Source organism: Phytopseudomonas straminea, from assembly GCF_900112645.1.
GTDB lineage: Bacteria > Pseudomonadota > Gammaproteobacteria > Pseudomonadales > Pseudomonadaceae > Aquipseudomonas > Aquipseudomonas straminea.
In genome coordinates this window covers 57,672-170,650 of record NZ_FOMO01000004.1, presented here as the reverse complement: position 1 = coordinate 170,650, position 112,979 = coordinate 57,672, and the positions used below count along the sequence as shown (strand labels likewise).

The window sequence follows — 112,979 nt, the reverse complement described above, 5'->3', positions numbered from 1 at the left end:
TGTGGTTTTGCATTGGGGTTTTCTTAACACATCTGCACCCTTCGGGTGCTTCGCGTCGGCCCGGATCCCGCGCACAGCGCGGACTCCAAGCCGGAAAGCAGACAAAGCAAAAGCAAGGTACGCCGGCATAGTGCTGTCTACCTGAGAAGCGTTCTCAGAAGGGAAAAGGAAAATGGCGCGGAAGAAGGCCGGGGCAAAGACCTCGACCCAGTACCTAGATGAAGTTGCGGTCGTGCGCCTGGAGCGCCTTTCCGCGCGCTTGGGCGTCGCTCAAGGCCGCGTGCTCGATGCCCTCATGTCCCAGCGCACAGACGAAGAAATCGCCGGCTTCCTGGAGGCGCAGCGTTTCTCTGCCGAGCCTTTCCGACCTATTCCCATCCTCCTCGATGGTCCGGTTGTGGCGTCGATGGCCGGTGCAATCACCCAGTCCGTTGCTTCCCTTCTGGGCTCCGCTCTTCCTGATCTGGTGTTGCAGGTTCTCGCCAGCCAGGCCGAGCGCCGGCCTGAACTGCTCGCCGACACCGTTGAGCCGATGCTCAATCGGCTGGTACCGATGGTCATGGATCGGCTCATTGCTGAGCAGACAGGCATGGAGATCGATCGATGAGCCATTATGGGATGAGCAACCAGAAGACCACGGCCGGCAACTTTGCGGCCAAGGCCAGCTACTTCGAAAAGAAGCTGAAGGAGCTCCAGGCACTGCGCGAGGAGCGCATTGCTTTGGGTGCAGAGCGCGGCGTGACAGATGCGGTCATGGCTGCCGAGCTGGCGAAAGTCGATGCCGAGATCGCCTCCATCGTCAGCCAGGTTGAGGGTGACCAGGGTACGGGGCGGGAGGACTACTACCACAAGTCCGGTAACGACACTCTAGCGTCTGGAATTGCTGGCCCGCTGGCTGCAAAGCTGGGCCTTGGTGAGCATCCTCAGGACGGCGACTATCTGGCGCTTTTCCGTGGAATCAACCCGCGGACTGGCGAGGCGTTCCTGGACGAGAAGCGCCAAAAGTCTATCTACAAGGCTATTCAGGAAGCTGAATCGAAGAAGGCAAATCCATCCTCGAAAAAGCAACTCGAAGCCGGTGATCTGGAGCGCCTGGAGAAGGAAAGCAAAGAACAAGCGGCAAAGGACCCTGTTCTCGGTTTCTCCTCATGCGTGAGCCTTCAGAAGTCAATCAGCCTCTATTGGGCACAGACCGACGACAGAACCCGTCGAGTGATCCAGGAATGCATGATGGGTGCTGTGAACGATGCGATCGAGAATGAGCATCGCACTGGCCGGATTCGCGGGCGTGAAGGCGCCCAGGGGGCCGAGTCGGTCACCGGTGATTGCGTCACACTCACATATGCCCACTGCACTGCCCGTCGCGCACCCGGCCAGGACTTCCCTGATCCTCAGCTGCATGTACACCTGGAGCGTCCGAACTTCGTTCGCACCATCGATGGCAAGTTCCTGACCCTCGATGCGGGGTGGCTGTACAAGAGCCAGAAGGAGTTTGGTGCAGTCGTCGACGTGGCCTTTTTTCAGCGTCTCCAGGCACGCCTACCAGAGTTGGCCTCGGCGATGGTCGTCGACTGGAGCGGGCACGGTCTTCGCCTCAACGAGGCGTCAGTCTCAAAGCAACTCGTAGCCGAGTTCTCCAAGCGCAGCGAGCAGATCCAGACCGAGAAGAAGACGATGGCCACCTCTGGCCAAGCGGCCGCTCAGGCGATCGCTGTCCGAAGTCGCGATGCGAAAGACATCGAGTTGGGCGACAGTCTGGACGCCCATTGGCGCGAAGCGATCCCCACAATCAAGCTGAAAGCATCCACAGCAGCAGACCTGAAGGCACCGAGCCTGGCCGAACTGCAGCGCATGGTGTTCCGCGGCTCCACTGTCATTGATGAATTCGCGATCGATTCCGCAGCCGCACACCTGACCATCGGTAAAGGTGGACTGGATCAAATCGCGGCAACCAAGTCGGAGATCTTCACGCAGCTCGGCCTTATCGAGATCCCCCAGCAACCGGACGATAACGGCCGGACGCCGCCGCGGCGTTACACGACGAAGGAGTTCATTACCTTGGAGGCCGACTGCCTCAAGGCGGTCTATGCCGGTCTGAATGATCCCCGTTGGAATGTTGATCGCGCCTTGGTTGACCGTGTAATCGACGCTTATGAAACAGAAAAGCAGGCAACCCAAAAGCCCGGAGAGAAGCCTTTCAAGCTGACCCAGGAACAGCGTCAGGCCGCGTACGATCTGACCGGCTCAGGCCAGTACACATTCCTGAAGGGGGCTGCTGGCGTGGGTAAGTCGGCCACCTTGGCGCCGACCTTCCGAGTCTACGCCGAAGCATTCAAAGCGCAGGGCCGGCGAGTCATTGGCGTTGCCCCCGCAAACAAGCAAGCGACGGAGCTGGCGAAGTCGACCGGAATCCAGGCTCAAACCGTCCATTCGTTGCTGATCAAGCACCAGAACGCGCTTGCCGCGCAGCAGGCCGGGCAGCGTTTCAAACAGCAAGATCTCATCGGTCGCGGCGATATTGTCGTTTGCGATGAGGCCGGCATGCTGGATACCTACCAGATGCATAACCTGGTGGTTGCGTGCCATCAGGCGGGCGCCCGCCTGATCTGCGTCGGTGACAGAAACCAGCATGATGCGGTGGAAACCGCCGCATTGTTCGGCCTTCTGCATAATGCTGTTGGCGACCGTTGCGCCAAGATCGAAACCATCGCCCGCCAGGTTGAACAGTTCAAGCCGACTGCCCAGGCCCTATACGAAGGCAAGGTGAGCGACGCAATTCGGTACATGCAGCGCGACGATCAGCTCAAGGTTTTCTCCGATGGTGTGTACGAGGCCGACGAACTGGTTGGCGATGTTTTTGCCGACATGAAAACCGGCCTACCCGGAAAAGATGGTGTTGTTCGAGAGTTGGACTGGTCCCAGATCCTCGTCCTGGCTGACACCAACGAACAGGTTAGAGCGCTTAACGACAAGATCCGTGATGCCCGATTCGCTCGTGGTGAATTGCGGGTTGAGGGCAGCGTGAGTATCGAAACGGAGGTACTTCCCGGGGAGCGCTTCACGATCCAGGTTGCTGTTGGCGATCGACTGCTGCTGCGCAAAACGGCCAAGGATGCTCAGAGCGAACCTGTCTACAACGGCGACCTCGGCACTGTTCTGGGTATCGAGCGTGTCACTCGTGAAGTCGACGGTGATCAGATCGAGGACATTTTGTTCACCATCGCCCGGGACGATGGGAAGACGGTCAAGATCAACTCTAGCGAGTACGAGGCGCTTCAGCTCGGATACTGTCTGACCGGCCATAAAGCGCAAGGCTGCACGGTGATGGCCGCCTACTACTTGCCGGCGCATGCATCCCTCAAGTCCTGGTACACGGCTTATACGCGCGGGATCTATGGGTGCAAAACCTATCTGAGTGAAGCCAACTGGCTGTCCTTCAAGAAGTCGACTGCGGAATACGTCTACAAGGACAACGCCCTTGACCTGATGCCGCAGGCCCGCGAAGCGATCCGTGCATCCGTACAAACCGGGCAGCCGTTCAAGCTAACCCCTCAGAAGCTATCAGTCCTCGATCGCCTCCAGGATGTTTCGTCACTCTTCCAATTCCCAGGCCAGGCGAAGGCCCTGCCGCAGGAAAAAACCGGGCAATCCATCACCGTCCTGCTTCCCGTGCAATCTGAGATCGAGCACGCCAAGGCTTTCGGCGCTGCCGTCGTCGACCTTCGCACCGACGAACAGGCCTGGCCAGCCGATGCCCGCCGCGTGGCCGTAGTCGCCGCTGAAAACCCAGCTCCAGGCGTAGAAATCGTGCCTTGGACAAACCCCGGCGCGACCGAGACGCCCGAGCACCGCCGCGACCTGTGCGAAACGCTCCAGGGCATGAAACCCGCCCTCTTCACAACGAAATTGAAACCGATCAAGCCAGAGCCCCAGGAGGCCCGCTATGTCCGAATCGATCCTGCCCGACCTGCCCCCGTTGCCAGCCTCGGCAAATATCTCCGAGTTGACGGACGACCTGTCGCCGCCGGTGATGGAGTTTCCCGATCCGAACCCCGAACCGAGTCCGGTAGCCAAACCGTTGCCGGCAGCCTTGGCCGATTTGACCGCGCCGCCGGCGCCGGTGAAGCAGCAAACGAAGAAGCCTTCTCCCGTCCTTTCGGCCACGTTAAGCGCCCTGCAGGGCGAGCCCCCACAGACGGTTTGCGTACGTTGTCCACATGCGATTTGGCAGCAGATCCCGGAGGGCGACGTGAGGGTCTATTGCCCGGTAATGCACGCACTGATCGACACTCTCCTGGTGGAGTGCGACGGGCGGTTCCTGATTCGGGAGTAGCTCGCCCCATGAAATTCGACAAAGCAGCCGACGCCCGTGAAATAGCCGCGATGAAGCTCGACGTTGACCTGACCGCTTACGCCGCTCATTTGGGTATGGAGTACGACAAGCAGGCCTCGTACAAGGGCCATGCAGTCTTTCGCTACGGTGCAGGTAAATACGACATCTACCAGGCCACTGATGACAACTGGATCTGGCATGACCGTCATGCGGACAAGAGCGGAGACATCTTCAAGCTCTACCAGGAGGTCAGGGGCGGAACCTTCGCCCAGGCCAAGGACGATGTTCGTGCGTTCCAGGGCGGCGTACTGCCGTCGCTCGGTAAATCACCAGAAGAGCAGGCCCGTATCGACCGGGCACGCGATGAGAAACGTCAGCAGAAGGAGCGTGAACGGCAGGAGACAATCGCCTCCAGCACGAAAGGTCACTATCGGGCTTTCGGATTCATGGGGCGGCGCGACATCTACCTGAGCCAGGAGCGGGGCATCTCGCCTGAAGTCTTGGCGGAAACGCGCTGGCGTACCAGCAAACACGGATCTGCTGTGTTCCCTCACATCGACGCGGAAGGCAAGTTTTGCGGTTATGAATACCGCGGGGCTCAGATGATCGACGGCGAACTACGTCAGTTCAAAGGCTTCACGACTGATACAGAGAAAGGCATCTATCTCGCTAACCCTCGCTGTGCCAACCCCATCGAAATCCGCTTCAGCGAAGGCGGCGTAGACGTTCTGAGCACCTATCAACTGGCCACCCCTGAAGAGCGTCAGCGGATCCTGTTCGTGGGAACCACAGGCGAACCTGGTTCGAATACCGAGGCGGCAATCATCGCCCTGGCCGAGCGCCACAATATCCGCCGATTTTCCCTGGCCTACGATCGCGACCAAGGCGGCGACAACCTCACCGCGAAGCGTTCCGCTCGGCTGGCCGAGCGCTTTCCTGATGCTGAGATCGAGGACGTGCGTGAGCGCATCGGCTTGCAGCTCGGCGAAGACCCGAACCAAGGCGTGCAGCGCCTGCAAGGCATGACCCCCGAGCCGACCGAGATCAAGACCACGCCGGCACAGATTGAACAAGCGCCTGCAGCGGCTACGCCGGCCCAGTCCACCGAACCCGAACACGCCGCGGAGCATGAAGCCGAATTCCGGCCAGAGCCCCGCCGCATGTAACACCCCCAGGGGGCGGCAACCCCCTTTTAACCACGAAAGGAAGAAACCATGTCTGAAACTTCCATGCTTGAAATTCGGCACTTAGCCGAACAGATGCGCGATCACCAAATCGCGAACCTGGAGGCGCAGCTCGCGGAGCTGCGTGTCTCTCCAGGCAATGGCCTCGCCGGCCCGTTCATTTTGACCATGACCATCGCCAACCTCGTGGTTCCAGTCAGCGCCGCCTTTGTCGTGCCGAGCCACATCCTCGGCCTACCAGGTGATGCCAACACCAGCTGGCACCTGGCGCTATTCAGTCCGTGGCCACCGACCGAGGCCGTTCTCCTGGATCTGCGCAACGCGCTTTTCGACGACGCGCCCAGCAGCGTCCGGGATCGAGTCGAACTGTTTTGTTACGACAATTCGGCACTGATGGCTAAGTGCCAAACAGCTGGTATCCAACTGACATTGCACGGGCAATTAAAATGACCGTTCGGACAACTTTTGCCCTCGATCTGAACGAAAACGACCGCGATGCGCTGCGAACTCTGCTGGAACAACCGGAAGCAGTAGCCAAGGCAGCAGCCCCGGCAGACCCACGAGAGCAAGCGCGGATCATCGATCTGCTCGTCGAGATCAAGGCCCAGTTGCCTGGTTGAGTTCTCTGAAGGAGGGGCTTTGCCTATCGAAATACAGAATTCTCCATGCATAGCCAGCTATCAGTTCCTCCAACGCCACTAGCGCTAAGCCTTCCAGTACGATGAGCCTTCAACAGATGAACTAGGAGTGGGGAAGGTGAAGCCTGAGTCGTCACGCGAACAATGGATTGATACTGCTTCGTTCAACGAGCGCTGGGAGATTCTTGAGGAAGGGGTCGGTGAGGGCGGTCAAGGAGTAGGGCACAAGGCTGTTCGCAAGGAGGATCAGCAGATCGCTTTCTTAAAGATCCTCAAAGAGGATCGTAGCGAACGACGTGCCAGATTCTATAGTGAGGCTCGCTCTTACAACTCGCTCTCAGGGCTTCAAGTCCCTCGAATGATCGAGTCCAATACTCATCTTCACGCTGACAAAAACGTCGGACTATATATCGCAACCGAATTTATTGAAGGAAGCACTCTGCGTGACTGGCTCAGTCGAAATAGGAAGCTCAGTCTCGACCAGATGATCGAAGTCACGCTCAAGCTACTGGATACGGTGGCTCATGCGCATGCTGCAGGAGTTCTCCACCGTGACATCAAACCGGACAACATTATCATGCGAGAGGGTGATGTGCTTTGCCCTGTACTGATTGACTTTGGCATCGCATACGATCAGAACTTGGATATGCCAAAGCCACTTACTTTGGAGGGTAATGAGCTTGGAAATAGATTCCTATCGCTACCGGAGTTGAAAGGGGGCAGTAAAGACAAGCGCAGCCCTGTTTCCGATCTCACGGTGGTTGCCGGTGTTTTCTTCTTTCTCTTCACCCATAGGAATCCGACCCAGCTAGTAGACGGGGAGGAGAAGCTTCCCCATCAGAGAGCGGACGTGCTGCGATACTTCTCAGGGTTTGAGCGAAGCGGCATTCGGAGCTTCTTCGACAAAGCATTCGCGGTACCTGTCAATAAACGGTTCCTGACCGCAGAGCAAATGAAGGACGGTTTACGCAAGATCCTCACAAGGCATTCTGAGCCAGAGCCGGCCGACAAGCATGAGCAGCTACAGCGGCTTATGGAAGATCGGTCCATTCAAAGCCGTGGAGATCGATCACAGCTTGTACGTAAAGCGCTGGAGTGGGCAATGGCGGCGTACAAGGATGTTGCAGTCAAAAGCAATGGACTTTTGACTGCCCAGCAAGTGGATATTGTTCCTAAAGCTGAGCTCGGCTTTGTGCGAATCCGTTGGGATATGGAAGGCGCCTATCGGCTGTGCACCTATATTTGGGTGGAGATAGCCGGCGGGGATCTTGTTTGGCATAACTTCTCAGGCGAGGTGCATCGGGTAGAGATCGGCATTGACCTAGAGAAGTTGTCACCATCCTCCGTCCTGGAGGAGGCCGTCATCACGGACATACTTCGTGTGATGAAGCATGAGCCGATAGATTTGACCCCTGAGTTTTCAGGACTTCATGTTCTCCGAGATCGCCTTACAAATTCGTGGGATGAAGCAATTGAACTGTCCCGCGTCTTCAATCTCCCGGTATTCACAATTGTCTATGATTGCGCTCAGCCGGTTGTACATCGAGAGCATTTACTTGAGAGAGTTTTAGGCGACCAGACGGTTCAGGATGTGCTCCGTTCGAGTTTCGTGCTACTGGTGGCTAAACGATCAAGCATGCCAAGTCATCTTGATCTTCCAAATGTCAGTGATCACAGCGGAGTCATCGTAGATGGACAATGGACCCGACAACGCCATCTGGCCGCAAACAGAGAGGCAGCTCGCATCGACTTGTCAGAATTGCAGCAGGGCTTCGCTCGCTAGATAACGGACCAACTGATCACCAATTGACCTATGCACGGTGCATAGGTCAATTGGACGACCTTAGAAAATGCGTCGTACCCACCGAAACGGAAATCTCATGTCAGCGTGTCAAGCATTAATGACGCAATGTTGCCCATGGACTCAATGGAAAAACGAGCTTGGGCGGGATTGATCCCGCTAATCCAAGGCCGTCCGTGACCAGTGCCCTCTTTGTTACGTAGAGCGTTCAAGGCGCAGCCCAAGTCATATGCGGCGCGCTCCATTCGCCTATTGACAGGTTCACCAGCGACTACTGGATCGCTTGGCGTGGCGAGGCCAAGGGCCGTAAATGCTTGACCTAACAACGTTGGAAAATTGGAGGTGCTTGGGTACGAACCCCACTTTTCCACCAGCACATGAGCAGCTGTTGCCTCCAGCAGGTCTTTGGCTGTGCCAGCTAACAGTGGGCTGTCCAAAGCACCGCGCCGTGCGCGGTCAGCATAAGCCTGCAGCGCTGAAGTAAGAGCCTTGCCCATCAGTGAGTCCAATACTCGCGGCTGAAGTGATCCATCCAACGAAAGAACCCAGCCTTGTGCAGCAAATACCGCGATGAGGTTTGTGATTGCCTCAGTGCCGCAGTAGTTGCTGGAGGTTGGGCGAAATCCGCCGTAGCCTTGGACAGTAGAAATGAGACCAGAAACAAGCAACTCGCCGGCAGCGGGATTATTCGATAGCGCCCAACTCAGGGTGCCGCGCACTCGTTTTGATTTTCCGGTGGGCTTGTTATTTAACCTTCCAGGATCTGCGGACGCGAGCTTGGCCTGATCGATCTGGAACTCGATGTCAGAGTGGGTGGGCTCACGCTTTTCAGTTTGTGAGTCATCAACGAGGCGTGAAATCGCTACGACAATAGCGTCCGTAAGTGGAGGTCGGTTTGCCATGGTGCCTGGTTTTCTCCCTAACCTTTTAAGACAAAAGCGCAGCCACTGGCTGTTCCGAGCTGATATGACCTATGCCCACATTACTGGCGTGCATATAGAGTGTCCATGGTCTGCTTTGGGCCGAAAGCGGGTGGGAATGGGGGCGAAGACCGATGCACGGTGCATAGCTCAACGGAGCAACCTCGGATGACGACACACCGCGTCTACTTAGATACCGAGTTCACCACCCTCAACCGCTACCGCGCACAGCTGATCAGCCTCGCCCTGGTAGTTCCTGGAGGCCCAGAGTTCTACGTCGAGTTGACCGATACCTGGTCAGCGGAAGACTGCTCGCCGTTTGTGATAGATACCGTTCTTCCCCTCCTCGATCGCGCCCGATACGGTCGCACCACCGACCAGTCCAGGGCCGAGCTGCTGGCGTTCCTGCAGGCCCTTGGGCCGGTTGAGGTAATCACTGACGCCCCCGATCACGACTGGCCCCTGCTGTTGTGGCTTGCAGGCCCTACAGGCCTACCGGCAAACGTACAGCCGGAACCTGGGCATCTGCCCATCGACCTGAACGCCACCTACAGCGGCGACGAGCCACCCCACCACGCCCTCCAGGATGCCCGCCTACTCGCCGCTCTCGCCGAGAAAACCAACCCCGCATGACGATGCTTCGTGTACGCTTAATCACATATCTGTGATTTTGCGTACAAGGACGGAGCACGATGAAAATCAACGCCGGCACTCTGCAGGACTACTTGGTCGCAACCTTTGAAAATGCCCAGGATCACGCATCCGAACCACCTCAACTGATGCTCCTGATTGAGCAGATGGACCAGATATTCCAGCGTGAGATATTCGCTCAGGATTTCGAGGTGCACCCAACGGCCTGTCTGTTGGTGATGAATGCCTACACCATGCTGCTGAGCGCAGTACGGCAGGCGCTGTCGGGGCATGTCGTATCGACGTATCCAATTGCACGCACAGCCTTAGAATCAGCCTGCTACGCATTCTTGATTGCCCGTGACGGAGCGAAGGCCGACATCTGGTTCCATCGGCATGATTCAGAGAAAGCTCATAAGAGCAGCCGGGACACGTTCACAGTCGCGAAGGCCGTGAAAGAGCTCAGGGTGATCGACCCTGTGATGGCTGAGTATGTCCAGGCGCACTATGACGCCTCAATCGACTTCGGCGCACACCCCAATCGGAAATCTGTGATTGATCACCTGGAGGACACCGGCCCACTCGAAGATGAGATGCACGGCTTTTCGTTGACGGGCGTTTATGGGCGAAACAGTTGGCACGTCAACCTAGGGTTGCTGGTCTGTGTTGAGGTGGGTCAGGCGATCGCGTTTCTGGTTGCCGCATCTGCCGAGGGTCACCCCCTGATCAATGAGCGCGTCGAGGTGTTTCAGGACTGGATGGACGCGAAAAACCGAATGGCCGAGGAGATCAACGGCGAACCCATCCACTACACAGGGCCGATGTATTCCTCAGTCGCCCCGACCTTGAGAATGAAGAGTTAGGCAGGCAGTTACCGCCTGCCTAACGAGCCTCTGGCAGGTAGCCGATCTACTGTGTCACTGCTGCGACGTGCTGCTGCTCGCCAAGCGAGTCGCTCATTTTCACCAGCACCTCCTTACGTTTTGCCTCAATATCGCGGCGCGCCTTTGCATATTGAGTCAGCAAGGATTTTTTCGCCTCTTTCAACTTTTCACTCGAAGCGCCAAGAGTGCTCAAAATCTCAGGTGTAGCCTTCATCGCGCGAGCTCGATCAACGGAAGCCTGCGCCCCTGCACTCAGGGCATTGAGGTCGTCGTAGGCTTTCCGAACCTGAGCGGCCAGCTGTTTCTTCTGGCAATTAAATGACTTGTTGATGTTTTGCATGGAGGCCAGAGTGATCTCCGACTTCATTGCTGTGCTGATGCCAGCGAAGGTGTTTTTTGAGCGCTGGGTCAATTCCTGGCTACGCTTTTCCATGTCCGCGCTAGTTGCTTTAACATCTGTAACAACAAGCGCTGGGTAGTTGAAAACAACGCGCTGACGTTCCATTCGTGTTTCGGGTACGCCGATAACCCAGTCTTGTCTTTTCATCGTGAACTCAGGAACGTCAAGCTTTGCCTCTTGCCGAGCCATAGTGATCACAGGGACATGAAGGCAAATATCCTTACCTGGTCGGATGGTAACTTTCGGGCAGCTGAAGGAAATTCCAAACGCCTCGCAGGTGCCACCTTCGACGACAGTTTCGGGGACACCTGGTGTGCACTGGAGCTCCATTGTCGTCTGGGGCACGTCCCACGACCACGTTTGGGTTTTCATCGTAACTTCAGGAAAATCCATCGACATAGGCGTGTCAACCATCGTGACTGATGGAAGGTCGAAGATCAGCTCCATTTGCTCGTCACGGAATGTAAAATCTACTTGTATGGCAGCCTCACCCGGATTTAGCTCTGGCATGTCATCTTTAATTGCTTTAGCTTCCTGCTCAATTTTGCTTTTTTCTGAGCTAATGACTTCGGTGAACTTGGCTTTGATGGCGTCCACATTGTTGCCGTTATTCAACGTGCACGATGTTGGGGACGAAAGCTGGGTGTTTGAGATTTCCGTATCAAGCATCTGTTGGTTGTCGGGCTCTGCTGCGAGCACCTGCAGCGATATAAGCGTAAGGGCTATTGCGAATGAGCGTTTGTCCATTTCAGTTGGCTCCATAGGGACGCAGGCACTGTGCCAGCACAGGTTGTATAGCTCATGCTGGAGTTGCGAGTGAGGTGCAGCATTTTCACGTCACGCACGGGCATGTGCCCGGGTACGGAGCTTACTACCCGGATCAGTTGGCGGAATTAGGAACACGCATGACGAAAGATGAACTGCGCGCCGAGTTGGAGCGCCAGAGGCAGAGGTTTGAAACGGTTTACGGCGGCGAAGTCGTGACGTACGCGGCTCAGCCAGAGCCAGAACGCAAGCCCTGGAGGAAACGCCCGAGCTTGCTCGATGAGGCCTTCCAGGAGGAGGTCAGGAAGGAAGAGCGCAGGCAGGCGACATTGCATCAGGACTGATCTTGCGCGACACTGCGGCCCGACAACTAACCCTCATGATCGGTATGGCGCGACCATTTTGCGCGAGGGAGAAAAGCCGGCCTAGCGCCGGTTTTTTCGCTTATGGATCCAGTGAAACTGTCTCGACATGAAGTCCCATAAAAACGACATTCGCTATCAGACGTACCGTTCTCAGGCTCGGAATCTGTCAGCTGAGCTTCTCCGCGAACAGCCTGACCTGCTACGCGAAGGCATCGATCCGCACCAGGTTAGATTCGAGCCGATCACCGATGAGGCTATCGAGGCCTGTCACCTCTGGGGCGAAGAGTCCGAGCTGTATCCATGGGAGGATGTCTCTTCTTGGAAGGCGACGGATCGCAAAGGCTTTGACCTGTCGCTGTGGTATGGGCCAGAGCTTTGCGGCCTCTGCTATGCAACACCCAAGCAGAGCAGCATCTGCATCAAAATCATTCTCCTTGAAGGCAAGCCCGACCAGTCGCATCCATTGAAGGGCGAAGTCGCGCCATTGGCCCTCTTGGCCATCGACTACTACGCTCGGATGATCAAATGCACGGAGATCGAGGTCCAAGACCCTGAACCCCTGGCAGTTCCTTGGTATTGCGAGCTTGGATTCGACTTCACAGAAGATGGTCGACTTGTCATCCAGGTCAATGCCTAATACGATGAATATCAAACCTATCGACACTGAGGTGTCTATGATCACCACCAAGCGCCAAGCAAAACCGTTGATTGCTAAGCTCGATGCCATCGTGCAGTTCGAGGCTGAAGCACGTCGCCTGGCTGGCCGGGTGTCCGAGAATCAGCTCCGTTTCCTCAAGGTCGCCAAAGCCAAGGGCAAGGAAATGGAACCTGTCGGCCGGATGGCCGGCGCCCGCGCCTAAAAGCGAACGGTTCACAAGAAGCCGCCCACGGGCGGCTTTTTTGCGCCAACGCGGGGCGCAAATCGAATGGAGGCAGCAATGACCGATCCAATTCACGACTACGATCCCACGCAAGCCCTGGAGGGCCGTGAGGCGATCGCTGTGTTCATCGCGGACGCCTTGGAAACGGGAGACGCCGCCTATATCGCCAAGGCTATGGACGTGGTTGCCCGTGCGAGGGGAATGATAGACCTCGATGATCTGCAGCTAGAGGTCCCGGCCAAAGCCCTGCCAGCCCTAGCCGAGATCCTGGATCAGGTTGCTAAGGGCCACGCTGTCGACATCCAGGCTATCCCCGCCCTGCTGGCCACCCACGAAGCGGCAGCCCTACTCAATCTCCCCCTCCCTCGGCTGCTGAAGCTCCTCGATGAGGGCGCGACAGCTCGCAAATGATTAAAGGGTGCCTGCGTGTTCAGGTTATCGACCTAGCGACTTTCAAGCACAGTCAAATGCAAGCAGCGCTGCCATGGATGAACTCGCAGACGAATCAGAGGGTTGAAGCTCGGCTACTGATTAAGTTTACGGGGGCGAGACTTTGTCTTTATCAGGACTGGTTTTGCTATCCATGTAGGGGCTAGTGATTCTGACACTTTATTCCGAAGATCCTGAGCCACTCGCGCTGGTGATTCTGACCCAGCCACTCCAGTGGTTGTGACCCACTACGCTGACGATGCTGACCCTCCACCCAAGCGCTAAATCTGCTCCCCCTCACGACAGGTCACCGCAATTAAATGACGAAGGGGCCATCGCCCCTTCGTTATCGATGATTACGTCTTGGCTGCTTGTTTACGCAGTGACTCGCCCTTGAGTCCTATTCGGTGTGACCGGTGGACGATACGATCTAGGATGGCCTCGGCCAGCGTGGCGTCGTTGAACATACTGTGCCAGTGCTCAGTAGGGAATTGGCTAGTGATGATCAGCGATCCGGCCTGCATCCGCTGATCGACAATATCCAGCAAGGTATATCCCACCGTGGGCTCCACCGGTGCCAACCCGAAGTCATCGAGGATAAGCAGGTGAGCTTTGCTCAAGGCTGCTCGGTACTTGGGTAGAGAGCCATCACCAATGGCGATTTGCAGCTCTTCATAGAGTTTCGATGCGTTTTTATAGATCACAGAGTAGCCCTGTCGGCAGGCCTGGCTGCCAAATGCGCAGGCGAGCCAACTCTTACCTGTGCCGGTGGCTCCGGTCAGCAGCAGGTTCTGTTGCTGAGCGATCCAGGAGCATCCCGCCAGACCGGCGATCACTTGCTTATCCAGACCGCGACTGCTGCGGTAATCCAGATCCTCAAGGTGCGCGGCATAACGCAGTTTCGCCTGCTTCAGTAGTCGAGACAGTTTGCGGTTCTCGCGCTCGCTGAGTTCACGATCCACCATCAGGCCGAAGCGATCATCGAAGGGAAGTTCCTGCATGCGCGGCTGCTCAAGCTGATCGCGGTAGGCCTTGGCCATGCCGGACAATTGCAGTTGCTGGAGCTTGCTTTGGGTCTGCTGATTCAGCATGTCGAGCGATCCTTTTCATCAGCAAAGTAGTGGGCACCACGCAGGTTCTCGTGAGCGGGTGTTGAGCTGGGCAGAGCTTTCAGACCAGGACGCTTGTCGGGCTGCTCGCGCAAGATGGATTGCAGGCTTTTCAGGGCGAAGGTATTAATGGTCAGCGCATAGGCACAGGCCTCCTCCAGTCGGGCATCGCCATGTAAACGAGCCTCTTTACGCAAAGCGCTGGCGGCCTTGTACCCGTTGGCCACATCGGTACGTTCGGTCAGGTGATACTGCAAGTGACGTAGCAGCGCAGGCCCGACCCTTTCGCCCCAAGCGAGCAATGCGGCGGGCTCACTCTCAGCGTAATACTGGTGGTTGGGCGGCCTGTGCTCCGGCTGCATGCTGATCCCAGAGACATACTGCCGGGGATGACTACTGACACGCAGATGGTTGTGAAAGACCTCCACGACCTCGCCCGTAGCGCGCACATCCACTTGCTGCTGCACCAATCGGCTCGGTACGGAATAGTGATGGTTGTCGTACTCCACTAGGTAATCACTGCGCACCCGCACCTTGAAGCGCCAATCGGCATGCTCATAGGCGTGGATCGGCAGTGGCTGGAGAGCAGGCTGTTCCACCTCGACGAACAGGCTGTGCCGACTGCAACCAGGCTGTCGCTTGAATGGGCGCTGATTGAATGCCGGTAGCAATTCCAATATGGCCTGATTTAGTTCTGCCAAGCTGAAGAATCGACGGTGACGCAGGGCTGCCAGCAGCCAGCGCTGAATCAGTTTCACTCCGGCCTCCACCTTGCCCTTGTCTTTAGGTTTACGCGGGCGCGCCGGCAAAATGATGGCCTGGTAGTGCTGGGCCAGTTGCTGGTAGATCAGGTTGAGCTGAACCTCATTCTTGCCATGCTTGATCACAGCCGCTTTGAGATTGTCGGGAACAAGCAGGCGGGGTACACCTTCGAAGAAATTGAAAGCCTGCACATGGCAGTGCATCCAGTCTTCAATCCGTTGACTCCAGACTGCGCAGGCGAAGGTGTAGCTGGAGTAGCCCAGCACACCGACAAAGATTTGCGCCATCCGAGGTTCTGATTGACCGTCCAGATAGACCGGCATGGTCTTGCCGGAGAAATCCAAAAAGAGCTTGTCGCCAGGCTGATGCAGCTGACGCATTGCCAATGGCTGCTGCTGTAGGAAGCGGCGATAGCTGGACGTGAACTGCGAATAGGCTATGCCGCCTGGCTCGGTGGCCCGCCATTCACGCCATAGCAGTTCCAAGGTGACGCTGGGGTTGCGCATCTCCGCATGCACCCAATTCCAGTCGGGACAAGCTTTCAAGCGAAAGCCACTGAATGGCTTGATCCCCAAATGATCATAGAGCTGTTCATCACTCCACCCGGCAAGCTGACCCAAGTCGAGATCAATGCGCTCCAAATGGCGTTGTAAGCGCTTGAGGCTGTTGCGCGAAAGCCCAGTGCTATGAGCAATTTCGCGCGTTGATAGACGTGTGCCATAGTGCAAGCGCACGGCTTCGCGCAGGAGGCGCGGTTCAATCCGGACTCTCATCCATACTCCTTCGTACCCCGTGAGTGGGGCGCTGAACGGCAGGCAGTACCTGCCCCTCGGCCTTGACAGCCGATAGAAGGACGCTGAGAATTCACAAGCGTTGAAGGTGCTTATGTCATCTGGAAAAAGGCTCGGAGTTGCTGCTCCGGGCCTTTTTTGCGTCCACAGTTTTTGTTTGCCTGTACGATCTAATCGATAACCTGACTCCCTATGGCTCTGTGAGGCTCAACTGCTATGGTGGCTCGATACTCCAGCCTGGGCTACAAGCCAACGCTCTACCTCCTGCTTGAGAAATAAGCGGCGGCGGCTGACACGGAACGATGGAGACATCGGTAAGCCCATGCTCAGCCGGTTGCGCGCCGTATGCTCAGAAATCCTGAGAATCTGGCTCACCTCCTTGAGTGTCATCGTTTCCACCGTTGTCTCCTTGCGTGGGCAGCAATATCCCGATGCCGCATGCTAGGTACTAGGCGGATGCTTAACTACTAGCCAGATTGGACACTTGATTTGCCTCTCTACATAGATGACGTATTTCTCGACTCTCTCGCCTATGAGGAGGTGGCAGTTGCTCTCTGGGCAATAAGGTTGCACGCCTCTGACGAGGCTGTAACGCCAACCATCGCGCTTCGGCTGATCAGGCAGTATCTGCAACCCCTGATCCCTCCCGAGCACTGCCATTTGCTTTATAAGCAGCGGGTGCCGACGTGGAACGGCATTTGGGGGATTTACGCCTCACTAGGGTTTGCTGTTTGCCAGAGCAACGACCCTCGCCTACTTGAAGTGATGAAGGCAGTGCAACTGATCCATGCCAACACCACATGGCCGCCAAGGGAATACACCTTCCCCACCGTCGTTGAAGTGACGAACTTCCTCAGCATATGCAACCATCTGCAAATCCCGGCTCAGGGTATGATTCGTGCAGAAGACGGATCCCAAATTGACCTTTTCAGCTTTTGCACTTTGTGCTGGCGACAACCACTGACAGGAAGAAAGCTCTGCGCACACCATGCACCGAATGCTCCGCTTCAGGACGAAGTCGGAACGCAGGCAGCTGCCGCGCGATACAAGTCAGGTGTTCGCCAGAGAGAACGGTTCGATAAGGAAGTAAATCGTATTCTGACCAAGGAAGTGACCGAGTTTCATGAAGGGCTCTTCACGCCCGTCGTGCTGTTCCCCGAACAGGATATAGCTATCTGGCTGACCGAACGCCGTCCTCTGCTGTGGCGATTGCTTAGTGAGCGTCAGCAAGAACTCAACGATGGAAACGCAGTTAGCTTGCTGCTTGATCTACTGCACAGCCCTGACGGACTGCCGCCCAAGGCATATCAGATTTACCGACAAATCAATAGGCACCTGCAGGGCCATCCGCTTCTGATTTGGCCAATGCTCATGCGGGCCGAGGGGTGGTACCGATGTTGAGAAAAAGTGCGGGGGCAATGGGGCGGTAAACGCTCTGGTGCAGGGCGTCCCGTGCAGCTAGCCACAGAACCGCCAGCTACCTCCCCAGATGCCGGGACGCAGGTCACGGTTACGCGATTATGAACCCTGATGAAATGCTGGTAGGTCTTCACATCTGATCATCCCTAATGAGCGTTCGCTTTGGGTCTAAATCGCCCCCTCGCGACCGGCAGTAATCGGCCTAGGCTTTGTAAAAACGTTTTCGAGTGCGATAGGTGCGCAGAGCCGGACTGAAAATTGCGCCTATGGGCGAAATGCGTATCTGCTGACGAGCCGATAAATTTCAGATTTCACGTAGACACACGCACTTCAATTTTTGCGAGGCGTTTTTACACACTCTTGGCCTATCGCTGTCTTTCGATGCGTAGGACGCAGGTTCGATCTCCCCGCCCCGGCAATCATTGCTACAGTCGATTGAATGTGGATCTTCTGGTTAATCCGAGCGTGCGCTCTCAGATTTTGCATTCTTGACTTGGTTCAATAACCGTAAAAATTGTTAGCTATTGAGGCAGGCCTTCACAGTGTCATCCAGGATGGCTATCAGCTCGGTGATGATTATTTCCGCGGGCCAAATGAGTTTCTTATCGCCCATGCATTTTTCTAATGATTTTTGCTATGGCAGTCCACTCGGTGTTGGCCAGATCCATCGTAGCATTTTAAGACGTGGCAGCTACATGCTGGCGAAATATCAGATACGTACTCGTACTCACGCCACCGAAAAACCAGTGGCGTGAGCTAGCCTATCAATTATTTGATGTCACGGCTTGGCAACGTGCCAGACTTGGTTGACGCCGTCACCAGTTGTATCGCCTGGCTTGACATCTTTGACCCAGCTGTAAAGTGGCATGCCTTTGTATGCCCATTGTTTTGTGCCATCGTCTCTAGTAACGATAGAGTAATCATGCTCCGCTTTCGCGTCTGCGGATACCGCTAAAGGTGGCCAGTTTGCAGCGCATGGCCCATTGCAGGCCGACTTGCCCGAGGAGTCCTTACCAAAGGTATAAAGAGTCATACCTTTGGCGTCTACGAGTACTTTTCCCTTGTCCGTTTCAGCAACCTTGACTGGCGCATCGGCGAGCGCCAAACCCGACATACAGCAGGCGGTGACAGCGACGGTGAAAATCATCTTTTTTAACATACGTATCCCCTTCTGGTGTTTTTAGCTTTTAGAGACTCACCTGCTATCTGGAGCAGCACGTGATTAAATAGTAGACGCCGTAGAAAAAACGTCCTGATATCATTTTTGCTGGAGTCCTGTTCGCCCCCGGCCCTGTGCTTTCTCGATTGGGCAACGCGCCGCTCACGGTCAAGCATCACTCGCTAATCCCAATGAGTGAAGGCGACTCATCCACCAGAACTCATCACTTTCACTCATTATTATTTATCCAGTCGTGGATTATTAGCAGTCCCCCGATGAAGACCAGGGCTGTCCAGTCAGTCGGCCTCGAGCGTCGAAACCACCTTGTTGCTGGCGAGATCGACTGTGGAGATACTCAAGTCCTCGTTGAGGACATAAGCCTTCGACTTGTCTTTGCTGAATACAATGGCCTGGCGGGGCGCCTTCAAACCGGTCACAGTCGTCGTCACTTTTAGCGTTTTGGTGTCGATCACTGAAAGGCTGTTGTCACCCAGGTTACCAGAGTAGACGTGCCGCCCGTCTGGAGTCAGAGCTGCGCCGTAGGGGTCTTTGCCCACCATGACCGTGGTTGTGATTGCGCGTTTTCGAGTGTCGACAACTGCGATGCTGTTACTGCCACTGTTAGCCGCGTACAGCGTATTACCGTCGGCTGATATGGAGATGGCGCGCAACTTGTTGAAGCCAGTGATCTCACCTTTGATCGTATTAGTTTTGCTGTCGACCAGGGTGATTTTGTCGCCAAGAAAGTTTGTGACATAGACGGTTTTGCCGTCAGGGCTTAATCGGATGCCTTGGCGCGGTTGGGAGAAGCCAGGTACCACAGCGACTGGCCGCTGGTGATCAAGATCAATGACCGACAGCGTGCTGGCCGCTTCATTGTTGACGTAGAGCAAGCCTCCGTCCTTGCTGAGTGTGGTACCAAAAGCACCTGCGCCCAATGGAATATCTGCGATCACTTTTAAAGTCTTGGTGTCAATCTTGCGCACGACCCCCAAACTGCTGTCGGAGAGGTAGAACACATCGCCAGTTGGCGAAAACACAATATTTCGCGGCGTGACGTATCCGTTCAGAACCTGCCGAACCTTGCCGTTTTTCAAATCATAGACCACTACATCTGGACGCTGACTGTACGAGACCACCGCCGTCATTTCATCTGGGCTGACAGCCAGCGAGTTGTTGCGAATATCGCCGTCAAACGTCCATCGATCTTGCGCGGCTAATGCGTTCATCGTTGTGGTCAACGCAACGCCCAGCGTCAGGGCTTTGACGGTTTTATTTATCACATTCATCAGAGCTTCCTCATAAGGGTAAGCAAGGCCTTCAGTCGCGCCTTGGCAAATACAACTCGTTCATTGCTGCAGGACAGTGAGTTGACCTTATGCGTCTTTGATAAATTCCGGAAACGACTTGTTTTTGTAGCGCTTACCTGTTTTTTAAATAGATCAAGCTATTTCTGGCTCGCGAATTGACTGCAGCTTTCCCAGAATCGCTCAAGCCCAGACGAGATATACTTGTCCCGGTGGCGGATCAGAAAAAAACGTCGGGTCAGTGCAGGCAAGGCGTGCGGCAGTTCAACCAGGACTTGGGAGGCAAGTAGATCCCGAACTACCCAGCGGGACAGGCAACTGATGCCGATGCCTTGTGCGAGGGTATGCTTGATAGCCTCTGAACTGCCGATCTGGCGGGTTTCGGCGAGATCGTGCAGATGACGCAGCAGCAATTGTTCGACTTCTTCACGGGTACCAGAACCTGGCTCGCGCAGTAGCCATTCAGCAGTACGAAAGTCATTAAGTGTGACCTGCTGCTTTAGCGCCAATGGGTGCCGTTGGCCTGCGACAATAAGCAGTTCATCAACAAGCCAAGGCTCAGCACGGAGTTCGGGCAGGTGGCAAGGCCCCTCAATCAGGCCCATATCAATGTCGAAATCAGCGACTCTCCTTGCGATAGCCATGCTGTTGGCCATGTCGATATCGACCCTCAAATGTGATGCTGATTGACGTAGCTCACCGAGAATCAATGGCAGAATGTAATTGCCTATAGTGGTACTGCACCCTACCCGCAAGCGTGTCTTCATCCCAGCATGGCCTGGTAAGAAGCCGGCCTCTATCTGTTGTGCGTTCTCAAGCATCCTTCTGGCTTGAGGCAGTAAGGCGTGGCCGTTATCGTTCAGCACTAAACGCTTTCCTACTCGGTCAAACAGCCTCGTATCCAAGGCGTTTTCCAACTCGTTGAGTGCGGCGCTAGTTGCAGATTGGGATAGTGACACTGATACGGCTGCGTTGGTGGTGCTACCGTGTTGTGCAACGGCGCAGAAAATTTGTAGCTGACGCAGGCTTAGCTTCAAAAGATCTACCCTCAAAATCGGTAATGAATACCTATATTATCCGTTTTTACAGCTATTCCCATCACGCTAGGCTTCAGTAATGTCAGATTGAACGCATACTGAGACGGAGCGCGTAAATGAGTGATACACGACTCGCAGCTATTATGGGCGGCCGCCATCCACTGGCGGCTTTGTCCAATCCAAGAGAGGCGATCCGGCAGTTCACACCTAACTGGTTTGCCGCCACGATGGGCACCGGCATTCTGGCCTTGGCCCTAGGGCAGTTGCCGGGTCACAGTGCGCTGCTTGCAGGTGTTGGCGAGGCCCTTTGGCTGTTCAATATCCTGCTGTTTACCGTCTTTACCTTGATGTACGCCGCCCGCTGGGTGTTCTTCTTCGATGAGGCAAAACAGATCTTTGGGCATTCCACGGTTTCGATGTTTTTCGGCACGATACCGATGGGCCTGGCAACCATCATCAACGGGCTGGTTCAGTACGGTCTGCCAAACTGGGGAGAGGGTGTGATTGCCCTGGCCCATGTGCTCTGGTGGCTGGACGTCGCCATGGCACTGGCGTGCGGTGTACTTATCCCATTCATGATGTTCACCCGACAAGAACACAGCATCGATCAGATGACTGCTGTATGGCTGCTTCCTGTGGTAGCGGCGGAAGTAGCAGCGGCGAGCGGCGGTATCATCGCACCGCATCTGGCCGATACCAACGCTCAGTTCACGATGCTGATCACCAGTTACGTCTTGTGGGCCTACTCGGTTCCGGTGGCCTTGAGCATTTTGGTTATTCTGGTACTGCGCCTGGCGCTTCATAAGTTACCGCACGAGAGCATGGCGGCATCGTCTTGGTTATCGCTGGGGCCGATTGGTACCGGTGCGCTGGGCATGTTGGTCATTGGCAACGATGCACCGGCCATCTTTGCCGCCCATGGCATGCCAGGCATAGGTGCGGTAGCTGCTGGCATCGGGGTGGTATCGGGTGTTCTATTTTGGGGGCTTGGCTTGTGGTGGATGCTCTTGGCACTGCTCATTACCGCTCGCTATGCGAAAGGAGGCATCCCTTTCAATCTTGGCTGGTGGGGCTTCACTTTCCCGCTTGGCGTCTATGCGGTAACAACGCTCAAGCTCGGTGTGACGCTGAACTTGGTCTTTTTTGATGTGCTGGGCGTTATCTTGGTGATGATGTTGGCCATCATGTGGCTGGTGGTTGCAACCAAAACCGCCGTCGGTGCATACCGTGGCAATCTGTTTGTATCGCCCTGCATCGCGTCGCTGAACGCCAAGCGCGCCGGTGCCTAACGATCAGACACTTGCCATCAGCGCCGCTCGGGTCAGAGTAGCGACAATGTCTTTAGCGACATCGGGATGCTGACACACCGAAAGAGGGCTCGGGTGGGGCATGGCGAGCAGCCTGACCTCAGGGCGATGATGCTCGATTTCGGGTGCAGCTCTCTGCGCCACGCGCCCAGCCAAGACCACAGCGCGCAGGCACGGGAGCAGATCCATTACCTCTTTCAGCAGAGTGACGCCCTCTGTGATTTTCAAGCGGCTGATGGCTTGGGCAGGACTGCCCAGATCCGGCAGCCATGGATAAATATTCCACAAGATGGTCTGCTCACGCGCGAGACATGCCTGTTCAAGAAAGCGCTTCAGGTTGCGTTGGGAAGGCCCGGTGTTGTCTCGGGAAACGAAGCGTGGCCACGAGCAATCCCTGGCCGGAGACTCCAGCAATATCAGTACAGAGGCATCGACCCCACCATCCATCGGATCAAAGTACGGCAGTCGTCTAGTTCCCAGGCTCCGGGCATCTACCCAGTTGTTTAGAATATCAACAGGCTGGGAGTACAGATGATGTCTGCGGGTATCTTGGATATTCATCTAGTCTCTAGGCGTCGAGGGGAAACCGTGCTCGCGTCAAGGATTGCAAAGCACTATTTACGTGACAATTGCGCGAGTGATATGTTGCTTCCAAGGAGATGGCATTCCTCCTCACAACCGCCCCGTGCTGATGATGCCTACGTGAACCCTGGACAGGGTGCGTAGGTGTGCTCCCTGTCCGCTAATCTAGGACAGGATCTTGACTCAAAATTCCGTATTACCTCTCTATCGCAATCTGCGTTTATCAGCACCTCCTCGGCCCTACCTGCTCAGAGGAGATTTACAGTCATGCTGAAATCACTCTTTGTCATCGCCATCGGCGCATCACTTGGTGCGTGGTTGCGCTGGCTCCTGGGTATAAAGCTCAACGCGCTGTTCCCAACTATTCCCCCAGGCACTTTGGTGGCGAACATGGTCGGGGGGTACATCATCGGCCTAGCCATCGCGTTCTTGGCCGCATCTCCCTCCTTAAGCCCCGAATGGCGCCTGCTGATAATCACGGGCTTTTGCGGGGGACTTACCACCTTTTCCACCTTTTCAGCCGAAACAGTTGCCCTAATCCAAGAAGGAAGATTGCTGTGGGCGCTTGGCTCAATTTCATTGCACGTCGTAGGTTCGTTAGCGATGACCGCTGCCGGACTACTGTCTTACCAAATGATTGGTACTCGCTGAGGAGATCAAAATGAAAGGCTATATGGTCGTTTTCTTCACCCAACAAAACCGTCGTTACCAAGGAAAGATGCTTGGCGAATGGATCGTTGACGTAGCTAAGGAAATGGGGCTGCGCGGTGCCACGCTGTGCACTGGAATCGAAGGTTTTGGACACACTGGAAAACTTCACTCATCGCACTTTTTTGAGCTGGCTGATCAACCCACGGAGATTCGCCTGGCAATCACGGAGGAGGAGTCAGAGCGGTTATTCAACCGACTGGACTGCGAGGAAATATCGGTGTTTTTCACGAAGACGCCAATCGAGATGGGCACGCTTGGAAAAACGCCTCCCAGCGATACCCAGTCCAAAACTTCGGAGCTATGAACATGAGCTATACGGACAGATCTTCGTTGACCGCTTCCTCAGTACACTGATGTTCTACTCGGCCAACTACGGGTTCGTTCCAACTACGCTGAGGGATGACGGCTATCCTCTCGACGCTCTGGTGATTTGTCCTTACCCGTTATCACCATAGCCCCTACAAGCCTTGGATGTGATCAGTGGCTCACCCAATCGGAGGAGGCCAGTGAGGAATGGGTCGACTCCAGTACCGAGCCCCTGAGACCTTCGAACCTCAAAATAGTCTCCCTGCAACGGTGAAAACGACTTCTTTTTGTCTGCTCCTAACTACTACGAAGGGCCGCTTTTGGCCGAGGCTGTGTAAAAACGTTTTCGAGTGCGACAGGTGCGCAGAACCGGACTGAAAATCGCGCCTCTGGGCGAAATCCGTATCTGCTGACGAGTCGATAAATTTCAGTTTTCACGTAGACGTGCGTACTTTAGCGTTTTTACACACTCTGGGCCGATAACTGCCCATCATCACCGACGGCAATCGCCCAGAAGCGGCTCTCACTCCAAAAGAAGTGCAAGGAAATTTCGACGTTCGCTACCTATGGCTTGGTGGGGCAGGATCGTCGGCGCAGTGGATTACAACCACTGGATTAGCTAGGCAGAACCTGCGGCTCGGATGGCGCACAATCACTGGAATTGGTTGCCACCATCACTGGAATACACATCCATGCAGGAGAGGCAGTGAGCGACTACTTTAGCGACAAAGAGCATGGGCCTGTTGCCCGAACCGAGCAAGTTATGCGCAATGATGCGTCTGCTGCTTGGAGCGATTTCTTAGGAAGAGTCGATGAGATTTCCTAGAGAGCAAATTGGGTTCGCACAGGCCGCCCTGCTTCTACATGCTATCAAGAGTGACCCTGATCGTCTTGAGTTAGTGTTTGAGTTGCAGCGTCTGTTAATTCGCCGAATCTCGCGATGTGAAAGGCGAATTCGCCGGTTGAAGAGTGCAAGAGGTCGACTGAGTGCCTTGAAGTCTCGCTGTCGGTTGCCTAAGGAAAAGGCGAGAGCGGTCAAAGGGCTAATAAAAGGGATAGATGACCTAGTCCTTGATATACGCCACTTAATATTCCTCTGGAAGTGCTTTGGTGATGGTATCGCGTCAGTGTATCAGTCGAAGTACAGCTTGAAGCATCTACTTTACGATGCTGATTACAACATCAAGCAAGATGCCGGATTTCTATCTGATAAAATTGGCTTTCTGCAAGAGTATCGTGCTTGTCGTCTTGGGATTCGTATGGGTGTCCCAGTTATCATGTCAGACTTAACAAATATGATCCGTCATGGTGATGTTTGTGGCTTGGGAGGTGAAGATCCTCTACCAGTCGAAATGAAATCTTCAAAGAACCGTAATGCTCGCTCTGATCGCCAGATTGAGCAGTTGCAAGTGCTCGCAGATTTTTTTGCGAATGATGGGGCGGATAATTTTCGAGGGTTTATAAATACTCGGCGTATTGAAGTGCGTAACCCCGAAGTAACTTACGAGGCGGATGCAAATGAGGTTTTAAGGCGGGCAGTTGAGGAGGGATTTTCCTCAGTTTCTCCAGAAGAGGGGCTAAGGTATTTCGCAATTAGCAGTGAATGTTTTGCGGCTAAATCTGAGCTGATTGACGAAGAGCTGAAGCGTCATGTTTCTCCGACTACCTTGTGCGTTGCGTTGACGCCCACTATTAACTGGTTGCCAGCATATCCGTTCACGCTTTCTCTGAATGCGGGGAATTCAATTTTATTTATGCAGGAGGTCGTTCATGCGATTGTGATGATTGATCTTCTGGTTCTGAAGCGGCTTTTCATGGAGAATGGGATATCTGCCACTGTCCTTATGGATGGGGTGCATTCTATTCAGATTTGCGTGGCCCCAGATGACCTTATGAAGGGGGCAATGCGTTTGAGTGAGCAGTTGCTTCTAAGGGTTGCTTGTGAGTTTCAGTCGTTGCGATGGTTTGCGAAAGAGCATTCATCGATCTTCGATGCTATGGACGTTTCAAGAGAGCCTATAAGTATTGACTCTCCTGGAATTCTTTATGAGCCTTTACCAGGTTGGCAAGATGTAAAGGATTGCTTTGATGGCTTGGAGTAGGCAGTGCTCATAGAGATGTTATAGATTTCTAAAGGTGTAAAACTCAGGGCCAATTTCGTAGTAGAGTTGGTCGTCGGATATAGTGCCTATGTCGCCGACTCCATAAGAGTTAGGCATGTACCTGTTCCTGAACTCATCCCATTTGGCCCGATTTCTTTCGTTTAATGTGAAAGGGCGGATGTCGTAGTACATGGCTCCAAGTGAATTAAATCCTAGGTAGAAATTTTGATAATTCCCAGCATTGCCTAGGTATAGGTACTCGCCGTAACCATAGTGCTTGGACGTGAGGTAGCTGTAAAGATAGTTATGCTCAAAGCTTGCGTCCATTTGGTCGGATCTTGCAATTTCCGCAAATGTGTTCCCAAGGCATTTGTTGAGTGTGGGGATGCATGGCTTGAACGATTCTGATCGTGAGACAACAGAGTAAAATTGAACGCTACCTGATTTTGAAAAGATAAACTGTAGGTAGAACTTGTCAAATTTATAGTTTGTTTCAGTTAGGCTGTCGAGCTCGTGCTTAAGCTCCACGATAGGAGTTCCAAATAGTTTTTCGACATAGGGTTTTCCCATGCCAATAAAAATTGAATCTAGCTTGCTTTCCGGGTTGTCCTCTACCGGCAAAGTTGCAGGGGGAGGAGTAGGCGCGTCGATTACCACTTGAGTGGCTGTAGTGCTGGCGGGCTTCTGTTCGGCTACTTCCTTTCCCCATAAGCCGAGATAGTGCGCCGTAACTGATCCAATCACGGCAGCAAGCACGCCGGCGCCTGAAGTCAGCCAGGCAATTTTCATGTTCTCACTCATTCGCAGTTCCCAATTGGCTAGGTTCTTAGAGCTGAAGAAGGTTTCTGATTTGTCTGTTCGTGTCAAAAATTATACTTCTCTCTTCGGCGTCGAAAAGCCTCTTCAGTGCCTTCCATTATATCTAGAACGGCTTTGGTAACTGCCAATTGATCCAGTCCACCAGCCGCATGTTTGACCCCTCGTCCATCTTTAGCTGCAATAGCGTAAACCAAGTCGCTGTCGCCATTTACAGGAAGGTTTGCGTTGTGTGTGGCCACGATTAACTGGCGGCTCGATTTGACCCTGCGAATCATTGGAATCAATTCTTTGAACACAAAATTGGAGTCTAGCTCATCCTCCGGCTGGTCAATTATTAGCGGGCCACCATCTTGGGCAAGAAGCAAGGCTAATGCGGCTGTATTACGTTGGCCATCTGATAATGAGCCGTCAGAGATTTTTCCTGCAAGACTTCCATCTGGTCTAAATAATGCAATGTCAACCGCGTCTTGGACTCTCTGAATTGTCAGGTGATCCCAAGCTTTGGAGTTGTCTGCAATATAAGTACTAACATCGCTCCAGATGTCGCCTAGTGCTTGTAGATGGCCTTGTTCAAACCAGATGTTCGTAAATTTCCATATGGAAGCAGGTGGTTTTGAATTTTCTTCAAACAAACTAAATAGCGTTCCCCCAAGATCGTTCCAAGATCTTCCGAGTTTAGTTCTTCCATCCGTCGGGCCAAAGGATTCCCATAGGTCAAGAAAGTTTTTCTTGTCGCCTTGGTATTTAACCGAAACATCAATAAATTGTTTTGATGATTCTTCGTGTACTGCTAGGGTATTGGCTTTGGATGCGGCTGCTTGGCGTACTAAAACTTGTTGGTGCCATATTTGAGTAAGGTTTTCTTGTTGCTCATCTAGGCCTATTACATCAAGCTTTATGGATTCAATCTTACTAATTTGATCATCTATCTCGGATTGTTTTTGAGTGCGAAGGATCGCTAGATTTGAAAGCTGTGAAACATCTTCTGTGCTGATTCCTTTGGCCTGGCAGGCTTGAGAGAATTGCTCGTCGGCATTTGAAAGCTCTCGGGAGATAGCTGTCCAGGCAGAAGACTTTTCAAAGATGTCAGAGATTTTCTTCTGATATGATGCGGTTAGTAGTGCTATATCTGCTTCTAGTTCTTCGGTTGCTTGCCTAAATTTTGTGTCGAGTTCTGATATCCATTCGAAATGAGGTGATTCGCCTCTGCTGAACGGAATGAGTTTGTCCTTAAGTGCTTTTGCAGTAGCAGATATTTGATCAGATTGCTCTGTCGCTAGTGTGACGGCTGAGTCAATGTGTTGCTTTTCTGCTTTTAGGTTTTCGTGAGTTTTGGCTTCGTTCTGAACGTCATTGCGTGCCTGCCATTGGCGGTCAAGATCACTTTTCTCTTGCTTCAATGAGCGTAGGGTCGCTTCAAGTTCTATTAGTTGGTGCTTGCGTTCTAACTTGCCAGTTATTTCTTGGTGGAGTTGCAGTTCTTTATTGTCTAGTTCTTTTAGTTCGTTGGCCTTGAAGCCATTTACTAATTCGAGTAGTTTTGCGGTATGTAAAATTCCTTCATCAGGATCCACTTGGGTAATTTTATTTAGTTGTTGCTGGCTGAAAAATTGTGCGGGTAGTTGCTTGAAGAAGGTTTTGGGGTCTTCAAGTTCAACGCCGTCTAGATGCGGAGATTTGCCGTTCCATATTAGTCTGTGTTGGACTCCATTCCAGCTTTGAAAGTCTACCGTTAATGAAACGCCGTCGCCTGCAGCAGTGTCTTTGATACGCTGCATGCGGGCTGCTGTGTCGCGGTCAAGATCGTCCCATTTCCCTAACATTAATCTAAGGTATTCTAGGACGGTAGATTTTCCGCTGCCTCTTCCGCCGATAATGCTACTCATATTAGGTGAGAAGTGGATTAGCTGATCGGCTAAGAACGTCACCCCCTTTATATCTACCGATTTAATATGTGGGTGATTGTTCAGTGATTCTGGGTGAGGGTCGTTTTTTACATCGACGGGTAATCGTATCCTGGATTTTGGATCTAGAAATGCTTGGCGAAGTGACTCAATTGAAGGCGCTGACATCTTCATCCAAGTGTAGCGATAACCTATGCTATTGGGCATAGGGCGGTCGTCCTCATCTTTGGCTAGTAGCATTTTGTTGTCGGACGACATTATCGTCGCTATTGGTCTCGCGCGACGCCATTCTTTTGCGCAATCTTTGTTTGATTCAAATAGGCGTTGAAAACCTAAGCTCATCTTCTCTACTGGTTTAGGTACTTCAACTGCTAATAGATCAGGATTTATAAATTCTTCCCGTTGGATCCATTCGCTAATTCGATCGTTATCGAAAAGGCTATCTGTAAATATATGGGGCACGATAACGATGCCGCGCCAAGATCCATCCGGATTTGGCTTTTGAACAATTTTCAGAATATCGGTGAGCTGTAATCTCGACTTTGCTAGCACTCCTTCGGACACCCTAGGTCGAGCAACGCCGCACTCAGTTAGAATGTGGTCCATGTCTTCAAGGTCGGTTCCGGGTTCGAAAAGGCAAAGGACGTGCATTCCTTTCCCAACGTCTGCCTCAAATTCGAAACCTGGGAAAATGGTTATCTCCCGATTGAACTCTTTGGATAGTGTCGAGAAGGCTTCGTACAGATAAGGCATGAAGTCTTTGTTTAGAAAATTGTGCTCGGTTATACCTACAGCATTTAATCCGGCCTCATAGCAGGCTCGGGCATAAGCTTCCGCAGCTTTACCCTCGGAACCCGCTATAAGAGCATCACCTTGCCAGTGCTGACGATCAGCAGGGGTCTGCATCTGAAAGTCGCATTTGAACCAGCGCATCCCTTCGTAGGTACTAGCCATGCGTTCAATTATCCTTAACTTCGTATTGATTTGACTGAATTCAGCTTGTGGTGCAATGACTCTTATTGCCCCGCCAGGGCCGCTTGGATTCACACTTGGCAAGCACGTGAAGTAGAGTCACTCAACGTGCCTGATATGGTCAACTTGTTAGCCCAAGTGTCTCGGTGCCCTTAAGCCAGCTTTTTGGCGAGATCCTCTGCCCTTGGATGGTAGTAACGCATAAGCATCCGAGTATCCTGGTGGCCGGTGATTTTGGTCAGCTCATGCAGTGGGAAGATCTCAGCCAAGCGTGATGTGGCCTCATGACGAAGGTCGTGGAATCTCAGGTCGACTAGAAATGGATCCCTGGCAATTTGCTCAGCAATCTGGTCTTGCTCTAGCCCTTCGGATTTGAGGTGCAGCTCCATCCCCCCCTCGTAAGCGTTACGAGCATCATCCAGAGCATCCATAAACGCCTTGGTGATGGTGTCCGGCTGACTTTTGAATACTCGGCCGTCCTCCAGCTTCGGTTGGTGTTCAATGATCGCTGCCGCTCGGCTCGATAGTGGCACTCCGCGTGATGAGCCATTCTTTGTGATGGGCAGGTGGGCGGTCCGCTTTGTCAAATCGACATTGGCCCGAAGCAGGTTAGATATCTCGCTGCGGCGCATGCCTGTCTCAACGGCGAATCGAACGATCTGAGGAAGCTCTGTTGAGCGTGAGTGCCGGCAGATCATTTCCAGCTCGTCTAAGCGCTCGCAAACCAGTTCATCGTTCTGAAGCGTCCATACATCTGCACTCAGGATTCGTCTGTCTCGGGCGTCATCAACGCTCGGTTGACGGATCAGCTCAACGGGGTTGCTCAGCGATTCCATGCGCCATTCTTTGCGAGCGATCGTAAAGACATGGGAAATCAGTGCGAGCTCACGGCGAACCGTGGCTGGTGCTAGGCCTTCAGCGAGGCGCTCGTCTCGATAACCAGCCATGTCTGCTCCTCGGATGCTTGCGATTGATCTGAGGGCTAGCGGGTGACGTAGCAAGACCTTAATGCGAGACAGCTCGGAGTCGCTGCTGCGCTTTTTTGAAGTCACCTGTTCGGCGTACATCTCCAGGGCGTTGGCGAATGAGGTCGACTCGGCTTCGTTGCGGCTGACGAACAGGCCGGCATCCATTTCGCGCTCGATCATGGTTGCCCACGTTTTCGCTTCGGCCTGGGTGTTGAACGTCTTGGTCTGCAGGGGCCATCCTTTACGTCTGACCTGCACTTGCCACTGGGATGGGCCACGTTTGCGAAGGGTCGCCATTTCTAATCTCAGTGTGACAAAATTGTGCCAAATATCATAAAGGAATACCCATGGAATCCGCAAAGACCGCGCTAATTCGTGAAACCTTCCCTGTCGGGCCTTTGCAGTGCAACTGCACCATTATTGGCGATCCAGTCAGCGGCAAGGCCATCGTGGTTGACCCGGGTGGCAATCCCGATCTGATCATGGCGCGGCTGGAGGCCCACGGCCTCAAGGTGGTGAGCATCATCCATACCCACGCACATCTTGATCATTTCCTGGCCTCGGGGCAGATGAAAGAAAAGACCGGCGCCACCCTGCACCTGCACAAGGATGACCAGTTCCTTTGGGACAACCTGGAGATGCAGTGCCAGATGTTCGGTGTTCCCTACACGCCCGTACCCGCGCCCGATCAATGGCTGGCCGATGACGAGGCACTGGCCTGCGGCTGCGGTGTGGCCCTGCATACGCCGGGGCACACGCCGGGCTCCATGAGCTTCTGGTTCCCCGAAGCCAAACTGTTGATTGCCGGCGACACGCTGTTTCGCCGCGGCATAGGCCGTACCGATCTGTGGGGTGGTGACTATGCGACCATCGAGCGCTCCATCAAGCAACGTCTGTATCGCCTGGATGAGGACGCCACCGTGGTAACCGGCCATGGCGCGGACACGCGATTGGGTGACGAGATGCGCGAAAATCCATTTGTACGGGCTTGAAAAACAAGCGGTTACAGATTTTCTACGTGGTGATTGTTAGCCTTGGTCGGGAACTTGGCGGCGTTCGTTGGCTCGAAGCCGCGAATAAAACTGCCCCATTCCGTAACACGACTCTAAGGATTACCCATGTTCAAGTGCCGCTCCCTGATTGCCGCAACGGCCGTTCTCGTTGTTCTGTCCGGCTGTACGGTCAACCCCTATACGGGTGAAAGCCAGGCGGGCAAAGCCGGTATCTACGGTGGTGTGGGCGCGCTGGCCGGTGCGGCCGTCGGCGCCGCCACTTCGAGCAAGAAGGACCGTAAGAAAGGCGCCCTGATCGGTGCCGCCGTGGGTGGTGCCGCAGGCGGTGGTTACGGCTACTACGTCGATACCCAGGAAGCCAAGCTGCGCCAGCAGCTGCAGGGTACCGGCGTGCAGGTGCAGCGTAACGGCAATGACCTGACTCTGATCATGCCTGGCAATATCACCTTCGCTAGCAATTCGGCGGACATTTCCAGCAGCTTCTACCCGACGTTGAATTCCCTGGTGCTGACCTTCAAGGAGTTCAACAAGAACGGTGTGAACATCGTCGGCCATACCGACAGCACCGGCTCGGCGGAACTGAACCAGAACCTCTCCACCCGCCGTGCCCAGAGCGTGGCGTCCTACCTGGCGGCCAACGGCGTGGCGTCCTCGCGCATCTCGGCCTACGGCGCCGGGCCGAACCAGCCTATTGCCAGCAACGCCAATGAAGCTGGACGCGCACAGAACCGCCGCGTGGAAATCAACCTGCGGCCGCTGTAGATCAACTGCCCATTAGAACCCCCCGCTATGGGCGGGGAGTTCTAATGCCTGTCTCATTTCTGTCGCCTGCCTGGTGCGTGCTGGCTAGGCTGTGAGGCTCGACAGATTGCACCGCTCGGTGCAAGTCAGTCGAACTGACCTTGGAACGAGAGCTGTCGCGCTTAGCTTCAGTATCGGTATCGCCCGTGCGGCGGCGCAGCTGAAGGCCTGCTAAACGGGGCCGGTACGCTTTCAAGAAAGGGCGGACTGACTTTAGGAATGCTGCTGGCGAAGGTCATCCAGCAGGGCGTCTTTGGTTTCCCATAGCGCATTGACCCACTGCTGGAAATCCTTGCGATAGGTTTCGTCCTGATCGTAGGTGCGGCCAATGAAGCGGGCGGGGATTTCCAGCTGCTCGACGACCACAACCACCTGGTCCAACTGGCCGCTGAGCAGGGTCCAGAAACCGGGGCTGCCCTGTGGATAATGCAGGGTGACGTTGATCATGCCGTGCAGCTGCTCGCCCATGGCGTCGAGCACGAAGGCCAGGCCGCCGGCCTTGGGCTTGAGCAGATAGCGGTAGGGGGATTGCTGTTCCTGATGTTTGGCCGGGGTGAAGCGGGTGCCTTCGACGAAGTTGAAGATGCCCACCGGGTTGTGACGAAACTTGGCGCAGGTGCGGCGCGTGGTCTGCAGATCCTTGCCTTTCTTCTCCGGGTGTTTGGCCAGGTACTCCTTCGAATAACGCTTCATGAAAGGAAACCCCAGCGCCCACCAGCACAGGCCGATCACCGGCACCCAGATCAGCTCCTGCTTGAGAAAGAACTTCAGCGGACGGATACGTCGGTTGAGCAGGTACTGCAGCACCAGGATGTCCACCCAGCTCTGGTGGTTACTGGTCACCAGGTACGAATGCTCGTAATCGAAATTCTGGTTGCCCTCGATATGCCAGCGGGTCTTGCCCAGCAAGTTCATCCACGCCTGGTTGCAGCCGATCCAGCCTTCCTGAATGAAGATCATCAGCCGGTCACAGGCGCGCCGCACCAGCGGCAGGGGCAGCAGGATACGCAGCAGGGTTACGGCGAACAGCGGCCAGCACCAGAACAGCGTGTTCAGCGCCAGGGAAAGGCTGCCCAAGAGACCAAGCAAGGGGGCAGGGAGAAAGTGCAGCATGGGCGTGCGAACCTCAGGCAGGTTGGCGCCCGCAAGCAGAGCGGGCGTGAATGGCGCACAGGGTAACGATTGGCGGGGGAACTGCAAGCCGATCCGAATGCGGGGTGTTTCACCCGCGTTCGGATCGGGCCGTATTCAGTGGCGCATGTTGGCGGCCTGAATGGCGGTCAGGGCGATGGTGAAGACGATATCGTCGACCAGCGCGCCGCGCGACAGGTCGTTCACCGGCTTGCGCAGGCCCTGCAGCATGGGGCCGACGCTGATGCAGTCAGCGCTGCGCTGCACCGCCTTGTAGGTGGTGTTGCCGGTGTTCAGATCCGGGAAGATGAACACCGTGGCGCGACCAGCCACCGGGCTGTTGGGCGCCTTTTGCCGGCCGACGCTTTCGATGGCCGCGGCGTCGTACTGCAGCGGGCCGTCGACCAGGAGCTCCGGGTTGGCTTCGCGCGCCAGGCGTGTGGCCTCGCGAACCTTTTCCACCTCCTCGCCACTGCCCGAATCACCGGTAGAATAGCTGAGCATGGCTACCCGCGGCGGAATGCCGAATGCCTGGGCGGAGCTGGCGCTCTGCAGGGCGATTTCCGCCAGTTGCTCGGCGTTGGGGTCCGGGTTGACGGCGCAGTCGCCATACACCAGCACCTGGTCCGGCAGCAGCATGAAGAACACCGACGACACCAGGTTGTAGCCCGGCGCGGTCTTGATCAGCTGCAGCGCCGGGCGGATGGTGTTGGCGGTGGTGTGCACGGCGCCGGATACCAGGCCGTCGACTTCATCCAGGGCCAGCATCATGGTGCCCAGCACCACCGTGTCCTCGAGCTGAGCGCTGGCCATCGGTGCGTTGAGACCCTTGCCCTTGCGCAGCTCGACCATCGGCTCGACGTAGCGCTCGCGAATCAGGTCCGGATCGAGAATTTCAAGGCCTGGTGGCAGTTCGATGCCTTGCGCCTGGGCCACGCTGCGCACCTCCTCGGGCTTGGCCAGCAGCACGCAGCGGGCGATGCCGCGGGCCTGGCAGATCGCCGCGGCTTGCACGGTACGTGGCTCGGCGCCTTCGGGCAGAACGATGCGTTTGTTGGCGGCCTTGGCCTGCTGAACCAGCTGGTAACGGAACGCCGGCGGCGACAGGCGCAGCTCCCGTGGGTTGCCGCAGCGGGCGGCCAGCCAGTCGTGATCCAGGTGGCTGGCGACGAAGTCGGCGACCTTCTCGGCGCGCTCCTTGTCGTCGACCGGGATTTCCTTGTTCAGGCGATTGAGGTTGGTGGCCGTGTCGTAGGAGCCGGTGCTCACCGTCATCACCGGCAGGCCGCTCTGCAGGGCGCCGCGGCACAGCTCCATGATGCGCGGGTCGGGGGCGAAGTCGCTGCACAGCAGCAGGCCGGCCAGCGGCATGCCGTTCATGGCGGCCAGGCTGGCGGCCAGAATGATGTCGTCGCGGTCACCCGGCGTGACCACCAGGGTGCCGGGCTTGAGCAACTGCACGGTGTTGGCCACGGCGCGGGCGCACAGCACGATTTTCAGCATGCGCCGCTGCTCGTAGTCGCCGGCATTGAGGATGCGCGCGCCGAGCAGTTCGGCGATGTCGCGAGTGCGCGGTGCATTCAGCTCGTCGAGCCAGGGGATGCAGCCCAGCAGGCGGAATTCCGGGTGGCGCAGCAGCGAGGACTGTTCGCGCAGGCGCGCGGTGAAGGCCTCCAGGCCGTCGTCGCTGCGGATCTTGTTGAGGATCACGCCGAGCACCTTGGGATCTTTCGGGCCGCCGAATTGCTGGGCCTGGATTTCCACGCGGTCGCACAGCTCGCCAAGGCTTTCCTGCTCCTGAGCCGAGACGAGGATCACGTCGGCGTCCAGGCTCTTGGCCAGGTGGAAGTTGACCCGCGCTGCATAGCTGGCCTGGCGCGTCGGCACCATGCCTTCGACGATCACCACGTCCTTGTCCTTGGCGGCCTCCTGGTAGAGGCTGATGATTTCTTCCAGCAGTTCGTCCAGGTCGCCGTCGCCGAGGCGTCGTTCGACATGGGCGAGTGCCAGCGGTTTGGGCGAGTGCAGGCCGTGGGTGCGCGCTACCAGTTCGCTGGAGCGCTCGGGGCCAGCGTCACCCTGGTGCGGCTGGGCGATGGGCTTGAAGAAACCGACCTTGAGGCCGGCGCGTTCCAGCGCACCGACCAGGCCCAGGCTGATGGAGGTGAGGCCGACGCCGAAGCCGGTCGGCGAAATGAAAAAGGTGTGCATGGGGTTCTCCGAAATCAGTCGAGCAGCGCCAGGGTGTCGAGGGCGATCTGCCGCTCCTCGTTGGTGGGCACCACCAGCACCCGCGTATGGTCCGCCGCGTGGATCGGCCCGCTGACGCCGCGCAGGCAGCGGGCGTTGGCCGCTTCGTAGAGCTTGAGGCCGAGCAGGCTCAGGTGCGCCACCGTCTTGCTGCGGATCAGCGGTGAGTTCTCGCCGATGCCCCCGGTGAAGATCAGGCCGTCCAGGCGCGGCAGGGCGCAGCTCATGGCCGCCAGGGATTTTGCCAGGCGATAGCAGAATACTTCGATGGCCAGGGTGGCACCGGCATGACCTTCCTCACGCGCCTGCTCGAGGCTGCGCATATCGTTGGAAAGCCCCGACAGGCCCAGCAGGCCGCTGTCGTGATTGAGCATGCGATCGATCTGCTCCAGGCTCCAGCCCAGGGTGCGCGAGAGGTGGCTGTGCAGATTGGGGTCGACGTCGCCGCTGCGCGTGCCCATCACCAGGCCTTCGAGTGGCGTCAGGCCCATGCTGGTGTCGCGGCTTTGACCATTGACCACCGCACAGGTCGAGCAGCCATTGCCCAGGTGGGCGACCAGCCAGGCGCTGTCGCTCGCCGGCAGACCGGTGAGTTCGGCCGCGCGGGCACTGACGAAGCGGTGGCTGGTGCCGTGGAAGCCATAGCGGCGTACGCCGTGATCACGATACAGCTGCTCCGGCACCGCGTAGCGGAAGGCGTGCTCGGGCAGGCTCTGATGGAAGGCCGTGTCGAACACCGCCACCTGGGGCAGCTCGGGGTACAGCGCCAGGGCCGCCTCGATGCCCAGCAGGCCCGCCGGATTGTGCAGCGGCGCCAGGGGCGCGACGGCGCGGATCGCGGCGATCACCGCGTCGTCAAGACGTTGGGCGCTGGTGAAGTGTTCACCGCCGTGTACCACCCGGTGGCCAATGCCGTGCAGTTGGCCGCCAGTGGCCTCCTGCACGCGCTGCAACAGGTGGGCCAGTGCGGCGCGATGGTCATCGCCGGGAATGGCTTGGCTGTGTTTGACGCCGCCCAGTTGCCAATGCAGCAACGCATCGGCGTTGCCGAGCCGCTCCGCCAGGCCGCTGATGGCGAACGCCTGCTGATCGGGGTCGACCAGGGCGAACTTGATGGAAGAGCTACCGCAGTTGATCACCAGAATATTGCGTGCGGGCATTCAGAAGTCCTTAGCATCCAGAAGCATTGGAACTGATGTTGCGACACACCAGCCACAGGTGAAGTTCGTGCCGATTCTCGCCTGACGCTGCGCGGCGTCGAGCACCCAGGCTCGATTTTGCCAGGGCGGTTGATGGCGCAAGTGTTGAGTATGGCCGCAGGATAGGACAGCCACCCAATAGCCGTCATGATCTTGCTCAAAACCGACCACGACGACCGCGGATGCGGCCCGCCCGTCTGGGCTTGGGTCGCTTTCGCCACCGCCGTTGGTTACACTTACACGTTCATTTTCCTCGAGCAAAAGGTTCGCCCCATGCAGATCGCCGCCAACAAGGCCGTTTCCATCGACTATACCCTGACCAACGATGCCGGTGAGGTGATCGATAGTTCCGCTGGCGGCGCGCCGCTGGTTTACCTGCACGGTGCCGGCAACATCATCGTCGGTCTCGAGAAGGCCCTGGTCGGCAAGCAGGCCGGTGACGAAGTCAAGGTTGCCGTCGAGCCGGAAGAAGCCTACGGCGAATACAGCGCCGAACTGGTTGCCACCCTGAACCGCTCGATGTTCGAAGGCGTCGACGAGCTGGAAGTCGGCATGCAGTTCCACGCCTCCGGCCCGGACGGCGGCATGCAGATCGTCACCATCCGCGAGCTGGAAGGCGATGACGTGATCGTCGACGGCAACCACCCGCTGGCCGGCCAGCGCCTGAATTTCGCGGTCAAGGTCGTCAACGTGCGCGACGCCAGCCAGGAAGAAATCGCCCATGGTCACATCCATGGCGAAGGTGGTCATCACCACTGATCCGTATGTCGGCAGCGAATCGGTCGCTGCTGGCAGATGGTCATGAGTGACTGCTAAGCTGCAGTCATGAAAAGGCGCCTTTTCAGGCGCCTTTTTAGTTTTATCTTCACTGCCTCGCTTTACCCGGAGCACCCATCATGAGCGCCTTCCACGACCTGACACTGCACGCATTAGACGGCCAGGAGCTGCCGCTGGCTCCGCTCAAGGGCAAGGTGGTGCTGGTGGTCAATGTCGCCTCCAAATGCGGCCTCACGCCGCAATATGCCGGTCTCGAACGCTTGCAGCAGACCTACGCCGCCCAAGGGTTCAGCGTGCTGGGCGTGCCCTGCAACCAGTTCGCCGGGCAGGAGCCGGATGACGAGGCGGCCATCGCCCAGTTCTGCAGCCTGAACTACGGCGTGACCTTTCCGCTGAGCAGCAAACTGGAGGTCAACGGCAGCGGTCGTCATCCGCTGTATCGCTTGCTGGCCGGTGAGGGCGCGGAGTTTCCCGGCGACATCACCTGGAATTTCGAGAAGTTTCTGGTGGGCCAGGATGGCCGTGTGCTCGCGCGTTTCTCGCCGCGCACCGCGCCGGATGATCCGGCGCTGATCCAGGCCATCGAGAAGGCCCTGGCCTGACTCTCGGGCCGCGGCCTGCGGCCCGTCATCTTCCCGGTCTCAATTCGCGCGTTTGCTCTCGATCGCCAGGGTTGGCTTGCGGCCAGCCTTAGGCACGCTGCTATCCAGCTGCGCGGTGTACAGGTGCTGTTCGAACTGTTCGACGATACTCGACCAGCCTTGTCTGGCCGCGTGCTGACGGGCGTTGAGGCGCACCCGACGCAGGTTCTCGCCGTTCTCCAGTAGCCAGCCGGCCGCGTCGATGAAAGTGCGTTCATCATCGACGCTGGCCAGCATGCCGTTGTGGCCATCCTCGACATGCTGGGCAGCGGCGGCCTGATCGAAGGCGACCACGCCAAGCCCCGAGGCCATGGCTTCGAGCAGCACGTTGCCAAAGGTTTCCGAGAGGCTCGGAAACAGAAAGATGTCGCCGCTGGCGTAATGCTGCGCCAGCGCCTCGCCGCGTTGGATGCCGCAGAACAGCGCATCCGGCAGCTGCTTGTGCAGGCTTTCACGCAGTGGCCCGTCACCGACCACCACCAGTCGCAGGCGCTTGCCGGCAGATTGGCGCTGCAACGCCTGGAAGGTGGTGACCAGCAGATCCAGGTTCTTCTCGGCGGCCAGCCGGCCGACATGCAGCACGGCGATGTCCTGCTCGCCCAGGCCCCAGGTGCGGCGCAGTTCATCGCTGCGTCGCGCCGGGTTGAACAGCCAGGCATCCACGCCGCGGGCGAGCAGTTCCAGGCGCTCGAAGCCGCGACGTTGCAGCTCGCAGCGCTGGCTGAGGCTGGGCACCAGGGTCATGCGTGAGGCGTTGTGAAACCAGCGCAGGTAATTGGTCAGCAGGCGGGTTAAAAGGGTGATGCCGTAATGCCCGGTATACTGCTGGAAGTTGGTGTGAAAGCCGCTGATCACCGGTATCTGTAGACGCCGCGCGGCACGTAGAGCTGAAAGGCCCAACGGCCCTTCGGTGGCGATATACAGCACATCAGGGCGCTGGCGTCGCCACAGGCGCAGCAGCTTGTGGCGCGCCGACTGCCCCCACTGCAGGCCGCGGTAGCCGGGCAGCGGCCAGCCGCGGGTCAGCAGCAGGTCGTCGTCATTGGCAGCGGGGGCGTCCTGGTGTTGGCGTGGGCGGATCAACTGCAGGCGATGGCCGCGGGCACGCAGGCCTTTGACCAGATGGCTAAGGGTATTGGCTACGCCGTTGATTTCCGGGCTGTAGGTCTCGCTGACCAGGGCGATGAATAGCGGGGGAGTGCTCATGACAGCAGTCTGTGCTGCTGTCATGTAGCGTTTGTGACATCAGCGTGGCGTTTGCGTGACAGCGACCGTTCCTGAACTCACCCCACCTTCGCGCACCCAGAAGAGGGTCGCGCCCGCCACCGCAGCCGGCATCATCAGGATGTTGACGAAGGGCACCAGCAGCGCAGCGTAGGTGATGCCGCCAAAACCCAGGGACTGCCAGCGCTTCTCGCGCAGCCAGGCGAGCATGTCCTGCCAGCTGACCTTGTTGTTGTCGGCGGGGTAGTCGATGTACTGGATGGCCATCATCCACACGCCGAACAGCAGCCACAGCGGCGCCGCGACCAGGTTGACCACCGGAATGAACGACAGGATCAAGAGGCCCAGGGCCCGTGGCAGGAAATACGCCAGCTTGCGCCCCTCGCGGCCCAGGGTACGCGGCACCATGGCGATCAGCTCGCCCCAGCTGAACGGCGGGAAGTTGTCCTGGCCGCGCACCACCACCTCGACCTTCTCGGCGAGAAAGCCGTTGAAGGGCGCCGCGACGATATTGGCCACCATGGTGAAGGTGAAGAACACCATGAGAATGACCAGCACCACGAACAGGGGCCAGAGGAGGTACTGCAGAAAGCTCAGCCAGCTCGGCAGCGACGGCATGAATGTATCCACCCAGCCGCTGAACTGCTGCACGGCAAAGCCGATCATCAGGCTGAACAGGATCAGGTTGATCGCCAGCGGCAACAGCACGAACAGCCGCAGGCCGGGGCTCATGACCAGCTTCAGGCCTTCGCCCAGGTATTGCGGGCCGGACAGCACGGGAGCGCGCATCAGGGTTGTCTCCAACAAGTGATCGTGGCGCGACCTTACCCATTTTGTGGCGTGGGTGAAAGCCGGGCAGGGCGATAGCGCGCGGCTATCCCGGAGATTGGCAAAGCACATTTCCATGGCGCAGGGCGCGCGGTCTAGTCTGCTCGCGTCCCTTGTTCAGCCGCCGATGTCCGACCGCTTGCGGCCGGTGGCGGCTTTTTTTGCAGCACTGCGCTGTGAGGAGTCTCTGATGTCGAGTACCCGACACGCCCGCGTCATCATTCTCGGTTCCGGCCCGGCTGGCTATAGCGCGGCGGTCTACGCCGCGCGGGCCAATCTCAAGCCGCTGCTGATCACCGGCCTGCAGGCCGGCGGGCAACTGACCACCACCACTGAAGTGGACAACTGGCCAGGCGACGCCCATGGCCTGACCGGTCCGGAGCTGATGCAGCGCATGCAGGCCCACGCCGAGCGCTTCGAGACGGAGATCGTCTTCGACCATATCCAGGCCGTGGACCTGGCCGCGCGTCCCTTCACCCTGGTAGGCGACAGTATTTCCTACACCTGCGATGCGCTGATCATCGCTACCGGGGCCAGTGCCCGCTATTTGGGCTTGCCGAGTGAGACTGCCTTCATGGGCAAGGGCGTCTCGGCGTGCGCCACCTGTGACGGCTTCTTCTACCGCAACCGTGAAGTGGCGGTGGTCGGTGGCGGCAATACCGCAGTTGAAGAGGCGCTTTATCTGGCCAACATCGCCAGCCGCGTGACCCTGATTCACCGCCGTGGCGCGTTCCGCGCCGAGAAGATCCTGCAGAACAAGCTGCAGGCGCGGGTGGCCGAAGGGCGTATCGTGCTGGCGCTGAATGCCGAGGTGGACGAGGTACTGGGCGACGACTCGGGCGTTACCGGCGTACGCATTCGCGAGCAGGATGGCGGTACACGCGATCTGGCCGTGGATGGCCTGTTCGTGGCCATCGGCCATACGCCCAATACCGCGTTGTTCGAAGGGCAACTGGCGCTCAAGGACGGTTATCTGCAGGTCAATGGTGGGCGTGATGGCAATGCCACGGCGACCACCATGCGGGGTGTGTTCGCTGCTGGCGATGTGGCCGACAGCGTTTACCGCCAAGCCATCACCTCGGCAGGTGCCGGTTGCATGGCGGCGCTGGATGTGGAGCGTTTTCTCGACGGGCTGTAAATGTCCGGTGCGAGTCGCGCAACGAAAAATGCCCGTATCCATGGATACGGGCATTTTTTCATGTCTCGCCGCTGGTGACCGGTTTACAGATCGAAATCGTACTCGGCCAGCTGCTTGTGCAGGCGTCGCTCCTCGAGGAAATTGTCGATGATGCGTCGCTTAGTGAGGTTGGTTTTCGCCACTTCCACCGGGGCTTCGCTGCTGTCCGTTTCGTCGCTGACGAAGTCGTCGTCCAGTTCCAGGTCTTCTTTGCCGTTGCTCATGCGCTTCACTCCCGGCTACAGGGGCCATTTGCCGACCTTATAAGGGCAAACGTGAAGGGAGTAAAAAAGATTTTTTCAATCAACTCATATCAGAAAGCTATGAAGCATCAATCGTCCGACGTCTTCTGCTTGTATTCGCACAGGTCTTCGATACGGCAGCTGCCACAGCGCGGCTTGCGCGCCTGGCACACGTAGCGGCCATGCAGGATCAGCCAGTGGTGGGCGTCGAGCAGATAATCCCTGGGCACGAACTTGAGCAGCTTCTTCTCGACCTCCACGACGTTCTTGCCAGGGGCGATGCCGGTGCGGTTGCTGACCCGGAAAATGTGCGTATCCACGGCCATGGCCAGTTGGCGAAAGGCGGTGTTGAGCACCACGTTGGCGGTCTTGCGACCGACGCCGGGCAGGGCTTCAAGGTCCTCGCGATTGTCCGGCACCTGGCTGCCGTGTTTTTCGATAAGAATGCGGCAGGCCTCGATGACGTTCTTGGCCTTGCTGTTGTACAGGCCGATGGTCTTGATGTATTCGCTCAGCCCTTCTACACCCAGGGCGTAGATGGCCTCTGGCGTATTGGCCACCGGAAACAGCTTGGCCGTGGCCTTGTTGACGCTGACGTCGGTAGCCTGAGCCGATAGCGTTACCGCCACCAGCAGCTCGAAGGGCGTGCTGTAGGCCAGCTCGGTCTTGGGCTCGGGGTTGTCTTCGTGCAGGCGGCGGAAGATTTCAAGGCGTTTGGTGGCGTTCATGGTCGGGCATCAGGTCTGTCGTGGCGCTCTAACTGGCGCTGTTGTGCGCCTGCAGGCGGCGTTCTGCCTCTGCCAGGCGCGCTTGGGCATCGCGTATCTTGGTGCTGTCAGCCGGCTCACTGCGCTGCAATTTGCTGAGTTCGGCGCGAGCGTAGGCCAGGTCGGTCTTCAACTGGCGCAGCGGTGCGCCGAGCCCAGCCTTGTCGACCAGCACACGGGCAGGTGCGGGCTTGCCGCAGCGTTCTTCAGCCAGGTGCAGAGCCTCCTGGGCAGCGGCATAGGCACTGCGCAATGGCGCCAAGGCCTGTTCGTCGAGGCCTCGGCGCTCGGCGGCCTTCAGGGCCATGCGGTGGCCGGCCAGGTCGATCTTGGCTTGTTTGAGCGCCTGCTCGCCTGGGCTTGGCGCGTCCTGTGCGGGCGTCGCCTGCAGCTCGGCGAGGCGCTGCTGATCGCGCTCGGCAGCCTGTTGCAGCGCCGCGAGTTGCTGGCGCTGGTCATCACTGGGCGAGTCACCAAAGGCCTTTTGGGCTTTCTGCCACCGGGCGCGGCTCATGGCGGCATCGATCTTCGCCTGCTTCAGCGAGGGCGTAGCGGCCGATTGTTGGACGGGCGTTTCCACCTGTGCGGGGCGTACCGGGCGAGCCGCGCGACGGCGGGCATCGTTGCGTGCCAGGCGGGCCTGGCGATGCTGGTGACGAGCGCGGAACTGGTCAGCATGGGCGCGTTGTACCTCGGCTTCGGCTGGCGCCAGGGTGATCAGGTCGATGCAGTCCACCGGACAGGGGGCGATGCACAGCTCGCAGCCCGTGCATTCGTCGCCGATCACCGTGTGCATCAGCTTGGCGGCGCCGACGATGGCGTCCACCGGGCAGGCCTGGATGCATTTGGTACAGCCGATGCACTCGGCCTCGCGAATCACCGCCACCTGGGCCGGCGTGGCAGGCAAGGCCAGCGGCAGCTCGGGCACCTGCAACAGGTCGGCGAGGGCATGGATGGTCGCCATGCCGCCGGGTGGGCACTTGTTGATCGCCTCACCCGCAGCGATGCCTTCAGCGTAGGGCAGGCAGCCGGGGTGCCCGCACTTGCCGCATTGCGTTTGTGGCAGCAGGGCGTCGATGGCAGCGATCCGCTGCGCATTGCTCATGGGCGCACCCAGGCTCGACGGCATAGGCGCGAGCCATGACGGTACGAACAGGCGATGTGGGGAAAGTCGATCATCGGCGGAGCAGGTCTGGTGCAAGCGTGAGCCGGCCATTATCCGGCATGCGCCGCGCCCGGTACAGGGCACGGCGACGGGTCAGGCTTTGCGAACGCGGCTGGCCTTGCGCCACAGCCAGCGGACCAGCAGGGCGAGCGGGAACAGGATGATGACGAAGGGAATGCCGTAGCCGAGCAGGCGGATGGCTTCGGTGGCGCCCTCGGTGGCGTTGTCGAGCATGCCGCTGGCGGCAGCACCGATACGCGCCAGGCGCCCGACCGGCTCGCCGTCGGTGCTGAAACTCAGGGTCAGCAGATTGGTGGTCAATCGCCGTTGTTGCTGCGCCGATTGCTGGGCGTTGCCGGCCAGTTGCACTTCCACATCGGCCAACTCGCGGGCCAGGGCGAGCATGTCGCTGACACTCAGATCGGTGCGGGCCTGGTACTGCAGTAGCGTCTTGCGCTGGCGTTCCAGGCGCTGGCGTTGCTGCTCGGTATCGCTGACCGCCTGGGCGAGGTCTTCGGCGCGCGTATGCCGACTTTGCAACTCACCGCCGTCGCCCGCAAAGCCGACCATGGGCTCGACGCCGGCTGGGACGATGCGCACGGTAATGCTGGCGGCCTGGTAAGCGCCCTGGCTCTGCTCGATGCCCAGCAGATCACACTGGCCGAAGCGCTGGCTGCTGCACGCTTCACGCACGGCAGCCAGGCGCGGCTCGACCTGCTCGACCGGCAGGCGGATACCGACGCTGTGTTCGTAGGCGAGAAAGGCGCCTTGCTGTGCCGTTTCGCCAAGCAGCGCAGCGCCGGCCGGTGCGCGACCGTCACCAGACGGCGAGCAGCCGACCAGGGCCAGCAGGGCTAGAGCGGTGGTCAGAAAGCGGGATTTAGAGAAAAGCATCCCTGCACCTCGGAAACAGTTCGCGATCTTTCGCGCATGGCTTTCCAGCGCGTATGTTCGCCAGCAAAGGGACGATAGCGGACATCGACCTGCTTTCGTGGGAGCGCGCCATGCGCGCGAAATCGCGGGCGTGAACTAGGCGTCCCCACCCGTTCCCACAATTGGCCGCCAAACGGCCGCTTATCACTTGATTACCAGCTCCCGGCTCTGGGTGATGAGAGCCGGGGGTAGGCGATGATTATTTACTTGACCCGCTGGCCCGGCTTGGCGCCGCTGTCCGGGCTGAGCAGGTAGATTTCCTCGCCGCCAGGGCCGGCAGCCAGCACCATGCCTTCGGAGACGCCGAACTTCATCTTGCGCGCGGCCAGGTTGGCCACGTACAGGGTCAGGCGGCCTTCGAGCTTGCTCGGGTCCGGGTAGGCGCTCTTGATGCCGGAAAACACGTTGCGCTTCTCGTCACCAATATCCAGGGTCAGGCGCAGCAGCTTGTCGGCGCCTTCGACGAACTCGCATTTCTCGATCAGCGCGATTCGCAGGTCGACGGCGGCAAAGGCGTCGAAGGTGATTTCAGCGGCCAGCGGGTCCTTCTTCAGCTCGCCATTACCTTTGGGGGCTTCGGCGGCAGCCAGGTCTTCCTTGGACGCTTCGACCATGGCCTCGACCTTGGCCGGCTCGATGCGCGCGAGCAGTGGGGTGAAGGGGTTGAGCGGGTGATCGGCCAGTGGCGTGGCCAGGTCGGCCCAGGTCAGCGGTGCGACGTTGAGGAACGCTTCGGCATCGCGCGCCAGGTTCGGCAGCACCGGCTTGAGGAAGATCACCAGCTGGCGGAACAGGTTGACGCCCAGGGCGCAGATCGCCTGCACCTCGTCGGCCTTGCTGTCCTGCTTGGCCAGCGACCAGGGCGCCTTGTCGGCAATCCAGGCGTTGGCGCGGTCGGCCAGGGCCATGATCTCGCGCATGGCGCGGGCGAAGTCGCGGCTCTCGTAGGCTTCGGCGATGCCTGGCGCGGCGCTCTGGAAAGCGTTCCACAGCTCCGGCTCTGGATTGGCAGCGACCAGCACGCCGGCGTTGCCCTTGTGGATGAAGCCGGCGCAGCGGCTGGCGATGTTGACAACCTTGCCGACCAGGTCCGAGTTGACCTTCTGGATGAAGTCCTCGAGGTTCAGGTCTAGGTCATCGACGCCGCGGCCCAGCTTGGCAGCGTAGTAGTAACGCAGGTATTCGGGATTCAGATGATCCAGATAGGTGCGCGCCTTGATGAAGGTGCCGCGTGACTTGGACATCTTCTGGCCATTGACCGTCAGGTAGCCATGTACGTTGATGGCGGTCGGCTTGCGGTAGCCGGCGCCTTCGAGCATGGCTGGCCAGAACAGGGCGTGGAAGTTGACGATGTCCTTGCCGATGAAGTGATACACCTCGGCCTTGGAATCCTTGTTCCAGAACGCGTCGAAGTCCAGCTCCGGCCGGCGTGCGCAGAGGTTCTTGAAGCTGGCCATGTAGCCGATCGGGGCATCCAGCCAGACGTAGAAATACTTGCCCGGCTCGTCGGGAATCTCGAAACCGAAGTAGGGCGCATCACGGCTGATGTCCCACTCGTGCAGACCACCGTCCAGCCACTCGGCGAGCTTGTTGGCCACCGACTCCTGCAGGGTGCCGCTGCGCGTCCACTGCTGGAGCATGTCCTGGAATTGCGGCAGCTTGAAGAAGAAGTGCTTGGAGTCCTTGAGCACCGGCACCGCGCCGGAAATCGCCGAGCGCGGGTCTTTCAGTTCGGTGGGCTCGTAGGTGGCGCCGCATTTCTCGCAGTTGTCGCCGTACTGATCCGGCGTCGCGCATTTCGGGCAGGTGCCCTTGATGAAACGGTCGGCCAGGAACATGCCCTTTTCCGGGTCGAAATACTGGGTCACCGAGCGCGTGGCGATGTGGCCATTGTCGCGCAGCGCCTTGTATATCGACTCCGACAGTTCGCGGTTTTCCGGCGAGTGGGTGGAATGGAAATTGTCGAAGTCCACCAGGAAGTCGGCGAAGTCGCTGCTGTGCTCGGCCTTGACGCCGTCGATCAGCTGCTCCGGGGTGATGCCTTCCTTTTCCGCACGCAGCATGATCGCCGAGCCGTGGGCGTCGTCGGCGCACACGTAGATGGCCTGGTTGCCGCGCAGCTTCTGGAAACGCACCCACATGTCGGTCTGAATGTACTCGAGCATATGGCCGAGGTGGATCGAACCGTTGGCATAGGGAAGGGCGCTGGTAACGAGAATCTGGCGAGCTTGGGACATTGTCAGGCAGTCATCGGTTGGAAGGTGGTCGGTCACTATAAAGTAAGCGGGCGCGTTCCGGCCAGCGGGCAAATTTCACGGTGATGGGCTTGAATTTACGGGCATGGGCGGGTTCCAACAGGTACTTCCCGCCGCACCTCAGGAGATGACCTCATGCGTGCAATCCTACGTCCGCTCGCCTGCGCCACGGCGCTGGCTGTGCTGGTTGGCTGCGCCTCCAGCAACCCCTATGACAATGCCGGTGGCGGGGCGCCTAGCAGCAGCGGGCATCGTACCGCCACCTACGGCGGCCTAGCGGCTCTGGCAGGTGCGGCGGTCGGTGCGGCGATCAGCCATAACGACCGGGGCAAGGGCGCGGCCATCGGCGCCGTGCTGGCCGGCGCAGCCGGTGCCGGCTACGGCTACTACGCCGATCGCCAGGAAGCCGAGCTGCGCCGCAGCATGGAAGGCACTGGCGTGGAAGTGCAGCGCCAGGGCGATGACATTAAGCTGATCATGCCGGGCAATATCACCTTCGCCACAGACTCGGCGGAGATCGCCCCGAGCTTCTATGCGCCGCTGAACAACCTGGCCACGTCGTTCAAGCAGTTCCAGAACAACAGCATCGAGATCGTCGGCTACACCGACAGCACGGGCTCGCGTGAGCACAACATGGCGCTGTCACAGCGTCGTGCGCAGAGCGTGACGAGCTATCTCACTGCCCAGGGCATCGATGGCTCGCGCCTGTCCAGTCGCGGCGCCGGTCCGGACAATCCGATTGCCGACAATGGTTCCGCCGAAGGCCGCGCGCAGAACCGCCGCGTCGAGGTCAACCTCAAGCCGCTACCGGGCCAGCCCGTGCAGTGAGTCCCGCAGGCTGGCGGCCTGCCGGTTGCCAGCCTGCATCGCGCGTGCGGCTCGGGTAGGATAGGCGTCTTTTCTGCCATCTCCGGAGCCAAGCATGAGCGCTGATATCCGCGCTGCGGTCGAAGCCGTATTGCGTAAGTACACCGACCCCCATCTCGACCAGGATCCGCTCAGCGCCGGCTGCGTGCGTGGCATCGACGTGCAGGACGGGCAGGTCAGCGTGCAGCTCGAACTGGGTTACGCCGCAGCGCAATTCAAGCAGGGCTGGGCGCAGATGCTGCAGCTGGCCATCGAGAACATCGAAGGCGTGCGTAGCGCTCGCGTCGAGGTGAGCTGCGTGATCGCCGCTCACAAGGCGCCGGCCCAGGTGCCGGCGCTGGCCAACGTCAAGAACGTGATCGCCGTGGCGTCCGGCAAGGGTGGCGTGGGCAAGTCCACCACTGCGGCCAACCTGGCGTTGGCGTTGGCCCGCGAAGGCGCGCGGGTGGGCATTCTCGATGCCGATATCTACGGCCCCAGCCAGGGCATCATGTTCGGTATCGCCGAAGGCACGCGGCCCCAGGTGCGCGAACAGAAATGGTTCGTGCCGTTGGAAGCCCACGGCGTACAGGTGATGTCGATGGCCTTTCTGACCGACGACAATACCCCGGTGGTGTGGCGCGGCCCGATGGTTTCCGGAGCGCTGATCCAGTTGGTTACCCAGACGGCCTGGAATGATCTCGATTACCTGATCATCGATATGCCGCCGGGCACCGGTGACATTCACCTGACCCTGGCCCAGAAGGTGCCGGTGGCGGGCGCGGTGATCGTCACCACGCCGCAGGATCTGGCGCTGCTCGATGCCAAGAAGGGCGTGGAGATGTTCCGCAAGGTGAACATTCCCGTGCTTGGTGTAGTGGAGAACATGGCCGTGCACATCTGCTCGAACTGCGGCCATGCCGAGCACCTGTTCGGCGAGGGCGGCGGCGAGAAGCTGGCGGCACAATTCGGTGTCGATCTGCTGGCTTCGATGCCCTTGTCGATGGCCATCCGCCTGCAGGCTGATGGTGGCAAACCGACCGCCATCGCCGACCCGGAAAGTCAGATCGCCATGCTCTACCAGCAGATCGCCCGCATGGTCGGTGCGCGCATCGACACCAGCGCCAACAGCGCGCAGGGCATGCCGAACATCGTCATCGCCGACGATTGATCGCCATCGCAGGCGCGCTACGGTGCACCTGTCGCATGAAATGCAGACATAAAAAAACCCCGCCTAGGCGGGGTTCTTTTGCAGAAAGCGCAGGTTAGATAACCTGAACTTCCTCAGCTTGCATGCCTTTCTGACCACGGGTGGCCACGAAGGAAACTTGCTGGCCTTCTTTCAGGCTCTTGAAGCCATCGCTCTGGATAGCTTTGAAGTGTACGAACAGGTCGTCACCGGATTGCGGGGTGATGAAGCCGTAGCCTTTTTCATCGTTGAACCACTTAACGGTGCCAGTCTGACGATTGGACATGTGATGTCTCCTAAGAACTAAATAATTAACAGCCCTGGATAGAACCAGGCCGGGACTGAGTGCAACGAGTACTAGGAGTCGGACGATGTTTGGATCGAAATCTAGGCATCATGTAGCGATTCGCGGTGACACATGCAGCACAGTGGGATCACCATACCCGCTTTTTTCGCGAAGTGCGAATGGTCTGTCAGTCTTTCTGCGATTTACTTGCATTGGCGCCTGCGCAAGGGCGTCGCCGCGGGCCGTCGACAGGCTTTGAACCCAGCCCTGCAGCCCGGTAAGATGCGTGCACTTTTCACCGCATAAACCTTCAGGACGGCCCCGCCATGAGCATCAAATCGGACAAGTGGATTCGCCGCATGGCCCAGGAACACGGCATGATCGAGCCTTACGTCGAGCGCCAGGTGCGCGGCGCGGACGACAGCCGGGTAATCTCCTACGGGGTTTCCAGCTACGGCTACGATGTGCGCTGCGCGGACGAATTCAAGGTGTTCACCAACATCCATTCGGCCATCGTCGACCCGAAGAATTTCGACGCCAAGAGTTTCGTCGATATCAAGAGCGACGTGTGCATCATTCCACCGAACTCCTTCGCCCTGGCGCGCACCGTGGAGTTCTTCCGCATTCCTCGCGACGTGCTGACCATCTGCCTGGGCAAGAGCACCTACGCGCGCTGCGGCATCATCGTCAACGTCACGCCGCTGGAGCCGGAATGGGAAGGCCACGTGACCCTGGAATTCTCCAACACCACCAACCTGCCGGCGAAGATCTACGCCAACGAAGGCGTGGCGCAGATGCTGTTCCTGCAGTCGGACGAAGCGTGCGAAGTGTCCTACAAGGACCGCGGCGGCAAGTATCAGGGCCAGACTGGCGTCACTCTGCCAAAGGCCTGATGGTCGCTGCAGCGTGAAAGGAACCGGGCCCGGCCCGGTTTTTTTATGCCTGTTTTTTGCCCAGAAAACGCGCCGATACTGGACGCAGCGGTAAATCGCAGGCAAAAAAAATGGGCGCCTCATGCGCCCGGAGAAATCAATCGATGCGTAATTTCTGAGTAGCCATGGCCGGTGAAGTTCCCCGATATTTATAGGGCGAACTGTTTACTGACGACAGGTCTACATCTCTATCAGGGCACGCGCAGGCGTGCCACCACCTGCTGGAGACTCGCCATGAGCCAATGGATCATTACCTACAGCCGAGACGAAGCCGCCGAAGTCCTCAAGGTGAAATCGAAGGAAAGGCCCAGTCTGGAGCAGGCGGTCGCCTGGGTGCTCGAATGGGCACAAGAGAATCTCGAAGCTCTTGAGCCCAAGGAGCAACCCCACGAGGAGCAGACGCCGGCGGTGCGCCTGGAAGAGCGCTACGGCATCACCATCACCGGTATCGCCAAGGACTGATTTTTTACCTCCTCACGCCCGGGCGCGCTGCGCGTCGGCCGGCGCCGCAGCGCTACGCCGTTGCAGCGGTTCGACCTTACGCTGCTTTTCATGGAGAAAACTCAGTACCGCGTGGCGATAGGCGTTGTAGCGCGGATCATCGGCCAGGGCGATGCGGTCGCGGGGCCGCGGCAGATCGATGCTGAGGATCTCGCCAATGGTCGCCGATGGGCCGTTGGTCATCATCACGATGCGGTCGGAGAGCAGCACGGCTTCGTCGACGTCATGGGTGATCATCATCACCGTGTTATGCAGTTCGCTCTGGATGCGCATCACTTCGTCCTGCAGGTGCGCGCGGGTCAGGGCGTCCAGCGCGCCGAAGGGCTCGTCGAGCAGCAGCACCTTGGGTTCCATGGCCAGCGCACGGGCGATGCCGACACGTTGCTTCATGCCCCCGGAAATCTCGTTGGGCCGCTTGTGCAACGCGTGGCCCATGCTCACCAGCTCCAGATGATGCAGCGTCCAGTCACGGCGTTCGGCCTTGCTCTTGGTGCGCTTGAACACCTTGTCGACGGCCAGGGCGACGTTTTCCTGCACGGTCAGCCAGGGCAGCAGCGAGTGGTTCTGGAACACCAGGCTGCGATCCGGGCCAGGGCCACGTACCTCACGACCATCGAGAATCACCGCACCGCTGCTGGAGTCGGTCAGGCCGGCGACGATGTTGAGCACCGTCGACTTGCCACAGCCCGAGTGGCCGATGATGGAGATGTATTCGCCGCGCGCGACGTTGAGGTTGATCTGGTTCAGCACGTGGGAGGTGACGCCGTCACGCTCGAAGTACTTTTCCACATGCTCGATGCTCAGGTAGTGCTTGCTCATGTCTGTCTCCTCAGGCCGATGTGCCGCGGGTGATGCGATTGCCGACGAACAGCACCAGGCGGTCGAGCACGAAGCCGACCACGCCGACGTAGATCAGGGCGAGAATGATGTCGCTGATGCGCGAGGCGTTCCACGCATCCCAGATGAAGAAGCCGATACCCACGCCGCCGATCAGCATCTCGGCGGCGATGATCGCCAGCCACGACAGGCCCACACCGATGCGCAGCCCGGAGAAGATGTACGGCGCGGCGGCTGGCAGCATGATCTTGTGGAAGTACTCCACGCCGTTGAGGCGCAGCACCTTGGCGACGTTGCGGTAGTCCTCGGGAATGTTGCGGATGCCTACCGAGGTGTTGATGATGATCGGCCAGATGGCGGTGATGAAGATCACGAACAGCGCCGAAGGGTGGCTGTCCTTGAAACCGGCCAGTGACAGTGGCAGCCAGGCCAGTGGCGGCACGGTGCGCAGGATCTGGAACAGCGGATCGAGGCCGCGCATCGCCCAGGTAGACTGGCCGACCAGCACGCCGAGGGCTACGCCGACCACCACTGCCAGGGCATAGCCGTAAGCCACGCGCTCCAGGCTGGCGAGCAGTTGCCAGGCCATGCCGACATCGGTGCCGCCGTTGTCGTAGAACGGATTGACGATCAGCTCCCAGGTGTCTTCGATGACCTGGCTCGGCGGCGGCAAGGCGGCATTGGCGCCGCTGCACAAGAGTTGCCAGATGAGCATCAGTGCAGCGGTGATCACCAGCGGCGGCAGCACCGACTGCATCAGGGTTTTCGACAGACGTTTGAGCCAACTGGGGGCGACGACGCCGGCCGGCAGGGCCAGGGATTTGACGGGCGCATTCATGGCGTTTCTCCGGTTAGGCCTTGAGAGTCAGGCTGTCGAGATAGGCTTGCGGGTTTTGTGGGTTGAAGGTCTTGCCGTCGAAGAAGGTCTCGACGCCGCGGGATTTGCCTTGAGGAATCTGCTCGGCGGGCACGCCCAGCTCGGCCGCCGCCTGACGCCAGATGTCCTCGCGGTTGACCTGGTCTATCAGCGCCTGGCTGTCGAAATCCTTCGGCAGGTAGCCCCAACGCTTGTTTTCGGTGAGGAACCACAGGTCGTGGCTCTGGAACGGATAGGAGGCGAACTCGCTCCAGAAGCGCATCAGATGCGGGCTGTTTTGCACCACGCGGCCGTTGCCGTAATCGAAGTTGCCCTGCAGGCGCGCCAGCAGGTCCTTGGCAGGCGCGCCGATCCAGCGACGCTTGGCGCAGATTTCCGCGACTTGTTCCTTGTTCGCCGCCGCTTCGCAGAATATCTGCGCCTCCATCACCGCCTTGAGCAGGGCGCGGGTCGCGTTGGGGTTGGCGTTCACGTAGTCGGCGCGCAGCGACAGGGCCTTTTCCGGGTGGTTGGCCCACAGCTCGCCGGTGGTCACCGCGCTGTAGCCGATGTTCTGATTGATCAACTGGGCGTTCCATGGCTCGCCGACGCAGAAGGCGTCCATGCTGCCGACCTTCATGTTGGCGACCATCTGCGGTGGCGGGATGACCACGGTCGGCAAATCCTTGTTCGGCTCGATGCCGCCGGCGGCCAGCCAATAGCGCAGCCACAGGTCGTGGGTGCCGCCGGGGAAGGTCATCGCCGCGGCGATCTTCTGGCCCTTGGCCTGCTTGGCGGCGATCGCCTGTTTGAAGGCGCTGCCGTCGGTACCGAGTTTGAGGTCCTGGTATTCCTTGCTGATCGAGATGCCCTGGCCGTTGAGGTTCAGGCGCGCCAGCAGGACCATCGGCAGCGGCGTATTGTTGGTGGTGATCTTGCCGGCGGCCATCAGGTAAGGCATTGGCGTGAGGATGTGAGCGCCATCGATGCCGCCACTGCCGGCACCGAGTACCAGGTTGTCGCGGGTGGTGCCCCAGGAAGATTGCTTGAGCACCTCGACGTCGGTCATGCCGTGCTTGGCGAACAGCCCGAGCTCCTCGGCGACGAACAGCGGTGCGGCATCGGTGAGCGCGATGAAGCCGAGCTTGGCCTTGGTGGTTTCCAGGCCATCGGTTCCCGCCGCCCAGACCGCGCTGCTCAGGCCCGCCGGCAGTACGCTCATCAAGGCGCCGCCGCCGAGCAGCCCCATGGACTGCTTGAGGAAGGTGCGGCGTGGCAGGCCGGTTTTTTCGTCGCCGGCGCGTGGCGTGTCGTCCATCTCGTTCTCCCCAAAAAGCACGCATAAAAAAACGGCGTCACGCTCATGGCAGCGCTGGGCTGCATCGAGTGTGGACGCCGTTGTCCAGGAATTCGGATTGTGGAGGGGCAGAGCCTGCCCTCTCGCTTGGGATATAGCAGGTTGCATGCCAGCAGCGCCGGCGCCACGCCTTGCCGGCTTGCAATCGGCTCGCAGAGGTGGCGTTCGCGGAGTTAACTGGTTGAGTGGGAAGGCTTTTCAGTCGGTGCTGAGGCGCTTTGGCGAGCTGGCGTTTGAGGGGGCTGACTTGCGGTGCCGCACAGCTGCGGGGCGTCGGTCACCTGCGGTGCGCGGCACAGGTGCATGGGAGGGTGACCCTTAGCCTGCGGTTGAGCGAAGCGATACCCAGGATGGATTCCGAATTGGCGCTGGCTTTGTGGCGCAAACCCCTTCCCGGGCATCGCTACGCTCAGCGCCGGGCTACCAGGGCGCAGCGTATGCCCCACGGGCTACGGTTAAACGGGGCGTTACGCGGAGCCTGTTCAGATGCGCTTGCCCTTGTCGCTACGCGGCTTTTCCTGGGCCTTGCGCGCCGCAAAACTGAGCAAGCTCTGGGCGACGTCGACCAGGCGCATGCTGCGCTCCATGGCCGATTGACGCAGGCGGGCGTAGGCTGCGTCTTCGCTCAAGCCGTAGTCGGTCATCAACAGCTTCTTGGCGCGCTCGATCAGCTTGCGCTCGTTGAGGGTTTCGCGGGTTTCCTGCAGTTCGTCGCTGACCTGCTGCAGGCGCTGATTCTGCTCGTGCAGGAGGTCCAGTACCGAGCGGGCCAGGTGGTTGCCCACCGCGTCCTGGGGCGGGACGTCGAGGGTGCTGCTGTGCACGCTGAACAGCAGCGCCTGGTCGCTGCCGGCATCCATCTGCGCCACGCGGCCGAGCAGGGCGCGATGGTTGTCCAGGTCGGCATGGGCTTCGGCGATGCTGCGGCGGCAGCGTTCGAGCAGGCACTGGGTCAGGTGGCTTTCCACCTGTTTCATGGCGTCGATGCGCCTGGTGTTGAGGTCGAACCACAGCTCGCACAAACCCGGATCCACCTGGGCGATGGCCGAGGTGCGCTTGGCGACCCCGCGCAGGCTGATCACCTGGGCAACCGTGTCGGTGTCGAGAATCTGCTGCCACAGGGCATTGGCCTCGGCGTCGGCGAATTCGCCGAAGATGTCGACGCAGCGCTCCTGGCCTTCCTGCAGGTGCAGCAGGCGGGCCTGCAATTCATCGTCGAAATGCCCACGGGAAAACCCTTCGACGCCGGCTGCGCGTTCCTGGCCGGCGAGTTCCTTGCCCTGCATGAAGTTGAACAGCGCCACCAGCACGCGGGTGATGCTGGGGTCGGCAGCGGTGTCGGCCGCCTCGAAAACCACCGCCAGCAGCCCACCGATCAGGCGGGTGAAGGCCTGGGTCGCCTGCCTTGGGGACAACTGCCGCTCGCGGATGCGCCGACGCAGCCCGGGCAACTCTTCGAGGCCATGGAGCACGTAGGCGATGCGGTTGAACAGTCGGGCGCGGTCGGCGGCATTGGCCTGGGCGGTGTCCATGGATAGAAAACAATCGTGCACCTCGCGCTCTACGGCGGCAGAGCCTGCACTGTGCGCATCAAGTTGGTGCAGGTAGTGATCCGTCCGGTTGCCCAGGTAGACGTTCGAGTAGCCGCGCTCCTTCTGCAACTGGTGCACCAGTTGGCTGATCCGGGTGACCAGCTCGCAGGTGACGGACAGGCTCTCCAGGCCGTGCAGCTCGCAGCGGCGGGCGGCCAGCATGAAACGCAGGGTGGGGGGCATCTTGTGATCAGGCATGGGAACGTCTTGTTGGTCGCAGTGTTGAACCACAGCGGTGCAAATAACAGTCCAGTTCTGGCGCGGTGCAGCCAGGCGGGCAGGCAGCGATGCACTACAACGGGCCCCAGGGCGCCCCGAGGATGCAGCCGTGCTTATCGCTGTATTGATTTCAGGCGCTGTGCACCTGCAATTGTTCGGCGGCCAGGATGGTGGCGGCGCCGACTACGTCGCCGATCACCAGGATGGCCGGGCTTTTCAGCTCGAAGGCCTGGGCGTCGTTGGCCATCGCCAGCAAAGTGCTGCGGCATTCGCGCTGATCGGGCAGCGAAGCGTTTTCGATCATCGCCACGGCGGTGTGCGCGGCCATGCCGGCATCCAACAGGTGCTGGCGGGTGTCGGCCAGGGTGGCGATGCCCATGTACACCACCAATGTCGTACCACTGTGGGCCAGCGCCTGCCAATTGGGCGAGCTGCCGTCCTGAGTGTGGGCGGTGACCAGCGTCACCCCGCGGGCCACGCCGCGCAGGGTCAGGGAGATACCGCAACGCGTCGCTGCGGCGAGACCGGAGGTAATGCCATTGACGATCTCGCACTGCACGCCGCGCGCGGCCAGCCAATCGGCCTCTTCGCCGCCACGGCCGAAGATGCACGGGTCGCCGCCCTTGAGGCGTGCCACCACCTTGCCCTGGCGGGCATAGCGCAGCATCAGGCGGTGGATGAAGGCCTGGGGCGTCGAGCGGCAGCCGCCGCGCTTGCCGACGCGAATCACCCGGGCGCCGGGGCAGTGCTCCAGGACCTGCGGATTGACCAGGTCGTCGATCAGCACCACGTCGGCCAGACCGAGGGCGCGCACCGCCTTGAGGGTGAGCAGTTCCGGGTCGCCGGGGCCGGCGCCGATCAGCCATACGCTTGGGTTCATGACGGTAATCCTCATGGTTCGGGTCGACCTGATCTGCGTCAGGCTTCGAGGGTCTGTAGCGCCAGCAGGCGTTTGATTTCCGGGACGCAGGAGCCGCACTGCGTGCCGCAGCCAAGATTCTGTTTCAGTGCGTTGAGGTCGCAGCCGCGTTCGATGCCTTCGCGGATGGCTGCCTCGCTGACGTTCATGCAGGTGCACAGGGTTTTGCCGGTGCGGGTCGTGGTCTGCCCGGGCGGCGACTCCAGCGGTGCCAGCAGCCAGCGCCGCAGGGCGCGGCCGGTGTCATCGTCCAGCGAGGTCTGGTTCTGCCACAGTTCACGCAGCCAGTTGCGCGCGCGGGTTTCGCCGCTCAGGCAATAGCCGGTCAGGCGGCCTTCTTCGAGGCGTACCCGTTTGTGAATGGGAATGCAGCCCCTTTCATCGCGTGGGTCGTCGTAGCGCATCACCGGGCCATCGCTCAGGCCCAGGCACTCGTGCAACTGGTCGAGCAGGTCCGCCGCGGGAGCCTGATGATGGGCGGCGCGCAACACCAGCGCCGGCGTCTCGCGGCCGACCAGGCCGAAGCTGGCATGGGCGAAGCTTTCGCACAGCGGGCGCAGGGCCTCCAGGCGCTGCTGTACGTCACCTTCGATCAGCGCCTCGAGGGTCCAGGGCAGGTCAATGGCCTGCACCTCGATGCCGGCGTGCTTGAGCTCGGGTTGTTTGGACAGCGCATCGAATGCCGGCAAGGTCAGGGCGTTGATGCCCAGGCCCTTGAGAAAACGGTCGCCCCAATGCATGGGCAGGAATGCCTGGCCTGGTTGCAGGCTGGCATCGGTCTGCACCCGCACGACCAACGTGCCACGGCGGCTACGGACCTCAACCAGCGCGCCGTCCAGCAGCTGCCGCTGCGCCATGTCTTGGGGATGCAGGCCCAGTAGCGGTTCCTCGACATGGGCGAACAGTCGCGCAGCAGTACCGGTGCGGCTCATGCCGTGCCATTGATCGCGCAGCCGACCGGTATTGAGCGTCAGTGGATAGCGCTCGTCGCGGCGTTCCCTGGGCGGTTGATAGGCCTCGGCGATAAAGCGTGCACGGCCGCTGGCGCTCGTGAAGCGACCATCGCCGTAGAGGCGCGGCGTGCCGTGCTCGGCGTCTTCTGGAAACGGCCATTGCTGCGGACCACGGGCTTCCAGCAGGCCATAGCCGAGCCCGCTGAGGTCCAGGTCGCGCCGGCGGGTGAGCACCTTGTATTCCTCGAACAATTGCTCGGCGGTTTGGAAGGCGAAGTGGCCGGGCGCTACGCCAGGCAGCCTTGCTTCCAGGCGCCGGGCGAAGTCGCAGGTGATCGACCAATCCGCTCGCGCTTCGCCAGGTGCCGGCACGGCACGGCGCACGCGGCTGATGCGGCGCTCGGAGTTGGTCACCGTGCCTTCCTTCTCGCCCCAGCTGGTAGCGGGCAGCAGCAGGTCGGCGAAGCGGCAGGTTTCGGTGGTAGCGAAGGCCTCCTGCACCACCACGAACGGGCAGTCGCGCAGGGCCTGATGAATCTTGTGCTGGTCGGGCATCGACTGGGCCGGGTTGGTGCAGGCGATCCACAGCGCCTTGATCCTGCCGCTGCCGACGGCCTCGAACAGCTCGATGGCGCTGAGCCCCGGCGCTTCCGGCAACTGGTCGACGCCCCAGTAGGCGGCGACCTCGGCGCGGTGCTCGGGGTTGGCGACCTCGCGGTGGCCGGGCAGCAGGTTGGACAGGCTGCCGGTCTCCCGTCCGCCCATGGCATTGGGTTGGCCGGTCAGCGAGAAGGGGCCGCTGCCGACCTTGCCGATCTGCCCGGTGGCCAGATGCAGGTTGATGATCGCGGCATTCTTCGTGGTGCCGGCAGTGGATTGGTTGACGCCCATGCACCACAACGACAGAAAGCGCGGCGAGCGGCCGATCCAGTCGGCGCAGCGGCGCAGTTGCGCCTCGCTGATCGCGCACAGCTCGGTGACGCGCGCGGGTCCGTATTCGGCAACCAGGCTTTGCAGCGCCTCGAAGCCTTCGGTATGCGCTTCGATGAAGATGTGGTCGATCCGCCCTTGTTCCAGCAGCAGGTGCAACACGCCGTGCAGCAGCGCTACATCGCTACCAGGGGCGATGGCCAGGTGCAGATCGGCCAGCTCGCAAGTGTCGGTGCGCCGCGGGTCGACGACGATGACCTTCATCTGCGTGTTACCGGCCTTGGCGGCTTCCAGGCGACGAAACAGGATCGGGTGGGCATAGGCCATGTTGCTGCCGATGATCAGCAGGGTGTCGGCTTCTTCGATGTCTTCGTAGGAGCAGGGCGGCGCGTCGGCGCCCAGGCTGCGCTTGTAGCCGACCACCGCCGAGGACATGCACAGGCGCGAGTTGCTGTCGATGTTGTTGGTACCGACCAGGGCGCGGGCCAGCTTGTTGAAGGCGTAGTAGTCCTCGGTCAGCAACTGCCCGGAAATGTAGAAGGCGACGCTGTCCGGGCCGTGCTCGCGGATGGTCTCGGCGAATCGCTCGGCGGCGTGATCCAGGGCGCTGTCCCAGTCCGTGCGAGTGCGGCCCAGGCCTTTGACGAGGCGCAGCTCGGGGTACAAGGCGCGGGCGGCGAGGTCGCCGGTCAGGTGCAGCGAAGCGCCCTTGCTGCACAGCTTGCCGAAGTTGGCCGGGTGCGCCGGGTCGCCGGCAACGCCGAGAATGCGCTCGCCGTCGTGCTCGATCAGCACGCCGCAGCCGACGCCGCAGTAGCAGCAGGTCGAGGCGGTGGTCTGTGTGGCGCGGTCGTTCATCAGGCTGCTCCCTGCAAGAGCAGCGGTTCGGCAGTCACGGTCGGTGCCTGGCTTGCTGCGGCCGCTTCGCCGAACATCAGCTGGTCGCGGATGGCGGCCACATTGCGGCCTTCGCGGATCAGTTGCAGGTACCAGGCGCCATCAGCGGTATCGCCGTACAGGCAGGCACCGACCAGCACGTCGTTCTTCAGCACCAGCTTGCGGTAGCTGCCGGTAGTCGGGTCGTCCAGGGTGATGCTCTGGGTACCCGGGTCACCGGCGAAATCCCCGGCGGAAAACAGCTCAATGCCGGTGACCTTGAGCTTGGTGGAGGTCAGCGAGCCAAGGTAGCGACGATAGCCCTGCATGGCCAGGTGGCTGGCGCACACGCGGGCCTGCTCGAACAACGGCGCCACCAGGCCGTAGGCGACGCCGCGGTGGCTGACGCATTCGCCCACCGCGTAGACGCGTGGGTCGAAGCTCTGCAGGGTGTCGTCGACCAGGATGCCGCGTGCGCACGGCAGGCCGGCGCGCTGGGCCAGTTCGATATTGGGACGAATGCCGGCGGCCATCACCACCAGGTCGGCCGGCAGGCTCTGGCCATCGCTGAAGCGTACTGTACTGACCCGGCCGGTGGCGCCTCCGATCAGCTCGCTGGTCTGTTTACCGAGGGCGAAGTGCAGGCCGCGGCGTTCCAGCGCGGCTTGCAGCAGGCGCCCGGCACGCTCGTCGAGCTGGCGCTCCAGCAGGGTCGCGCCATTATGCACCACGCTGACCTCCATGCCGCGCAGCTTGAGGCCGTGGGCCGCTTCCAGGCCCAGCAGGCCGCCGCCGATCACCACCGCTCGGCGGTGCCGGCTGGCGCTGTCGAGCATAAGGCGGGTGTCGGCGATGTCGCGGTAGCCGATTACGCCGTCCAGCGTGTTGCCGGGGATCGGCAGCATGAACGGCCGCGAGCCGGTGGCGATCAGCAGGCGGTCGTACGCGGCGCGGCTGCCGTCATCAGCGATCACCTGGCGGCGGACGCGGTCGATCTCCAGCACCTTGCGACCCAGGCGCAGCCCGATGCCGTGGTCGGCGTACCAGGCGAGGTCGTTGAGCACGATGTCGTCGAAGGTCTGCTCACCGGCCAGTACCGGCGAGAGCAGGATGCGGTTGTAGTTGGGGTGCGGCTCGGCGCCGAACACGGTGATGTCGTAGAGATCGGGGGCGATCTTCAGCAGCTCTTCGAGCGTGCGCACGCCGGCCATACCGTTGCCGATCATCACCAGTTTCAAGCGTTTCATCCGCGACCTCCGTTGAGCTGACCCGGGCCAACGTGGGGCCGAAAAAAAGGCGTCCTGCACCGTGAGTGCAAGGACGCCTTTGTCCGGTCCCGATTCGCTTCGGGGCGTGTACCGATGGCCGGCACGCGCTATGTCTGGAAGATCCAGAGCAGAGACTGTGCCAACTCGTCAGAGCCCGCCGGAACGGGCCATTCGTGAAGCGCTGCTCTAATCGAAGCAGCACCTGCTGACTTTTATTGGTGCGCGGCGCACCGCTGCTGTGCGTCAGGGCGTCAGCAGCAGGCGTTTGCTGCCGTAGGTCTTCTCCAGGTTCTGCTGCAGCATCGGGAAGCTCACGTACTGGGCGCGACGCCAGGCGTCGATGCCGTCGGCATAGTGCGGGCTGGCCGGGTTGCCCGACTGCCCGGTGCTGTTGAGGCCGATCATCGGCTCCTCGCGGCCGAAGTCGACGATCATGCGCATGCTGGGGATCAGCCAGGTATCGAAATCCTGGCCCCAGTTGTAGGCCGAGACGTTCAGGGTGCTGTGGTCGCCACCGGCGGGGTAGGGGCCGCGGTCCAGATAGCCCTTGAGCGAGGCGATGCTGGCGCGCTGGCCGGCGCTCAGGTACGGCGCCATCTGCGTGCTGCCGCTGCGCCACTCGTAGGTGTGTAGCTTGCCCCACTGCCAGGCACTGCGGTCGGCGCCCAGGCGCTGTTCGAGCAGCTCGATGCTGGCCGCCAGGCTGCGCGCCAGGATCGCCGGTTTGTCTTCCTTCTGCGCGGTACGCACGTCATCCCAGAACGGGCTGTCGTCGCGGCCGAGCAGGTGGTCGGCCTGGGCCGAGTAGGACAGGTTGGCGGTGCCCACCAGCGCCTGCCAGGCCGGCGAGGTTTCCGAGCCCAGTTCGTCGAGGAAGATTTCCCGGGCGCTCTGCTGCAGGAAGGCGCCATAGATGGCGGCATCGGCCGAGGTGGCCGAGAGCTTGCCGTCGAAGGCCATCAGCCGGCTAAAGGCTTCGCGGGCCTTGCCGCGCTGTGGCTCGGGCAGGCGGTCGATGGCCTGGCGCAGCGGACCGGCCATGTGCGGGGCTTCGAACATGCCCTGCAGCTTGGCCACGAAAGGCGAGGTCTGGTCGTACTGCATGGCGATCATGCTTTGCGTGTCATGACGGCCGCTGCCGGCCAGCTGGGCGATGCGCTCATAGCGCTCCGGCCCGTACCAGGAATTGGACAGCTGCATGCCGTAGCCGCGCGGCACGCTGCGCTGGTTGGCGCTACCAAGCCAACCCTGCTGCGGGTCCTGATCGTAAGGGTGGAGCATCGGGTCGGCGAAACCGTCCCATTCGTAGCGGCTGTCCCAACCCGGCGAGGGCACCAGGCCCTGACCTTCGCGGCGGTTGGGGAAGCGCCCGGTGACCTGCCAGCCGATATGTTCGGCATCGGCGAATACCAGGTTCAGCGGCATGGCGCGGATTTCCCGGGTCGCCTCGAAGGCCTGCTCGACCGACTGGGCGCGGGACAGATCGAAGAAGGCGTCCAGGCTGGCGTCGTTCTCGAACTGCGCGGTCTGTAGCGCCAGGCCATAGCCGCTCTGGATCTGCAGGGGTTGCATGGGGTGCTTACGCTCGCCCAGCACGCTGTTGAGCAGCGGGCCGTGGCGGGTCTCGTAGATAGCTTCGCGGATCGGTTTCTGGCCCTTGATGAAGAAGGTTTCCTGGCGCTGCACGGCTGGCTGCCATTTGCCGTCGGCGAGGTACAGCAGGCGGTTGCCTTCGCGCTTGACCTGCTCGAGGAACAGGTCCTGGTTGTCGCCCATGACCATGGTCATGCCCCAGGCGAGCTTGCCGTTGAAGCCGGCGACCACCGCGGGAATGCCCGCGACCGTGACACCCGAGGCCTGGAATTTCGGCGCGCGGATCTGCACGAAGCTCCATACCGAAGGCAGCTCGATCGGCAGATGCATGTCGTTGGCCAAGAGGCTCTTGCCGCTGCGGCTGCGCGACGGGCCGATGGCCCAGTTGTTCGAGGCGGCGACGCCGAGCATGTGCTGTTCGGACACCTGGGCGGCGGCGCTCTTCACCGCCTGCAGGCCGGGGATGCTGCCGCCCAGGTTCAGGCCCTTGAGCTTGTCGGCCTCCTCGAACGGCAGCGGCTCGTCCGGGTAGGTCGGCAGCAGCCAGGCGAGTTTGTCGGCGCCGACCTTCTGGGTCAGGCTCAGGGCGGCGATTTCTTCCTGCAGGTTCACCGACAGGCCGAAGTTGAGCAGGCAGAACACCAGCACCGAGTCTTCCGGCTTCCAGTACGGCGGGCGATAGCCGGCTTCGGCCAGATCCATCGGCAGCTTGTCGCGATAACGGAACAGGTAGGCGTTGACACCGCGGGCGTAGACCTCGAAAAACGCCTTCATGCGTGGCGAGGCATTCTTGTAGAGCACCTCGGCGCTCTTCTTGAGGTTCACCGCGCGCATGAACCGGTCCATTTCCAGGGCGCCGGGGCCGGCCATTTCCGCCAGACGCCCCTCGGCCATCAGGCGCAGGCTGACCATCTGGCTGAGGCGATCGCTGGCATGCACGTAACCCAGGGTGAACAGGGCGTCGTGGAAAGTGTGGGTCTCGATCAGCGGCATGCCGAGCGGGTTATGGCGCACCGAAGCGGTCTGCGCCAGGCCCTGCACGCGAAAGGAGCCCTGATCGGGTGCCACGCTGCTGCGATAACGGCTGTCGAGCAGGGATTGGCAACCGCTCAGCGCGACCATGCCGGTGACGAGGCCGGCGAGGCTCAGGGTGGCGAGAGGGCGGAAAGCGCGCGGCAGCATGCGGCGGACTCCTGAAGGATAGAGAGGGTGGTGGGCGGGCGCCCGGGCGCGAAGGCGCTAAAGGTAGAGAGCCCCATGGCGCCTGGCAAGTGGCGCGAGAGGCGATGCGACGTGGGTTTATGGCCGGGCGGCCAGTCCTGTGTCTAGCAGCCAGCGTGCCGCCTCGTGAGCCTGCTGCTGGTGGGCCTCGGTCAGCTCGGAAAAACGCGCCTCGTGCTGGCGACGTTCGATGCGGCTCAGGGCCTGCCAGTCGGCGTGGGTCGGCACATGGGCGGTGGCGTCGTACAGGCGTTGGAATACCTGGGCTTGGGGCATGAGGCTCAGCTGGCTATCGTAATTGTCGAGCAGCACCTTGATGCGGATGGCGCCTTCGATCAGCGGCAGCTGGCCGTCGAGCAGAGAGCTCGCCAGCACACGAAGATCATCATGCAGGCGCTGGCGTTGCGCGAGGCGCACTTGCGCCTGCTGATGCTGCCTGGCCCAGACCTGGCGCCAGAGGTGAGCCGCGTACAAGGCGAGTGCGCCGACGATCAGTACCGCAAGCAGAATCAGGAGGCGATCAAGCCCCATGGCACTTCTTGAATTTCTTCTCGCTGCCGCATGGGCAGGGATCATTGCGGCCAACGTCCTTCAGGGAATTGCGCACTGGCTCCTGAGGCGCGTGGTTGCAGTGCGGGCCGTGCACGTGGCCGTGGTGGCCATGATCATGGTCGTGATCGTGGTTGCAGTCAGGGCCATGGACGTGGGGTTGCTGGGTCATGCGGGTCACTCCGGAAGATAATCGCCGGGAATTATCTCGCCATTGCGCGCCATGTGCACGCGGCGGCCGAAGAATAATCCGGTTTTCACCTGGCCTTGCAGGCGGTAGCGAATCGGCTCATTGGGGTTCTCCAGCAGCTTGACCACTTGGCGTACGTGGCGCCACAGGTTGGTGCGCACTGGCACGTCGAACTCCAGATGACCATTGGCCGGTACGGTGAACCAGACCTCCGATTCGCCATCGGCGAGCAGCACGTCGTTCAGGTGCACCACGTATTCGAGGCCACGTACCGGAAGGCTGACGTCATTGGGATTGTCGATGCGAAAGCGCAGCATGAAGCGCTGTTCGAGCAGCTTGGCCTTGACCACATTGACGTCGACGAGGCGTACGTCCGGATCCTTGAAGCTGTCCGAGAACCAGGTCGAGCAGCCGCTGAGTGCCGCGCCCATACCCAGGAATACCATTAGGCTAAGAATTCTTATCATTTGCGCCCGAGAAAACATTTCATACTCCGTTCGAGGCCTCAGTGTAACAAGAGACGGCGTTACTGCCCTAATGCTGTCGCGCGTGATTGGCCGTGAGGAAAATGCCGACTGTCACTCGTGTGTGCGCAAAAAGCTGCGTCATACTGGCCTGCATGCATTTAGGTTTTATTGCCGTGGCCGAAATGGCGCGGCGAGCTGACAAGAAGGAAGGGATGATGGCGCGATACGAAATCGCATTTTCCGGTGAACTGGTGCCCGGCGCTCAGCTGGAAGCGGTTCAGGCGAACTTGGCAAAGCTGTTCCAGGCCGACGCCCAGCGAATCGCCCAACTGTTTTCCGGGCGCCGCGTGGTGATCAAAAACAATCTGGACGAAGCCTCCGCGGAAAAGTACCGCAGCACGCTGGAGCGTGCTGGCGCTCGGGTCGAGGTGGTCGATACCGAAGCGCAGGTCATCGAGGAAATCGAGCTGGCGCCGCCACCGCCGCCACCGCCGCCACCGCCGCCACCGCCGGCTGCTCCGGTCAGCCAGACCTCGGCGCAACCCACTAGCCGCCTGGTCGTCGCGCCGCGGGATGAGTATATGGCCGCGTTTGCGGACGTGGACGCACCGGATTTCGGTGTGGCCGCCCTAGGCGCCGATCTGCAGGATGGCAAGGCCGAGGTGGCAGCGCCGAATCTGGATCTCTCCGCATTCAGCCTGGCGCCGGTAGGCAGCGACATGGGCCAGGCCAAGGCGGCACCGGCCACGCCTGCGCCGGATACCTCGCACCTCAAGCTACTGTGAGATCCGCCGCTACAGATAGGTCGCGCAGCACTTCTTGAATTTCTGGCCGCTGGCGCAGGGGCATGGATCGTTGCGACCCGCCTGCAAACCCACGGTCGGGTCGATGAAATACCAGCGGCCGCCGTTCTGCACGAAGGCCGAGCGTTCGCGATGGCTGTGCTCGCCATCGGCATCGTGCCAGCGTGCCACGAAGGTCACTCGCGCATGTTCGGGCTGGCCGCCGAGCAATTCCGAGTGCTCAACCTCCAGGCCCAGCCAGGTGCTCTGCAGGCTCCAGGCGCGAATGCCGTCCACGTCCAGCTTTGCCTGTTGCGCCGGCAGCGAGGTCGCCACCAGATAATCCACATTGCCCAGCACGTAGGCGCTGTAACGAGAGCGCATCAGGCTTTGCGCACAAGGCGCAGCGGCGCCCTCGTGATAACGCCCGCAGCAATCGGCGAGCGAGTCGCCGCTACCGCACGGGCAGCCACTTGAAGTCGCGTCGGGTTTCATGCTTACCACCAGTACTTGCCAAAATTCTCCGGGTTGGCCCAAAACTTGGCGTTCAGCCAGTCGGGCGCCTGTTTGTATTCAAGCAGGTCATAGGTGAACAGACTCAGGACCTGCTCGTCGCGTGCGAAGCGTTCACTGACCTGCAGCGCCAGCGCGTAGAAGTCGGTGTCCTGCCAGCGGCAGGCCGATAGGTCGACCAGCACCGCCATGCGGCTGGCATTGAGGTTGCGGATACCACCGAGCAATTGCAGGCCGTCCCGGCGCGGCAGGTGTTCCAGGCAGTCCACTACTACCGCTAGGTCGAAACGCTGGCTTGCCAGGTCACTATCAAGATTGCCGGGGACTGCGTGAGCGACAAAAGTGTGCGGATGCGCCTGCTGAAAAGCATTTATTGCGGGTTGTTCGCTGGCACTCACCAAAAGCAGCCTGGCGGGCGCATAGCGTTGTAGTAGAGCGGCCAACGATTGTTGGGGGGTACGGGGGGATGTGATCTGAGTCATCAGAAACCTCGAAGCGATCACGACAGACTACCGCGCATGCTCACATTCAACTAGAACTGTTCGGCCGACAGTGATGTCGTAGTGCTGTCTGGCAGATTTAAAAGCGGGCGTCTTTAATCCAGAGTGTCGGTTTTTGCGCCGATTCCCATTAGGAGACTTGCATATGAGTATTACAAGGAAAGCGGTACCCCTGATCATTGCGTCCACCTTTCTGACGGGCTGCGCTGGCGTCCAGAAATCCGACTGGCCGACCTGTGCTGCCGTGGGCGGCGTGGGTGGCGCGGCTCTGGGTGCTATCGAAAGCTCGGCCTGGGCGGGTGGTGGTGCCGTTGTCGGCGCCGGCATGGCAGCAGCTTATTGCTGGGTTCATGGTGCTGACGATCAGCAAGTGGCAGTGGTAGAAGAAACCGTAATGGTCGAGGAACCTGTCGCACCAGAGCCGGTTGCCGAAGCCGTACGTGTAGAGCTGGACGTCAAGTTCGATTTCGACAAGGCGCAAGTCAAGTCGGAAAGCATGGGCGACATCCAGAGCCTGGCTGATTTCATGAAGCAATACCCGCAAACCACCACCGTGGTTGAAGGCCATACCGACTCCGTTGGTACCGACGCCTACAACCAGAAACTGTCCGAGCGCCGTGCTAATGCCGTGCGTGAAGTGCTGGTCAACCAGTACGGTGTGGGCGGTACCCGCGTGAACGCAGTCGGCTACGGTGAAAGCCGTCCGGTTGCCGACAACGCTACCGAAGAAGGCCGTGCGATCAACCGTCGTGTGGAAGCGGAAGTCGAAGCCCGGCCATAAGCCTGACTCGATCTTCGTGAGCATCCTGGCCGGCCCTCGGGTCGGTCAGGAGTAGGGTGTTACGCAATGGACACCGTTTTTGGTTTGACCCTCTATTTCCCAGCCCGTAAACGCAGTAATGTGCCGCACATAACGAGTGGGGTGGGGCGGGCAATGAAAACTATCACGAGGCTGGGCAAACTGCTGGCGACACTGTTCTGGTGCGTCGTGCTGGCCAATCTAATCTCCCCGTTCGCGCAACCCTTCGCGCAGCTGCTGAACGTAGCCGGCATGGCCATGCTGGGCCTGCATCTGGCCGAATTGGCACTGTTCAAGGCCGAGCTCGGTACGCAGCCGCAGCTGACCATCGAGCGAGCCAAGGTTCTGGCCTTCGGCATCTTTCATATCTGGTCGCTGCCAAGTGCTGTGGCTGAGGTAAAGGCTGAGCCTGAGTCCGCGCCGGAAACAATGGCGACTCCAGCGTCGGCGAGTGTCGAGGAGGCCGTCCCATGCGCAAGCTGATCCTGGCGGCGGCCTTGTGCTGCCCGCTGGCTGCGATGGCTGCGGCCGTCATCGAAGTCGATTCCAACCACATGACCCGTCTGCCTGCCCATGGCAGCGTGCTACAGCTCGACCGCGTGGCCATTGCCGAGCGCGGTACGCTGCTGATTCCCGCCGGGGTCAGCGAGTTGCATATCGGTGAGCTGTATCTGGGCCACGATGCGCAGATCGCTGTCGCGCCTTCAACCGAACGTCTGCTGCTGGATATCGGCACCGGCGACATCGCCGCCGGTGCACAGATCAATGCACCGGGTGCGCCTGGTACTGCGCAGCGGGCCGCGCTGCCTGGGCGCACGCTGGTCATCCGCATGAAATCGGTAACCACCGAGCCCTGGGTACTCGACGCTCGTGGTGGTCGTGGTGCAGCGGGTTACGCTGGCCTGGACGGCGCCGATGGCAAGCCTGGCGGCTGCGCCTGGGGTCAGGCCAGCGGAGGCTATGACGGTCAGGATGGCAGCGATGGTCATCCAGGGGCGTCCGGTGGCCAGATTCGTCTGGAAGTACCCAGCGACTTTCCGGTCGAGCATCTACAGGCGCGCCTGGATGGCGGAGCAGGCGGGCTTGCCGGCACGGCAGGCAATGCCGGCAGCGGCGGTGCGAGCAAGGGCTGCTGGATCTACAGCACCAGCGCCGGCCTCGATGGCCGTTCTGGTGTACCCGGCCGGCCTGGCGAGGCCGGTCAGGCGGGGCGGCTGGACATAGTACGCTTCTGAATGAAAAAGGGCCTGTAGAGGCCCTTCTTTATTAGTGCTTCAAGCTGCCGTCAGAGGCTGGGGCGCGCTGCTGCGAGCGATACCACGCTTAGACCAAGCAGCAGATTGAAGGCGACCAGCCGGCGGATACGGCCCAGCCCCGCACCGGCTGCCGGCCAGTCCTGCGCTTCCACCGCGCGGCGCATGGCCGGCAGTTGCAGCGCCTGAATGCGTAGGAACAGCGCCAGCATCGCCAGGTACAGGCCGATCATTACGTGAACGTAACGCGGCGCACCATCGAAACCGCTGAAGCCCATGTGCAGCATGCCCACGCCGGTGATCGGCAGCGCCACGACGGCGATCCACACCCACACGAAGAAGCGGCGAAACACCTCAAGCCACAAGGTAAGGCGCTCCGGCACCTGCAGAGTGCCGGCGGCCGGGCGCAGCACCATCCACGCGAAGAACATGCCGCCAACCCAGATCAGCGCCGCCAACAGGTGCAAGGTGTACAGAGGGGAATAAGGTGGCATTCAGGCGCTCCGGTATTTCAACTGATCACCTCGGGACGCCGTTTGGCCATCCAGGTTGTTCAAGGCGCGGCTGCGCCTCACGTTGATCGATTTCAGAAGTCGGGCCCGGCGGCTTGCAAGTCGTGCGCTTCATCGGGAGCAGGCAAGCGAGTCAGCACGCAGGCGATAGGCGCGTTATGATAGCGGCCGTTTTCGAATACTGAAAATATATCCAGCCTTTTCGTAGTCAAGATCCTTAATGCTCAGCACCGAACTCAAGGCCCAGATTCAGGGCGCCTACACCCGTTTTCTCGAAGCCAAGGGCCTCAAGCCTCGCTATGGGCAGCGCCTGATGATCGCCGAGGTGGCCAAGGTGCTGGGTACCATCAAGACCGACGATGAAGGGCGTCGCCTCGGTGACCCGGCCGTGGTGGCCGTCGAGGCCGGCACCGGTACCGGCAAGACCGTGGCCTACTGCATGGCTGCCATCCCCACCGCTAAAGCGGCGGGCAAACGCCTGGTGCTGGCCACCGCCACCGTGGCGCTGCAGGAGCAGATCGTGCACAAGGATCTGCCCGACCTGATGCGCAACAGCGGCCTGAATTTCAGCTTCGCCCTGGCCAAGGGCCGAGGCCGCTATCTGTGTCTGTCCAAGCTCGACGTGTTGCTGCAGGAAGGCCAGGCGCAGAGCTCCACGGCGCAGTTGTTCGAGGAAGAAGGCTTTCGCATCGATGTCGATGAGGAAGGCCAGAAGCTGTTCACCAGCATGATCGAGAAGCTTGCCGGCAACAAATGGGACGGCGACCGCGACAGCTGGCCCCAGGAACTGGAAGACAGCCGTTGGGCGCAATTGACCACCGATCATAGCCAGTGCACCGGCCGCCACTGCCCGAATTTCGGACAATGCACCTTCTACAAGGCCCGCGAAGGCATGGGCAAGGTCGACGTGATCGTCACCAACCACGATATGGTGCTGGCCGATCTCGCCCTCGGTGGCGGCGCGGTGCTGCCTGACCCGCGCGACACCCTGTACGTTTTCGACGAAGGCCATCACCTGCCGGACAAAGCCATCGGCCATTTCGCCCACTTCACCCGGCTGCGTTCCACGGCCGATTGGCTGGAGCAGATCGCCAAGAACCTCACCAAGCTCCTGGCCCAGCACCCGCTGCCCGGTGATCTCGGGCGGCTGATCGAGCAGGTGCCGGAGCTGGCCCGCGAGCTCAAGACCCATCAGCAATTCATGTTCAGCGCTTGCGAGCAGGTGGCCGACTTCAAGCCTGGCGAGGACATGGAAGGGCGTGAGCGCCCGCGTCACCGTTTCGTCGGCGGCGTGGTGCCCGAGCACTTGATCGAGCTGGGCCTGGAATTGAAGAAGGGCTTTTCCAAGCTCAACGACCTGTTTACCGGGGTGACCGAGAAGCTCAAGGAGGCCATGGACGGCGAGACCAGCATCGGTATCGCCAGCCATCAGGCCGAGGAGTGGTACCCGCTGTTCGGCAGTCTGCTGGCACGGGCCCAAGGCACCTGGGAGCTGTGGCTGGCGTTCACCAGCGAAGATCCCGAAGACAGCCCGCCCATGGCGCGCTGGCTGACCCTGGCCGAGAGCGGCGCGCTGTTTGACATCGAAGTCAACGCCAGCCCGATCCTTGCCGCCGAAACCCTGCGCCGCAACCTGTGGAGCGTCGCCTATGGCGCGCTGGTCACCTCGGCCACGCTGACCGCACTGGGCACCTTCGACCGTTACCGCATGCGCGCCGGCCTGCCCAAGGTAGCGGCCACTGCAGTGGTGCCAAGCCCGTTCCACCACGCGGACGCCGGGGTGCTGCGGGTGCCGGATCTCAAGGCCGATCCGCGCAACGCCGCCGAGCACACCGCGGCAATCATCCGCGAGCTGCCCGATCTGGTGCAGGGCTCGCGCGGCACGCTGGTGCTGTTCTCCTCGCGCCGGCAGATGCAGGACGTGTTCGACGGCCTGGAGCGCGACTGGCGCAAGCGCGTATTCATCCAGGGCAACCTGTCCAAGCAGGAAACCATCAACAAGCACAAGGCGCGGGTCGACAGCGGCGAGGAGAGCGTGTTGTTCGGCCTGGCCAGTTTCGCTGAGGGCGTCGACCTGCCGGGCGCATACTGCGAGCACGTGGTGATCGCCAAGATTCCCTTTGCCGTGCCGGACGACCCGGTCGAGGCCGCGCTGGCCGAATGGATCGAAGCGCGTGGTGGCAACCCGTTCATGGAAATCGCCGTGCCCGATGCTTCGCTGCGCCTGGTGCAAGCCTGCGGGCGCCTGCTGCGTACCGAGGCGGACCGCGGCACCATTACGCTGCTGGATCGCCGCGTGGTGACCCAGCGCTATGGCAAGGCGATTCTCAATGCGCTTCCGCCGTTCCGGCGGGAAATCAGCTAGGGTCTGTTCCCGCTTCACGCACGGCCGCGCCGGATCCAGTTTTTGCGCGAGGCAAGGCACGAGGTGCGAAGTTTGGCAGGCCAAATGAGCCATCGAGTAACGCCGCATCGCGCAAAAATTGGCCCGGCCTTGTGGGTTGCGCCTAGCCGGAGGCCATTTCTCGCGGCAACGCGGCTCGCGCTGAAGCGGGAACAGACCCTCGTCTCCCGCCGCGCCCCCCTCGACGAAAAAAAACGCTCCGCAAGTCAGTCATCGGACATGCGGGCTTTGCGGTAGAGCCCCCATCTGTCGCACTATTGCGCCTGCGCGTTTAAGACGCAGCAAAAGGCTTGTGACGGGACTGTCGCGGGCACTCATATTTGGCGTCGAGTTGCGGGGAGAAGGGGTCTTGAAGGTCAACACCTGGCTGCTGTCGGCCGATCGTTCGGGGCAGTGCGACGCGCACGCACCCGCCGGTCTGGTCACCAAAGTTCTGTCACTGTGCATCGCTGCAGCCCGTCCTCGACATCCATTGGCGATGAGGCGCCTGGCGCTGGTGACGCTGCTCGGCCTGCCGACGCTGGGCGTTGCTGCCGATCGCCAGGAACTGTTCAACTTCGTGCGTCCCATGGACGCGGTTCAGGTCTCCGGCGACAACGCCTACCTGCCCAGCGTGACCGCGGAAAGCGCCGCCCAGGGCGAGATCCTGCGCCGTGTGACCTTCAATCCGGGCGAGCGCCCGACCCTGCGCCTGACTCCGCAAAACGGCAGTTGGGACTGGTCCCAGGCCAACGCCATGAGCCTGCGCGTGCAGAACGCCATGGATTGGGCGCTGACCCTGGACGTCACCATCGAAAGCGCCGACGGCAAGCGGCTGACCACCCAGATCGCCCTGCCGGCCGGCCCGGCGCAGACATTGCTGATCCCGCTGGGCGCCACCTCGCCGCGTGCCCAAGGCATGCGCGCCGGTGCGCCGATGCCCTGGCGTTACGACGGCCGCCTGCTGCTGCTGGCGGAAACCGTCAATGGCGAGATCGACGTCAAGAACGTCTCCGCCGTCACCCTGTCGATCCCCAACCCCCAGGCCACGCAAAACATCCTGCTGGGCCGCTTCGGTGTGCGCGGCAGCGGCGATCTGGAGCAGGCCTATCGCGGTATCGTCGATGGCTACGGCCAGTACACCCGACGCGACTGGCCGGGCAAGATCAAGAACGACGAGCAGCTGCGCCAGGGCATGGCCCAGGAAGACAAGCAGCTGCAAGCCTGGCAGGCCGGCCGTCCCAAGCAGGACATGTACGGCGGCTGGATCGGCGGCCCGTCGTTCGAGGCCACCGGTTTCTTCCGTACCGAGAAGCGCGGTGCCCGCTGGTTCCTGGTCACGCCGGAGGGCAATCCCTTCTACTCGCTGGGTGTGAACACCGTGACCGGCTCGCAGAGCCAGACCTACGTCGAAGGCCGCGAGATCATGTTCAGCGCGTTGCCGGCCGAGGGCGAGCCGCTCGCCGCGTTCTACGGCAGTGCCAGTAACGAGTCCGACACTGGCGCCAACCGCGGCCGCGACTTCGACAAGGGCCGCTGGTACGACTTCTACGCCGCCAACCTGCAGCGCACCTATGGCGCTCAGGATGCCAAGGCGTGGCGCGAGCGCGCGCAGAATCGCCTGCAAGCCTGGGGCTTCAATACCCTGGGTAACTGGAGCGACAACGAGTTCGCCGAAGACAAACGCATGCCGTACAGCATTCCGTTGTCGATCCATGGTGACTACGCCACCATCAGCACTGGCGTGGACTGGTGGGGCGGCATGCCCGACCCCTTCGATCCACGTTTCGCCATGGCCGCCGAACGTGCCATTGCCATCGCCACCCGTGGCCATCGCGACGATCCCTGGGTGATCGGTTACTACGCCGACAACGAGCTGGCCTGGGCCGGCCCGGCTGATGATCCGCTGTCGCGCTACGCCTTGGCTTACGCCACGCTGCGCCTGACCACTGACGTGCCGGCCAAGCGCGCCTTCCTCAAGCAGCTGCGCGACAAGTACCGCAACCAGGAAGGCCTGTCCAAGGCCTGGGGTATCGACCTCAAAGCGTGGGAGCTGATGGAGGATCCGGGCTTCCAGGCGCCACCGATCAATCCTGAGTACCCGGCCATCGAAGCCGACATGCAGCGCTTCCTGCGTCTGTTCGCCGATACCTACTTCAAGACCATCGACGATTCGCTGGAATGGCATACGCCGAACCACCTGCTGCTCGGCGGCCGTTTCTCGGCGAGCATTCCCGAGGCTGTGGAGGCCTGCGCCCAGTACTGCGACGTGCTGAGCTTCAACTTCTATACCCGCGAGCCGCAGCAGGGTTACGACTTCGAAGCCCTGCGCAAGCTCGACAAGCCGCTGCTGGTCACCGAGTTCCACTTTGGCTCCCGCGACCGCGGCCCTTTCTGGGGCGGCGTCGCCGAGGTGTACAAGGAGGAGGAGCGTGGCCCGGCCTATGCCAACTTCCTGAAGAAGGCCCTGGAAGAACCGCAGATCGTCGGTGTGCACTGGTTCCAGTATCTGGATCAGCCAGTCACCGGGCGCCTGCTCGATGGCGAGAACGGTCACCTGGGCCTGGTGGCGATCACCGATCGGCCGTGGGATGGCTTTGTCAGCGCCGTGCGCAAGGCCAACCTGACCGTGCCACCGCTGGTACTCGAGCAGGCCGCCAAGGAGCCCGCGCCCAAAACGGGTGCCGCGCCTGCTCAGGAGTCTCCGTCCAAAGAGGACGCAGCACCTTCGCAAGAGGCGGCGCCCGAGGCCGCGCCGGCTGCCGAGGGCGACGCCCCGGCGGCTGAAGCCAAGCCTTAATCCGTACGCGCCAGCCCTGCTGGCGCTTTTATTTGAAGCAGGAGCCGTCAGTGCAGATTCAGGGTTACTTCGACCTCAAATTCGAAGCGGTAAAGGAGGCCTTCGCCGCGCTGTTCGATGACCCGCAGGAGCGCGGCGCCGCGCTGTGCGTGCAGGTAGGCGGGGAAACCGTGGTGGATATCTGGGCCGGGGTCGCCGACAAGGACGGCCAAGAGGCCTGGTATAGCGATACCATCCTCAACCTGTTCTCCTGCACCAAGCCTTTCGCCGCGGTCACCGCGCTGCAACTGGTAGCCGAAGGCAAACTGGAGCTCGACGCTTCAGTGGCTCGCTACTGGCCCGAGTTCGCCGCCGCCGGCAAGGAGCGCATTACCGTGCGCCATCTGCTTTGCCATCAGGCCGGGCTGCCGGCGATTCGCGCGAATCTGCCTGCCGAAGCTCTCTACGACTGGCAGACCATGACCGACGCACTGGCCGCCGAGGCGCCCTGGTGGCCGCTGGGCGAGGGGCATGGTTATGCGCCGATCACCTTCGGCTGGCTGATCGGCGAGCTGCTGCGCCGCGTCGAGGGTCGCGGCCCGGGTGAGTCGATCGTTGCCCGTACCGCCAAGCCGCTAGGCCTGGATTTTCACGTTGGTTTGGCCGACGAGGAATTTCACCGCGTCGCCACCATCAGCCGTGGCAAGGGCAATATGGGCGATGCGGCAGCTCAGCGCATGCTCAAGACCATGATGACCGATGCCCAGGCCATGACCACCCGGGCGTTCACCAATCCGCCGTCGATCATGACCAGCACTAACAAACCAGAGTGGCGACGCATGCAGCAGCCAGCGGCCAATGGCCATGGCAACGCCCGTAGCCTGGCCGGTTTCTACAGTGGCCTGCTTGATGGCAGCCTGCTCGACAGCGAGCTGCTGGCTGAACTCACCCGCGAACACAGTGTCGGTGAGGACAGAACGTTGCTGACCCCGACGCGTTTCGGTCTGGGCTGCATGCTCGACCAGCCCACCGTCGCCAATGCTACCTACGGAATGGGCAAGGGCGCCTTCGGCCACCCCGGCGCGGGCGGCACCACAGGTTTCGCCGATCCGGAACGGGACGTGGCTGTGGGGTTTGTTACGAATAACCTGGGGCCGTTCGTCTTAATGGATCCGCGGGCACAGAAACTTGCGGGTATCTTATGCGAGTGTTTCTAGGAACCGCGCATAACCGCCTGCGCAATAACGCTTTTAGCTGCTGACTCCGGGTTGCCCGGGTGACTACGACCGATTACTTAGTGGATGAACCGATGCTTTCCTACAAGACTTGCGCACTGGCGCTTTGCGTACTGCTGACAGGTTGCTCCCTGTTCGAGAAGAAGGAAGATCCCAAGCCGGTCCCCATGCCACCGCCGGAAGTTACCCAGGCCTGGCTGGATGAATACGAGCCGCTGGTGCGCGAAGCGATCAAGGACAGCAACTTCGAGATGGAGCGTCGCGAGAACCTGCTGGTGGTCACCGCGCCGGTCAAGGGCAACTTCAACCCGGATCGCCCTGGCATGCTGCTGCCTGTCACCCTGGGCCCGATCACCCGGGTGGCCAAGGTAATGGAGAAAGACAGCAAGGTCGGTGTGCTGGTACTCGGCCACGCTGATAGCAGCGGCGCGCTGGATACCAATCGCTCCCTTAGCCTTGAGCGCGCTCGTGCCTTCACCGCCATCTTCCGCCTAAGCGGCCTCAAACAGGACCGTCTGATGGTCAAGGGCATGGGCCCGGACATGCCGCGTGCTGCCAACGATAGCGCCAATGGCCGTGAACTGAACCGCCGGGTGGAAATCCTCCTGACCCGTCAGGACACCCTACAGGCGCTGATAGCCAAGTACAGCACGCCAGATCCGGCGCCTGCTGCCGCCACCGCTGTGGCTGCTGCCGAAAAGCCGGCGGACAAGCCTGCCGAGAAACCGGCTGCCAAAGCTACTGCCAAGCCGGCAGCCAAAGCCGTAGCCAAGGCGCCTGCAAAGGCCAAACCCAAGGCAGCGGCCAAGCCAGCAGCGAAACCAGCGGCCAAGGCCGTGGCGAAAACCGCTGACAAATCGGCCGACAAGAGCACCACCAAGCTGGCCGATGCCAAGAAAGTGGTTGCCGCAGATCAAGCCAAATAAGATCCGTACCGTTAAGCTAGGGTCTTTGCCGCTTTCGAGAGCTTTCTCATGACTCAGACCCTGGCCGACATGCGCCGTGATTACACCCGTGACGGGTTGAGCGAGGATCAGGCGCCGCTTGAGCCTCTCGCGCTGTTCAGAAGCTGGTTCGCCGATGCGGTGAAAACTGAGCAGCCCCCCGTGGAACCCAACGCCATGACCCTGGCGACCGTCGATGGCGAAGGCCGGCCGCACTGTCGTGTGCTGCTGCTCAAGGGCCTGGATGAGCAAGGGTTCACTTTCTTCAGCAATTACCAGAGCGCCAAGGGCGAGCAGCTGCAGGCCAATCCCTTTGCCGCATTGACCTTTTTCTGGCCGACCCTGGAGCGCCAGGTGCGCATCGAAGGGCGGGTCGAAAAGGTCACAGCTGCCGAGTCCGACGCCTATTTCCAGGTGCGCCCGCTGGGCAGCCGCCTCGGCGCCTGGGCCTCGCCGCAGAGCCGGGTGATTCATGATCGCGGTGAGCTGGAAGGCCTGCTGGCACAAACCGAGCGACGCTTCGCCGACCAAGCGCCTGAATGCCCGCCGCATTGGGGCGGCTACCGCCTGCTGCCCGAGCGCATCGAGTTCTGGCAGGGCCGTGCCAGCCGTCTGCACGACCGCCTCGACTATCGGCTCAACGGCGAAGCCTGGCTGCGCCAGCGCCTGGCTCCCTGAGTTTTGTGGCCGGCCCTGGTGCCGGCCTGGTCTGAACCGTCGACTCCAATCACCAGGCCCGCCCATGCTCGAACTCGACTCCACCCTGGCGCAGCACATCGTCGACCGCGCCATGGCCATCCTGCCGTACAACATCAACGTGATGGACGCCCAGGGCATGATCATCGGCAGCGGCGACCCGGCGCGTTTGCATACCCGTCATGAAGGTGCCCAGTTGGTGCTGGCCAACCGCCGAGTGGTAGAAATCGACGAGCAGGCCGCCGCCTGTCTGCGCGGCGTTCGCCCGGGCGTGAATCTGCCGCTGCTGCATGCCGACGAGTTGATCGGCGTGCTGGGCATCACCGGCGATCCCGAGGTGGTACGGCCCTATGCCGAACTGGTGCGCATGGCCGCGGAGATGTTGGTCGAGCAGCGTCAGGTGCAGGCCGAGCGCCATTGGCAGCGGCACCAGCTCGATGCCTGGCTGCGCCAGCTGTTCGACCCGGCGGCCAGCGTCTCGACGCTGGCCGCGGATGCCGAGCGGCAGGGGCTGGCACTAGGCTGGCCACGTCAGGTTTGCCTGCTGGAGTTGCAGGAGCAGGGCGAGCCCCTGGTGCAGCAGGCTCGGCTGCTCGGGGCCTTGGCCGGTAAGAAGGAACACCTTGCTGCACCGCTGGGCATGCGCGAGCTGCTCTGGTGTCGTCCGCTGATGGCGGGGCAGGATGATCAGCATTGGCTGGACGTCGCGGACGAGCGGAGCTGGGGCGTGACGCGGCTGCTGGTCAGCGATCCGGTGCAGTCCCTCGAGCAGCTGCGTCAGGCCTGTCTGGCGCTGCGCGATCTGCAGGCCTTCGCCACGGCGCGGCATCCGGCGTTGCGCGTATTGGCCCTCGAAGAACATCGCCTGGCGACCTTGCTGCACGCCCAGCGCCACAGCTGGTTGCTGCAGGGCTGGCTGGCACCGTTGAAGAAGGTGCTGGCTCAGGACGCCAACGGCGTACTGCGCGCCACCCTCGAGGCCTGGTGCGCCCATGACGGCCAGGTGCAGAGCTGCGCCGATGCCCTGGGCATTCACCGCAATACCTTGCGCTATCGCCTCGACCGTATTGCCGAGCTGAGCGGCGTCGAGCTGACGCGCCTGGACCGGCGTCTGCAGTTATCCCTGGGCCTGGGGCTGATCGAGCCGAGCTGAGCCTGTGGTTGATGCGCTTGCACAGGAGTTGATCGTACTTTTCCCTCTGCCGTTGTGCGGGTGAACAGGGTTAAGCCTGCAGGTCCTGAGTGACAATGCCGGGCACTTGGAAACTCCTATAACAACAAGAGGAAACCACATGGCTCTGGTTCTGATCCTGGTCGCACTCATCGCCTTTATCGTGGTGTCGACGACGCGTCTCAAGCTGCATCCCTTTCTCGCGCTGCTGGCGGCTGCGGTGCTCGCCGGCTTCGCCTATCAACTGCCTCATCAGGACATTCTCAAGACGGTTGCCACGGGCTTCGGCAACATCTTGGGCAATATCGGTATCGTTATAGTGCTCGGCACCATCATCGGGGTGATTCTCGAGCGCAGCGGCGCGGCGATCACTATGGCCGAAACGGTGATCAAGCTGCTCGGCGAACGCTTCCCGACGCTGACCATGTCGATCATCGGTTACCTGGTGTCGATCCCGGTGTTCTGCGATTCGGGTTACGTCATTCTCAACTCCCTGAAAAACGCCCTGGCGGCGCGCATGAAGGTCTCGGTGATCGCCATGAGCGTAGCCCTGGCGACCGGTCTCTACGCCACGCACACCTTCGTGCCGCCGACGCCGGGGCCGATCGCCGCGGCCGGCAACCTTGGTCTGGGTTCCAGCCTGGGGCTGGTTATCGCCGTCGGTCTGGTGGTGGCGCTGGTCACCGCGCTGGCCGGCATGTTGTGGGCCAACCGCTTTATCGGTAAGGACATCGCCCTGGAAGATGACGGCACGCCTATGCCCGGCAGCGAAGACTTCGCGGCGCTGCGTGCTCAGTACGGCACGCTGCCCAGCGCGACCCAGGCCTTCGCACCGATATTTGTGCCGATTCTGCTGATCTGCCTGGGCTCTATCGCGGTGTTCCCGAGCCGGCCTCTGGGCGATGGCACGTTGCTGAGCGTGCTGAGCTTCCTCGGCCATCCGGTGATGGCGCTGCTGGTTGGTCTCGCCCTGGCTTCCACCCTGCTCAAGGGCAACGGCAAGCGCCAGAATCTGCATGACCGGGTATCCGAGGGCATCGTCTCGGCAGCGCCGATCATTCTGATCACCGGGGCAGGGGGCGCCTTTGGCGCCGTGCTCAGCGCCACGCCACTGGGTAATTACCTGGGCACCACGCTGTCCGCTCTGGGCGTCGGTCTGTTCATGCCGTTCCTGGTCGCCGCTGCGCTGAAGACCGCTCAGGGCTCCACCACCGTGGCGCTGGTGACCACCTCGGCGATGGTCGCGCCGCTGCTCGGCCAGCTGGGCCTGGATAGCGAAATGGGTCGCGTGCTGACCGTGATGGCCATTGGCGCAGGCGGCATGACGGTTTCCCACGCCAACGACAGCTTCTTCTGGGTGGTCACCCAGTTCAGTCGCATGCCGGTGGCCGTCGCCTACCGGGCACAAACCATGGCCACGCTGATTCAGGGTGTGGTCGGCATCATCACCGTCTGGCTGCTGAGCCTGGTTCTGCTGTAAAGCTATTCAATCGGGGCGCCTGCGGGCGCCTCGCCGTTTTCGAGGTTGTCCACATGAAAATCGTCATCGCTCCTGATTCGTTCAAGGAGAGCCTGAGTGCGCCTGACGTAGCCCAGGCTATCGCCCGCGGCTGGCTAGCCGTATATCCGGACGCCGAGATCGTCCTGTGTCCGATGGCCGATGGTGGCGAAGGCACCGTGGATGCGGTGCTGGCGGCCGCCGGTGGCGAGCGTCGTGAACAGGTGGTGCAGGGGCCGCTGGCGACATCGGTAACGGCGCACTGGGGCTGGCTGGGTGACGGTACGGCAGTCATCGAGATGGCGGCGGCCAGCGGCCTGCATCACGTACCGAGCGGCCAGCGCGACCCACGGGTAACCAGCAGCTACGGCACCGGCGAGCTGATCATTGCGGCGCTGGATGCAGGCGCCAAACGCATCATCCTTGGCCTCGGTGGCAGCGCCACCAATGATGGCGGCAGCGGCCTGCTGCGGGCACTGGGTGTGCGTTTTCTGGATGCTGGCGGCAACGAGCTACGCCCCGGCGGCGCGGCCCTCGCGGCGCTGCAGCGTGTCGACCTCAGTGCGCTGGACACGCGTCTGCACGACGTCCAGGTCGAGGTAGCCGCCGATGTCGACAATCCGCTGTGCGGCGCCAAGGGGGCGTCAGCGGTATTCGGCCCACAGAAGGGCGCCAGCGCGCAGCAGGTCGAAGAGCTCGATGCCGCCCTGGCGCGCCTAGCCGAGGTGGTCGGCGAGGCGCTGGGCGAGGACTTCAGCACCTTCCCCGGCGTCGGTGCCGCCGGCGGTCTGGGCTTTGCGGCCAAGGCCTTTCTCGGCGCGCGCTTTCGCCCCGGTATCGAGCTGGTGGCCGAGCTGTCCGGCCTGGCCGATGCAGTACGTGGCGCTGATCTGGTGATCACCGGAGAAGGGCGCCTGGATGACCAGAGTCTGCACGGCAAGACGCCGGTTGGCGTGGCTCGCGTGGCGCGCGAACAGGGCGTGCCGGTGATCGCCCTGGCAGGCAGCCTGGGCGAGGGCTACCAGCAGGTGTATGAGGCGGGCATCGAAGCCTGCTTCAGCCTGGCGCCAGGGCCGATCACCTTGGAGCAGGCCTGCGCCAGCGCCGGGAAAGAGCTCCAAGCGCGGGCTGCCGATCTCGCCAGGTTGTGGCGCGTCGCCCAGGCCGCCCGTCGCTGAGAGCCCTGTGGGGCGCGGTGACGATTGGCCGGTACGGCTGTCTATAAGCGTGTCGGGGTGATCAGACGCCGACCCTGTACCTACGCTGAACGGATGAAGTAATTTGTCGGCAATTACAGTGACCGTCCTGACGGCCAAGTTGTCGTAGGGTTATCAGTCCAGTCTGGAGAATCGTCATGCTTAAACCTGGTTTTTTTGCCGCTCTGTTCGCTGCTGCGACCCTTACGCTCGGCGGTTGCGCCTCCAGCCTGACCGGCGACAGCTACTCGCGTGATGAAGCGCGTGCCGTACAGACCGTACGTATGGGCACCATCGAATCGCTGCGCCCGGTGAAGATTGAAGGTACCAAGACCCCCATCGGCGGCGGTGCCGGTGCGGTAATCGGTGGTGTGGCCGGTAGCGGCGTCGGTGGTGGCCGTGGTTCGGCTGTCGCGGCGGTGATCGGCGCGGTAGCGGGGGGCTTGCTAGGCGCCGCTGCAGAGGAAGGCATCACCCGCACCCAGGGTGTGGAAATCACCGTTCGTGAAGACGACGGCAGCATGCGCGCTTATGTACAGGCGGTTGAAGAAAACCAGATCTTCCGCGTCGGTGATCGCGTACGCATCATGACCGTCAATGGCACCAGCCGCGTAACCCACTAACGGGTATATCGCGTTGCGCGTACCAAGGCCGGATCAGTTAGCTGATCCGGCCTTTTCGTTTGCGCCGTATGAAGCCCGGATTAGAGAGGCTGGTGGCCGGCGCCCAGGCTAATCCGAAGGCGTACCTGGGATAGTTTTAGTAATAATTCTATCCATGACGCCAAGTCGATAGCTAAGCATAATCGAAGGCGTTTCTTAGCCGGATTTTCAGGCTTCGTCTGGAAAAACAAGTCGAACGCTCAGGGTAGTTCACCAGTCAGTTACAGCGGGTCGCACGATATGCGAACACCAGATCGTAACTGGCTTGGTAATGCTCCGAGCCGGACTGCCGGAGGTGGTTTCTCCACTTGCCGGGTTGGCATCACGCACACCATTGCAGGGATCGGCCGGACGCCAGGCGACCGGCATTTCTGGCACACACTAACTGGCCGTCAGGCTACATGGCGGGCTTGTACAAGGGGTTTAGTGTATGGCGCTTGCGCTGATCATCGCCTTACCATTTTTAGGTATCTTTCTTCCGCTTCTGGCTGACCGCCTGGGGCGGTCGCTCTGCGCACTGGCCGCTGCGCTAGGCCCGGCCGCCGCCTTGGTGTTGCTGTGGCTACAGCAGCCTTCGGTATTCGCCGGCGATGTGCAGGTGGTCAGCTATCCATGGTTGCCCGAACTGGGGCTCAATCTGAGCCTGCGCCTCGATGGCCTGGGCTTTCTGTTTGCCCTGATGATCCTCGGCATCGGCTTGCTGGTGATTCTGTATGCCCGTTATTACCTGAGCAAACAGGAGCCCATGGGACGTTTCTTCGCCTATCTGCTGCTGTTCATGGGCGCCATGCTGGGCGTGGTGCTTTCGGAAAACATGCTGCTGATGCTGATGTTCTGGGAGCTGACCAGTCTGTCGTCGTTCCTGCTGATCGGTTTCTGGAGCGGCAGCTCGGACGCCCGACGCGGCTCGCGCATGGCCCTGACCGTCACCGGTGGCGGTGGCTTGGCGCTGCTGGCCGGGATTCTGCTGCTGGGTAATATCGCCGGCAGTTTCGAGCTGAGCGATGTGCTGGCAGCCGGCGACACCATCCGCAGCCACGGTCTGTATCCCATCACCCTTATCCTTATACTGCTCGGTGTGTTCACCAAGTCGGCACAGTTCCCGTTCCATTTCTGGCTGCCTCAGGCCATGGCCGCACCTACGCCGGTTTCGGCGTACCTGCACTCGGCGACCATGGTGAAGGCGGGCGTTTTTCTGCTGGCCCGCTTCTACCCGGCCCTGGCCGGCACCGAGTGGTGGTTCTACCTGGTTAGCATGACCGGCATGGCGACCCTGCTGTTCGGGGCGATCATGGCGCTGTTTCAGCACGACCTCAAAGGTCTGCTGGCTTACTCGACGATCAGCCACCTGGGCTTGATCACCCTGCTGTTCGGCTTCAACACCGACCTGTCCTCCGTCGCTGCGGTGTTCCACATCATCAACCACGCGACCTTCAAGGCCTCGCTGTTCATGGCAGCCGGCATCATCGATCACGAGACTGGTAGCCGCGACATGCGCCGTATCGCCGGCTTGTGGAAATACATGCCGCACACCGCCGTGCTGGCCATGGTGGCTGCCTCGGCGATGGCTGGCGTACCCCTGCTCAACGGCTTCCTGAGCAAGGAGATGTTCTTCACCGAGACGCTCAATCAGGATCTGCTGGGCATCTTCAACTGGATGATCCCTACCGTGGCGACCCTGGCCGGGGTGTTCTCGGTGGCCTATTCGCTGCGCTTCATCCACGACGTGTTCTTCAACGGTGAGCCGAAGGATCTGCCCAAGTATCCGCCCCACGAGCCACCGCGCTACATGAAAATTCCGGTGGAGATTCTGGTGTTCCTGTGCCTGCTGGTCGGCATGCTGCCGGCCTACACGGTGGCGCCGCTGCTGGCCTCGGCGGCCAGCGCCACCCTGGGCGGCGCGGTGCCGTATTACAGCCTGGCGATCTGGCACGGCTTCAACCTGCCGCTGGGCATGAGCGTGGTCGCGCTGATCGGCGGCATCATCGTCTACGCCTGCCGCGAGCCGCTGTTTCGCTGGTACAACGGCATGCCAGAAGTCGATGCCAAGGAACTGTTCGAGCTGCTCAACGCACGGCTGGTCAAAAGCGCCCGCTGGGTGACCAAGCTGATGGAAAGCGGCTCCCTGCAACGCTACGTGGCCTTTCTACTGCTCAGCGCGCTGATCCTAATCATCACCGCCTTGTCGCCCATGGAGTCGCTCAGAGGAGATGTACCGCTGACGCCGCCCGATGGCATCACCGTGCTCGGCATGGTCGTGCTGTGCGTGATGGCAGTTCTGACTGTGGTGTTCCACCGCAATCGCCTCAAGGCGCTGATGACCCTGAGCTGCGCCGGCCTGATGGTGGCCCTGGCGTTTGCCCGCTATTCGGCACCGGATCTGGCCCTGACCCAGCTGTCGGTCGAGGTGGTGACCATCATCCTGCTGGTGCTGGCGCTGTTCTTCATGCCTGACCGCACACCAATGGAGTCGAGCAGCCTGCGCGGCCTGCGCGATGTGCTGCTGGCTGGCGGTACCGGGATCGCCGTCGCTCTATTGGCCTATGCGGTGATGACCCGGCCGTATGACAGCATCGCCTCGTTCTTCCTGGAAAACAGCGTCAGCGGGGGCGGTGGTACCAACGTGGTCAACGTGATTCTGGTCGACTTCCGCGGTTTCGATACGCTCGGCGAGATCACCGTACTGGCGATCGCTGCGATTGGCATCTACGGGCTGCTGGCCGGATTGCACTTGCCCCATCCGCTCACCGACCCGAACGGCAAACCGTGGTCGAAGGACAGCCACCCAATGGTACTCGACAGCATCGCGCGTATCCTGCTGCCGATGGCGCTGCTGGTGTCGGCCTTCATCTTCCTGCGCGGTCACAACCTGCCGGGCGGCGGTTTTATCGCCGGGCTGATCACTGCCATCGCGCTGATTCTGCAATACGTCGCCCACGGCGTGGAGTGGACCCAGCGGCGCATGCCCTGGAGCTTCCACAGCATTGCTGGCTTCGGCGTGCTGATCGCCGCGCTCACCGGTCTGGGCAGCCTGGCCTTCGGTGCACCGTTCCTGACCTCAGCATTCGATCACTTCCACCTGCCGCTGATAGGTGAGTTCGAAATGGCCACTGCGCTGCTCTTCGACCTCGGCGTGTACCTGGCGGTGGTCGGCTCCACGCTGCTGATCCTCTCCAACATCGGCCACGTCAGCCAGGATGAAACCAGCAAGGAGGTTCTCTGATGGAAGCGTTATACGCCATCACCCTGGGTGTGCTGGCCGCCAGCGGTGTGTACCTGCTGATGCGCGCGCGCATCTACCCGGTGGTCATGGGCCTGACCCTGATCTCCTACGCGGTCAATCTGTTCCTGTTCGCTATGGGCCGCCTCGGTACCGGCGTGCCGGCGGTGATCGGCAAGAGCGCCGAATACGGCGATCCGATTCCCCAGGCGCTGGTACTCACCGCCATCGTCATCGGCTTCGCCATGACCGCTTTCGTGGTGGTGCTATCGTTGCGCGCCCTGGGTGAGCTGCGCACCGATCATGTCGATGGCGAGGAGTCGCGCTGATGAATCACGCGTTGATCCTGCCGATCCTGATTCCGCTGTTCACCGGCAGCCTGCTGTTGATTCGCTCGCAACTGTCGATTACCGCCAAGCGCTGGCTTTCGCTGCTGGCCACTTGGTCGCTGCTGCCGTTGAGCGCCTGGCTGGTGCTGCAGGCGGACAGCGGCGTGTTGCAGGTCTATGCCCTGGGTAACTGGCAGGCGCCCTTTGGTATCGTGCTGCTGCTCGACCGACTGGCGGCGCTGATGCTGCTGGTCACGGCCGTACTGGCCGGCTTCGCCATGCTCTACGCGGTGCGCGGCGATGACGAGCGGGGCCCGAATTTCCACGCGCTGATGCAGTTCCAGCTGCTCGGCATCAACGGCGCCTTCCTGACCGGCGACCTGTTCAACCTGTTCGTGTTCTTCGAGATCCTGCTGATCGCCTCCTACTCGCTGCTGGTGTATGGCGGCGGGCCGAAGCGCATCAAGGCCGGCATGCACTACGTGGTGCTCAACCTGGTGGCTTCGTCGTTCTTTCTGATCGGCGTGGGCATGCTCTATGGCTTGCTCGGCACCCTGAACATCGCCGATCTGGCGCTGAAGGTGGCCGAAGCCGATCCAGACCGCCAGCATTTGCTCGCTGCCGCGGGGTATCTGCTGCTGATCGTATTCGGCCTGAAAGGCGCCATCCTGCCGCTGTACTTCTGGCTGCCCAATGCCTATGCGGCGGCCACCGCGCCGGTGGCGGCGCTGTTCGCGGTGATGACCAAGGTCGGGTTGTACGCGATCATCCGAGTATTCACCCTGGTATTCGGCAGTGAAGCGGGGCAGTTGGCCCATCTGGTCGATTACCTGTTGTGGCCGTTGGCGGCGCTGACCCTGCTGCTGGGTGTGACCGGCGCGCTGGCGGCGCGCAGTCTGGGCCGGCTGATCGGCTATCTGGTGATCGTCTCGGTCGGCACCCTGCTTGCCGGTGTCGCGCTGGGCAGCGCGCAAAGCCTGGGGGCAGCGCTTTACTACCTGATCCACAGTACCTGGATATGCGGCGGCCTGTTCCTGCTCGCCGATATGCTGGCGCGCCAGCGCGGCGAAATCGGCCTGCGTCTGCGCAAGGGGCCGCAGCTGCTGCAGCCGAAATTGCTCGGTGGGCTGTTCTTTATCGGTGCGATCTCGGTGGCTGGTCTGCCGCCGTTCTCGGGGTTTCTGGGCAAGGTCATGCTGCTGCGCTCGGTGGAAAGCGGCTGGCAGACCTTCGTGCTGTGGCCGGTAGTGCTGTGTGGCGGCCTGGGCATGGTTATCGCCCTGGTGCGCGCCGGCAGCACGCTGTTCTGGCGCTGCAGCGGCGAGCCGGCACCGAATGCGCAGTTCGACCACATCCGCGCCCTGGCCACAATCTGCCTGCTGGCCGGTGGGCCGCTGCTGGTGGTCGCGGCACAGCCGATTCAGGAATACATCCAGGCTGTCGCCCAGCAGTTGCTGGATGTGAATAGCTACCTGCAGATCGTGCGCGGAGGTGAGCAATGAGCCGTCTGTTCCCCCATCCCATGCTCAGCGCGCTGCTCACGGTGATCTGGCTGCTGATGGTCAATGAGCCGAGCGTCGGTCATCTGCTGCTGGGCGCGTTTCTCGGCTGGGGTATCGCCTTGCTGTGCAGCGGCTTCATGCTCGACGTGCCGCGCCTGCGCCGGCCGCTGCTATTGTGCCGTTACCTGCTGATGGTGTTGTGGGACATCGTCATTGCCAACCTGCATGTTGCCCGCCTGGTGCTCGGGCCCACGCGCAAGCTGCGCCCGGCGTTCGTTGAAGTGCCGATGGAAATCGAGAACGACTTCATGCTCTCGGTGCTCGCCTGCATCGTCTCGCTGACCCCGGGCACCGTGTCCTCGGGCCTGAGCAGCGACCACAAGACCCTACTGCTGCACGGCCTGGACGTGGCCGATGATCAGGCGCTGATCGCCGAGGTCAAGTCGCGCTATGAAGCCCCGCTGATGGAGATTTTCGAATGCTCGCGTACGTGATTCCCTTCTGCATGGCCCTGATGGGCGTCGCCGTGACGCTCAACGTGATTCGCCTGGTGCGCGGCCCGGATATGCCCGACCGGGTGCTGGCGCTGGACACCCTGTACATCAACGCTCTGGCGCTGATCGTGGTGTTTGGCATCTGGCTGCAGTCGGATCTGTTCTTCGAGGCGGCGCTGCTGATCGCCGTCATGGGCTTCGTCGGCACCGTGGCGGTGGGCAAGCACCTGCTGCACGGCGAAATCATCGACTAAGGAGGTCATTGCCATGCCATTCTGGATCGAAGCACTGGTGGCGTTCTTTCTACTGGTCGGCTGCTCGTTCGCGCTGATCGGCGCCATCGGTCTGTACCGCCTGCCGGACTTCTTCACCCGCCTGCACGGCCCGACCAAGGCCACCACCCTGGGCGTGGGCAGCATGGTGGTGGCGTCGATGATTTTCTTCAGCAGCCATACGGACGGCCTGAGCCTGCATGAACTGCTGATCACCCTGTTCCTGTTCATCACCGCACCGGTCAGCGCGCACATGCTCGCCAAGTCGGCGATGCAGGAGAAGGTCAAGCTGGTGCGCCGTACCCGCGGGCGGCCCTGGGAGTCCTGAACTGGGCTGTCGCTTTGCTGGCCAACTGTGCCTGCCGACAGAATTGAGCTAACCCTAGACTGCTTCTGTCCCATCCCCTACGAGGTTAGGCAGATGCAGTGGCAGCAAAGGGTGGCAAACGCCGCCGACATCGAAGCGCTCCTCGCGTTGATCCTCGAACATGGCTCCAACCCCTGGAACTACCTGCCGCCGGCCGAGGTGACCGCTCACTTGCGGGGCATCGCCGATGGCAGCAGCCATGCGCTGCTGGCCGAGGGGCAGGGCGCGCTGTTTGGGCTCGTCAGCCATGTGCGTACCCGGCGCTTTCGTTCTCACCAGCCCGACAGTCGTATCGATACCGAGCACGCTTACATCTGCGAGGCGGTGATCCATCGTAATGCCGCGGGGCAGGGAGTCGGCTCGGCGTTGCTGCGCCAGGTGGTGGCGGACATCCAGGCGGCGGGCATCGTGGATATCTACATCGATCGCCATGAGGAGAACGCCGCCTCGGCCGGCATGATGCGCAAGGCCGGTTTCGTCGAGATCGCCACGGTCGCCGATCCCGAGCGCCGGTCCAATGGCTCGCGGCGTACCACGCTGTGCCGCTGGCAGGCGCCTTAGTTGGCTTGCTCGCCCATCAGCGCACGTGCCAGGCCTTCGGCGACACGGATCCCGTCGACGCCCGCTGACAGGATGCCGCCGGCATAGCCAGCGCCTTCCCCGGCCGGGAACAGACCGCGTACGTTGAGGCTTTGCAGGTCTTCGCCGCGGGTGATGCGCAGCGGCGATGAGGTGCGCGTTTCGATACCGGTCAGCACTGCGTCGTGCAGGTCGAAGCCCCTGATCTGCTTGGCGAAGGCCGGCAGCGCTTCGCGGATCGCCTCGATGGCGAAGTCCGGCAGCGAAGGGGCCAGGTCACCGAGCTTGATCCCCGGCTTGTAGGATGGCTCGACGCTGCCCAGCGTGGTGCTCGGCTTGCCGGCGATGAAATCACCGACCAGTTGCCCCGGCGCCTCGTAGTTGCTGCCGCCCAGCACGTAGGCGTGGGATTCCAGGCGCTCCTGCAGTTCGACGCCGGCTAGCGGGCCGCCTGGATAGTCCTGATCCGGGGTGATGCCGACCACGATGCCCGAGTTGGCGTTGCGCTCGTTACGCGAGTACTGACTCATGCCGTTGGTGACCACCCGGTGCGGCTCGCTGGTGGCCGCTACCACGGTTCCGCCCGGGCACATGCAGAAACTGTAAACCGAGCGGCCGTTCTTGGCGTGGTGCACCAGCTTGTAGTCGGCTGCGCCGAGTTTCGGGTGGCCGGCATATTTGCCGAGACGCGCACGGTCGATCAGCGACTGCGGGTGCTCGATGCGAAAGCCCACCGAGAACGGCTTGGCTTCCATGAACACGCCGCGCCTGTGCAGGGCACGGAAGGTGTCGCGCGAGCTGTGGCCAAGGGCCAGGATGACGTGGCGGCTGAGCACCTGCTCGCCGCTTTCCAGCTCGACACCGACCAGCTGGCCATCCTCGATCAGCACATCGCTGACGCGCTGCTGAAAGCGCACTTCACCGCCAAGGGCCTTGATCTCCTCACGCATGGTGGCGACCACGCCGGTCAGGCGGAAGGTGCCGATATGCGGCTTGCTGACGTAGAGGATCTCCTCCGGCGCGCCGGCCTTGACGAACTCTTCCAACACCTTGCGCCCGTAATGGTTCGGGTCCTTGATCTGGCTGTACAGCTTGCCGTCGGAAAAGGTGCCGGCGCCGCCCTCGCCGAACTGCACGTTGGACTCGGGATCGAGCACCTTCTTGCGCCACAGGCCCCAAGTGTCCTTGGTGCGCTGACGTACTTCTTGGCCGCGCTCCAGCACGATGGGCTTGAGGCCCATCTGCGCCAGAATTAGCGCAGCGAAGATGCCGCACGGGCCGAAGCCGATCACCAGCGGGCGCTGCGCCGGATGTTGTTCAGCGCTGACGGTCAGTGGCTTGTAGCTCACGTCTGGAGCGATGCCGAGGTGGCGGTCGTTGGCCAGGCGCGCCAGCAGCGCGGCCTCGTCGCGCACGCTGAAATCCAGAGTGTAGATGAACGGCATGTCGCCGGACTTCTTGCGGGCATCGTAGCTGCGCTTGAACACGCTGAATTCGAGCAATTCGTTGTCGTCGATGCCCAGGCGCTCGACCAGGGCTGGGCGCAGGGCGTCATCGGCGTGATCGAGGGGCAGTTTCAGTTCGGTGATGCGCAGCATGAGATCGTCCTTTCAGGGCCGGAGGCAACCCGGCAGCTTTTTCGAGGGCGGCGATTATGGACGAAAAATGCCCGGCAAGCTGCAGTTGGCGTTTCACAGTCGACGGGCAGTGGGGCGATCGGATGTGTCGCGTCGCTCGAGGATCACGTCACTGAACGGACACTCATGACACCAAAAGGACGCACCATGTACAGCAACGGGACGCTCAAAGCCGGGTATTTCGCAGGATTGATCACGCCTTTGTGGCTGGCGCTGGGGGTGGCCATCGCGGGTGCGCTGTATCCCGGCTACAGCCATGTCGATCAGGCCATGAGCCTGTTGGGCGCCGAGGGGGCGCCGACGCAAAGTATCTCGCCGCTGATCAACAACTTCCCATTGGGCGTGCTGTTCTTGCTGTTCGGTGCCTGCGTGCTGCGGCGCTTCGATAATCTATGGGCGCGTCTGAGTGGCTTGCTGATCATGCTCCACGGCCTGGGCAGTTTCGGCACCGGTTATTTCGCCTGTGACGCCGGCTGTGCGCCGGCGAATCCGTCGACCAGCCAGAACCTGCACAACCTCGCCGGGCTGATCATGGCCTTCAGCCTTTTGCTGGCCAGCGGGCTGTGGGTTTGGCTGGCTCGCCGCGTGCTCGCCTTGCCTGGTTTCTCCTGGTTTTCGCTGGCCTGTACGCTGGTCGCCCTTGGTGCCTTGCCGCTGATGGCCGGCGCGCTGGAGAGCGGCCATGGTTTTGGGCTCTTTCAGCGCATCAATTACGGCGCATCGCTGCTGTGGGTGGCTGCGCTGGCGCTGATGCTGCTACGCCGCCCGGGCTGACGGGTGCCGTGCTCAGCTGACGCGGCTATTCATCCAGCGCTGACGCTGCTCGGCCGTATGGAAGGTCCAGGCCACAAAGCGACTCTGCTTCTGGCCCTGGCTCATTTCTACCGTGCGGGTGTCCACGGCTCCGACCTTCTTCAGCGTGGCGTATACGCCGGGCAGGTTGCCGGCCTTGGAGATCAGCGTGCTGAACCACAGCACCTGGTCACGATGCTCGGCGCTTTCGCCGATCAGTCGCGTCACGAACGCGGCTTCGCCACCCGGGCACCACAGCTCGGCTGCCTGGCCGCCAAAGTTGAGCACCGGCAGTTTGCGCTTGGGGTCGAGCTTGCCGAGGTTGCGCCATTTGCGCTTGCTGCCGCTGCTGGCTTCGGCTGCCGAGGCGTGGAAGGGCGGGTTGCAGAGGGTCAATTCGAAACGTTCGTCGCTCTGCAACAGATTGCTGAAGACGTGCCCGGCATCCGCCTGCAGGCGTAGCTCGATCTGATCGCTCAGGCCCGAGTTCGCTTGCACGATGGCCGTTGCCGAGGCAATGGCCTCGGGCGCGATGTCCGCGCCCAGAAAACGCCAGCCGTATTCGCGGTTACCCAGCAGCGGGTAAATGCAATTGGCGCCCACGCCGATATCCAGTGCCCGTACTGCCGCGCCGCGGGGAATTTCACTGCCGTTGTCATCGGCCAGCAGGTCGGCCAGATAGTGCAGATAATCAGCTCGCCCGGGGATTGGCGGGCACAGGTAGTCAGCCGGAATATCCCAGTGAGCGATGCCGTAGAACTGCTTGAGCAGCGCACGGTTGAACACCTTCACCGCCGCGGGGTTGGCGAAGTCGATGCTCTGGTTGCCATACGGATTGATGATTACGAACGCCGCCAGCTCTGGGCTGGCCTTGATCAGCGCTGGAAAATCGTAACGGCCCTGATGGCGGTTGCGGGCGTGCAACTGGCCTTTGTCGACGGACTGGGCGAGCTGTTTGGGCGGGCGTTTGCTGGGCATGCTGATCATTGCAGAAGTGGCGGGCCGGGCATTTTCCCACAGCTGTGGGTGGTGTGCTTGGTGGTTGTTGGTGCAAGCATTGATTCGCTGCGTTTGTGGGAGCGCGCCATGCGCGCGAATCGCGGGCATGGACTCGGGGGGGCCCGCCCGCTCCCACAGGTTATGCCTAATGCCCGAGCCAGTAGCCTGTTACAGCGGAAATATCCACGGCACCATCACCACGCTGACGATCATCACTAGAATGGTGAACGGCACGCCGATACGCACGAAATCCCCGAAGCGATACTGACCAGGCCCCAGCACCAGGGTGTTCACCGGCGAGGAAATCGGTGTCATGAACGCTGCCGAGGCGGCGAGGGCGACGGTCATGGCGAACGGCAGTGGCGATACGCCCAGCGCCTGGGCGGTAGCTATGGCCACTGGCGCCATCAGCACGGCGGTCGCGGTGTTGGAGATGAACAGGCCGATCAGTGCGGTAACCGCGAACAGACTGGCGAGGATCACCCGTGGCCCGGCATTGCCGAGGGCGCCGACCAGACCGTTCACCGCCAGGTCGATGCCGCCGGTTTTCTGCAGGGCGAGGGCGAACGGCAGCATGCCGACGATCAGGATCAGGCTCGGCCAGTGGATGGAACGGTAGGCGCTGGGCATGTCGATACAACGGAAGGCGCCCATCAGCAGGCAACCGATCAGCGCGGCCATGACGTTGGGAACCAGGCCACTGATCATCAGCCCGACCATCACCGCGAGGCTCAGCAGGGCATAGGGCGCCTTGCGCGCGGCGGGCGCCACCTCGTCGACCTCGGCGGGCAGGCTGAGCACCAGAAAATCACGGTTGAGGCTCTGCAGGTGATGGATCTGCTTCCAGCTACCGGCCACCAGCAGGGTGTCGGCGTGGGTCAGTTTTTCGTCCACCAGCAGGCCTTCCAGCGCCTGGCCGTGACGACGCAGGCCGACCACGTTGAGCTTGTAGCGACTGCGCAGGCCCAGTTCCTGAATGCTCTTGCCCGGTAGGTGCGACTCCGGCGGCAGGGCCACTTCGGCAAGGCCCAGCTCGTGGGAGTGCACGCTGTAGTAGGAGTTACGCAGCGGCAGCGCTTCCAGGCCCAGTTCCTGATAGGCGCCGAGCACCGCAATGGCCGGGCTGGCCAGGTCGACCAGCAGGACGTCGCCGGGCAGCAGTTGGGTGTTGCCGGTGGCCATCAGCAACAGGGTGCGGAACTGCCGCTGGCGCTCCACGGCGATCACGTTGATGCCGTAGTGCGAACGCAGTTGCAGCTCGTCCAGCGCCTGGTTGGCCAGCGGCGAGTCGGCGCGCACCCGCAGGCGGCGCTCGCGTTCGTTGAGGCGATAACTGTCGGCCAGATCGGCGAGCGTCAGGCGTGGCGGCGCGCAGGCGTCGCTATCGATGTCTCGCTGCAGCCAGCGCCGCGTGGCGAGCATGTAGAACACGCCAAGCACCAGCACGGCGAGGCCGATGGGCGTGAAGCTGAAGAAACTGAAACCTGGCAGTCCAGCCCGCAGCAGCTCGCTGTGCACCACCATGTTCGGCGGCGTGGCTACTAGGGTCAGCATGCCGCTGATCAGGCTAGCGAAGGCCAGGGGCATCATCAATCGGCCCGGCGCGATCTTCAGCCGCGCCGCCACGCCAAGTACCACCGGAATGAAGATCGCCACCACGCCGGTGGAACTCATCACCGAGCCCAGCCCGGCCACGGCCACCATCAGCAGGATCAGCAAGCGGCTTTCGCTGCTGCCGGCCTTGGTCACCAGCCAGTCGCCGAGGCGATAGACGATGCCGGTACGCACCAGACCCTCGCCGATCACGAACAGTGCGGCGATCAGGATCACGCTGGGGTCGGCGAAGCCGGCCAGGGTTTCCTGAATGGTCAGCACGCCGGTCAGTGGCAGGGCGACGAGGATCATCAAGGCCACCACGTCCATGCGCGGTTTGTTGATGACGAACAGCACCACGGCCGTGAACAGCAGGCCGAGCACCATCAGCAGGTCGAGGTTCATTTGTGCTCCTTGCCGGGGAGGTTTCAGAGCCTGTTCAACGGCTCGCGAGCTGGAACGATGCAAGGCCTAGGCGGCCCCACAAAGGCAGTGTCGACGTGCAGCAGCCTTCGAGCAGGTTCTCAGGGATAGCCCAGCACCGTCTTGATCTGCTGCAGGTTGGCTGCAATCCAGCGCTTGTCGATGGCGCCCCAGTCGCGGATCACGTAACTGCCGGCATTGTTGCGCTCGCCATCCTGTTGCTGGAATTCGCAGCGGATATCCAGCTCCTCCAGGGCGCTCAGGGTGTCCTGGGCGGTGCGCCGGGGCATGCCGGTGGCGGCCATCAGGGCGGGCACGTTATCGGCGCTGCCGCTGTCGATCAGCCAGGCCACGTAGAGGCGGCGGTAGAAGCTGGTCTTGGTCTTGCTCACGTCCATTTGCATCGTCCGATCGTGTGAAGAGTCGAGAGCATACTGCCTGATGCGACACGGCATGCCCATAAACGAAAACGGCCCGCCGGGTCGTTACCGCGGCGGGCCGTTTTTTCAGCGCAATGGTTTACAGGCTGGCGATCTTGCCGCGCTGTTCCAGCAGATTGGCAAGGGCCTGCTCGGCCTCGGCCAGCTTGGCGCGTTCCTTCTCGAGCACTTCGGCCGGTGCCTTGGCGACGAAGCCTTCGTTGGCCAGCTTGCCGCCAACCCGCTTGGCTTCGCCTTCCAGGCGCTGGATTTCCTTGTCCAGGCGCGCCAGCTCGGCTTCCTTGTCGATCAGGCCGGCCATGGGCACCAGCACCTGCATGTCGCCGACCAGGGCGGTAGCGGACATCGGCGCTTGCTCGCCGGCAGCGAGCACCTTCACCGACTCGAACTTGGCCAGCTTGTTGAGCAGCGGGGCGTTGTCGTTGAGGCGGCGCAGGTCTTCGGCATTGGCGTTGGCGAGGATGACGTCGATACGCTTGGCCATGGAGATCTTCATCTCGCCACGGATCTGCCGTACGCCGAGCATCAGTTGCTTGACCCACTCGATGTCGCCCTCGGCCGCCGCATCGATGCGGCTTTCGTTGGCCACCGGCCAGGGTTGCAGCATCAGCGTTTCGCCGCTGACGCCGGCCTGGCCCTTGATACGCTGCCAGATCTCTTCGGTGATGAACGGCATGAACGGGTGAGCCAGACGCAGGATCACTTCCAGCACACGCACCAGCGTGCGGCGGGTGCCGCGCTGGCGCTCGATGGGGGCATACTCGTCCCACAGCACCGGCTTGACCAGTTCCAAGTACCAGGCGCAGTACTCGTCCCAGACGAATTCGTACAGGGCCTGGGTGGCCAGGTCGAAGCGGAAGGCGTCGAGGTGTCGGGTCACGTCCTGCTCGCAACGCTGCAGCGCGGAGATGATCCAGCGATCGACCGGCGACAGATCGACTTGTTCACCATTCACACCGGTGTCCTGGCCATCGGTGTTCTCGATGACGAAGTTGGCGGCGTTCCACAGCTTGTTGCAGAAGTTGCGATAGCCCTCGACGCGGCCCATGTCGAACTTCACGTCGCGGCCGGTGGTGGCCAGCGAACAGAAGGTGAAACGCAGGGCGTCGGTGCCGTAGCTGGCGATGCCTTCCGGGAATTCGGCCTTGGTCTGCTTGGCGATCTTCTCGGCGAGCTTGGGCTGCATCATGCCGCTGGTGCGTTTGGCCAGCAGGGTTTCCAGGTCGATGCCGTCGACGATGTCCAGCGGGTCGAGCACGTTGCCCTTGGACTTGGACATCTTCTGGCCCTGGCCGTCGCGCACCAGGCCGTGCACGTAGACGGTCTTGAACGGGATCTGTCCGGTCAGGTGGGTGGACATCATGATCATCCGGGCGACCCAGAAGAAGATGATGTCGAAACCGGTGACCAGCACGTCGGTGGGGTGGAAGGTCTTCAGGAACTCGGTCTGCTCGGGCCAGCCGAGGGTCGAGAAGGTCCACAGACCGGAGCTGAACCAGGTATCCAGGACGTCATCGTCCTGGCGCAGGGCGATATCGCCCAGGCTGTGCTTGGCACGCACTTCGGCTTCGTCGCGGCCCACGTAGACGTTGCCGGCTTCGTCGTACCAGGCCGGAATGCGGTGGCCCCACCACAGCTGACGGCTGATGCACCAGTCCTGGATGTCGCGCATCCAGCTGAAGTACATGTTTTCGTACTGCTTGGGCACGAACTGGATTTCGCCGCTCTCGACCACCGCGATGGCCTTTTCGGCCAGCGGTTTGGTGGAGACGTACCACTGATCGGTCAGCCATGGCTCGATGACGGTGCCGGAGCGGTCGCCCTTGGGCACCTTCAGGGCATGGTCATCGATCTTGTCCAGCAGGCCCAGGGTGTCGATGTCGGCGACGATGCGCTTGCGTGCCTCGAAGCGATCCAGGCCGGCGTAGGCAGCGGGCAGGCTGGCGTCGAGCAGGGCGTTGACGCTGCCGTCGAGGTTGAAGATCTGCGCGCCCGGCAGGACGGCGGCGTCCTTGTCGAAGATGTTGATCAGCGGCAGGTTGTGGCGCTTGCCGACTTCGTAGTCGTTGAAGTCGTGGGCCGGGGTGATCTTCACGCAGCCGGTGCCGAACTCCGGGTCGCAATAATCGTCGGCGATGATCGGGATGCGGCGGCCTACCAGTGGCAGCTCGACGTACTGGCCGATCAGCGCCTTGTAGCGTTCGTCTTCCGGGTGCACGGCCACGGCGGCGTCACCGAGCAGGGTTTCCGGGCGGGTGGTGGCGACGATCAGGTAGTCGTTGCCTTCGGCGGTCTTGTTGCCGTCGGCCAACGGGTAGCGCAGGTTCCACAGGTGGCCCTTCTCGTCGTGGTTTTCCACTTCGAGGTCGGAGATCGCAGTGTGGAACTTGGTGTCCCAGTTGACCAGGCGCTTGCCGCGGTAGATCAGGCCGTCCTCGTGCAGACGCACGAAGGCTTCCTTGACCGCTTCGGACAGGCCGTCATCCATGGTGAAGCGCTCGCGCGACCAGTCCACCGAGCTGCCCAGGCGGCGGATCTGCCGGGTGATGGTGCCACCGGACTCGTTCTTCCATTCCCAGACCTTGCCTAAGAACTTCTCGCGGCCCAGATCGTGGCGGTCGATGCCTTGGGCGGCCAGTTGACGCTCCACCACCATCTGGGTGGCGATACCGGCGTGGTCGGTACCCGGCTGCCACAGGGTGTTGCGGCCCTGCATGCGGCGGAAACGGATCAGCGCGTCCATGATCGCGTTGTTGAAACCGTGGCCCATGTGCAGGCTGCCGGTGACGTTCGGCGGCGGGATCATGATGGTGTAGGGCTCACCCGAACCCTGCGGAGCGAAGTAGCCCTTCGCCTCCCAGTTTTCGTACAGGGCGGTTTCGATGGCGTGGGGCTGGTAGGTCTTGTCCATGCGCGGCGGGACCCTTCTGGCGTCTGATCGGAAAAGCCGAGCAGTATAACCAACCGCCGCGCAGTTTTCTTCCGCTCTCGCGGCTATCGGTCGAGCGGGAAAACGCTGTCAGGGCAGGGGGAGGGTCAGCGACGTGGAGGCAGCAGGCGGTTGAGACGTGCCTGCAAGCGGCGCTTGAGTTCGGCCTCGATCTGCGGCACGAAGTCGTCGATCACATCCTGCAGCAGCAGTTGTGCCGCGGCGCGCAGCTCGGTGTCCAGGCGATTGATCTCGTTGTCACGGCCAATGGCGCGTTGCACGGTCTGGCGCAGCTCGTCCTCGGAAGCGATGCCGGCGGCGCTGACCGGAACGGCGGGTTGCGCGGCGAGAACCGGTTCGGGGGCGCGTACCACGTCGGAGAGTACGGGGATGTCGTCCGGGTCGAACTTGTCAGTGAGTAGCGGCGGGTCGAGGTCGTCATCGAGCAGTTCGCGAATCGATTCGAGATCGCTGAGCAGGGCGCCGGGTTTGTGGGGAGGGTTCAGGTTGTCCATGGCAGGGGTCTACAGTTCGACACGTTTGGGATCATAGCCGCGCTGCCGGTAACTGCGGAAATTCTCCCGGCAGGCGGTCAGCAGGTCGGGTTCCTGGTTGACGATCTCGATCACCCGGCTGAAACGGTCGATATGCGGGCTGAGCGTGCTGCTGAGGTTGATCAGCACTGCTTGCTGCGCCGCGGGCTCTTCGTCCAGGCCGATCACCACCGGTCCGTGCGGATCATCCTGATGCAGGCCGTGGGGGATGAAGCTTTCCTGGCGGGCTCGCCAGAGCAGCTCGTCGAGTTCGTTGCATTGCGCGCTGTCGCGACCGCGCAGGAACACCGGCAAGCCGGCTCGCCAGGCTTTGCCGGCAAGCTGGCAGGCAGCGCGCAGGCGTTCGGCTGGGGTGGCCGACGACAGTACGTAGAATTCGATTCGGGGCATGGCGGCAAGTGTCGGGCTTCAAGCGGCAAGCTTCAAGCGAAAAGCACGGTGGGCAGTATTGTCGTGTGGTGAAGAGGGCGGCCAGGGCGGCCGCTCTCACATCGCTGGTGGTCAGGCCTGTACGCGGTCGAGCAGGTACTGAGTCAGCAATGGCACCGGGCGGCCAGTGGCGCCCTTGTCCTTGCCGCCGCTGATCCAGGCGGTGCCGGCGATATCCAGGTGCGCCCACTTGTAGGCCTTGGTGAAGCGCGACAGGAAGCAGCCGGCGGTGATGGTGCCGGCTTTCGGCCCGCCTATGTTGGCGATGTCGGCGAACGGGCTGTCCAGTTGCTCCTGGTATTCATCGTACAGCGGCAGTTGCCAGGCGCGGTCGTCGGCCTGGCGGCCGGCGGCGAGGATCTGGTTGACCAGTTCGTCGTCGTTGCCCATCAGGCCCGAGACGTTGCTGCCCAGGGCGACGATGCAGGCGCCAGTAAGGGTGGCGATGTCGATCACCGATTGCGGCTTGAAGCGCTCGGCGTAGGTCAGGGTGTCGCACAGCACCAGGCGGCCTTCGGCGTCGGTGTTGAGGATTTCCACGGTCTGGCCGCTCATGGTGGTGACGATGTCGCCCGGGCGGGTGGCGCCGCCGCTCGGCATGTTCTCCGCGCAGGCCAGCAGGCACACCAGGTTGATCGGCAGTTGCAGTTCGAGCACGGCGCGCAGGGTGCCGAACACGCTGGCAGCGCCGCCCATGTCGTACTTCATTTCATCCATGCCGGCGGCCGGCTTGATGCTGATGCCGCCGGTGTCGAAGGTAATGCCTTTACCGACGAGGGCGTGGGGCTTCTGGCCTTTCTTGCCGCCGTTGTACTGCATAACGATCATGCGCGGCGGCTGCTCGCTGCCCTGGCCGACGGCCAGGAAGGCGCCGGCGCCGAGGGCCTGCAGTTTCTTCTCGTCGAGGATTTCGACCTTGAGGTTCTTGTGCGCCTTGCCCAGTTCCTTGGCCTGCTCGGCGAGGTAGCTGGGGTGGCAGATGTTCGGCGGCAGGTTGCCCAGATCCTTGGTCAGCGCCATGCCGACGGCGATGGCGCGCGCTTCGCGGGTGGCGCGCTCGACGGCGGCGGTGTCGGCCTTGTCGGTGATCAGGGTGATCTTCTTCAGAGCGCCGGGCGTGGCCTTCTGGCTCTTGAAACGGTCGAACTGATAGCCGGCATCGACCAGACTTTCGACAATGAGGCGGGCTTTGCCGTAAGCATCGCGACCCTTTACCTGCAAATCCTGCAGGGCCAGCAGCGCATCGCTGCCGCCCAGGGTTTTCAGCACGCCATAAACAGAGGCGATCAATTTGCGCAGTTGGCGGTCAGACAGTTCGGCGTCTTTACCGGTGCCCACCAGCAGTACGCGCTCGGCCTTGAGGTTGGCTACACCGTGAACCAGCAGGGTCTGGCCAGGCTTGCCGGCCAGGTCGCCGCGCTTGAGCAGGGCAGCAATAGCGCCGCCGCTGGCTGCGTCCACGGCCTTGGCGGTAGCGGCGAGTTTGCCGCCTTCACCAACAGGGATGATCAGAGTGGCGGTTTTCAGTGTTTCCGGGCGAGCGCTTTTGACGAGAAATTCCATGCGTGGTGTCCCCAAGACAACGAGTCGCGAATTCAGGATAATGACGACAAATTTTTCGGCCGGTTCGCTTGAAAGTGCGCGCCAGCATGCAGTTCGGCTAGTTTGAGCACAGCCGCCTGAGCCTGACAACCCTGGAGTGTCTGTTTGATCGTCTTCCGATATTTGTCCCGAGAGGTTCTGGTTACCCTGAGTGCGGTGAGCGCCGTACTGCTGGTAATCATCATGAGTGGCCGCTTCATCAAGTACCTGGCCCAGGCGGCCCAAGGTGTACTCGATCCGAGCGTGCTGTTTTTGATCATGGGCTTTCGCTTGCCCGGTTTCCTGCAGCTGATCCTGCCGCTGGGCCTGTTCCTGGGCTTTTTGCTGGCGTATGGACGGCTGTACCTGGACAGCGAGATGACCGTGCTGTCGGCCACCGGCATGAGCCAGCAGCGGCTGTTTCTCTACAGCCTGGCGCCGGCCACCGTGGTGGCCCTGCTGGTGGCGTGGCTGAGCATGGGTCTGGCGCCTCAAGGCGTGACCCAGGTGGCGAAGATCCTCAATCAGCAGGACGCTTTGACCGAGTTCGATACCCTGGTGCCCGGGCGCTTCCAGTCTATGCGCAACGGCTCGCGGGTCACCTACACCCGTGAGCTGTCGGACGATCGCACCGAATTGGGCGGCATCTTCATTTCCGACAAGCGCGTGTCCCGCGAAGGCGACAAGGATCGCGGCATTAGCGTGCTGGTCGCCGAGAGTGGCCGCCAGGAAGTGCAGCCCGACGGCAGCCGCTACCTGATTCTGGAGAACGGTTACCGCTATGACGGCAATCCGGGCCAGGCCGATTACCGGGTGATCCAGTACGACACCTACGGTGTGCTGCTGCCCAAACCTTCGGTGGCGGCGGACATCAGCGAGCGCGAGGCGATTCCGACCTCGCAGCTGTTCGGCAGCGACGAGCCGCGCATGCAGTCCGAGCTGCAATGGCGTCTGTCCATTCCGCTGCTGGTGTTCATCGTCACCCTGATGGCCGTGCCGCTGTCGCGGGTCAATCCGCGCCAGGGTCGCTTCCTCAAGCTGTTGCCGGCGATTCTCTTGTACATGACTTACCTGGGGCTGCTGGTGGCCGCGCGCAGCGCCTTGGATAAGGGGCGTATTTCGCCCTACATCGGGCTGTGGGGCGTGCACCTGCTGTTCCTGCTGGTTGGCCTGGCGCTGCTTTATTGGGAGCCGCTGCGTCTGAAGTTGGTTAGCCGTCGGGAGAATGCGCGTGTCTAAGCTGGATCGTTACATCGGCGTACAGGTGCTGTTCGCTATTCTGGCTGTGCTCGGCATCATCGTTGGCCTGGCCCTGCTGTTCGCGCTCATCGACGAGTTGGGCGATATCGAAGGCAACTACGGCATCGGTGATGCGCTGTGGTACGTATTCCTGACCGCACCGCGGCGCATTTACGACATGCTGCCGATGGCGGCGCTGGTGGGCTGCCTGATCGGTCTGGGTACCCTGGCCAGCAACAGCGAGCTGACCATCATGCGTGCGGCCGGTGTGTCTATCGGGCGCATCGTCTGGGGCGTGATGAAGCCGATGCTGGCGCTGATGCTGGTCGGCATCCTGATCGGCGAGTACGTGGCGCCCTGGACCGAAAACCAGGCCCAGGCAAGCCGTGCCATGGCTCAGGGTGGTGGCGAGGCGCAGACCGCCAAGCGCGGCATGTGGCACCGCCAGGGCCAGGAGTTCGTGCATATCAACGCCGTGCAGCCAAGCGGTGTGCTGTTCGGGGTGACCCGTTATCGCTTCGATGGCGAGCGCCGTCTGGAAGCTTCCAGCTTCGCGCGCCGGGCCACCTACGAAGGCAACTATTGGGAACTGGAGGATGTGACGACCACGTTGTTCCATGATCGTCGCACCGAGGTCGTCAAGGCGCCGACCGAGCGCTGGGATATCCAGCTCAGCCCGCAGCTGCTCGGCACCGTAGTGCTGGAGCCCGAGGCACTGTCCATTACCGGCTTGTGGAGCTATATCCACTATCTGAAGGAGCAGGGGCTGAACAACAGCAATTACTGGCTGGCGTTCTGGACGAAGGTGTTGCAGCCGCTGGTCACCGCCGCACTGGTGCTGATGGCGATTTCCTTCATCTTCGGCCCGCTGCGTTCGGTCACCCTCGGCCAGCGCGTGTTCACTGGTGTGTTGGTGGGCTTCGTGTTCCGCATCGCTCAGGATCTGCTGGGGCCATCGAGTCAGGTCTTCGGCTTCTCGCCGCTGCTGGCCGTGCTGATCCCGGCGAGCATCTGTGCTATCGCCGGGCTCTGGCTGCTACGCCGGGCTGGCTGATCGACGCGTGCCCTTTCCTTTAATGGGAGAGGGCACGCCGTTTCATTTCTTCTTCAAGCTTCCAGCGCTCTTCATTTGCGATGCGCCTGCTTGGGCAGGCGCACGATGATGCTGTTCGAGTACAGGTCGTGCCAGCTGCGCTTGCGCTTGTCGATCAGCACCCATAGAAAGCCCAGTCCCAGCGCCAGCCAGGACGCCATCGCGACCAGGAAACGCATCAGCGCCTGCCAGAGACTGATCGCTGTGCCGTCCGCGTTCTGGACGCGAATGCCCCACACCTGCATGCCCAGGGTCTGACCGCCGTGGGTCCAGAACTTGGCGAAGAAGCCGAACAGGCTCAGCAATAGCAGGCTGGAAAGCAGCGGGTCATGATCCAGGGCGCCGGCGTCGGCCCATTGCCGCAACTGCGCTTCGCCATAGATGGCCATCTGAATCAGCTTGTAGACAAAACCCACGACGATCAGCAGGGCGATGCACAGAAAGCTGTCATATAGCATGGCGGCCAGGCGCCGGCCGAGGCCTGCCGAAGGGAAATCGCCCTGGGGGCGCAGTGCGTGGTTGGGCATTGTCGGGATTCGCGTGGATGACAGTTAAAGCACGGATGCTAAGTTGCAGGCATAAAAAAACCCCTGACGTGAGTCAGGGGTTTTTTAGAGCAGCGGCTTATTCCTGGATTTGAACCTGGTCAGCCTGCATGCCTTTTTGACCTTGTACAGCAACGAAGCTAACTTTCTGGCCTTCTTTCAGGCTCTTGAAGCCGTTACCTTCGATAGCGCGGAAATGTACGAACAGATCCGGACCGCTTTCTGGAGTGATAAAACCAAAACCTTTCTCGTCGTTAAACCACTTGACGGTACCGTTCTGACGATTCGACATGTCTCTTATCCTTGGAACTTGAGTTGATGACAGCCTCCATGTGTAGAGGACTGAAGACTGGTTGCAAGGAGTGATGGAAGTCGAACGGGATGTAGCGGATCTAGGGCGATCTACTGCATCAGGTCACGATTCTCGGCGACCCATGCAAACACAGTGGCTGAACTCTACGCTAACTTTTGCGCAAATGCCAACCCTTCGGGCACGCGAAAACCCACGTAATTTACGTGAGTGTTTGGTGCAGATTCAGATGGGTTTTTATAATGGCTCAAGCAAGTGCATCGAGGCGACACACGGCACTGTTTCAGTGCGAACTGTCAAAAACTGGCAACAGTTGAAGGATATATGGTGCCCCGGGGGAGACTCGAACTCCCACTTCTTTCGAAAACGGATTTTGAATCCGCCGCGTCTACCGGTTCCGCCACCGGGGCACAATGGCGGCGCAGTATAGGGAGCAAGATGCCATTGGTCAATGCGCTCGCGTGGTCACTTGCAGGGAATTCCGGTAAGCTGCTCCGCCCTGCAGTACGACACACTTCCGATCATGCGCGTTGCCGACTTTCATTTCGACCTGCCTGACGAGCGGATCGCCCGTCACCCCCTTGCCGAGCGTCGTGCCAGCCGACTGCTGATCCTCGATGGCGCCAGTGGTGCGCTGGCTCACCGGCAGTTCGCTGACCTGCTCGAATACCTGCGTCCCGGCGACCTGATGGTGTTCAACAACACCCGGGTGATCCCGGCACGTCTGTTCGGGCAGAAGGCTACTGGCGGCAAGCTGGAGATCCTGGTCGAGCGCGTGCTCGACGAGCACCGCGTGCTGGCCCATATCCGTTCGAGCAAGTCGCCGAAGCCGGGTTCGCTGATCGATATCGATGGCGGCGCCCAGGCGCAGATGCTGGCCCGTCACGATGCGTTGTTCGAGCTGCGTTTCGAGGAGCCGGTGCTGCCGCTGCTCGAGCGTGTCGGGCACATGCCGTTGCCTCCTTATATAGACAGGCCGGATGACGCCGCCGACCGCGAGCGTTATCAGACCGTCTATGCGCAGAAAGCCGGTGCCGTCGCAGCGCCCACGGCGGGGCTGCATTTCGATGACGAGCTGCTGGCTGCGCTGCGCGAGAAAGGCGTCGAGAGCGCCTTCGTCACCCTGCATGTGGGCGCGGGTACCTTCCAGCCGGTGCGCGTGGAGCGTATCGAAGATCACCATATGCACAGCGAGTGGCTGGAGGTCAGCCAGGACGTGGTCGACGCCGTTGAGGCCTGTCGCGCCCGTGGCGGTAGGGTGGTGGCGGTGGGTACCACCAGCGTCCGCTCCCTGGAAAGCGCTGCCCGCGATGGCGAGCTCAAGCCCTTCAGTGGCGATACCGACATCTTCATCTACCCGGGTCGGCCCTTCCATGTGGTCGACGCCCTGGTCACCAATTTTCACCTGCCGGAATCGACCCTGCTGATGCTGGTGTCCGCATTCGCCGGCTACCCCGAAACCATGGCGGCCTATGCCGAGGCCGTGGCCGAGGGTTATCGCTTCTTCAGTTACGGTGACGCCATGTTCATCACCCGCAATCCCGCCGCGCGCGGGCCCGAGGTTTCAGTATGACGCGCAGCTGCCGCATGTCCTTCGAACTGCTCGCCACCGACGGCAAGGCCCGTCGCGGCCGCCTGACATTTCCGCGCGGCGTGGTGGAAACCCCGGCGTTCATGCCGGTGGGCACCTATGGCACGGTCAAGGGCATGCTGCCGCGCGATATCGAAGCCATCGGCGCGCAGATCATTCTTGGCAACACCTTCCACCTGTGGTTGCGTCCGGGCACCGAGGTGATCAAACGCCACGGCGACCTGCACGATTTCATGCAGTGGCAGGGGCCGATCCTCACCGATTCCGGTGGTTTTCAGGTGTTCAGCCTGGGTGCGATGCGCAAGATCAAGGAGGAGGGCGTGACCTTTGCTTCGCCGGTCGACGGCTCCAAGGTGTTCATGGGGCCGGAGGAGTCGATGCAGGTGCAGCGTGATCTGGGCTCGGACATCGTGATGATCTTCGACGAGTGCACGCCTTATCCGGCCGAGTTCGACGTGGCCAAGACCTCCATGGAGCTTTCGCTGCGCTGGGCCAAGCGGTCCAAGATCGCCCATGGCGAAAGTACCGCGGCGCTGTTCGGTATCGTCCAGGGCGGCATGCACGAGTCGCTGCGCATGCGCTCGCTGGAAGGCCTGAGCGAGCTGGAGTTCGATGGTCTGGCCATCGGCGGTCTGTCGGTGGGTGAGCCGAAGGAAGAAATGATCAAGGTGCTCGACTACTTGCCAGGGCAGATGCCGGGTGACAAGCCGCGTTATCTGATGGGCGTCGGCAAGCCCGAAGACCTGGTCGAAGGCGTACGTCGTGGCGTCGACATGTTTGACTGCGTGATGCCGACCCGCAATGCGCGCAACGGACACCTGTTCGTCGACACCGGCGTGCTGAAAATCCGCAACGCCTTCCACCGTCACGACGACTCGCCGCTGGATCCGACCTGCGACTGTTACACCTGCAAACACTTCTCGCGTGCCTATCTGCACCATTTGGATAAGTGCGGCGAAATGCTCGGCAGCATGTTGAATACAATCCACAACTTGCGCCATTACCAGCGCCTCATGGCTGGTTTGCGCGAGGCAATTCAACAGGGTACATTGGCCGCCTTTGTCGATGCCTTCTACGCCCGGCGCGGCCTGCCAACGCCGCCGCTGGACTGACTTTCGATGGCCAAAAGATCTTTCAACAGGAGTGTCAAATGAGCTTTTTTATTCCCGCTGCCTACGCTGATGCCGCTGGCCCTGCTGCCGGCCCAGCTGGCACCGGTTTCGAGTGGATCTTCCTGATCGGCTTTCTGGTCATCTTCTACCTGATGATCTGGCGCCCTCAGGCCAAGCGCGCCAAGGAGCACAAGAACCTGCTCGGCAATCTGCAGAAGGGTGACGAAGTGGTAACCAGCGGCGGCATCGCCGGCAAGGTTTCCAAGGTCAGCGACGACTTCGTGGTCATCGAAGTGTCCGACACCGTCGAGCTGAAGATCCAGAAAGCAGCCGTTGCGGCAACTCTGCCGAAAGGCACGCTGAAAGCCATCTAATTCCTCTGTTCCAGTTTCATCCATCCCGCGGGGCGCATATTGCGCCCCGCGTCATAAGCGGGCGGCGTCATTCATGCTCAACAAATACCCTTTGTGGAAGTACCTGCTGATCGCAGCTGTGCTGATCGTCAGTCTGATTTATTCCGCACCCAACCTTTACCCCGATGACCCGGCGATCCAGATCAGCGGGGCCAGTTCGGCGCAGACCATCACCGAGGCTGACCTCGACCGCGTCAGCAAGGCGCTGACCGAGGCGGGTCTTGAGGTCAAGGCGGCGAGCGTTGGCGAGCACGGCCGTAGCGGTCTGATTCGCCTGGTCAGCCAGGGCGATCAGCTGCCGGCCAAGGATGTCGTGCGCAAGGTACTGGGCGACAACTTCGTGGTAGCCCTGAACCTGGCCCAGACCACTCCCGAGTGGCTGCGCAAGGTTGGCGCCAGCCCGATGAAACTCGGTCTCGATCTCTCCGGCGGTGTGCACTTCCTGCTCGAAGTCGACATGGACAAGGCCCTGGAAGTCCGTCGCCAAGTCTACGAGGGTGAGATCAAGAGCCTGCTGCGCAAGGAACGTGTGCGTTATCGCAGCATGCCGCAGCAAGGTGGCGCCATTCAGCTGGGCTTCGCTGATGCCGACACCCTGGCCAAGGCCGAACAGCTGATCCGCAAGGATTACAAGGATTTCAACCTCGAGGCGCAGGAGCGTGGCGGCCAGCAAGTGCTGCGCGTGACCATGACGCCGGCCAAGATCGCCGAAATCCGCGAATATTCGATCCGCCAGAACCTGACTACGGTGCGCAACCGGGTCAACGAGCTGGGCGTCGCCGAGCCGCTGGTGCAGCGCCAGGGCGCGAACCGCATCGTGGTCGAGCTGCCGGGCGTGCAGGACACCGCCGAAGCCAAGCGTATTCTCGGCAAGACCGCCAACCTGGAATTTCGTCTGGCGGCCGACCCGAATGCGCCGCGCGGCACCACCGAGCAGTTCGGCTTCCGCGAGGAAGGTCGCCCGCCGGTTCAGCTCGAACGTGAGCTGATCATCACCGGTGACCAGGTTACCGATGCTCAGGCAAGTTTTGACGAGAACGGCCGTCCGCAGGTCAACATCCGTCTGGATGGCCATGGCGGTGATCTGATGAACCGCGCTACCCGCAGCAACGTGGGTCGCAGCATGGCGGTGATCTTCATCGAACAACGCCCGCTGACCCGCTACGTGAAGCAGATGGTCGACGGCGTCGAGAAGGAAGTGCAGGTCGACTCCTTCAAGGAAGAGAAGCAGATCATCAGCCTGGCAACCATTCAGTCGCCGCTGGGCAGTCAATTCCGCATCACCGGCCTGAACGGACAGGGTGAGTCCTCCGAGTTGGCGCTGCTGCTGCGTGCCGGTGGTCTGGCCGCACCAATGTACTTCGCCGAAGAGCGCACCATCGGTCCGAGCCTGGGTGCCGAGAACATCGTCAAGGGCATCGAGTCCACCGAGTGGGCGATGATCTTCGTGTCGCTGTTCATGATCTGCATCTACCGCTTCTTCGGCTTCCTGGCCACCATCGCCCTGGCGTTCAACTTGACCCTGCTGGTCGGTCTGATGTCGGTGATCGGTGCCACCCTGACCCTGCCGGGTATCGCCGGTATCGTGCTGACGCTGGGTATGGCGGTCGACGCTAACGTACTGATCTACTCGCGTATTCGCGAGGAGCTCAATAATGGACTGTCGGTACAGCGCGCCATCCACGAAGGCTTCGACCGTGCCTACACCGCGATTCTCGACAGTAACCTGACCACGCTGCTGGTCGGTGCGATCCTGTTCGGGTTGGGGACCGGGCCGATCAAGGGCTTCGCCGTCACGCTGTCGATCGGGATCATCACCTCGATGTTCACCGCGATCATGTTCACCCGAGGCATGGTTAACCTGATCTTCGGTGGCCGTAACTTCAAGAAACTGTGGATTTGAGGTGAAGGCTATGAAACTTCCATCCCGCATTCCGTTCATGGCAATACGCAACGTCGCGTTCGCCATCACCGTGGTTATCAGCCTTATTGGCCTGGGTAGCCTGTTCAAGCATGGCCTCAACTTTGGCCTGGATTTCACCGGCGGTACGCTGATCGAGCTGACTTACGAGAAGCCGGCCGATCTGGAGCTGATCAAGCGCGAGCTGGGTCAGGCCGGTTATGCCGACGCCGTGGTGCAGAGTTTCGGCTCCACCACTGACGTGCTGGTTCGTCTGGCCGGCGACTCGCCCGATCTGGGCAATCAGGTCGCTGGCGCGCTGCGCAATATCGATACCGAGACTTCTTTCGAGGTCAAGCGCGTCGAGTTCGTCGGTCCGCAAGTGGGCGAGGAGCTGCGTGACCAGGGTGGCCTGGCCATGCTGCTGGCCCTGGGCGGCATCCTGCTGTACCTGGCGTTCCGCTTTCAGTGGAAATTCGGCGTTGGCGCCATTGCCTCGCTGGCTCACGACGTGATCGTCACCCTCGGCATCCTGGCGTTCTTCCAGGTGCCGTTCGACCTGACGGTGATGGCGGCAGTGCTGGCGATGCTGGGTTACTCGCTGAACGACACCATCATCATCTACGATCGCATTCGCGAGAACTTCCGGATGCTGCGCAAGGCCGACATCATCGAGAATATCGACGTATCGGTCACCCAGACCCTGTTGCGTACCATCGCGACCTCCACCTCGACCGCCATGGCACTTGTCGCCCTGCTGGTTTTCGGTGGTGACAGTCTGGCCGGCTTCGCGCTGACCCTGCTGATCGGTGTCGTGGTCGGTACTTATTCCTCGGTCTACATCAGCGCCCCGGTGCTGATCTGGCTGAAGCTGACCTCAGAGGATCTGATTCCGCCTGCAGCCACTGCAGAAGGTGTGGATGAGCGCCCTTAAGGCGTGATGCGTTTACCATTTCACGCCGCATAAAACGGGCGACAAGGGAACTTGTCGCCCGTTTTGCATTTCCAAGGCTGGGAGTAGGGCGCATACAGGCGCCGAAGTTGTGATCAGGAGAATCGCATGAACAAGTCATTGTTGGTTGGTGCTGTGCTGGGTGCCGTCGGTGTCACTGCTGGCGGCGCTGTGGCGACCTACAGCATGGTGAGCGCGCCCAAGTACGCCGAGGTTCTGGCAGTCAAGCCGGTGACCGAGACCATCAAGACCCCGCGTGAAGAATGCCGCGATGTAGCCGTGACCCGTCAGCGTCCGGTGCAGGATCAGCATCAGATCGCCGGTACCGCTATCGGCGCCGTGGTGGGTGGCCTGCTGGGCAACCAGGTAGGTGGCGGTAACGGCAAGAAGATCGCCACCGTGGCGGGTGCAGTGGGCGGCGGTTACGCTGGCAACAAGGTGCAGGAAGGTATGCAGGCACGTGATACCTACACCACCACCGAAACCCGCTGCAAAACCGTCAACGACACCAGTGAGAAGATCGTTGGCTATGACGTGAAATACGACCTGGACGGCAAGATCGGCCGGGTGCGCATGGATGAAGAGCCGGGCAGCAAGATCCCGGTTCGCGACGGCAAGCTGGTGCTGGCGGATTCCGATTCGGAAGAATAATCCGGTTGTCGTGATGTAGAGAAGGCGCTCCCAGGAGCGCCTTTTTCTTGGGTAATAAAAAACCGGCTTTCGGCCGGTTTTTTTTAGGTCCAACTCGCTAGAGTTCGATAGCTCAGCGTTTCATGGATGCCGACAGGTGCGGCTGAATCGCGGTCAGCACGGCCTTGAAGCACTTGGTGTTACCGGCAACGATCTGGCCCTTCTCGAGGAATTCGTGGCCACCGCTGAAGTCGCTGACCAAGCCGCCCGCTTCCTGGATCAGCAGGGCGCCGGCAGCCATGTCCCACTCGGACAGGCCGAATTCCCAGAAAGCATCGAAGCGGCCGGCAGCCACATAGGCCAGGTCGAGGCTGGCAGCGCCGGCGCGGCGTACGCCGGCGGTCTGGCCGACCAGGCTACGGAACATGCCCAGGTAGTTCTCGAGGTTATCGAGCTGGTCGTTGCGGAACGGGAAGCCGGTGCCGAGGAGGGCGCCGTCCAGGCTCTTGCGGTTACTAACGCGCAGGCGACGGCCGTTCAGCGCAGCGCCGCGGCCGCGGCTGGCGGTGAATTCTTCCTGGCGAACCGGATCGATTATCACGGCGTGCTCCAGACGGCCGCGGTATTTGCAGGCCAGGCTGACGGCGAAATGCGGAACGCCGCGCACGAAGTTGGTGGTGCCATCGAGCGGGTCGATGATCCACTGATAGTCGGCGCCTTCGCCGCTGCCTTCGAGCAGGCCGCCTTCCTCACCGAGGAAGCTGTGGGTCGGGTAGGCCTTGCGCAGGGCCTGGACGATCATCAACTCGGCCGAGCGGTCGATCTCGGTCACGTAGTCCTTGGCGTCCTTTTCATCTACGGAGATGACGTCCAGGCGTTCGATTGAGCGGAAGATCATTTCACCGGCGCTACGGGCTGCGCGCAGCGCGATGTTCAGCATGGGCTGCATGGAAGTTCACCTGGGGTCGTAATAAAGCCGGCCATTCTAGCAGAAAAGCCCGTGGCATGAAGTGCCGTCGGTGTCCTGCATGACACAAAGGAGGGTGCTTCTGTAAGATTTGTCACCTCATTTATCCGATGCGGGCGTCTACCTTGCTGCAGAACATTCGAGTGGTACTGGTCAATACCAGTCATCCCGGCAATATCGGCGGGGTGGCCAGGGCCATGAAAAACATGGGGCTGTCGCGGTTGGTACTGGTCGATCCGCGCCAGTTTCCCAGTGAGGAAGCCGTAGCACGTGCCTCTGGCGCTACCGATATCCTCGATTCTGCTCAGGTGGTGTCCTGTCTCGAAGATGCGCTGGTCGGTTGCAGTCTGGCCTTTGGCACCAGTGCGCGGGAACGGCGCATTCCCTGGCCATTGATCGATCCGCGCGAGTGCGGCGTGGCTGCGCTGCAGAAGTCGGTTGAAGGCGGTGAGGTGGCGCTGGTGTTCGGTCGTGAGCATGCGGGCCTGACCAACGAAGAGCTGCAACGCTGTCATTTTCACGTGCATATTCCCTCCGACCCGGCGTTCAGCTCGCTGAATCTTGCGGCTGCCGTGCAGGTGCTGACCTACGAAGTGCGCATGGCGGCCCTGGCTCTTGAAAGCGCGCCGGTCGCGCCTCGCCAAGAAGTGGCTGTCGAGGAGGGCGATCTACCGGTGACGGCAGACGAGATGGAATCCTTTTACGGGCATCTGGAAAAATCGCTGGTGGAAATCGGCTTTCTCGATCCCGCCAGCCCTCGACATTTGATGAGTCGCCTGCGCCGTCTGTACGGGCGCGCCGAGGTGACCCGGCTGGAAATGAATATCTTGCGCGGCATCCTGACCGAGACTCTCAAGGCGGCGCGCGGTGAGCACCACAAACGGGGAAAGACTGATGTTTGAGCGCATGCGGGAAGATATCCAGGGCGTATTCCATCGTGATCCGGCGGCGCGCAATGCCTTCGAGGTGGTTACCTGCTATCCCGGGCTGCACGCCGTGTGGCTGCATCGCGCCGCGCATGCGCTTTGGACTTCCGGCTGGAAGTGGCTGGCGCGTGGCGTGTCGAATTTCAGTCGCTGGCTGACCGGCATCGAGATTCATCCGGGAGCAGTGATCGGCCGGCGGTTCTTCATCGACCACGGCATGGGCATTGTCATCGGTGAGACCGCCGAGATCGGTGACGACGTGACGCTCTACCAAGGCGTGACCCTGGGCGGTACCAGTTGGAACAAGGGCAAGCGCCATCCGACCCTCGAAGATGGTGTGGTGGTCGGTGCCGGCGCCAAGGTGCTCGGCCCGTTCACCGTGGGAGCGGGCGCCAAGATCGGCTCCAATGCTGTGGTCACCAAGGCGGTGCCGGCGGGTGCCACCGCGGTCGGTATTCCGGCCAAGATCATCGTCAAGGGTGATGACGGGCTCGAGGCGCAGCGCCAGGCCATGGCCGACAAGCTGGGCTTCGACGCCTACGGGGTCAGTCAGGACATGCCCGACCCGGTGGCGCGCGCGATCGGTCAATTGCTCGATCATTTGCATGCGGTTGACAACCGCCTCGAAGGCATTTGCGGCGCCCTGGGCAAGCTGGGCAGCGACTACTGCGCCAAGGACATGCCGCAATTGCGTGACGAGGACTTCGCAGGCGTCTGCAAAGATCAGGGTGACAAGCCGGCTGCGTGATGCGGGGCAGGCCTGGCTTTGCTATGATCCGCCGCCAGTTTTGACGGGTGGCGGAGCTAAATCCGAGTAATTTGGTTGGTCTTATAGTTGACTCAAATACTCGGAAAAGCAGATAATCGCCCCACATTGTGAATCCTTGGTAACCCTTCATGCGACTGACTACCAAAGGCCGCTACGCCGTGACTGCCATGCTCGATCTGGCGCTGCATGCGCAGGATGGCCCGGTATCCCTCGCCGATATCTCCGAGCGTCAGGGTATTTCCCTTTCCTACCTCGAGCAGCTCTTCGCCAAGCTGCGCCGTGGCAGCCTGGTCTCCAGCGTTCGCGGGCCGGGCGGTGGTTATCAGCTGTCGCGCAACATGCAGGGTATCCAGGTCGCCGAAGTGATCGACGCGGTCAACGAATCGGTCGATGCCACGCGCTGCCAGGGGCAGGGCGGTTGCCACTCCGGCGACATCTGTCTGACCCACCATCTGTGGTGCGACCTGAGCCAGCAGATTCACGAGTTTCTCAGCGGCATCAGCCTGGCCGATCTGGTCACACGCCGCGAAGTGCAGGAAGTCGCCCAGCGCCAGGATCAACGTCGCTGTGCCAGCAACGGCAGGGCGCAGCATCTGGATAAGATTGAAGCGTCCACCGTCGATTGAGCACGCAAGGCGCCGGCCTGATACCTGATTAGGAGATACCGAAAATGAAATTGCCAATCTACATGGATTACTCCGCGACAACGCCGGTCGACCCGCGCGTCGCGCAGAAAATGGTCGAATGCCTGACCAACGAAGGCAACTTCGGCAACCCGGCTTCGCGCTCCCACGTCTTTGGCTGGAAGGCCGAGGAAGCGGTCGAGAACGCCCGTCGTCAGGTGGCCGAGCTGGTCAATGCCGACCCGCGCGAAATCGTCTGGACCTCCGGTGCTACCGAGTCCGACAACCTCGCCATCAAGGGGGTCGCCAGCTTCTACGCTAGCAAGGGCAAGCACCTGATCACTTCGAAGATTGAGCACAAGGCGGTGCTGGACACC

107 protein-coding genes, 1 tRNA gene, 1 pseudogene and 1 riboswitch (1 of these 110 only partly in view) are annotated in these 112,979 nt (G+C 61.1%); of the genes and pseudogenes, 59 read left to right on the top strand and 50 right to left on the bottom strand.

Annotation, left to right across the window (positions count from 1 at the left end; genetic code table 11):
• The first annotated feature begins 172 nt into the window (after positions 1-172).
• The 5 genes from BM279_RS11305 (at position 173) to BM279_RS11290 (ending at position 7,938) form a co-directional block, all read left to right on the top strand.
• Positions 173-607 (top strand): hypothetical protein, encoded by a 435-nt coding sequence (locus BM279_RS11305; protein WP_093503775.1) that lies wholly within the window; start codon positions 173-175, stop codon positions 605-607.
• Entirely contained in the window at positions 604-5,499 is a 4,896-nt protein-coding gene (mobF, locus tag BM279_RS11300) for a MobF family relaxase (RefSeq protein ID WP_093503773.1), read from the top strand. Before BM279_RS11305 ends, mobF begins: the two co-directional genes overlap by 4 nt.
• Positions 5,500-5,547: 48 nt before the next feature.
• Positions 5,548-5,967: a hypothetical protein gene (locus tag BM279_RS11295; protein ID WP_093503771.1), complete on the top strand. Its 420-nt coding sequence runs from the start codon at positions 5,548-5,550 to the stop codon at positions 5,965-5,967.
• Entirely contained in the window at positions 5,964-6,137 is a 174-nt protein-coding gene (locus BM279_RS23375; protein ID WP_167363131.1) for a hypothetical protein, read from the top strand. Before BM279_RS11295 ends, BM279_RS23375 begins: the two co-directional genes overlap by 4 nt.
• Before the next feature lie 136 nt (positions 6,138-6,273).
• Positions 6,274-7,938, top strand: coding sequence for a serine/threonine protein kinase (locus BM279_RS11290; RefSeq protein WP_167363130.1), 1,665 nt, complete (start codon positions 6,274-6,276; stop codon positions 7,936-7,938).
• A 95-nt stretch (positions 7,939-8,033) separates the two neighbouring features.
• On the opposite strand, the gene BM279_RS11285 is transcribed toward BM279_RS11290, so the two are convergent.
• Complete coding sequence (locus tag BM279_RS11285) at positions 8,034-8,858, bottom strand: abortive infection family protein (protein ID WP_093503767.1); 825 nt, start codon at positions 8,856-8,858, stop codon at positions 8,034-8,036.
• Positions 8,859-9,044: 186 nt separating this feature from the next.
• Here BM279_RS11285 and BM279_RS11280 point away from each other — a divergent pair, with 186 nt between their 5' ends.
• Entirely contained in the window at positions 9,045-9,509 is a 465-nt protein-coding gene (locus BM279_RS11280; protein WP_093503765.1) for a 3'-5' exonuclease family protein, read from the top strand.
• A 59-nt stretch (positions 9,510-9,568) separates the two neighbouring features.
• Positions 9,569-10,369 carry a hypothetical protein gene (locus BM279_RS11275; RefSeq protein ID WP_093503763.1) on the top strand — a complete coding sequence of 267 codons (801 nt, stop codon included), beginning with the start codon at positions 9,569-9,571 and terminating at the stop codon, positions 10,367-10,369.
• Positions 10,370-10,415: 46 nt separating this feature from the next.
• On the opposite strand, the gene BM279_RS11270 is transcribed toward BM279_RS11275, so the two are convergent.
• Positions 10,416-11,537 (bottom strand): hypothetical protein, encoded by a 1,122-nt coding sequence (locus BM279_RS11270; protein ID WP_093503761.1) that lies wholly within the window; start codon positions 11,535-11,537, stop codon positions 10,416-10,418.
• Between the two features lie 158 nt (positions 11,538-11,695).
• Here BM279_RS11270 and BM279_RS11265 point away from each other — a divergent pair, with 158 nt between their 5' ends.
• The 4 genes from BM279_RS11265 to BM279_RS23590 all read left to right on the top strand — a co-directional run bounded on the left by BM279_RS11265 (position 11,696) and on the right by BM279_RS23590 (position 13,212).
• Positions 11,696-11,899 carry a hypothetical protein gene (locus BM279_RS11265; RefSeq protein WP_093503745.1) on the top strand — a complete coding sequence of 68 codons (204 nt, stop codon included), beginning with the start codon at positions 11,696-11,698 and terminating at the stop codon, positions 11,897-11,899.
• A gap of 127 nt (positions 11,900-12,026) precedes the next feature.
• Entirely contained in the window at positions 12,027-12,557 is a 531-nt protein-coding gene (locus BM279_RS11260) for an N-acetyltransferase (protein WP_093503743.1), read from the top strand.
• A gap of 37 nt (positions 12,558-12,594) precedes the next feature.
• Entirely contained in the window at positions 12,595-12,780 is a 186-nt protein-coding gene (locus tag BM279_RS11255; protein WP_093503741.1) for a hypothetical protein, read from the top strand.
• 78 nt (positions 12,781-12,858) lie between these two features.
• The gene (locus BM279_RS23590) at positions 12,859-13,212 is read left to right on the top strand and encodes a helix-turn-helix domain-containing protein (protein WP_244154157.1); all 354 of its coding nucleotides are present in this window, start codon (positions 12,859-12,861) and stop codon (positions 13,210-13,212) included.
• Between the two features lie 374 nt (positions 13,213-13,586).
• On the opposite strand, the gene istB is transcribed toward BM279_RS23590, so the two are convergent.
• From istB to BM279_RS23750, 3 genes are all read right to left on the bottom strand, one after another.
• Positions 13,587-14,321 carry an IS21-like element helper ATPase IstB gene (gene istB, locus BM279_RS11245; protein WP_042920210.1) on the bottom strand — a complete coding sequence of 245 codons (735 nt, stop codon included), beginning with the start codon at positions 14,319-14,321 and terminating at the stop codon, positions 13,587-13,589.
• The gene (gene istA, locus BM279_RS11240; RefSeq protein ID WP_042920212.1) at positions 14,315-15,874 is read right to left on the bottom strand and encodes an IS21 family transposase; all 1,560 of its coding nucleotides are present in this window, start codon (positions 15,872-15,874) and stop codon (positions 14,315-14,317) included. The genes istB and istA overlap by 7 nt, the downstream gene beginning before the upstream one ends.
• 225 nt (positions 15,875-16,099) lie before the next feature.
• Positions 16,100-16,282: a helix-turn-helix domain-containing protein gene (locus BM279_RS23750; protein WP_353887144.1), complete on the bottom strand. Its 183-nt coding sequence runs from the start codon at positions 16,280-16,282 to the stop codon at positions 16,100-16,102.
• A gap of 99 nt (positions 16,283-16,381) precedes the next feature.
• On the opposite strand from BM279_RS23750, the gene BM279_RS11230 reads away from it, so the two are divergent.
• Positions 16,382-17,293 carry a hypothetical protein gene (locus BM279_RS11230; RefSeq protein WP_093503739.1) on the top strand — a complete coding sequence of 304 codons (912 nt, stop codon included), beginning with the start codon at positions 16,382-16,384 and terminating at the stop codon, positions 17,291-17,293.
• Positions 17,294-18,089: 796 nt separating this feature from the next.
• Here BM279_RS11230 and BM279_RS11225 read toward each other — a convergent pair.
• The 3 genes from BM279_RS11225 to BM279_RS11215 form a co-directional block, all read right to left on the bottom strand.
• The gene (locus BM279_RS11225; protein WP_042920220.1) at positions 18,090-18,470 is read right to left on the bottom strand and encodes a COG4315 family predicted lipoprotein; all 381 of its coding nucleotides are present in this window, start codon (positions 18,468-18,470) and stop codon (positions 18,090-18,092) included.
• A 296-nt stretch (positions 18,471-18,766) separates the two neighbouring features.
• Positions 18,767-19,759 (bottom strand): YncE family protein, encoded by a 993-nt coding sequence (locus tag BM279_RS11220; protein ID WP_042920222.1) that lies wholly within the window; start codon positions 19,757-19,759, stop codon positions 18,767-18,769.
• Positions 19,760-19,917: 158 nt separating this feature from the next.
• Positions 19,918-20,814: a LysR family transcriptional regulator gene (locus BM279_RS11215; RefSeq protein WP_042920223.1), complete on the bottom strand. Its 897-nt coding sequence runs from the start codon at positions 20,812-20,814 to the stop codon at positions 19,918-19,920.
• A gap of 116 nt (positions 20,815-20,930) precedes the next feature.
• Between BM279_RS11215 and BM279_RS11210 the strand changes: the two genes are divergently transcribed.
• Entirely contained in the window at positions 20,931-22,103 is a 1,173-nt protein-coding gene (locus BM279_RS11210) for a TDT family transporter (protein ID WP_042920225.1), read from the top strand.
• A 3-nt stretch (positions 22,104-22,106) separates the two neighbouring features.
• Here BM279_RS11210 and BM279_RS11205 read toward each other — a convergent pair whose 3' ends face one another.
• On the bottom strand, positions 22,107-22,682 hold the full coding sequence (locus tag BM279_RS11205; protein WP_093503737.1) for a uracil-DNA glycosylase: 576 nt from the start codon (positions 22,680-22,682) through the stop codon (positions 22,107-22,109).
• Between the two features lie 85 nt (positions 22,683-22,767).
• A riboswitch (Fluoride riboswitch) is annotated at positions 22,768-22,829 on the top strand.
• 141 nt (positions 22,830-22,970) lie between these two features.
• Between BM279_RS11205 and crcB the strand changes: the two genes are divergently transcribed.
• The 4 genes and pseudogenes from crcB (at position 22,971) to BM279_RS23145 (ending at position 25,822) form a co-directional block, all read left to right on the top strand.
• Positions 22,971-23,354 (top strand): fluoride efflux transporter CrcB, encoded by a 384-nt coding sequence (gene crcB, locus BM279_RS11200; RefSeq protein ID WP_042920229.1) that lies wholly within the window; start codon positions 22,971-22,973, stop codon positions 23,352-23,354.
• A 10-nt stretch (positions 23,355-23,364) separates the two neighbouring features.
• Complete coding sequence (locus tag BM279_RS11195; RefSeq protein WP_042920230.1) at positions 23,365-23,718, top strand: DUF190 domain-containing protein; 354 nt, start codon at positions 23,365-23,367, stop codon at positions 23,716-23,718.
• Positions 23,669-23,866: pseudogene (locus BM279_RS23370) on the top strand (inorganic diphosphatase); the annotation flags it as partial. The gene BM279_RS11195 and the pseudogene BM279_RS23370, both read left to right, overlap by 50 nt.
• A gap of 1,002 nt (positions 23,867-24,868) precedes the next feature.
• The gene (locus tag BM279_RS23145; RefSeq protein ID WP_143103585.1) at positions 24,869-25,822 is read left to right on the top strand and encodes a hypothetical protein; all 954 of its coding nucleotides are present in this window, start codon (positions 24,869-24,871) and stop codon (positions 25,820-25,822) included.
• A gap of 18 nt (positions 25,823-25,840) precedes the next feature.
• Here the strand turns inward: BM279_RS23145 and BM279_RS11180 are convergent, their stop codons facing one another.
• The 3 genes from BM279_RS11180 to BM279_RS11170 form a co-directional block, all read right to left on the bottom strand.
• A complete protein-coding gene (locus BM279_RS11180; RefSeq protein ID WP_143103584.1) occupies positions 25,841-26,623 on the bottom strand; it encodes an ETEC_3214 domain-containing protein in 783 nt (260 codons plus the stop codon).
• A gap of 62 nt (positions 26,624-26,685) precedes the next feature.
• Entirely contained in the window at positions 26,686-29,499 is a 2,814-nt protein-coding gene (locus BM279_RS11175) for a TrlF family AAA-like ATPase (RefSeq protein WP_093503731.1), read from the bottom strand.
• A gap of 170 nt (positions 29,500-29,669) precedes the next feature.
• A complete protein-coding gene (locus tag BM279_RS11170; protein ID WP_093503729.1) occupies positions 29,670-30,782 on the bottom strand; it encodes a tyrosine-type recombinase/integrase in 1,113 nt (370 codons plus the stop codon).
• 50 nt (positions 30,783-30,832) lie between these two features.
• Between BM279_RS11170 and BM279_RS11165 the strand changes: the two genes are divergently transcribed.
• On the top strand, positions 30,833-31,477 hold the full coding sequence (locus BM279_RS11165; RefSeq protein WP_093503727.1) for an MBL fold metallo-hydrolase: 645 nt from the start codon (positions 30,833-30,835) through the stop codon (positions 31,475-31,477).
• 126 nt (positions 31,478-31,603) lie between these two features.
• The gene (locus BM279_RS11160; RefSeq protein WP_093503725.1) at positions 31,604-32,260 is read left to right on the top strand and encodes a YiaD family glycine zipper/OmpA-like lipoprotein; all 657 of its coding nucleotides are present in this window, start codon (positions 31,604-31,606) and stop codon (positions 32,258-32,260) included.
• A 252-nt stretch (positions 32,261-32,512) separates the two neighbouring features.
• On the opposite strand, the gene BM279_RS11155 is transcribed toward BM279_RS11160, so the two are convergent.
• The 4 genes from BM279_RS11155 to BM279_RS23715 form a co-directional block, all read right to left on the bottom strand.
• Complete coding sequence (locus BM279_RS11155; RefSeq protein ID WP_093503723.1) at positions 32,513-33,412, bottom strand: acyltransferase; 900 nt, start codon at positions 33,410-33,412, stop codon at positions 32,513-32,515.
• Between the two features lie 135 nt (positions 33,413-33,547).
• Positions 33,548-35,641: a phosphate acetyltransferase gene (gene pta / locus BM279_RS11150; protein WP_093503721.1), complete on the bottom strand. Its 2,094-nt coding sequence runs from the start codon at positions 35,639-35,641 to the stop codon at positions 33,548-33,550.
• A 14-nt stretch (positions 35,642-35,655) separates the two neighbouring features.
• A complete protein-coding gene (locus BM279_RS11145) occupies positions 35,656-36,840 on the bottom strand; it encodes an acetate kinase (protein WP_093503719.1) in 1,185 nt (394 codons plus the stop codon).
• Positions 36,841-37,014, bottom strand: coding sequence for a DUF3565 domain-containing protein (locus BM279_RS23715; RefSeq protein ID WP_341864800.1), 174 nt, complete (start codon positions 37,012-37,014; stop codon positions 36,841-36,843).
• A gap of 138 nt (positions 37,015-37,152) precedes the next feature.
• Here BM279_RS23715 and BM279_RS11135 point away from each other — a divergent pair, with 138 nt between their 5' ends.
• Positions 37,153-37,638 (top strand): FKBP-type peptidyl-prolyl cis-trans isomerase, encoded by a 486-nt coding sequence (locus BM279_RS11135; protein WP_070887949.1) that lies wholly within the window; start codon positions 37,153-37,155, stop codon positions 37,636-37,638.
• A gap of 137 nt (positions 37,639-37,775) precedes the next feature.
• On the top strand, positions 37,776-38,258 hold the full coding sequence (locus tag BM279_RS11130; protein WP_013792459.1) for a glutathione peroxidase: 483 nt from the start codon (positions 37,776-37,778) through the stop codon (positions 38,256-38,258).
• A 39-nt stretch (positions 38,259-38,297) separates the two neighbouring features.
• Here BM279_RS11130 and BM279_RS11125 read toward each other — a convergent pair whose 3' ends face one another.
• Both BM279_RS11125 and cysZ read right to left on the bottom strand, forming a co-directional pair.
• Positions 38,298-39,503, bottom strand: coding sequence for a glycosyltransferase family 4 protein (locus tag BM279_RS11125; RefSeq protein ID WP_093503715.1), 1,206 nt, complete (start codon positions 39,501-39,503; stop codon positions 38,298-38,300).
• Between the two features lie 39 nt (positions 39,504-39,542).
• The gene (gene cysZ / locus BM279_RS11120) at positions 39,543-40,310 is read right to left on the bottom strand and encodes a sulfate transporter CysZ (protein ID WP_093503713.1); all 768 of its coding nucleotides are present in this window, start codon (positions 40,308-40,310) and stop codon (positions 39,543-39,545) included.
• 229 nt (positions 40,311-40,539) lie between these two features.
• On the opposite strand from cysZ, the gene trxB reads away from it, so the two are divergent.
• On the top strand, positions 40,540-41,487 hold the full coding sequence (trxB, locus tag BM279_RS11115) for a thioredoxin-disulfide reductase (protein WP_425272679.1): 948 nt from the start codon (positions 40,540-40,542) through the stop codon (positions 41,485-41,487).
• Between the two features lie 83 nt (positions 41,488-41,570).
• Here the strand turns inward: trxB and BM279_RS11110 are convergent, their stop codons facing one another.
• The 5 genes from BM279_RS11110 to metG all read right to left on the bottom strand — a co-directional run bounded on the left by BM279_RS11110 (position 41,571) and on the right by metG (position 46,870).
• Positions 41,571-41,750, bottom strand: coding sequence for a PA3496 family putative envelope integrity protein (locus BM279_RS11110; RefSeq protein WP_013792455.1), 180 nt, complete (start codon positions 41,748-41,750; stop codon positions 41,571-41,573).
• A gap of 107 nt (positions 41,751-41,857) precedes the next feature.
• Positions 41,858-42,496 carry an endonuclease III gene (gene nth, locus BM279_RS11105; RefSeq protein WP_093503711.1) on the bottom strand — a complete coding sequence of 213 codons (639 nt, stop codon included), beginning with the start codon at positions 42,494-42,496 and terminating at the stop codon, positions 41,858-41,860.
• A gap of 28 nt (positions 42,497-42,524) precedes the next feature.
• Positions 42,525-43,640 (bottom strand): RnfABCDGE type electron transport complex subunit B, encoded by a 1,116-nt coding sequence (locus BM279_RS23675; RefSeq protein WP_093504262.1) that lies wholly within the window; start codon positions 43,638-43,640, stop codon positions 42,525-42,527.
• Positions 43,641-43,793: 153 nt separating this feature from the next.
• A complete protein-coding gene (locus BM279_RS11095) occupies positions 43,794-44,594 on the bottom strand; it encodes a DUF4349 domain-containing protein (RefSeq protein WP_093503709.1) in 801 nt (266 codons plus the stop codon).
• A 242-nt stretch (positions 44,595-44,836) separates the two neighbouring features.
• The gene (gene metG / locus BM279_RS11090) at positions 44,837-46,870 is read right to left on the bottom strand and encodes a methionine--tRNA ligase (RefSeq protein ID WP_093503707.1); all 2,034 of its coding nucleotides are present in this window, start codon (positions 46,868-46,870) and stop codon (positions 44,837-44,839) included.
• Positions 46,871-47,023: 153 nt separating this feature from the next.
• Between metG and BM279_RS11085 the strand changes: the two genes are divergently transcribed.
• Positions 47,024-47,716: a YiaD family glycine zipper/OmpA-like lipoprotein gene (locus BM279_RS11085; protein WP_093503705.1), complete on the top strand. Its 693-nt coding sequence runs from the start codon at positions 47,024-47,026 to the stop codon at positions 47,714-47,716.
• Between the two features lie 94 nt (positions 47,717-47,810).
• Positions 47,811-48,905 carry an iron-sulfur cluster carrier protein ApbC gene (gene apbC / locus BM279_RS11080; RefSeq protein ID WP_093503703.1) on the top strand — a complete coding sequence of 365 codons (1,095 nt, stop codon included), beginning with the start codon at positions 47,811-47,813 and terminating at the stop codon, positions 48,903-48,905.
• Positions 48,906-48,999: 94 nt separating this feature from the next.
• Here apbC and BM279_RS11075 read toward each other — a convergent pair whose 3' ends face one another.
• A complete protein-coding gene (locus tag BM279_RS11075; protein WP_003245585.1) occupies positions 49,000-49,209 on the bottom strand; it encodes a cold-shock protein in 210 nt (69 codons plus the stop codon).
• 326 nt (positions 49,210-49,535) lie between these two features.
• On the opposite strand from BM279_RS11075, the gene dcd reads away from it, so the two are divergent.
• Both dcd and BM279_RS11065 read left to right on the top strand, forming a co-directional pair.
• The gene (dcd, locus tag BM279_RS11070; RefSeq protein WP_013792448.1) at positions 49,536-50,102 is read left to right on the top strand and encodes a dCTP deaminase; all 567 of its coding nucleotides are present in this window, start codon (positions 49,536-49,538) and stop codon (positions 50,100-50,102) included.
• A gap of 273 nt (positions 50,103-50,375) precedes the next feature.
• Entirely contained in the window at positions 50,376-50,603 is a 228-nt protein-coding gene (locus BM279_RS11065) for a hypothetical protein (protein ID WP_093503701.1), read from the top strand.
• Between the two features lie 12 nt (positions 50,604-50,615).
• On the opposite strand, the gene BM279_RS11060 is transcribed toward BM279_RS11065, so the two are convergent.
• From BM279_RS11060 to BM279_RS11010, 11 genes are all read right to left on the bottom strand, one after another.
• Positions 50,616-51,461, bottom strand: a complete 846-nt coding sequence (locus BM279_RS11060) for an ABC transporter ATP-binding protein (protein WP_093503699.1) — start codon at positions 51,459-51,461, stop codon at positions 50,616-50,618.
• A gap of 10 nt (positions 51,462-51,471) precedes the next feature.
• Positions 51,472-52,317 (bottom strand): nitrate ABC transporter permease, encoded by an 846-nt coding sequence (ntrB, locus tag BM279_RS11055; RefSeq protein WP_093503697.1) that lies wholly within the window; start codon positions 52,315-52,317, stop codon positions 51,472-51,474.
• Positions 52,318-52,330: 13 nt separating this feature from the next.
• Positions 52,331-53,653, bottom strand: a complete 1,323-nt coding sequence (locus BM279_RS11050) for a CmpA/NrtA family ABC transporter substrate-binding protein (RefSeq protein ID WP_093503695.1) — start codon at positions 53,651-53,653, stop codon at positions 52,331-52,333.
• Between the two features lie 521 nt (positions 53,654-54,174).
• The gene (locus BM279_RS11045) at positions 54,175-55,482 is read right to left on the bottom strand and encodes a nitrate regulatory protein (protein WP_093503693.1); all 1,308 of its coding nucleotides are present in this window, start codon (positions 55,480-55,482) and stop codon (positions 54,175-54,177) included.
• Positions 55,483-55,633: 151 nt separating this feature from the next.
• The gene (gene cobA, locus BM279_RS11040; protein WP_093503691.1) at positions 55,634-56,383 is read right to left on the bottom strand and encodes a uroporphyrinogen-III C-methyltransferase; all 750 of its coding nucleotides are present in this window, start codon (positions 56,381-56,383) and stop codon (positions 55,634-55,636) included.
• A gap of 38 nt (positions 56,384-56,421) precedes the next feature.
• A complete protein-coding gene (locus BM279_RS11035) occupies positions 56,422-59,163 on the bottom strand; it encodes a nitrate reductase (protein WP_093503689.1) in 2,742 nt (913 codons plus the stop codon).
• Complete coding sequence (locus BM279_RS11030) at positions 59,163-60,428, bottom strand: NAD(P)/FAD-dependent oxidoreductase (RefSeq protein ID WP_093503687.1); 1,266 nt, start codon at positions 60,426-60,428, stop codon at positions 59,163-59,165. Before BM279_RS11030 ends, BM279_RS11035 begins: the two co-directional genes overlap by 1 nt.
• A gap of 264 nt (positions 60,429-60,692) precedes the next feature.
• The gene (locus BM279_RS11025; RefSeq protein ID WP_425272683.1) at positions 60,693-63,164 is read right to left on the bottom strand and encodes a penicillin acylase family protein; all 2,472 of its coding nucleotides are present in this window, start codon (positions 63,162-63,164) and stop codon (positions 60,693-60,695) included.
• Positions 63,165-63,341: 177 nt separating this feature from the next.
• Positions 63,342-63,794, bottom strand: coding sequence for a DUF2489 domain-containing protein (locus tag BM279_RS11020; protein WP_093503682.1), 453 nt, complete (start codon positions 63,792-63,794; stop codon positions 63,342-63,344).
• Positions 63,784-63,984: an SEC-C metal-binding domain-containing protein gene (locus tag BM279_RS11015; RefSeq protein ID WP_093503680.1), complete on the bottom strand. Its 201-nt coding sequence runs from the start codon at positions 63,982-63,984 to the stop codon at positions 63,784-63,786. Before BM279_RS11015 ends, BM279_RS11020 begins: the two co-directional genes overlap by 11 nt.
• Before the next feature lie 5 nt (positions 63,985-63,989).
• Positions 63,990-64,487, bottom strand: coding sequence for an LEA/WHy family protein (locus BM279_RS11010; RefSeq protein ID WP_093503678.1), 498 nt, complete (start codon positions 64,485-64,487; stop codon positions 63,990-63,992).
• 197 nt (positions 64,488-64,684) lie between these two features.
• Between BM279_RS11010 and BM279_RS11005 the strand changes: the two genes are divergently transcribed.
• Positions 64,685-65,254, top strand: a complete 570-nt coding sequence (locus BM279_RS11005) for a hypothetical protein (protein WP_093503676.1) — start codon at positions 64,685-64,687, stop codon at positions 65,252-65,254.
• 9 nt (positions 65,255-65,263) lie between these two features.
• On the opposite strand, the gene BM279_RS11000 is transcribed toward BM279_RS11005, so the two are convergent.
• Positions 65,264-65,746, bottom strand: a complete 483-nt coding sequence (locus BM279_RS11000; RefSeq protein WP_093503674.1) for a YchJ family protein — start codon at positions 65,744-65,746, stop codon at positions 65,264-65,266.
• Between the two features lie 2 nt (positions 65,747-65,748).
• Positions 65,749-66,246 carry a DUF6231 family protein gene (locus BM279_RS10995; protein ID WP_093503672.1) on the bottom strand — a complete coding sequence of 166 codons (498 nt, stop codon included), beginning with the start codon at positions 66,244-66,246 and terminating at the stop codon, positions 65,749-65,751.
• 163 nt (positions 66,247-66,409) lie between these two features.
• Between BM279_RS10995 and BM279_RS23745 the strand changes: the two genes are divergently transcribed.
• From BM279_RS23745 to BM279_RS10980, 3 genes are all read left to right on the top strand, one after another.
• On the top strand, positions 66,410-67,045 hold the full coding sequence (locus tag BM279_RS23745; RefSeq protein WP_093503670.1) for an OmpA family protein: 636 nt from the start codon (positions 66,410-66,412) through the stop codon (positions 67,043-67,045).
• A 66-nt stretch (positions 67,046-67,111) separates the two neighbouring features.
• Positions 67,112-67,546 carry a DUF1145 domain-containing protein gene (locus tag BM279_RS10985; protein WP_244154156.1) on the top strand — a complete coding sequence of 145 codons (435 nt, stop codon included), beginning with the start codon at positions 67,112-67,114 and terminating at the stop codon, positions 67,544-67,546.
• Positions 67,534-68,298 (top strand): hypothetical protein, encoded by a 765-nt coding sequence (locus BM279_RS10980; protein WP_093503666.1) that lies wholly within the window; start codon positions 67,534-67,536, stop codon positions 68,296-68,298. Before BM279_RS10985 ends, BM279_RS10980 begins: the two co-directional genes overlap by 13 nt.
• A gap of 50 nt (positions 68,299-68,348) precedes the next feature.
• Here the strand turns inward: BM279_RS10980 and BM279_RS10975 are convergent, their stop codons facing one another.
• A complete protein-coding gene (locus BM279_RS10975; RefSeq protein WP_093503664.1) occupies positions 68,349-68,810 on the bottom strand; it encodes a CopD family protein in 462 nt (153 codons plus the stop codon).
• A gap of 238 nt (positions 68,811-69,048) precedes the next feature.
• Here BM279_RS10975 and dinG point away from each other — a divergent pair, with 238 nt between their 5' ends.
• The 16 genes from dinG (at position 69,049) to BM279_RS10895 (ending at position 88,137) form a co-directional block, all read left to right on the top strand.
• Positions 69,049-71,193 (top strand): ATP-dependent DNA helicase DinG, encoded by a 2,145-nt coding sequence (gene dinG / locus BM279_RS10970; RefSeq protein WP_093503662.1) that lies wholly within the window; start codon positions 69,049-69,051, stop codon positions 71,191-71,193.
• Between the two features lie 517 nt (positions 71,194-71,710).
• A complete protein-coding gene (locus BM279_RS10965) occupies positions 71,711-74,011 on the top strand; it encodes a beta-agarase (RefSeq protein ID WP_143103590.1) in 2,301 nt (766 codons plus the stop codon).
• 50 nt (positions 74,012-74,061) lie between these two features.
• On the top strand, positions 74,062-75,207 hold the full coding sequence (locus tag BM279_RS10960) for a serine hydrolase domain-containing protein (protein WP_093503660.1): 1,146 nt from the start codon (positions 74,062-74,064) through the stop codon (positions 75,205-75,207).
• 92 nt (positions 75,208-75,299) lie between these two features.
• On the top strand, positions 75,300-76,151 hold the full coding sequence (locus BM279_RS10955) for an OmpA family protein (protein ID WP_093503658.1): 852 nt from the start codon (positions 75,300-75,302) through the stop codon (positions 76,149-76,151).
• Positions 76,152-76,199: 48 nt separating this feature from the next.
• A complete protein-coding gene (gene pdxH, locus BM279_RS10950; protein WP_093503656.1) occupies positions 76,200-76,847 on the top strand; it encodes a pyridoxamine 5'-phosphate oxidase in 648 nt (215 codons plus the stop codon).
• A 64-nt stretch (positions 76,848-76,911) separates the two neighbouring features.
• On the top strand, positions 76,912-78,018 hold the full coding sequence (locus BM279_RS10945) for a sugar diacid recognition domain-containing protein (protein ID WP_093503654.1): 1,107 nt from the start codon (positions 76,912-76,914) through the stop codon (positions 78,016-78,018).
• A gap of 139 nt (positions 78,019-78,157) precedes the next feature.
• The gene (locus tag BM279_RS10940; protein WP_093503652.1) at positions 78,158-79,516 is read left to right on the top strand and encodes a GntP family permease; all 1,359 of its coding nucleotides are present in this window, start codon (positions 78,158-78,160) and stop codon (positions 79,514-79,516) included.
• 53 nt (positions 79,517-79,569) lie between these two features.
• Positions 79,570-80,712, top strand: coding sequence for a glycerate kinase (locus BM279_RS10935; protein WP_093503650.1), 1,143 nt, complete (start codon positions 79,570-79,572; stop codon positions 80,710-80,712).
• Between the two features lie 176 nt (positions 80,713-80,888).
• Entirely contained in the window at positions 80,889-81,353 is a 465-nt protein-coding gene (locus BM279_RS10930; protein WP_013792420.1) for an outer membrane lipoprotein, read from the top strand.
• A gap of 469 nt (positions 81,354-81,822) precedes the next feature.
• Entirely contained in the window at positions 81,823-84,615 is a 2,793-nt protein-coding gene (locus BM279_RS10925) for a monovalent cation/H+ antiporter subunit A (protein ID WP_093503648.1), read from the top strand.
• Positions 84,615-84,941, top strand: a complete 327-nt coding sequence (locus tag BM279_RS10920) for a Na+/H+ antiporter subunit C (RefSeq protein WP_013792418.1) — start codon at positions 84,615-84,617, stop codon at positions 84,939-84,941. Before BM279_RS10925 ends, BM279_RS10920 begins: the two co-directional genes overlap by 1 nt.
• The gene (locus tag BM279_RS10915) at positions 84,941-86,443 is read left to right on the top strand and encodes a monovalent cation/H+ antiporter subunit D (protein WP_093503646.1); all 1,503 of its coding nucleotides are present in this window, start codon (positions 84,941-84,943) and stop codon (positions 86,441-86,443) included. The genes BM279_RS10920 and BM279_RS10915 overlap by 1 nt, the downstream gene beginning before the upstream one ends.
• Complete coding sequence (locus BM279_RS10910; protein ID WP_013792416.1) at positions 86,440-86,937, top strand: Na+/H+ antiporter subunit E; 498 nt, start codon at positions 86,440-86,442, stop codon at positions 86,935-86,937. The genes BM279_RS10915 and BM279_RS10910 overlap by 4 nt, the downstream gene beginning before the upstream one ends.
• A complete protein-coding gene (locus BM279_RS10905; RefSeq protein WP_013792415.1) occupies positions 86,922-87,191 on the top strand; it encodes a K+/H+ antiporter subunit F in 270 nt (89 codons plus the stop codon). Before BM279_RS10910 ends, BM279_RS10905 begins: the two co-directional genes overlap by 16 nt.
• Positions 87,192-87,204: 13 nt before the next feature.
• A complete protein-coding gene (locus BM279_RS10900; protein WP_093503644.1) occupies positions 87,205-87,537 on the top strand; it encodes a Na+/H+ antiporter subunit G in 333 nt (110 codons plus the stop codon).
• Between the two features lie 93 nt (positions 87,538-87,630).
• Positions 87,631-88,137: a GNAT family N-acetyltransferase gene (locus tag BM279_RS10895; protein ID WP_093503642.1), complete on the top strand. Its 507-nt coding sequence runs from the start codon at positions 87,631-87,633 to the stop codon at positions 88,135-88,137.
• On the opposite strand, the gene BM279_RS10890 is transcribed toward BM279_RS10895, so the two are convergent.
• On the bottom strand, positions 88,134-89,753 hold the full coding sequence (locus tag BM279_RS10890; RefSeq protein WP_093503640.1) for an NAD(P)/FAD-dependent oxidoreductase: 1,620 nt from the start codon (positions 89,751-89,753) through the stop codon (positions 88,134-88,136). The two genes, BM279_RS10895 and BM279_RS10890, sit on opposite strands and share 4 nt — an antisense overlap.
• Positions 89,754-89,939: 186 nt before the next feature.
• On the opposite strand from BM279_RS10890, the gene BM279_RS10885 reads away from it, so the two are divergent.
• Positions 89,940-90,566, top strand: coding sequence for a DUF998 domain-containing protein (locus tag BM279_RS10885; protein WP_093503638.1), 627 nt, complete (start codon positions 89,940-89,942; stop codon positions 90,564-90,566).
• 12 nt (positions 90,567-90,578) lie between these two features.
• Here BM279_RS10885 and rlmF read toward each other — a convergent pair whose 3' ends face one another.
• The 7 genes from rlmF to BM279_RS10850 form a co-directional block, all read right to left on the bottom strand.
• On the bottom strand, positions 90,579-91,571 hold the full coding sequence (gene rlmF, locus BM279_RS10880; protein WP_093503636.1) for a 23S rRNA (adenine(1618)-N(6))-methyltransferase RlmF: 993 nt from the start codon (positions 91,569-91,571) through the stop codon (positions 90,579-90,581).
• A gap of 180 nt (positions 91,572-91,751) precedes the next feature.
• Positions 91,752-93,581, bottom strand: a complete 1,830-nt coding sequence (locus BM279_RS10875) for an SLC13 family permease (RefSeq protein WP_093503634.1) — start codon at positions 93,579-93,581, stop codon at positions 91,752-91,754.
• Positions 93,582-93,700: 119 nt separating this feature from the next.
• Positions 93,701-93,997, bottom strand: coding sequence for a winged helix-turn-helix domain-containing protein (locus tag BM279_RS10870; RefSeq protein ID WP_093504260.1), 297 nt, complete (start codon positions 93,995-93,997; stop codon positions 93,701-93,703).
• A 121-nt stretch (positions 93,998-94,118) separates the two neighbouring features.
• Positions 94,119-96,950 (bottom strand): valine--tRNA ligase, encoded by a 2,832-nt coding sequence (locus BM279_RS10865; protein WP_093503632.1) that lies wholly within the window; start codon positions 96,948-96,950, stop codon positions 94,119-94,121.
• A 125-nt stretch (positions 96,951-97,075) separates the two neighbouring features.
• The gene (locus BM279_RS10860) at positions 97,076-97,483 is read right to left on the bottom strand and encodes a DNA polymerase III subunit chi (RefSeq protein WP_075935462.1); all 408 of its coding nucleotides are present in this window, start codon (positions 97,481-97,483) and stop codon (positions 97,076-97,078) included.
• Positions 97,484-97,492: 9 nt separating this feature from the next.
• Positions 97,493-97,912 carry a DNA polymerase III subunit chi gene (locus BM279_RS10855; protein WP_075931330.1) on the bottom strand — a complete coding sequence of 140 codons (420 nt, stop codon included), beginning with the start codon at positions 97,910-97,912 and terminating at the stop codon, positions 97,493-97,495.
• A gap of 111 nt (positions 97,913-98,023) precedes the next feature.
• A complete protein-coding gene (locus BM279_RS10850) occupies positions 98,024-99,514 on the bottom strand; it encodes a leucyl aminopeptidase (protein ID WP_093503630.1) in 1,491 nt (496 codons plus the stop codon).
• A gap of 144 nt (positions 99,515-99,658) precedes the next feature.
• Between BM279_RS10850 and lptF the strand changes: the two genes are divergently transcribed.
• Both lptF and lptG read left to right on the top strand, forming a co-directional pair.
• The gene (lptF, locus tag BM279_RS10845; RefSeq protein ID WP_093503628.1) at positions 99,659-100,771 is read left to right on the top strand and encodes an LPS export ABC transporter permease LptF; all 1,113 of its coding nucleotides are present in this window, start codon (positions 99,659-99,661) and stop codon (positions 100,769-100,771) included.
• Entirely contained in the window at positions 100,764-101,825 is a 1,062-nt protein-coding gene (gene lptG / locus BM279_RS10840) for an LPS export ABC transporter permease LptG (protein ID WP_093504258.1), read from the top strand. The genes lptF and lptG overlap by 8 nt, the downstream gene beginning before the upstream one ends.
• A 71-nt stretch (positions 101,826-101,896) precedes the next feature.
• Here lptG and BM279_RS10835 read toward each other — a convergent pair whose 3' ends face one another.
• The 3 genes from BM279_RS10835 to BM279_RS10825 all read right to left on the bottom strand — a co-directional run bounded on the left by BM279_RS10835 (position 101,897) and on the right by BM279_RS10825 (position 103,129).
• Positions 101,897-102,391, bottom strand: a complete 495-nt coding sequence (locus BM279_RS10835) for an RDD family protein (RefSeq protein ID WP_093503626.1) — start codon at positions 102,389-102,391, stop codon at positions 101,897-101,899.
• Between the two features lie 97 nt (positions 102,392-102,488).
• Positions 102,489-102,701, bottom strand: coding sequence for a cold-shock protein (locus tag BM279_RS10830; RefSeq protein WP_003284681.1), 213 nt, complete (start codon positions 102,699-102,701; stop codon positions 102,489-102,491).
• A gap of 343 nt (positions 102,702-103,044) precedes the next feature.
• A tRNA-Leu gene (locus BM279_RS10825) sits at positions 103,045-103,129 on the bottom strand.
• A 113-nt stretch (positions 103,130-103,242) separates the two neighbouring features.
• Here BM279_RS10825 and queA point away from each other — a divergent pair.
• The 6 genes from queA to BM279_RS10795 all read left to right on the top strand — a co-directional run bounded on the left by queA (position 103,243) and on the right by BM279_RS10795 (position 109,338).
• A complete protein-coding gene (gene queA / locus BM279_RS10820) occupies positions 103,243-104,292 on the top strand; it encodes a tRNA preQ1(34) S-adenosylmethionine ribosyltransferase-isomerase QueA (RefSeq protein WP_093504256.1) in 1,050 nt (349 codons plus the stop codon).
• Between the two features lie 14 nt (positions 104,293-104,306).
• Positions 104,307-105,422 (top strand): tRNA guanosine(34) transglycosylase Tgt, encoded by a 1,116-nt coding sequence (tgt, locus tag BM279_RS10815; RefSeq protein WP_208604535.1) that lies wholly within the window; start codon positions 104,307-104,309, stop codon positions 105,420-105,422.
• 38 nt (positions 105,423-105,460) lie between these two features.
• Entirely contained in the window at positions 105,461-105,796 is a 336-nt protein-coding gene (gene yajC / locus BM279_RS10810) for a preprotein translocase subunit YajC (protein ID WP_070887893.1), read from the top strand.
• Between the two features lie 73 nt (positions 105,797-105,869).
• Complete coding sequence (gene secD, locus BM279_RS10805) at positions 105,870-107,738, top strand: protein translocase subunit SecD (RefSeq protein ID WP_093503622.1); 1,869 nt, start codon at positions 105,870-105,872, stop codon at positions 107,736-107,738.
• A gap of 10 nt (positions 107,739-107,748) precedes the next feature.
• Positions 107,749-108,669: a protein translocase subunit SecF gene (gene secF, locus BM279_RS10800; RefSeq protein WP_093503620.1), complete on the top strand. Its 921-nt coding sequence runs from the start codon at positions 107,749-107,751 to the stop codon at positions 108,667-108,669.
• Between the two features lie 126 nt (positions 108,670-108,795).
• Positions 108,796-109,338 (top strand): glycine zipper 2TM domain-containing protein, encoded by a 543-nt coding sequence (locus tag BM279_RS10795; RefSeq protein ID WP_093503618.1) that lies wholly within the window; start codon positions 108,796-108,798, stop codon positions 109,336-109,338.
• A gap of 112 nt (positions 109,339-109,450) precedes the next feature.
• On the opposite strand, the gene suhB is transcribed toward BM279_RS10795, so the two are convergent.
• Complete coding sequence (gene suhB / locus BM279_RS10790) at positions 109,451-110,266, bottom strand: type III secretion system regulator SuhB (protein ID WP_093503616.1); 816 nt, start codon at positions 110,264-110,266, stop codon at positions 109,451-109,453.
• A gap of 128 nt (positions 110,267-110,394) precedes the next feature.
• Between suhB and trmJ the strand changes: the two genes are divergently transcribed.
• The 4 genes from trmJ to BM279_RS10770 form a co-directional block, all read left to right on the top strand.
• Positions 110,395-111,186 (top strand): tRNA (cytosine(32)/uridine(32)-2'-O)-methyltransferase TrmJ, encoded by a 792-nt coding sequence (gene trmJ, locus BM279_RS10785; protein ID WP_093503614.1) that lies wholly within the window; start codon positions 110,395-110,397, stop codon positions 111,184-111,186.
• On the top strand, positions 111,179-111,958 hold the full coding sequence (cysE, locus tag BM279_RS10780; protein WP_093503612.1) for a serine O-acetyltransferase: 780 nt from the start codon (positions 111,179-111,181) through the stop codon (positions 111,956-111,958). Before trmJ ends, cysE begins: the two co-directional genes overlap by 8 nt.
• Positions 111,959-112,107: 149 nt before the next feature.
• Positions 112,108-112,605 (top strand): Fe-S cluster assembly transcriptional regulator IscR, encoded by a 498-nt coding sequence (gene iscR / locus BM279_RS10775; protein WP_013792392.1) that lies wholly within the window; start codon positions 112,108-112,110, stop codon positions 112,603-112,605.
• Between the two features lie 44 nt (positions 112,606-112,649).
• Positions 112,650-112,979 carry the beginning of an IscS subfamily cysteine desulfurase gene (locus BM279_RS10770; RefSeq protein ID WP_093503610.1) on the top strand. Its footprint extends 885 nt past the window's final position, so the window shows 330 of its 1,215 coding nt (coding positions 1-330); the start codon lies at positions 112,650-112,652; its stop codon lies off the right edge, out of view.

Bases quoted from the DNA above. Each gene is read 5' to 3' on its own strand.
- BM279_RS11305 (WP_093503775.1), top strand. From the start codon at position 173: ATGGCGCGGAAGAAGGCCGGGGCAAAGACCTCGACCCAGTACCTAGAT.
- mobF (WP_093503773.1), top strand. From the start codon at position 604: ATGAGCCATTATGGGATGAGCAACCAGAAGACCACGGCCGGCAACTTT.
- BM279_RS11295 (WP_093503771.1), top strand. From the start codon at position 5,548: ATGTCTGAAACTTCCATGCTTGAAATTCGGCACTTAGCCGAACAGATG.
- BM279_RS23375 (WP_167363131.1), top strand. From the start codon at position 5,964: ATGACCGTTCGGACAACTTTTGCCCTCGATCTGAACGAAAACGACCGC.
- BM279_RS11285 (WP_093503767.1), bottom strand. From the start codon at position 8,858: ATGGCAAACCGACCTCCACTTACGGACGCTATTGTCGTAGCGATTTCA.
- BM279_RS11280 (WP_093503765.1), top strand. From the start codon at position 9,045: ATGACGACACACCGCGTCTACTTAGATACCGAGTTCACCACCCTCAAC.
- BM279_RS11275 (WP_093503763.1), top strand. From the start codon at position 9,569: ATGAAAATCAACGCCGGCACTCTGCAGGACTACTTGGTCGCAACCTTT.
- BM279_RS11270 (WP_093503761.1), bottom strand. From the start codon at position 11,537: ATGGACAAACGCTCATTCGCAATAGCCCTTACGCTTATATCGCTGCAG.
- BM279_RS11265 (WP_093503745.1), top strand. From the start codon at position 11,696: ATGACGAAAGATGAACTGCGCGCCGAGTTGGAGCGCCAGAGGCAGAGG.
- BM279_RS11260 (WP_093503743.1), top strand. From the start codon at position 12,027: ATGAAGTCCCATAAAAACGACATTCGCTATCAGACGTACCGTTCTCAG.
- BM279_RS11255 (WP_093503741.1), top strand. From the start codon at position 12,595: ATGATCACCACCAAGCGCCAAGCAAAACCGTTGATTGCTAAGCTCGAT.
- BM279_RS23590 (WP_244154157.1), top strand. From the start codon at position 12,859: ATGACCGATCCAATTCACGACTACGATCCCACGCAAGCCCTGGAGGGC.
- istB (WP_042920210.1), bottom strand. From the start codon at position 14,321: ATGCTGAATCAGCAGACCCAAAGCAAGCTCCAGCAACTGCAATTGTCC.
- istA (WP_042920212.1), bottom strand. From the start codon at position 15,874: ATGAGAGTCCGGATTGAACCGCGCCTCCTGCGCGAAGCCGTGCGCTTG.
- BM279_RS23750 (WP_353887144.1), bottom strand. From the start codon at position 16,282: ATGACACTCAAGGAGGTGAGCCAGATTCTCAGGATTTCTGAGCATACG.
- BM279_RS11225 (WP_042920220.1), bottom strand. From the start codon at position 18,470: ATGTTAAAAAAGATGATTTTCACCGTCGCTGTCACCGCCTGCTGTATG.
- BM279_RS11220 (WP_042920222.1), bottom strand. From the start codon at position 19,759: ATGAATGTGATAAATAAAACCGTCAAAGCCCTGACGCTGGGCGTTGCG.
- BM279_RS11210 (WP_042920225.1), top strand. From the start codon at position 20,931: ATGAGTGATACACGACTCGCAGCTATTATGGGCGGCCGCCATCCACTG.
- BM279_RS11205 (WP_093503737.1), bottom strand. From the start codon at position 22,682: ATGAATATCCAAGATACCCGCAGACATCATCTGTACTCCCAGCCTGTT.
- crcB (WP_042920229.1), top strand. From the start codon at position 22,971: ATGCTGAAATCACTCTTTGTCATCGCCATCGGCGCATCACTTGGTGCG.
- BM279_RS11195 (WP_042920230.1), top strand. From the start codon at position 23,365: ATGAAAGGCTATATGGTCGTTTTCTTCACCCAACAAAACCGTCGTTAC.
- BM279_RS11180 (WP_143103584.1), bottom strand. From the start codon at position 26,623: ATGAGTGAGAACATGAAAATTGCCTGGCTGACTTCAGGCGCCGGCGTG.
- BM279_RS11175 (WP_093503731.1), bottom strand. From the start codon at position 29,499: ATGGCTAGTACCTACGAAGGGATGCGCTGGTTCAAATGCGACTTTCAG.
- BM279_RS11170 (WP_093503729.1), bottom strand. From the start codon at position 30,782: ATGGCGACCCTTCGCAAACGTGGCCCATCCCAGTGGCAAGTGCAGGTC.
- BM279_RS11165 (WP_093503727.1), top strand. From the start codon at position 30,833: ATGGAATCCGCAAAGACCGCGCTAATTCGTGAAACCTTCCCTGTCGGG.
- BM279_RS11160 (WP_093503725.1), top strand. From the start codon at position 31,604: ATGTTCAAGTGCCGCTCCCTGATTGCCGCAACGGCCGTTCTCGTTGTT.
- BM279_RS11155 (WP_093503723.1), bottom strand. From the start codon at position 33,412: ATGCTGCACTTTCTCCCTGCCCCCTTGCTTGGTCTCTTGGGCAGCCTT.
- pta (WP_093503721.1), bottom strand. From the start codon at position 35,641: ATGCACACCTTTTTCATTTCGCCGACCGGCTTCGGCGTCGGCCTCACC.
- BM279_RS11145 (WP_093503719.1), bottom strand. From the start codon at position 36,840: ATGCCCGCACGCAATATTCTGGTGATCAACTGCGGTAGCTCTTCCATC.
- BM279_RS11135 (WP_070887949.1), top strand. From the start codon at position 37,153: ATGCAGATCGCCGCCAACAAGGCCGTTTCCATCGACTATACCCTGACC.
- BM279_RS11130 (WP_013792459.1), top strand. From the start codon at position 37,776: ATGAGCGCCTTCCACGACCTGACACTGCACGCATTAGACGGCCAGGAG.
- BM279_RS11125 (WP_093503715.1), bottom strand. From the start codon at position 39,503: ATGAGCACTCCCCCGCTATTCATCGCCCTGGTCAGCGAGACCTACAGC.
- cysZ (WP_093503713.1), bottom strand. From the start codon at position 40,310: ATGCGCGCTCCCGTGCTGTCCGGCCCGCAATACCTGGGCGAAGGCCTG.
- trxB (WP_425272679.1), top strand. From the start codon at position 40,540: ATGTCGAGTACCCGACACGCCCGCGTCATCATTCTCGGTTCCGGCCCG.
- BM279_RS11110 (WP_013792455.1), bottom strand. From the start codon at position 41,750: ATGAGCAACGGCAAAGAAGACCTGGAACTGGACGACGACTTCGTCAGC.
- nth (WP_093503711.1), bottom strand. From the start codon at position 42,496: ATGAACGCCACCAAACGCCTTGAAATCTTCCGCCGCCTGCACGAAGAC.
- BM279_RS23675 (WP_093504262.1), bottom strand. From the start codon at position 43,640: ATGAGCAATGCGCAGCGGATCGCTGCCATCGACGCCCTGCTGCCACAA.
- BM279_RS11095 (WP_093503709.1), bottom strand. From the start codon at position 44,594: ATGCTTTTCTCTAAATCCCGCTTTCTGACCACCGCTCTAGCCCTGCTG.
- metG (WP_093503707.1), bottom strand. From the start codon at position 46,870: ATGTCCCAAGCTCGCCAGATTCTCGTTACCAGCGCCCTTCCCTATGCC.
- BM279_RS11085 (WP_093503705.1), top strand. From the start codon at position 47,024: ATGCGTGCAATCCTACGTCCGCTCGCCTGCGCCACGGCGCTGGCTGTG.
- apbC (WP_093503703.1), top strand. From the start codon at position 47,811: ATGAGCGCTGATATCCGCGCTGCGGTCGAAGCCGTATTGCGTAAGTAC.
- BM279_RS11075 (WP_003245585.1), bottom strand. From the start codon at position 49,209: ATGTCCAATCGTCAGACTGGCACCGTTAAGTGGTTCAACGATGAAAAA.
- dcd (WP_013792448.1), top strand. From the start codon at position 49,536: ATGAGCATCAAATCGGACAAGTGGATTCGCCGCATGGCCCAGGAACAC.
- BM279_RS11065 (WP_093503701.1), top strand. From the start codon at position 50,376: ATGAGCCAATGGATCATTACCTACAGCCGAGACGAAGCCGCCGAAGTC.
- BM279_RS11060 (WP_093503699.1), bottom strand. From the start codon at position 51,461: ATGAGCAAGCACTACCTGAGCATCGAGCATGTGGAAAAGTACTTCGAG.
- ntrB (WP_093503697.1), bottom strand. From the start codon at position 52,317: ATGAATGCGCCCGTCAAATCCCTGGCCCTGCCGGCCGGCGTCGTCGCC.
- BM279_RS11050 (WP_093503695.1), bottom strand. From the start codon at position 53,653: ATGGACGACACGCCACGCGCCGGCGACGAAAAAACCGGCCTGCCACGC.
- BM279_RS11045 (WP_093503693.1), bottom strand. From the start codon at position 55,482: ATGCCTGATCACAAGATGCCCCCCACCCTGCGTTTCATGCTGGCCGCC.
- cobA (WP_093503691.1), bottom strand. From the start codon at position 56,383: ATGAACCCAAGCGTATGGCTGATCGGCGCCGGCCCCGGCGACCCGGAA.
- BM279_RS11035 (WP_093503689.1), bottom strand. From the start codon at position 59,163: ATGAACGACCGCGCCACACAGACCACCGCCTCGACCTGCTGCTACTGC.
- BM279_RS11030 (WP_093503687.1), bottom strand. From the start codon at position 60,428: ATGAAACGCTTGAAACTGGTGATGATCGGCAACGGTATGGCCGGCGTG.
- BM279_RS11025 (WP_425272683.1), bottom strand. From the start codon at position 63,164: ATGGTCGCGCTGAGCGGTTGCCAATCCCTGCTCGACAGCCGTTATCGC.
- BM279_RS11020 (WP_093503682.1), bottom strand. From the start codon at position 63,794: ATGGGGCTTGATCGCCTCCTGATTCTGCTTGCGGTACTGATCGTCGGC.
- BM279_RS11015 (WP_093503680.1), bottom strand. From the start codon at position 63,984: ATGACCCAGCAACCCCACGTCCATGGCCCTGACTGCAACCACGATCAC.
- BM279_RS11010 (WP_093503678.1), bottom strand. From the start codon at position 64,487: ATGTTTTCTCGGGCGCAAATGATAAGAATTCTTAGCCTAATGGTATTC.
- BM279_RS11005 (WP_093503676.1), top strand. From the start codon at position 64,685: ATGGCGCGATACGAAATCGCATTTTCCGGTGAACTGGTGCCCGGCGCT.
- BM279_RS11000 (WP_093503674.1), bottom strand. From the start codon at position 65,746: ATGAAACCCGACGCGACTTCAAGTGGCTGCCCGTGCGGTAGCGGCGAC.
- BM279_RS10995 (WP_093503672.1), bottom strand. From the start codon at position 66,246: ATGACTCAGATCACATCCCCCCGTACCCCCCAACAATCGTTGGCCGCT.
- BM279_RS23745 (WP_093503670.1), top strand. From the start codon at position 66,410: ATGAGTATTACAAGGAAAGCGGTACCCCTGATCATTGCGTCCACCTTT.
- BM279_RS10985 (WP_244154156.1), top strand. From the start codon at position 67,112: ATGGACACCGTTTTTGGTTTGACCCTCTATTTCCCAGCCCGTAAACGC.
- BM279_RS10980 (WP_093503666.1), top strand. From the start codon at position 67,534: ATGCGCAAGCTGATCCTGGCGGCGGCCTTGTGCTGCCCGCTGGCTGCG.
- BM279_RS10975 (WP_093503664.1), bottom strand. From the start codon at position 68,810: ATGCCACCTTATTCCCCTCTGTACACCTTGCACCTGTTGGCGGCGCTG.
- dinG (WP_093503662.1), top strand. From the start codon at position 69,049: ATGCTCAGCACCGAACTCAAGGCCCAGATTCAGGGCGCCTACACCCGT.
- BM279_RS10965 (WP_143103590.1), top strand. From the start codon at position 71,711: ATGAGGCGCCTGGCGCTGGTGACGCTGCTCGGCCTGCCGACGCTGGGC.
- BM279_RS10955 (WP_093503658.1), top strand. From the start codon at position 75,300: ATGCTTTCCTACAAGACTTGCGCACTGGCGCTTTGCGTACTGCTGACA.
- pdxH (WP_093503656.1), top strand. From the start codon at position 76,200: ATGACTCAGACCCTGGCCGACATGCGCCGTGATTACACCCGTGACGGG.
- BM279_RS10945 (WP_093503654.1), top strand. From the start codon at position 76,912: ATGCTCGAACTCGACTCCACCCTGGCGCAGCACATCGTCGACCGCGCC.
- BM279_RS10940 (WP_093503652.1), top strand. From the start codon at position 78,158: ATGGCTCTGGTTCTGATCCTGGTCGCACTCATCGCCTTTATCGTGGTG.
- BM279_RS10935 (WP_093503650.1), top strand. From the start codon at position 79,570: ATGAAAATCGTCATCGCTCCTGATTCGTTCAAGGAGAGCCTGAGTGCG.
- BM279_RS10930 (WP_013792420.1), top strand. From the start codon at position 80,889: ATGCTTAAACCTGGTTTTTTTGCCGCTCTGTTCGCTGCTGCGACCCTT.
- BM279_RS10925 (WP_093503648.1), top strand. From the start codon at position 81,823: ATGGCGCTTGCGCTGATCATCGCCTTACCATTTTTAGGTATCTTTCTT.
- BM279_RS10920 (WP_013792418.1), top strand. From the start codon at position 84,615: ATGGAAGCGTTATACGCCATCACCCTGGGTGTGCTGGCCGCCAGCGGT.
- BM279_RS10915 (WP_093503646.1), top strand. From the start codon at position 84,941: ATGAATCACGCGTTGATCCTGCCGATCCTGATTCCGCTGTTCACCGGC.
- BM279_RS10910 (WP_013792416.1), top strand. From the start codon at position 86,440: ATGAGCCGTCTGTTCCCCCATCCCATGCTCAGCGCGCTGCTCACGGTG.
- BM279_RS10905 (WP_013792415.1), top strand. From the start codon at position 86,922: ATGCTCGCGTACGTGATTCCCTTCTGCATGGCCCTGATGGGCGTCGCC.
- BM279_RS10900 (WP_093503644.1), top strand. From the start codon at position 87,205: ATGCCATTCTGGATCGAAGCACTGGTGGCGTTCTTTCTACTGGTCGGC.
- BM279_RS10895 (WP_093503642.1), top strand. From the start codon at position 87,631: ATGCAGTGGCAGCAAAGGGTGGCAAACGCCGCCGACATCGAAGCGCTC.
- BM279_RS10890 (WP_093503640.1), bottom strand. From the start codon at position 89,753: ATGCTGCGCATCACCGAACTGAAACTGCCCCTCGATCACGCCGATGAC.
- BM279_RS10885 (WP_093503638.1), top strand. From the start codon at position 89,940: ATGTACAGCAACGGGACGCTCAAAGCCGGGTATTTCGCAGGATTGATC.
- rlmF (WP_093503636.1), bottom strand. From the start codon at position 91,571: ATGATCAGCATGCCCAGCAAACGCCCGCCCAAACAGCTCGCCCAGTCC.
- BM279_RS10875 (WP_093503634.1), bottom strand. From the start codon at position 93,581: ATGAACCTCGACCTGCTGATGGTGCTCGGCCTGCTGTTCACGGCCGTG.
- BM279_RS10870 (WP_093504260.1), bottom strand. From the start codon at position 93,997: ATGGACGTGAGCAAGACCAAGACCAGCTTCTACCGCCGCCTCTACGTG.
- BM279_RS10865 (WP_093503632.1), bottom strand. From the start codon at position 96,950: ATGGACAAGACCTACCAGCCCCACGCCATCGAAACCGCCCTGTACGAA.
- BM279_RS10860 (WP_075935462.1), bottom strand. From the start codon at position 97,483: ATGGACAACCTGAACCCTCCCCACAAACCCGGCGCCCTGCTCAGCGAT.
- BM279_RS10855 (WP_075931330.1), bottom strand. From the start codon at position 97,912: ATGCCCCGAATCGAATTCTACGTACTGTCGTCGGCCACCCCAGCCGAA.
- BM279_RS10850 (WP_093503630.1), bottom strand. From the start codon at position 99,514: ATGGAATTTCTCGTCAAAAGCGCTCGCCCGGAAACACTGAAAACCGCC.
- BM279_RS10835 (WP_093503626.1), bottom strand. From the start codon at position 102,391: ATGCCCAACCACGCACTGCGCCCCCAGGGCGATTTCCCTTCGGCAGGC.
- BM279_RS10830 (WP_003284681.1), bottom strand. From the start codon at position 102,701: ATGTCGAATCGTCAGAACGGTACCGTCAAGTGGTTTAACGACGAGAAA.
- queA (WP_093504256.1), top strand. From the start codon at position 103,243: ATGCGCGTTGCCGACTTTCATTTCGACCTGCCTGACGAGCGGATCGCC.
- tgt (WP_208604535.1), top strand. From the start codon at position 104,307: ATGTCCTTCGAACTGCTCGCCACCGACGGCAAGGCCCGTCGCGGCCGC.
- yajC (WP_070887893.1), top strand. From the start codon at position 105,461: ATGAGCTTTTTTATTCCCGCTGCCTACGCTGATGCCGCTGGCCCTGCT.
- secD (WP_093503622.1), top strand. From the start codon at position 105,870: ATGCTCAACAAATACCCTTTGTGGAAGTACCTGCTGATCGCAGCTGTG.
- secF (WP_093503620.1), top strand. From the start codon at position 107,749: ATGAAACTTCCATCCCGCATTCCGTTCATGGCAATACGCAACGTCGCG.
- BM279_RS10795 (WP_093503618.1), top strand. From the start codon at position 108,796: ATGAACAAGTCATTGTTGGTTGGTGCTGTGCTGGGTGCCGTCGGTGTC.
- suhB (WP_093503616.1), bottom strand. From the start codon at position 110,266: ATGCAGCCCATGCTGAACATCGCGCTGCGCGCAGCCCGTAGCGCCGGT.
- trmJ (WP_093503614.1), top strand. From the start codon at position 110,395: ATGCGGGCGTCTACCTTGCTGCAGAACATTCGAGTGGTACTGGTCAAT.
- cysE (WP_093503612.1), top strand. From the start codon at position 111,179: ATGTTTGAGCGCATGCGGGAAGATATCCAGGGCGTATTCCATCGTGAT.
- iscR (WP_013792392.1), top strand. From the start codon at position 112,108: ATGCGACTGACTACCAAAGGCCGCTACGCCGTGACTGCCATGCTCGAT.